The 112805-nt window shown below is 64.2% G+C and carries 113 protein-coding genes and 2 pseudogenes (2 of these 115 only partly in view); 65 read left to right on the top strand and 50 right to left on the bottom strand.

All coding sequences use genetic code 11. From position 1 onward, the window contains the following. From EWF95_RS07155 to EWF95_RS07135, 5 genes are all read left to right on the top strand, one after another. Positions 1-1766, top strand: the 3' portion of a protein-coding gene (locus tag EWF95_RS07155; RefSeq protein WP_142443390.1) for an ArnT family glycosyltransferase. Its footprint begins 199 nt before the window's first position; the window shows 1766 of its 1965 coding nt (coding positions 200-1965); the start codon falls outside the window, past its left edge; its stop codon occupies positions 1764-1766. Next, positions 1763-2746 (top strand): DUF1616 domain-containing protein, encoded by a 984-nt coding sequence (locus tag EWF95_RS07150; protein WP_142443389.1) that lies wholly within the window; start codon positions 1763-1765, stop codon positions 2744-2746. The genes EWF95_RS07155 and EWF95_RS07150 overlap by 4 nt, the downstream gene beginning before the upstream one ends. A 2-nt stretch (positions 2747-2748) precedes the next feature. Then, the gene (locus EWF95_RS07145) at positions 2749-3708 is read left to right on the top strand and encodes a polysaccharide deacetylase family protein (protein ID WP_221886626.1); all 960 of its coding nucleotides are present in this window, start codon (positions 2749-2751) and stop codon (positions 3706-3708) included. 168 nt (positions 3709-3876) lie between these two features. Beyond that, positions 3877-4659 (top strand): SDR family oxidoreductase, encoded by a 783-nt coding sequence (locus EWF95_RS07140; RefSeq protein WP_142443388.1) that lies wholly within the window; start codon positions 3877-3879, stop codon positions 4657-4659. Positions 4660-4901: 242 nt separating this feature from the next. Next, on the top strand, positions 4902-5303 hold the full coding sequence (locus EWF95_RS07135) for a hypothetical protein (RefSeq protein ID WP_142443387.1): 402 nt from the start codon (positions 4902-4904) through the stop codon (positions 5301-5303). Positions 5304-5471: 168 nt separating this feature from the next. Here the strand turns inward: EWF95_RS07135 and glmS are convergent, their stop codons facing one another. Together glmS and EWF95_RS07125 are read right to left on the bottom strand one after the other, a co-directional pair. Beyond that, on the bottom strand, positions 5472-7283 hold the full coding sequence (gene glmS, locus EWF95_RS07130; RefSeq protein ID WP_142443386.1) for a glutamine--fructose-6-phosphate transaminase (isomerizing): 1812 nt from the start codon (positions 7281-7283) through the stop codon (positions 5472-5474). 247 nt (positions 7284-7530) lie between these two features. Next, on the bottom strand, positions 7531-7713 hold the full coding sequence (locus EWF95_RS07125; protein ID WP_142443385.1) for a DUF7511 domain-containing protein: 183 nt from the start codon (positions 7711-7713) through the stop codon (positions 7531-7533). A 108-nt stretch (positions 7714-7821) separates the two neighbouring features. Between EWF95_RS07125 and EWF95_RS07120 the strand changes: the two genes are divergently transcribed. Beyond that, the gene (locus EWF95_RS07120; protein ID WP_142443384.1) at positions 7822-8736 is read left to right on the top strand and encodes an NAD-dependent epimerase/dehydratase family protein; all 915 of its coding nucleotides are present in this window, start codon (positions 7822-7824) and stop codon (positions 8734-8736) included. A 140-nt stretch (positions 8737-8876) separates the two neighbouring features. Here EWF95_RS07120 and EWF95_RS07115 read toward each other — a convergent pair whose 3' ends face one another. The 5 genes and pseudogenes from EWF95_RS07115 to EWF95_RS07095 all read right to left on the bottom strand — a co-directional run bounded on the left by EWF95_RS07115 (position 8877) and on the right by EWF95_RS07095 (position 13869). Continuing rightward, positions 8877-9194, bottom strand: a complete 318-nt coding sequence (locus EWF95_RS07115; RefSeq protein WP_142443383.1) for a hypothetical protein — start codon at positions 9192-9194, stop codon at positions 8877-8879. Next, positions 9187-10605, bottom strand: coding sequence for a nucleotide sugar dehydrogenase (locus tag EWF95_RS07110; RefSeq protein WP_142443382.1), 1419 nt, complete (start codon positions 10603-10605; stop codon positions 9187-9189). The genes EWF95_RS07115 and EWF95_RS07110 overlap by 8 nt, the downstream gene beginning before the upstream one ends. Then, positions 10602-11624, bottom strand: a pseudogene (locus EWF95_RS07105) (Gfo/Idh/MocA family oxidoreductase); the annotation flags it as partial. The pseudogene EWF95_RS07105 and the gene EWF95_RS07110, both read right to left, overlap by 4 nt. Positions 11625-11861: 237 nt before the next feature. Beyond that, a complete protein-coding gene (locus tag EWF95_RS07100; RefSeq protein ID WP_142443380.1) occupies positions 11862-12491 on the bottom strand; it encodes a hypothetical protein in 630 nt (209 codons plus the stop codon). A 91-nt stretch (positions 12492-12582) separates the two neighbouring features. Beyond that, entirely contained in the window at positions 12583-13869 is a 1287-nt protein-coding gene (locus EWF95_RS07095) for a DegT/DnrJ/EryC1/StrS family aminotransferase (protein ID WP_142443379.1), read from the bottom strand. A gap of 274 nt (positions 13870-14143) precedes the next feature. Between EWF95_RS07095 and EWF95_RS07090 the strand changes: the two genes are divergently transcribed. Both EWF95_RS07090 and EWF95_RS07085 read left to right on the top strand, forming a co-directional pair. Beyond that, complete coding sequence (locus tag EWF95_RS07090; RefSeq protein ID WP_142443378.1) at positions 14144-15451, top strand: nucleotide sugar dehydrogenase; 1308 nt, start codon at positions 14144-14146, stop codon at positions 15449-15451. Positions 15452-15522: 71 nt separating this feature from the next. Beyond that, on the top strand, positions 15523-16437 hold the full coding sequence (locus tag EWF95_RS07085; protein WP_142443377.1) for a glycosyltransferase: 915 nt from the start codon (positions 15523-15525) through the stop codon (positions 16435-16437). A 51-nt stretch (positions 16438-16488) separates the two neighbouring features. On the opposite strand, the gene EWF95_RS07080 is transcribed toward EWF95_RS07085, so the two are convergent. From EWF95_RS07080 to EWF95_RS07065, 4 genes are all read right to left on the bottom strand, one after another. Continuing rightward, positions 16489-16698, bottom strand: coding sequence for a DUF1328 family protein (locus EWF95_RS07080; RefSeq protein ID WP_142443376.1), 210 nt, complete (start codon positions 16696-16698; stop codon positions 16489-16491). 49 nt (positions 16699-16747) lie between these two features. After that, a complete protein-coding gene (locus EWF95_RS07075; RefSeq protein ID WP_142443375.1) occupies positions 16748-17809 on the bottom strand; it encodes a DUF354 domain-containing protein in 1062 nt (353 codons plus the stop codon). Positions 17810-17941: 132 nt separating this feature from the next. Next, positions 17942-18751, bottom strand: coding sequence for a polysaccharide deacetylase family protein (locus tag EWF95_RS07070; RefSeq protein ID WP_142443374.1), 810 nt, complete (start codon positions 18749-18751; stop codon positions 17942-17944). Positions 18752-18827: 76 nt separating this feature from the next. Next, positions 18828-19643: an AAC(3) family N-acetyltransferase gene (locus tag EWF95_RS07065; protein WP_142443373.1), complete on the bottom strand. Its 816-nt coding sequence runs from the start codon at positions 19641-19643 to the stop codon at positions 18828-18830. A gap of 343 nt (positions 19644-19986) precedes the next feature. On the opposite strand from EWF95_RS07065, the gene EWF95_RS07060 reads away from it, so the two are divergent. The 3 genes from EWF95_RS07060 to EWF95_RS07050 all read left to right on the top strand — a co-directional run bounded on the left by EWF95_RS07060 (position 19987) and on the right by EWF95_RS07050 (position 25127). Continuing rightward, positions 19987-22377, top strand: a complete 2391-nt coding sequence (locus EWF95_RS07060; protein ID WP_142443372.1) for a right-handed parallel beta-helix repeat-containing protein — start codon at positions 19987-19989, stop codon at positions 22375-22377. Between the two features lie 93 nt (positions 22378-22470). Then, entirely contained in the window at positions 22471-23868 is a 1398-nt protein-coding gene (locus tag EWF95_RS07055) for a hypothetical protein (RefSeq protein WP_142443371.1), read from the top strand. Continuing rightward, a complete protein-coding gene (locus tag EWF95_RS07050; protein ID WP_142443370.1) occupies positions 23865-25127 on the top strand; it encodes a glycosyltransferase in 1263 nt (420 codons plus the stop codon). The genes EWF95_RS07055 and EWF95_RS07050 overlap by 4 nt, the downstream gene beginning before the upstream one ends. A 31-nt stretch (positions 25128-25158) precedes the next feature. On the opposite strand, the gene EWF95_RS07045 is transcribed toward EWF95_RS07050, so the two are convergent. Beyond that, positions 25159-26037, bottom strand: a complete 879-nt coding sequence (locus EWF95_RS07045; RefSeq protein ID WP_185911731.1) for an NmrA/HSCARG family protein — start codon at positions 26035-26037, stop codon at positions 25159-25161. 271 nt (positions 26038-26308) lie between these two features. Between EWF95_RS07045 and EWF95_RS07040 the strand changes: the two genes are divergently transcribed. Beyond that, positions 26309-26728 (top strand): DUF6069 family protein, encoded by a 420-nt coding sequence (locus EWF95_RS07040; RefSeq protein WP_142443368.1) that lies wholly within the window; start codon positions 26309-26311, stop codon positions 26726-26728. A 21-nt stretch (positions 26729-26749) separates the two neighbouring features. Here the strand turns inward: EWF95_RS07040 and EWF95_RS07035 are convergent, their stop codons facing one another. The 3 genes from EWF95_RS07035 to EWF95_RS07025 all read right to left on the bottom strand — a co-directional run bounded on the left by EWF95_RS07035 (position 26750) and on the right by EWF95_RS07025 (position 30480). Then, the gene (locus EWF95_RS07035; RefSeq protein WP_142443367.1) at positions 26750-27517 is read right to left on the bottom strand and encodes an SDR family NAD(P)-dependent oxidoreductase; all 768 of its coding nucleotides are present in this window, start codon (positions 27515-27517) and stop codon (positions 26750-26752) included. A 33-nt stretch (positions 27518-27550) separates the two neighbouring features. Next, on the bottom strand, positions 27551-28747 hold the full coding sequence (locus tag EWF95_RS07030; protein ID WP_142443366.1) for a carboxylate--amine ligase: 1197 nt from the start codon (positions 28745-28747) through the stop codon (positions 27551-27553). Positions 28748-28833: 86 nt separating this feature from the next. Then, entirely contained in the window at positions 28834-30480 is a 1647-nt protein-coding gene (locus tag EWF95_RS07025; RefSeq protein ID WP_221886624.1) for an oligosaccharide flippase family protein, read from the bottom strand. Between the two features lie 152 nt (positions 30481-30632). Here EWF95_RS07025 and EWF95_RS13830 point away from each other — a divergent pair, with 152 nt between their 5' ends. Together EWF95_RS13830 and EWF95_RS07015 are read left to right on the top strand one after the other, a co-directional pair. Next, positions 30633-30944 carry a HalOD1 output domain-containing protein gene (locus tag EWF95_RS13830; protein WP_321167591.1) on the top strand — a complete coding sequence of 104 codons (312 nt, stop codon included), beginning with the start codon at positions 30633-30635 and terminating at the stop codon, positions 30942-30944. A 368-nt stretch (positions 30945-31312) separates the two neighbouring features. After that, entirely contained in the window at positions 31313-31531 is a 219-nt protein-coding gene (locus EWF95_RS07015; RefSeq protein WP_142443364.1) for a hypothetical protein, read from the top strand. 54 nt (positions 31532-31585) lie between these two features. Here EWF95_RS07015 and EWF95_RS07010 read toward each other — a convergent pair whose 3' ends face one another. Then, on the bottom strand, positions 31586-32149 hold the full coding sequence (locus EWF95_RS07010) for a DUF7344 domain-containing protein (protein WP_142443363.1): 564 nt from the start codon (positions 32147-32149) through the stop codon (positions 31586-31588). Positions 32150-32832: 683 nt separating this feature from the next. On the opposite strand from EWF95_RS07010, the gene EWF95_RS07005 reads away from it, so the two are divergent. From EWF95_RS07005 to EWF95_RS06965, 9 genes are all read left to right on the top strand, one after another. Beyond that, positions 32833-33603, top strand: coding sequence for a DUF7344 domain-containing protein (locus EWF95_RS07005; RefSeq protein WP_142443362.1), 771 nt, complete (start codon positions 32833-32835; stop codon positions 33601-33603). A gap of 322 nt (positions 33604-33925) precedes the next feature. Then, positions 33926-34510 (top strand): acyltransferase, encoded by a 585-nt coding sequence (locus EWF95_RS07000; RefSeq protein ID WP_142443361.1) that lies wholly within the window; start codon positions 33926-33928, stop codon positions 34508-34510. Next, the gene (locus tag EWF95_RS06995) at positions 34507-35601 is read left to right on the top strand and encodes a DegT/DnrJ/EryC1/StrS family aminotransferase (protein ID WP_142443360.1); all 1095 of its coding nucleotides are present in this window, start codon (positions 34507-34509) and stop codon (positions 35599-35601) included. The genes EWF95_RS07000 and EWF95_RS06995 overlap by 4 nt, the downstream gene beginning before the upstream one ends. Then, positions 35576-36214 carry a metal-dependent hydrolase gene (locus EWF95_RS06990; protein ID WP_221886623.1) on the top strand — a complete coding sequence of 213 codons (639 nt, stop codon included), beginning with the start codon at positions 35576-35578 and terminating at the stop codon, positions 36212-36214. The genes EWF95_RS06995 and EWF95_RS06990 overlap by 26 nt, the downstream gene beginning before the upstream one ends. Before the next feature lie 198 nt (positions 36215-36412). Further along, a complete protein-coding gene (locus tag EWF95_RS06985) occupies positions 36413-37159 on the top strand; it encodes a hypothetical protein (protein ID WP_142443359.1) in 747 nt (248 codons plus the stop codon). A 33-nt stretch (positions 37160-37192) separates the two neighbouring features. Continuing rightward, a complete protein-coding gene (locus tag EWF95_RS06980; RefSeq protein WP_142443358.1) occupies positions 37193-38428 on the top strand; it encodes a glycosyltransferase family 2 protein in 1236 nt (411 codons plus the stop codon). After that, positions 38428-39552: an ATP-grasp domain-containing protein gene (locus EWF95_RS06975; RefSeq protein WP_142443357.1), complete on the top strand. Its 1125-nt coding sequence runs from the start codon at positions 38428-38430 to the stop codon at positions 39550-39552. Before EWF95_RS06980 ends, EWF95_RS06975 begins: the two co-directional genes overlap by 1 nt. After that, entirely contained in the window at positions 39549-40250 is a 702-nt protein-coding gene (locus tag EWF95_RS06970; protein ID WP_142443356.1) for an HAD family hydrolase, read from the top strand. Before EWF95_RS06975 ends, EWF95_RS06970 begins: the two co-directional genes overlap by 4 nt. Continuing rightward, positions 40247-40522, top strand: a complete 276-nt coding sequence (locus EWF95_RS06965) for a winged helix-turn-helix domain-containing protein (protein WP_142443355.1) — start codon at positions 40247-40249, stop codon at positions 40520-40522. The genes EWF95_RS06970 and EWF95_RS06965 overlap by 4 nt, the downstream gene beginning before the upstream one ends. Positions 40523-40792: 270 nt before the next feature. Here the strand turns inward: EWF95_RS06965 and EWF95_RS13825 are convergent, their stop codons facing one another. After that, complete coding sequence (locus EWF95_RS13825; protein WP_281285196.1) at positions 40793-40915, bottom strand: hypothetical protein; 123 nt, start codon at positions 40913-40915, stop codon at positions 40793-40795. Between the two features lie 189 nt (positions 40916-41104). Next, positions 41105-41407: a hypothetical protein gene (locus EWF95_RS06960; RefSeq protein WP_185911730.1), complete on the bottom strand. Its 303-nt coding sequence runs from the start codon at positions 41405-41407 to the stop codon at positions 41105-41107. Positions 41408-41587: 180 nt separating this feature from the next. On the opposite strand from EWF95_RS06960, the gene glmM reads away from it, so the two are divergent. Continuing rightward, a complete protein-coding gene (glmM, locus tag EWF95_RS06955) occupies positions 41588-42925 on the top strand; it encodes a phosphoglucosamine mutase (RefSeq protein ID WP_142443353.1) in 1338 nt (445 codons plus the stop codon). A 388-nt stretch (positions 42926-43313) separates the two neighbouring features. On the opposite strand, the gene EWF95_RS06950 is transcribed toward glmM, so the two are convergent. Then, positions 43314-43913: a DUF5789 family protein gene (locus EWF95_RS06950; RefSeq protein ID WP_142443352.1), complete on the bottom strand. Its 600-nt coding sequence runs from the start codon at positions 43911-43913 to the stop codon at positions 43314-43316. Positions 43914-44129: 216 nt separating this feature from the next. Further along, positions 44130-45068 (bottom strand): ferritin-like domain-containing protein, encoded by a 939-nt coding sequence (locus EWF95_RS06945; RefSeq protein WP_246055649.1) that lies wholly within the window; start codon positions 45066-45068, stop codon positions 44130-44132. A gap of 368 nt (positions 45069-45436) precedes the next feature. Here EWF95_RS06945 and EWF95_RS06940 point away from each other — a divergent pair, with 368 nt between their 5' ends. After that, complete coding sequence (locus EWF95_RS06940) at positions 45437-46687, top strand: sugar phosphate nucleotidyltransferase (protein ID WP_142443350.1); 1251 nt, start codon at positions 45437-45439, stop codon at positions 46685-46687. Between the two features lie 49 nt (positions 46688-46736). On the opposite strand, the gene EWF95_RS06935 is transcribed toward EWF95_RS06940, so the two are convergent. Together EWF95_RS06935 and EWF95_RS06930 are read right to left on the bottom strand one after the other, a co-directional pair. Then, positions 46737-46952: a DUF7563 family protein gene (locus tag EWF95_RS06935; protein WP_142443349.1), complete on the bottom strand. Its 216-nt coding sequence runs from the start codon at positions 46950-46952 to the stop codon at positions 46737-46739. 87 nt (positions 46953-47039) lie between these two features. Continuing rightward, the gene (locus tag EWF95_RS06930) at positions 47040-48275 is read right to left on the bottom strand and encodes an alpha-D-ribose 1-methylphosphonate 5-triphosphate diphosphatase (protein ID WP_142443348.1); all 1236 of its coding nucleotides are present in this window, start codon (positions 48273-48275) and stop codon (positions 47040-47042) included. A gap of 268 nt (positions 48276-48543) precedes the next feature. On the opposite strand from EWF95_RS06930, the gene EWF95_RS06925 reads away from it, so the two are divergent. Further along, positions 48544-49923, top strand: a complete 1380-nt coding sequence (locus EWF95_RS06925) for a CARDB domain-containing protein (protein WP_142443347.1) — start codon at positions 48544-48546, stop codon at positions 49921-49923. Positions 49924-50063: 140 nt separating this feature from the next. Then, the gene (locus EWF95_RS06920) at positions 50064-50846 is read left to right on the top strand and encodes a ZIP family metal transporter (protein WP_142443346.1); all 783 of its coding nucleotides are present in this window, start codon (positions 50064-50066) and stop codon (positions 50844-50846) included. A gap of 20 nt (positions 50847-50866) precedes the next feature. Here EWF95_RS06920 and EWF95_RS06915 read toward each other — a convergent pair whose 3' ends face one another. After that, positions 50867-51670 carry a TrmB family transcriptional regulator gene (locus EWF95_RS06915; protein WP_142443345.1) on the bottom strand — a complete coding sequence of 268 codons (804 nt, stop codon included), beginning with the start codon at positions 51668-51670 and terminating at the stop codon, positions 50867-50869. Between the two features lie 401 nt (positions 51671-52071). On the opposite strand from EWF95_RS06915, the gene EWF95_RS06910 reads away from it, so the two are divergent. Together EWF95_RS06910 and EWF95_RS06905 are read left to right on the top strand one after the other, a co-directional pair. Beyond that, a complete protein-coding gene (locus EWF95_RS06910; RefSeq protein WP_142443344.1) occupies positions 52072-52869 on the top strand; it encodes a TrmB family transcriptional regulator in 798 nt (265 codons plus the stop codon). 73 nt (positions 52870-52942) lie between these two features. Further along, positions 52943-53266, top strand: coding sequence for a HalOD1 output domain-containing protein (locus EWF95_RS06905; protein WP_142443343.1), 324 nt, complete (start codon positions 52943-52945; stop codon positions 53264-53266). A gap of 97 nt (positions 53267-53363) precedes the next feature. Here EWF95_RS06905 and EWF95_RS06900 read toward each other — a convergent pair whose 3' ends face one another. Further along, complete coding sequence (locus tag EWF95_RS06900) at positions 53364-53723, bottom strand: DUF7344 domain-containing protein (RefSeq protein WP_185911729.1); 360 nt, start codon at positions 53721-53723, stop codon at positions 53364-53366. Positions 53724-53953: 230 nt separating this feature from the next. Between EWF95_RS06900 and carB the strand changes: the two genes are divergently transcribed. Continuing rightward, complete coding sequence (carB, locus tag EWF95_RS06895) at positions 53954-57169, top strand: carbamoyl-phosphate synthase large subunit (RefSeq protein WP_185911728.1); 3216 nt, start codon at positions 53954-53956, stop codon at positions 57167-57169. Between the two features lie 37 nt (positions 57170-57206). Here the strand turns inward: carB and EWF95_RS06890 are convergent, their stop codons facing one another. Together EWF95_RS06890 and EWF95_RS06885 are read right to left on the bottom strand one after the other, a co-directional pair. After that, entirely contained in the window at positions 57207-58064 is an 858-nt protein-coding gene (locus EWF95_RS06890) for an NAD(+)/NADH kinase (protein ID WP_142443340.1), read from the bottom strand. 72 nt (positions 58065-58136) lie between these two features. Next, the gene (locus EWF95_RS06885) at positions 58137-60005 is read right to left on the bottom strand and encodes an ATP-binding protein (protein ID WP_142443339.1); all 1869 of its coding nucleotides are present in this window, start codon (positions 60003-60005) and stop codon (positions 58137-58139) included. Positions 60006-60098: 93 nt separating this feature from the next. Here EWF95_RS06885 and EWF95_RS06880 point away from each other — a divergent pair, with 93 nt between their 5' ends. Beyond that, positions 60099-60671, top strand: a complete 573-nt coding sequence (locus EWF95_RS06880; RefSeq protein ID WP_142443338.1) for a cysteine hydrolase family protein — start codon at positions 60099-60101, stop codon at positions 60669-60671. A 13-nt stretch (positions 60672-60684) separates the two neighbouring features. On the opposite strand, the gene mntA is transcribed toward EWF95_RS06880, so the two are convergent. Then, positions 60685-61104: a type VII toxin-antitoxin system MntA family adenylyltransferase antitoxin gene (gene mntA, locus EWF95_RS06875; protein ID WP_142443337.1), complete on the bottom strand. Its 420-nt coding sequence runs from the start codon at positions 61102-61104 to the stop codon at positions 60685-60687. A gap of 91 nt (positions 61105-61195) precedes the next feature. On the opposite strand from mntA, the gene EWF95_RS06870 reads away from it, so the two are divergent. From EWF95_RS06870 to EWF95_RS06855, 4 genes are all read left to right on the top strand, one after another. Beyond that, on the top strand, positions 61196-62110 hold the full coding sequence (locus EWF95_RS06870; RefSeq protein WP_142443336.1) for an MBL fold metallo-hydrolase: 915 nt from the start codon (positions 61196-61198) through the stop codon (positions 62108-62110). Between the two features lie 164 nt (positions 62111-62274). Beyond that, positions 62275-62667: an ArsR/SmtB family transcription factor gene (locus tag EWF95_RS06865; protein ID WP_142443335.1), complete on the top strand. Its 393-nt coding sequence runs from the start codon at positions 62275-62277 to the stop codon at positions 62665-62667. Between the two features lie 75 nt (positions 62668-62742). After that, on the top strand, positions 62743-63333 hold the full coding sequence (locus EWF95_RS06860) for a hypothetical protein (RefSeq protein WP_142443916.1): 591 nt from the start codon (positions 62743-62745) through the stop codon (positions 63331-63333). Positions 63334-63354: 21 nt separating this feature from the next. Then, the gene (locus EWF95_RS06855; RefSeq protein ID WP_142443334.1) at positions 63355-63843 is read left to right on the top strand and encodes a DUF4870 domain-containing protein; all 489 of its coding nucleotides are present in this window, start codon (positions 63355-63357) and stop codon (positions 63841-63843) included. A gap of 5 nt (positions 63844-63848) precedes the next feature. Here EWF95_RS06855 and mobA read toward each other — a convergent pair whose 3' ends face one another. Continuing rightward, entirely contained in the window at positions 63849-64529 is a 681-nt protein-coding gene (gene mobA, locus EWF95_RS06850; protein ID WP_142443333.1) for a molybdenum cofactor guanylyltransferase, read from the bottom strand. Between the two features lie 457 nt (positions 64530-64986). On the opposite strand from mobA, the gene EWF95_RS06845 reads away from it, so the two are divergent. Both EWF95_RS06845 and EWF95_RS06840 read left to right on the top strand, forming a co-directional pair. Next, the gene (locus tag EWF95_RS06845; protein ID WP_142443332.1) at positions 64987-66432 is read left to right on the top strand and encodes an ATP-binding protein; all 1446 of its coding nucleotides are present in this window, start codon (positions 64987-64989) and stop codon (positions 66430-66432) included. Positions 66433-66447: 15 nt separating this feature from the next. Next, positions 66448-67269: pseudogene (locus EWF95_RS06840) on the top strand (MBL fold metallo-hydrolase); the annotation flags it as partial. A gap of 174 nt (positions 67270-67443) precedes the next feature. Here EWF95_RS06840 and EWF95_RS06835 read toward each other — a convergent pair. Then, complete coding sequence (locus EWF95_RS06835) at positions 67444-68184, bottom strand: SDR family oxidoreductase (protein ID WP_142443331.1); 741 nt, start codon at positions 68182-68184, stop codon at positions 67444-67446. Between the two features lie 115 nt (positions 68185-68299). On the opposite strand from EWF95_RS06835, the gene EWF95_RS13525 reads away from it, so the two are divergent. After that, the gene (locus EWF95_RS13525; RefSeq protein WP_185911727.1) at positions 68300-68470 is read left to right on the top strand and encodes a hypothetical protein; all 171 of its coding nucleotides are present in this window, start codon (positions 68300-68302) and stop codon (positions 68468-68470) included. Between the two features lie 26 nt (positions 68471-68496). On the opposite strand, the gene EWF95_RS06830 is transcribed toward EWF95_RS13525, so the two are convergent. Continuing rightward, on the bottom strand, positions 68497-69453 hold the full coding sequence (locus tag EWF95_RS06830) for a DUF5787 family protein (RefSeq protein ID WP_142443330.1): 957 nt from the start codon (positions 69451-69453) through the stop codon (positions 68497-68499). Positions 69454-69566: 113 nt separating this feature from the next. On the opposite strand from EWF95_RS06830, the gene EWF95_RS06825 reads away from it, so the two are divergent. Both EWF95_RS06825 and EWF95_RS06820 read left to right on the top strand, forming a co-directional pair. Next, the gene (locus EWF95_RS06825; protein ID WP_142443329.1) at positions 69567-69977 is read left to right on the top strand and encodes a hypothetical protein; all 411 of its coding nucleotides are present in this window, start codon (positions 69567-69569) and stop codon (positions 69975-69977) included. Beyond that, positions 69974-70540, top strand: a complete 567-nt coding sequence (locus tag EWF95_RS06820; RefSeq protein WP_142443328.1) for an NUDIX hydrolase — start codon at positions 69974-69976, stop codon at positions 70538-70540. Before EWF95_RS06825 ends, EWF95_RS06820 begins: the two co-directional genes overlap by 4 nt. A gap of 2 nt (positions 70541-70542) precedes the next feature. Here the strand turns inward: EWF95_RS06820 and EWF95_RS06815 are convergent, their stop codons facing one another. Together EWF95_RS06815 and EWF95_RS06810 are read right to left on the bottom strand one after the other, a co-directional pair. Continuing rightward, positions 70543-71055 carry a universal stress protein gene (locus EWF95_RS06815; protein ID WP_142443327.1) on the bottom strand — a complete coding sequence of 171 codons (513 nt, stop codon included), beginning with the start codon at positions 71053-71055 and terminating at the stop codon, positions 70543-70545. A gap of 74 nt (positions 71056-71129) precedes the next feature. Continuing rightward, a complete protein-coding gene (locus tag EWF95_RS06810; protein ID WP_142443326.1) occupies positions 71130-72548 on the bottom strand; it encodes an FAD-dependent oxidoreductase in 1419 nt (472 codons plus the stop codon). A gap of 448 nt (positions 72549-72996) precedes the next feature. On the opposite strand from EWF95_RS06810, the gene EWF95_RS06800 reads away from it, so the two are divergent. After that, a complete protein-coding gene (locus EWF95_RS06800) occupies positions 72997-73275 on the top strand; it encodes a hypothetical protein (RefSeq protein WP_142443324.1) in 279 nt (92 codons plus the stop codon). An 87-nt stretch (positions 73276-73362) separates the two neighbouring features. Beyond that, entirely contained in the window at positions 73363-73716 is a 354-nt protein-coding gene (locus EWF95_RS06795) for a rhodanese-like domain-containing protein (RefSeq protein ID WP_142443323.1), read from the top strand. Here EWF95_RS06795 and EWF95_RS06790 read toward each other — a convergent pair. From EWF95_RS06790 to yciH, 3 genes are all read right to left on the bottom strand, one after another. After that, positions 73713-75653 carry a peptidase gene (locus EWF95_RS06790; protein ID WP_142443322.1) on the bottom strand — a complete coding sequence of 647 codons (1941 nt, stop codon included), beginning with the start codon at positions 75651-75653 and terminating at the stop codon, positions 73713-73715. The two genes, EWF95_RS06795 and EWF95_RS06790, sit on opposite strands and share 4 nt — an antisense overlap. Positions 75654-75706: 53 nt before the next feature. Next, positions 75707-77518 (bottom strand): hypothetical protein, encoded by a 1812-nt coding sequence (locus tag EWF95_RS06785; protein WP_142443321.1) that lies wholly within the window; start codon positions 77516-77518, stop codon positions 75707-75709. Positions 77519-77621: 103 nt separating this feature from the next. Next, positions 77622-77915: a stress response translation initiation inhibitor YciH gene (yciH, locus tag EWF95_RS06780; protein WP_120084435.1), complete on the bottom strand. Its 294-nt coding sequence runs from the start codon at positions 77913-77915 to the stop codon at positions 77622-77624. A 169-nt stretch (positions 77916-78084) separates the two neighbouring features. Here yciH and mutS point away from each other — a divergent pair, with 169 nt between their 5' ends. From mutS to mutL, 3 genes are all read left to right on the top strand, one after another. Next, positions 78085-80775 carry a DNA mismatch repair protein MutS gene (gene mutS / locus EWF95_RS06775; RefSeq protein ID WP_142443320.1) on the top strand — a complete coding sequence of 897 codons (2691 nt, stop codon included), beginning with the start codon at positions 78085-78087 and terminating at the stop codon, positions 80773-80775. 70 nt (positions 80776-80845) lie between these two features. Beyond that, positions 80846-81289, top strand: a complete 444-nt coding sequence (locus EWF95_RS06770; RefSeq protein WP_142443319.1) for a DUF5518 domain-containing protein — start codon at positions 80846-80848, stop codon at positions 81287-81289. A gap of 107 nt (positions 81290-81396) precedes the next feature. Continuing rightward, positions 81397-83064: a DNA mismatch repair endonuclease MutL gene (gene mutL / locus EWF95_RS06765; protein ID WP_142443318.1), complete on the top strand. Its 1668-nt coding sequence runs from the start codon at positions 81397-81399 to the stop codon at positions 83062-83064. On the opposite strand, the gene EWF95_RS06760 is transcribed toward mutL, so the two are convergent. From EWF95_RS06760 to EWF95_RS06745, 4 genes are all read right to left on the bottom strand, one after another. Continuing rightward, complete coding sequence (locus EWF95_RS06760) at positions 83065-83313, bottom strand: DUF7573 domain-containing protein (RefSeq protein WP_142443317.1); 249 nt, start codon at positions 83311-83313, stop codon at positions 83065-83067. Positions 83314-83589: 276 nt separating this feature from the next. Beyond that, positions 83590-85266, bottom strand: coding sequence for a lysine--tRNA ligase (lysS, locus tag EWF95_RS06755; protein ID WP_142443316.1), 1677 nt, complete (start codon positions 85264-85266; stop codon positions 83590-83592). After that, on the bottom strand, positions 85263-85982 hold the full coding sequence (gene pyrH, locus EWF95_RS06750; RefSeq protein ID WP_142443315.1) for a UMP kinase: 720 nt from the start codon (positions 85980-85982) through the stop codon (positions 85263-85265). Before pyrH ends, lysS begins: the two co-directional genes overlap by 4 nt. Before the next feature lie 78 nt (positions 85983-86060). Beyond that, positions 86061-86555, bottom strand: a complete 495-nt coding sequence (locus EWF95_RS06745; RefSeq protein WP_142443314.1) for a hypothetical protein — start codon at positions 86553-86555, stop codon at positions 86061-86063. 252 nt (positions 86556-86807) lie between these two features. On the opposite strand from EWF95_RS06745, the gene EWF95_RS06740 reads away from it, so the two are divergent. The 6 genes from EWF95_RS06740 to EWF95_RS06720 all read left to right on the top strand — a co-directional run bounded on the left by EWF95_RS06740 (position 86808) and on the right by EWF95_RS06720 (position 94002). Beyond that, on the top strand, positions 86808-87230 hold the full coding sequence (locus EWF95_RS06740; RefSeq protein WP_142443313.1) for a hypothetical protein: 423 nt from the start codon (positions 86808-86810) through the stop codon (positions 87228-87230). Between the two features lie 33 nt (positions 87231-87263). Next, entirely contained in the window at positions 87264-88118 is an 855-nt protein-coding gene (locus EWF95_RS06735; RefSeq protein ID WP_142443312.1) for a molybdopterin synthase, read from the top strand. Between the two features lie 77 nt (positions 88119-88195). After that, positions 88196-89329, top strand: a complete 1134-nt coding sequence (locus EWF95_RS06730) for a site-2 protease family protein (protein ID WP_142443311.1) — start codon at positions 88196-88198, stop codon at positions 89327-89329. Positions 89330-89668: 339 nt separating this feature from the next. Next, a complete protein-coding gene (locus tag EWF95_RS06725) occupies positions 89669-91600 on the top strand; it encodes a PAS domain S-box protein (protein ID WP_142443310.1) in 1932 nt (643 codons plus the stop codon). Between the two features lie 123 nt (positions 91601-91723). Then, on the top strand, positions 91724-91849 hold the full coding sequence (locus EWF95_RS13820; RefSeq protein WP_281285195.1) for a hypothetical protein: 126 nt from the start codon (positions 91724-91726) through the stop codon (positions 91847-91849). 212 nt (positions 91850-92061) lie between these two features. Continuing rightward, positions 92062-94002, top strand: coding sequence for a PAS domain S-box protein (locus EWF95_RS06720; protein ID WP_142443309.1), 1941 nt, complete (start codon positions 92062-92064; stop codon positions 94000-94002). Positions 94003-94053: 51 nt separating this feature from the next. Here EWF95_RS06720 and thiL read toward each other — a convergent pair whose 3' ends face one another. Beyond that, positions 94054-94947: a thiamine-phosphate kinase gene (gene thiL, locus EWF95_RS06715; RefSeq protein WP_142443308.1), complete on the bottom strand. Its 894-nt coding sequence runs from the start codon at positions 94945-94947 to the stop codon at positions 94054-94056. A gap of 104 nt (positions 94948-95051) precedes the next feature. Between thiL and EWF95_RS06710 the strand changes: the two genes are divergently transcribed. The 10 genes from EWF95_RS06710 (at position 95052) to hisS (ending at position 102296) form a co-directional block, all read left to right on the top strand. Next, the gene (locus tag EWF95_RS06710) at positions 95052-96092 is read left to right on the top strand and encodes a lysylphosphatidylglycerol synthase transmembrane domain-containing protein (protein WP_142443307.1); all 1041 of its coding nucleotides are present in this window, start codon (positions 95052-95054) and stop codon (positions 96090-96092) included. A 47-nt stretch (positions 96093-96139) separates the two neighbouring features. Then, positions 96140-96577 carry a DUF6653 family protein gene (locus EWF95_RS06705; protein WP_142443306.1) on the top strand — a complete coding sequence of 146 codons (438 nt, stop codon included), beginning with the start codon at positions 96140-96142 and terminating at the stop codon, positions 96575-96577. A gap of 141 nt (positions 96578-96718) precedes the next feature. Beyond that, positions 96719-97174: a 30S ribosomal protein S19e gene (locus EWF95_RS06700; RefSeq protein WP_142443305.1), complete on the top strand. Its 456-nt coding sequence runs from the start codon at positions 96719-96721 to the stop codon at positions 97172-97174. A 73-nt stretch (positions 97175-97247) separates the two neighbouring features. Beyond that, on the top strand, positions 97248-97601 hold the full coding sequence (locus tag EWF95_RS06695; RefSeq protein WP_142443304.1) for a DNA-binding protein: 354 nt from the start codon (positions 97248-97250) through the stop codon (positions 97599-97601). Next, positions 97601-98191, top strand: a complete 591-nt coding sequence (locus EWF95_RS06690; protein ID WP_142443303.1) for a DUF7411 family protein — start codon at positions 97601-97603, stop codon at positions 98189-98191. The genes EWF95_RS06695 and EWF95_RS06690 overlap by 1 nt, the downstream gene beginning before the upstream one ends. Positions 98192-98280: 89 nt before the next feature. Further along, a complete protein-coding gene (locus EWF95_RS06685; RefSeq protein WP_142443302.1) occupies positions 98281-98910 on the top strand; it encodes a DUF7437 domain-containing protein in 630 nt (209 codons plus the stop codon). Continuing rightward, on the top strand, positions 98903-99445 hold the full coding sequence (locus EWF95_RS06680) for a hypothetical protein (protein WP_142443301.1): 543 nt from the start codon (positions 98903-98905) through the stop codon (positions 99443-99445). Before EWF95_RS06685 ends, EWF95_RS06680 begins: the two co-directional genes overlap by 8 nt. A 129-nt stretch (positions 99446-99574) precedes the next feature. Then, positions 99575-100456, top strand: a complete 882-nt coding sequence (locus tag EWF95_RS06675; protein ID WP_142443300.1) for a DMT family transporter — start codon at positions 99575-99577, stop codon at positions 100454-100456. A gap of 69 nt (positions 100457-100525) precedes the next feature. Then, on the top strand, positions 100526-100921 hold the full coding sequence (locus EWF95_RS06670; protein ID WP_142443299.1) for a universal stress protein: 396 nt from the start codon (positions 100526-100528) through the stop codon (positions 100919-100921). Positions 100922-100997: 76 nt separating this feature from the next. After that, complete coding sequence (gene hisS / locus EWF95_RS06665; protein WP_142443298.1) at positions 100998-102296, top strand: histidine--tRNA ligase; 1299 nt, start codon at positions 100998-101000, stop codon at positions 102294-102296. Between the two features lie 20 nt (positions 102297-102316). On the opposite strand, the gene EWF95_RS06660 is transcribed toward hisS, so the two are convergent. Continuing rightward, the gene (locus EWF95_RS06660) at positions 102317-103591 is read right to left on the bottom strand and encodes a HEAT repeat domain-containing protein (protein ID WP_142443297.1); all 1275 of its coding nucleotides are present in this window, start codon (positions 103589-103591) and stop codon (positions 102317-102319) included. A gap of 316 nt (positions 103592-103907) precedes the next feature. Here EWF95_RS06660 and EWF95_RS06655 point away from each other — a divergent pair, with 316 nt between their 5' ends. Further along, entirely contained in the window at positions 103908-104879 is a 972-nt protein-coding gene (locus EWF95_RS06655; RefSeq protein ID WP_142443296.1) for an NOG1 family protein, read from the top strand. A 14-nt stretch (positions 104880-104893) separates the two neighbouring features. Here EWF95_RS06655 and EWF95_RS06650 read toward each other — a convergent pair whose 3' ends face one another. Continuing rightward, entirely contained in the window at positions 104894-105604 is a 711-nt protein-coding gene (locus tag EWF95_RS06650) for a 5-formyltetrahydrofolate cyclo-ligase (RefSeq protein ID WP_142443295.1), read from the bottom strand. A gap of 319 nt (positions 105605-105923) precedes the next feature. Between EWF95_RS06650 and engB the strand changes: the two genes are divergently transcribed. Beyond that, positions 105924-106550, top strand: a complete 627-nt coding sequence (gene engB, locus EWF95_RS06645; RefSeq protein WP_142443294.1) for a GTP-binding protein EngB — start codon at positions 105924-105926, stop codon at positions 106548-106550. 5 nt (positions 106551-106555) lie between these two features. Here engB and EWF95_RS06640 read toward each other — a convergent pair whose 3' ends face one another. The 8 genes from EWF95_RS06640 to EWF95_RS06610 all read right to left on the bottom strand — a co-directional run bounded on the left by EWF95_RS06640 (position 106556) and on the right by EWF95_RS06610 (position 112371). Next, the gene (locus tag EWF95_RS06640) at positions 106556-107593 is read right to left on the bottom strand and encodes a two-component system sensor histidine kinase NtrB (protein ID WP_142443293.1); all 1038 of its coding nucleotides are present in this window, start codon (positions 107591-107593) and stop codon (positions 106556-106558) included. A 225-nt stretch (positions 107594-107818) separates the two neighbouring features. Then, entirely contained in the window at positions 107819-108649 is an 831-nt protein-coding gene (locus tag EWF95_RS06635) for a sulfite exporter TauE/SafE family protein (RefSeq protein WP_142443292.1), read from the bottom strand. 23 nt (positions 108650-108672) lie between these two features. Further along, positions 108673-108801 (bottom strand): hypothetical protein, encoded by a 129-nt coding sequence (locus EWF95_RS13815; protein ID WP_281285194.1) that lies wholly within the window; start codon positions 108799-108801, stop codon positions 108673-108675. A 101-nt stretch (positions 108802-108902) separates the two neighbouring features. Further along, positions 108903-109604: a DUF7546 family protein gene (locus EWF95_RS06630; RefSeq protein ID WP_142443291.1), complete on the bottom strand. Its 702-nt coding sequence runs from the start codon at positions 109602-109604 to the stop codon at positions 108903-108905. A 30-nt stretch (positions 109605-109634) separates the two neighbouring features. Next, complete coding sequence (locus tag EWF95_RS06625) at positions 109635-109853, bottom strand: hypothetical protein (protein ID WP_142443290.1); 219 nt, start codon at positions 109851-109853, stop codon at positions 109635-109637. Next, positions 109850-111637 (bottom strand): b(o/a)3-type cytochrome-c oxidase subunit 1, encoded by a 1788-nt coding sequence (locus EWF95_RS06620; RefSeq protein ID WP_142443289.1) that lies wholly within the window; start codon positions 111635-111637, stop codon positions 109850-109852. Before EWF95_RS06620 ends, EWF95_RS06625 begins: the two co-directional genes overlap by 4 nt. Continuing rightward, the gene (locus tag EWF95_RS06615; RefSeq protein ID WP_394348580.1) at positions 111637-112179 is read right to left on the bottom strand and encodes a cytochrome c oxidase subunit II; all 543 of its coding nucleotides are present in this window, start codon (positions 112177-112179) and stop codon (positions 111637-111639) included. Before EWF95_RS06615 ends, EWF95_RS06620 begins: the two co-directional genes overlap by 1 nt. 36 nt (positions 112180-112215) lie before the next feature. Then, entirely contained in the window at positions 112216-112371 is a 156-nt protein-coding gene (locus tag EWF95_RS06610; protein ID WP_142443287.1) for a cytochrome c oxidase subunit 2A, read from the bottom strand. Between the two features lie 104 nt (positions 112372-112475). Between EWF95_RS06610 and EWF95_RS06605 the strand changes: the two genes are divergently transcribed. Both EWF95_RS06605 and EWF95_RS06600 read left to right on the top strand, forming a co-directional pair. After that, on the top strand, positions 112476-112661 hold the full coding sequence (locus tag EWF95_RS06605) for a cytochrome-ba3 oxidase subunit (protein ID WP_142443286.1): 186 nt from the start codon (positions 112476-112478) through the stop codon (positions 112659-112661). 85 nt (positions 112662-112746) lie between these two features. Next, on the top strand, positions 112747-112805 hold the start of the coding sequence (locus tag EWF95_RS06600; RefSeq protein WP_142443285.1) for a heavy metal translocating P-type ATPase. Its footprint extends 2368 nt past the window's final position; the window shows 59 of its 2427 coding nt (coding positions 1-59); its start codon is at positions 112747-112749; its stop codon lies beyond the right edge, outside the window.

Genomic DNA, 112805 nt, shown 5'->3' with positions numbered 1-112805 from the left:
CCTTCGAACACCCAGTCCTCCCGGGGGTCGTCGTCGACTATCTCCCAGCGGCCGTCGTCGTCGGCATGGCGGCCCTTGTCGGGAGCGTGTGGGCGGCCGGCGGGCGAACCCCGGTGAGCTACCTCCTGATCGGCGCGATCGGGAGCGCCATCCTCGCCCAGTCGCTGCTGGTTGAGAAAACCGATCTGTCGCCGTCGCTTGTGGTGGCCCAGATCCTCGTCAGCGCGGTGATGATCCGGCTGAGCGCGCTGTTTGTCACGCCGGGGTTCGTCGGCGTCGATGTCTGGACGCATATCCCCGATTTCGTCGCGGGGATCGTCGAGACCGGCTCGCTGTCAGCCATCGCCGACAGCAAGTATATCATGGCGCCCTTCTATCACACGATCGGTGCCATCGGCACGCTTGTCTTCGGCTCGGCGCGGATGGGTGTCTATCTCTCGATCGGGCTGTTGGTGCCGCTGTCGGCACTGTTGGTGTACGTGACGACGACACAGCTGTTGGGTGCTCGGTGGGCGTTGGTGGCGACGACGCTGTTTGCGTTTTCCGGTCAGTTCATCCGCTGGGGGATCCACATCATCCCGACGAGCCTCGGGGTGGTGTTTTTCCTCGGCGCGGTGTACTGTGTGACCCGGCTCAGTGTCGCTGATGATCTCTGGCTGTTTACTCTCTTGGTGACGGTGAGCCTTGCGACGGTTTTCACACACCAGGTGTCGACGGCGGTGTTGCTGGTGTTTCTGGCGATCGCTAGTGTTGCGTTCGTCTCGACACGCCTGTTCGGGGCGACAGCCGGGCCAAGTCGTCGGAGCGTCGGCGGGCTGGTCGCTGTTTTCCTGGTGACGCTCGTTGTCACGGCCGTCTCCTGGACTGCGACGCCGTGGATCGGCGGCGAGTCGTTTCTCGTTCAGATGGCCGGCATCCTTCGCGGGACGCTCGTCGGCGAGGCCGGCTTCCTCAATCTCGCGGGCGGTGGTGGCGGGAGCGGTGGCGGTGGCGGCGGTGCTGAAAGCGTCAGCCTGCTGGCCGATATCCTGCCGTTTATCGAGTGGTTCGGCTTCGCGCTGCTGTTCGCCGCCTCGATCGTCGGTGGGTTAGCGATGCTCCGGGGCGATCACCCGCCGGCGCTCACCGCGACCTACATCCTGGGCGCGTCGACGATGTTTGTGATTATCTTTGGGTTTTCGCTGTTCGGCGTGCGGGCGATCCTGCCCGGACGCTGGATGGCGTTTATGTACGCGCTGCTGGCGATCATGGCGGCGGTCGGCCTCGCTCATCTCTCGGGGACGGCCTCAAAGCGGGTGTTGGTGGCGGTGTTCGTGCTGTTGGCCGTCAGCTATCCGATGTCGATGGCTGTCACACAGAAGGCGACCCTGGACAGCCCGGCGTTCGACGACACCAACCCACGCTACGCCTACACGGCCAGCGAGATCGCCGCCGTCGAGACGATCAGCAAGGTGTACACACCCGAGGAAGCGGCTGACATCGACACCGATCACCCCTACTACACCCTCTTTGGGCGGTTGGGCGGCTACACCGGGTGGACGGTTGCTGTGGATGACACCGGGCCCGCCACCGATCACCCTGTGATCCACAGAGAGTATCAGACCACGGGGCCGGCCACCGTCCATCTCGCCGGTGAGCCACCGCAGTCGGTTCGCTCCTCGACGGTCGACCCCGGCCGGATCTGTCCGGCCTCGCGCAACCACGTCTATGCGAACGGTGATGTGACGATGTGTACGATCTCGCCGATCACGGGAGGCTCAACATGACCGACCGAGGGTCACCGTCCGGTCTCGACGCTGATCTGTTGGCTGTTGCTGTCGCCGTCGTCGTCACCGCTGGCGTGTTGCTTGCCGGGATCAGTGGGCCGCTCGCCTGGCTGGTCGGCATCCCGTTGCTGCTGGTGTGGCCGGGGTATGCGGTTGTCGCCGCGTTGCTTCCGGAGGCTCCGACCGACGGCGACGCCATCGCCGCAACCCCCGGCGACAAACGTCACAGCTCACCGGGATGGGCCGTCCGGCTCGGGTTCTCGCTGGTGTTGAGCGCGGTTGTCGTCGCGGTCACCGGTGTCGCTGTCGACCAACTGGCGGCGATCCGGCTCCTCCCGGTTGTCGTCGCGCTCACGGTGGTCACGCTCGCGGCTCTTGTCGTTGCCGCGATGCGCCGCCGGCAGCTCCCGCTGGCCGCGCGGGCACAGCCGCTGTCCGGCTGGCGGTCACAGGGCGGTGCCGACACCGGTCTCCGATCGTCGCTGCTCGCACCGCTGTGGTCGACCCGCCAGGCTCGAACGCTTGCGGTCGCCGTCTTGCTGTTGGTCGGGACGGTCGCCTTCGTCGCCGCCGCGCCGCCACAGGAGGCGGCCTACACCGAGTCGTACCTCCTCACCGAGACCGACAGCGGCGAGTTCGTCGCTGACGGGTATCCGACGACGTTCGTTGCCGGCGAGGGCCAGCCGCTGGCACTCGGGCTCGAAAACAACGAGCACCGCCCGATCACCTACACGGTCGTTGCTGTCGCCGAGCGCGTCGGCCCGAACGGCTCGGTGGTGAGCCAACAGCAGGTCGACTCGTTTACCGTTGCGCTCGCCCACAACGAGAGCACGGTCGTCGAACGCCAGATCGCGCCGACACAGCCCGGCGAGAACGTCCGCCTGCAGTTCCGCGTCTACACGGGCGAGCCGTCGGCGTCAACTGAGCCCGATCAGACGACCCAGCTGTGGATCGAGGTCGTCGACAGCGCGGGAGCCTGAGCGTGGCCGGAACTGTCGTCATCTCGCTGGACGCGGAGCTGAGTTGGGGGTTTCACGATCAGCCGACGATGCCGGCCGATCGGGTGGCCAACCCGCGGGCGGCATGGGCGTTCCTGCTTCGACTGTTCGACGAGTACGAGATTCCGGCGACGTGGGCCGTCGTCGGCCACCTCTGTCTGGCGAGCTGTGATGGTGAGCACGCCGACCATCCGGCCGGCACCGACTGGTTTGCCCGCGATCCGGGCGGTCACGCCACGCCACGCTCCGCGTGGTTCGCCCCGGAGCTCGTCGAGACGATCGGCAACCGCGCGGTCGACCACGAGATCGGGTTACACGCCTTTTCGCACGTCGAGTTCGGCGCGGCCGAGACGAGCCGCGCGGTCGCCGATGCTGAGCTTCGACAGGGGCTGGCGGCGGCCACGGCCATCGACGCCAGCCCGTCATCGTTTGTTTTCCCGCGGAACAACGTCGGCCACCGTGATCGACTGGCGGCCCACGGCCTCACCTGCTACAGGGGTCGGCAGCCACGACGGTGGTACGATCTGCCGCCGCTTCCCGCGGTCGATACCGCAGGCAAGCTGGCGACGTTCGCACTCGGTCTCTCCGGCCCGCCGATCGTTGAGCCGCGGGTCGACGAGCACGGCCTCGTGAACATCCCGGCGTCGCTGTTTCTGTTCTCGTTTGGTGGTCGACCACGAGACATGCTCGCCACGCTCGGCGGCGATCCGGTGGTTCGGCAGGTCGAACGCGGGCTTGCGGCGTTGCGAACCCGGCCCGATGGCGTGTTGCATCTCTGGTTGCACCCGAACAACATCACGACCCAACAGGATCGCATCCGGATGAGTGAGATCGCATCGCTGATCGCCGACTACCGCGAGGAATACGGGATCGGCGTCGAGACGATGGGCGCGGTCGCCGATCGGGTGTCACAAGATGTGAATCTTACAGCATCTTCTTATTAGCTATTGATTAGTAGCCTATGCGTGGACGAGTCCAGACTGTATTCACTGTAACTGCCTCGCTTGACTGTTCTTTCGTGCAAAACTATGATGTTTATATATCGATAAACTGAGTTGTGTTATTGTGTCACATATGACCGAGATCAATCCACACGCAGCTGAGGGCGAACAATGAGTCAACTACTCACAGACGAGACGGCGATCGTGACGGGCGGCGCAAGCGGCATCGGCCGTATGATCGCGTTGACGTTTGCCGACCACGGTGCGGATGTCGTCGTTGCTGATGTCCGCGAAACGCCACGAGAGGGTGGCGAGCCGACACACGAACGGATCACAAGCGAGACCGACCAAACGGCGGTCTTCGTCGACTGTGATGTGACCGAGCGAGATGATCTGGAAGCCGCTGTCGACGCTGCCGAGGATCTCGGTGGCCTCGATATCATGGTTAACAATGCCGGCATCCACAGCGAGACCCCGTTTCTCGACATTACAGAGGAGGAGTTCGATCAGCTCATGGATATCAATGTCAAGGGCGTCTTCTTGGGGGCGCAGGTCGCCGGCGAGCGACTGATCGAAAACGATGAGGGAGGGACGATCATCAACATGGCAAGCCTCGCGGCGGATCGTGGGGCGGCCTACCAGACGATATACACTGCCTCGAAGGGGGCCGTGAAATCACTGACCTACGCGCTGGCTGACTTCTTCGGTGGGCATGGGGTTCGCGTCAACGCGATCAAACCAAGTTTCACCGAAACCCAGATGTTAGAACAGGGCGGAATGGGAGACGGCGAAGCCGGCACGCGACTCCAAGAGGCGATGTTGGGTGCGACACCCGCCGGTCGTTTCGGTCAACCCGAAGAGATCGCCAATGTCGCACTGTTTCTCGCCAGTGATCTGAGCTCCTACGTCAACGGTGAGTCGATCCTCGTCGATGGCGGGCTCGGAAATACCTAACAGAGATTCCTGCGTTTCGTATTTACCAACCGATTCCTGTCAACTGCCAAAAATTTTTGACGTGGGTTCCATACGCAACCATTATCTCGGTCACTACTCGAACGCTCCCATATCGGATCGGTCGACCATGGGGGTACACGATAGCAAGCGCGTATCCAGCACCCCTGACTGATGGGCAACATAACCTGAAAATATTATAAGAAAAAGACATATTGCTGTTCCTCCCTTGATATACTCTCGGGATGAGCAAGATAACTGGTTCCGGTGACAATGAGGGTGCCAGATACGAAATCGAAGCAGATACGAGAGCAAACATACTGTATCTGGAATTCAGCGGGACGCTCACCGCAGCGGAGATGGAAACGGCAGCCGAGGAGACAATTAACGCGGCCGAGGAACTTACCGATGGGTTTCGAATCATCAACGATATTTCAACATTCACGCCGCCGTCACCGGAGGCAGCCGAACCGATCCAAGACGCACAGACGAACCTGAAATCGATGGGGGTTGGTGATGTGGTTCGTGTCGTTGCCGAAGACACCAGTGTTGTCACCGAGAATGCCTTTCAGCGTCGGTCACGTGAAGCGGGGTACGAAGGCAAGACAGCGGCTTCGGTCGCAGAGGCCGAGGAGAAATTGGACTGATACGGTTTGCTGTAGGAAGTTACCGTTCGACCGCCGCCCGGTGGGCGGTCGAGGCGGTAACCGTCTACAGTAAACCGTATGACGGCGTCATCGGTACCAACTGCGGCCGTCCGGCAACAGCCGCCCCGAATCAAAACCGGCGACGGGACCGCTCCGAACGATCGCGGATTACTCGACAGTGACGCTCTTGGCGAGGTTCCGCGGTTTGTCGATCGATCGCTCCATCGCGTTGGCCGCGTGGTAGGCGATCAGCTGAAGCTGGACGTTGGCGAGGATCGCAACCAGATCGGGGTGTGTCGCCGGCACCGGGAGAAACTCCTCGGCCACATCGGCGAGATCGGACGCTGTTCGCGGCGCGATGGCGATCACCGGCGCGCCGCGCGTGCGGCTCTCGGTGACGTTGCTTTTCAGCCGCGCCTCATCGTGGCCGGTGCCGATGGCGATCACCGGCGTTTCCGGTGTGACCAACGCGAGCGGCCCGTGTTTGAGCTCGCCCGCCGCGAACCCCTCGGCGTGGCCGTAGGTGATCTCCTTGAACTTCAGCGCGCCCTCCAAGGCGACCGGGAACGCGTTCCCCCGGCCGATGAAGAAGTGGCCGTTGTCGCCGAGACACCGCTGGCTGATATCGGCCGCGCGGCTGTCGGTCGTGATCGACTCGACGTGCTCCGGCAGCGACGCCAACGCGTCGAGGCGATCGGCGTGATCGCTCGTCGGCGACCCTGTGATGTCGCGGACGAGCCGTTCGGCCAACAGGACGAGCGTGGCGACCTGCGAGGAGAACGTCTTGGTCGCGGCGACGCCGATCTCCGGGCCGGCGCGGATGAACAGCGCGTCATCGCAGGTGCGGGCGGCCGTCGAGCCGATCACGTTTGTCAACGCGAGCGTCCGCGCGCCGCGCTCTCGGGCGCTTTCGAGGGCTTCCAGCGTGTCGGCGGTCTCGCCGCTTTGGGTGACGCCGACGACGAGGGTGTCCTCATCGACCGGGGCCGGCGAGGCGGCGTACTCGCTGGCGATATACGTGGTCGCATCGACGCCGTCCTTCGAGAGCAGCCACTCGCCGTACAGCGCGGCGTGGTAGGAGGTGCCGCAGGCGACAAACTGAACGCGATCAACGTCGTCGAAGCTGCCCGGCGGGAACTCTTCGAGGGCCACGTCGTCGCCGTCGATCCGGCCGTGGAGCGTCTGTCTGAGCGCGACCGGCTGCTCGTGAATCTCCTTGAGCATGTAGTGGTCGTAACTCCCTTTTTCGGCGTCCTCGGGATCCCAGTCGACGGTGTCGACCGGCCGGGAGACGGGGTCGCCGTCGGCGTCGGTGATGCGGTGGTCGCCGTCGGTGAGCGCGACCACGTCGTCGTCTTCGAGGTAGACGACACGATCGGTGAATTCGAGGAACGCCGGCACGTCGCTAGCGAGATAGTTGGCGTCGTCGCCGACGCCGATCACCAGCGGCGAGCCGTTTCGCGTCGCGTACACCGTCGGCTCGCCGTCGACGATCATGGCGATGGCGTAGCTGCCCTCAAGCTGGTCGATGGCGTCGCGGAACGCAGCTTCGGGATCGAGCCCGTCGGCGAGGCGTTCCTCGACGAGATGCGGAATCACCTCGGTGTCGGTGTCGCTGGTGAACTCGTGGCCGCGCTCCTGGAGGGCCTCACGAAGCTCGGTGTAGTTTTCGATGATCCCGTTGTGGACAGCGGCAACGCGGCCCTGACAGCCCGTGTGTGGGTGGGCGTTGGCGTCCGTCGGCGGGCCGTGGGTCGACCAGCGTGTGTGGCCGATGCCGATTGGGCCGTCGTGGTCGCGGTCGGCGAGCTCGGATTCGAGTTTGGATACCTCGCCTTCGAACTTGCTGATCTCGATCCCTCGGCCGTTTTGCACCGCGATCCCCGCCGAATCGTAGCCACGGTATTCGAGGTTTTGGAGACTCGACAACAGCGGCTCCAGTGAGCCGTCGCCGCCAACCCGTGCGGTAATCCCACACATCAGGCCACCACCTCGCCCTCGGCGTTGTGACGGTGCTCTGTTGGCTGTTGTCGCGTGCTCCGCGTGGAGCCTCGCTCGTTGCTGCGATGCGAGTAACTGAGTCGCATACCGGCGAAAGGCCGGATATCTGCTTTGTTATGGACGCGTTTGCAGCACGTTCCTGCTGAGACGAGTGGTAAGCGGTGGCTATCCTACCGCACGCAAGCGGTTCCGACCCGGTGTATGTGCCGTCGGGTACATGCGCCCGCTACCGCCAGGCTGCCAGCGAGACGTACGCCTCGCCCTCGGCGGTGATCCACGCCGATAGCCGTTCGGCATCGGTCGGATCAGCCGGGTGGATCGTCACGAGATCGGCCTCACCGTCGTAGGGCGTTGCGATGAGCCTGCTGTCGGTATCTGTCGGTGGGGCTGGTGTGGGCACGTCGGTCATCGGCACCGTACCGAATACGGAACCACGGTATTGGTATCAGCCGCCTACGGGCGGCCGCGTTCGCCTATGAACTGACTACTAAACCGGCCACCGGGGCAACCCCGCTGTATGGATACCAAGCGCGTGCTCGTCACCGGCGGAGCCGGCTTCATCGGTGGCGCGCTCGTCGACTCACTGCGCGGGGAAGCGGACGTTCGAGTACTCGATATCAACCCCGACCCGAACCCACCGAGCGATATCGAGGTGATCGAGGGCGATGTCCGCGATCCCGAGACCGTCGCGGCGGCGATGAACGGCGTCGACACCGTCTTTCATGAGGCTGCCCTCGTCAGCGTCGCCGACTCCGTCGCCCACCCGATGGAGAGTCACACGATCAACGCGACCGGCACGCTCCAGGTGCTCGAAGCCGCCCGGAAACACGACGCCCGTGTCGTTGTCGCCTCCAGCGCGGCGGTGTACGGCGACCCCGGCGCCGTCCCGGTAGCTGAACCCGCAGACCTCAATCCGACATCGCCGTACGGCCTGGACAAGCTCGCAATCGACCACTACACGCGGCTGTATCACGAGCTCTATGGCCTCGACACCGTTGCCCTCCGGTATTTCAACGTCTACGGGCCGGGCCAGACGGGCGGCGACTACGCCGGCGTCATCGACGCCTTCACCGACCAGGCGCGGAGCGGCGAGCCGATCACGGTTCACGGCGACGGCGAACAGACCCGGGATTTCGTCCACATCGACGACGTGGTTCGGGCCAACCGGCTGGCCGCAACGACCGACAATGTCGGGGCTGCTTACAACATCGGCACCGGCCAGTCGGTAACGATCAGATCTCTCGCCGAGAAGATCCGAGCGAGCGTCGGGAGCGATAGCGAGATTGTCCACACCGAGGCCCGCGAGGGTGACATCCGCCACAGCCGGGCGGATATCACCCGGGCCCGCGATCGACTCGGCTACGAGCCAACGATCGATCTCGACCGCGGCCTTGACACGCTTGTCGATGCCGCCGCGACGCCGCCGAACTGAGTGGGCTGGCGGACGACCACGAATGCCGGCCAGCCCCGATCAGCACGGAGCCAGCCGCCACGGAACAGCTGGAAACCAATGCGCCAACGCGTCAACGCGAGAAAAAGCCACGCGAACTGAGTTGCCGAGTCGAACCGCACCTACAGATAGCCAAGCGATTCAAGCCGTTCTTCCATCGCTTCGGTGTTGCTGGCGGCGTCGCTGGCGGTCGCCTCATTTCTGTCGGCATCGACACCATCGTGGTCGAGACCGCCGTTATCGGTGGCGTCCTGTTCGTCAAGCTCCCGCAGCAGCGACTCCATCGCGTAGCCGACGTAGGCCTCCGCGGAGTCGAACTCGGTGTTCGGCAGCCGTTGGTCGATCCGCGAGCGGAGCGTCGCTGGAAGCGTCACCGTCCACTCGCGGTCGCTGTCGGCATCGAAGGCTGTGCTGTCGCTTGGATGGGTTCGGTTACTCATGGGCTGGATCGGGCCACGGGCCGCCGACCCGGTAGACCGGCGCGTCGGTGGTGGGTGGGATCGCTTGGCGACCGTCGAGGATTGGGGCCTCAAACGCCGCCCAGTCGACGGTCTCGAACTCGTCGTGGGGGGTGACGACGACGACGGCGTCGATGTTCTGTGTCGGTGCTGTGTCGAGTTCGACGCACTCGATATCCTCGAGCTCGTCCCAGTCCTCGTCGTCGAGCATCGGATCGACGCCGAGCACCGTCGCGCCAGCCGCTCGAAGCTGTCGGGCAATCGGCAGTGATGGCGCGTTCCGGAGTTCCGCGATGTTGGCTTTGTATGTCAGCCCGAGGAGGAGCACGCGCGGGGCGTCGGCTGTGTCGGCCTCGGTGTCGGCGTCGGTACCGCCCTCGGTGCCGTGGGCCGCGAGCATGGCCTCCAGCATCGAGACCGTGTAGTCGGCCATCCCGTCGTTGACCGCGCGGGCGGTCGGCAGCAGGTCGTCGTCGACATCGAACGCACCGGTCAGGAAATACGGGTAGACGGGGATGCAGTGACCACCGACACCCGGGCCCGGCGTGTGGATCTCACAGAAGGGCTGGGTGTTGGCAACGTCGATCGCCTCGGTTACGTCGGCATCCATCGCGTCGGCGTACGTCGCTAGTTGGTTCGCCAGGGCGATGTTGACATCGCGGTAGACGCCCTCGAAGACCTTGACGGCCTCCGCGATCGTCGCATCCGAGGTTTCGAGCACCTCGTTGTCAGTGATCTCATCGTAGATGAGCGCGGCCGCGCGGGTGCTTTCGGCGTCGACGCCGCCGACAACCTTCGGGTGTGTCCCCCGGATGTCGGCGAGTGCTTGGCCGCTGACGGTTCGCTCCGGGCAGGCAGCGACGCCGAAGGCGTCGGGATCGAGCCCGCTTTGTTCGGCCAGCCGCGGGACGACATGGTCGACGGTCGTCCGCGGCGGGACGGTCGACTCGACGATGACGAGATCGCCGGCCGAGAGCCCATCCGCGATGGTGTCGACAGCGGCGGTCAGCATCGAGAGATCCGGCGTCCCCTCGTCGGTCAACAGCGTCGGCACCATGATGACGTGGACGGCGGCGTCGGCGGCCGCTGCCGAGCCGTCGGTCGTCGCCCGCAGCGAGTCGTCGGCGACCGTCTCGCTCACGAGGTCGGCAAGGCCGGGCTCGCGTTTGACGTGGCTGTCGCCGCGGTTGATCGTCTCGATGACACGCTTGTCGATGTCGACACCGACGGTGTTGCCCGACACGTCGGCGTACACCGCCGCCAGCGGGAGGCCCATCTTGCCGAGCCCGTAGACGGCGACCGGCACGTCGCCGCCCGTAAACGCCTCGCGCTGAGCGGGTTCGGATCGCTCCGTGTTGTAGAGCCCCGCGCCGTGATCAAGTTGCTGGCTCATTGCTGGGCCACCATTCGTTCGGTCGGCTCGGTCAGCCTCTCGATCTCGTTGGCGACTTCGAGAACCCGAAGCCCGTCCTCGGCGGTGACGACCGGCTCGCTGCCCTCGCGGGCGGCGGTGACAAACGCCGCGAGTTCGGCTTTCAGCGGCTCGCCGTTGTCGACGATCGGGCGTTCGACAACGCTCTCGTGGCGGAACCGAATGTCGCCGTTGGACTCGATGTATTCGGGCATCGAGTGGCGGTGGATCTCGACGGTCTGGCTGATGAAATCCACGTTCACCCGACAGGATTCCGCCGTCACCGAGAGCTGGCGAACCTTCTGTTGGGTGAGCCGGCTGGCGGTCAGCGATGCAATCGCGTCGTTGTCGAACTGGAACTGGACATTCGCGTGGCCGGCCTCGCGGGCCGCGGCAGCCATCGACTCGATCTCACTGTCGACCAGCGACAGCAGGATGTCGATATCGTGAACCATCAGATCCATGACGACGCTGTCGTCGCCGCCGCGGTCGACCGGCGGGCCGAGCCGATCGATGTCGATAGCGACGATATCGAGCTCCGGGACGATCTCGGTCAACACCTTCGTTGCGGGGTTGAACCGCTCGATGTGGCCGACCTGGAGGGTGACCCCGGCCTCGCGGGCGCGCTCGGCGAGAGCCCGACCCTGGTCGAGTTCCTCGACGAACGGTTTCTCGATAAGGAGGTCGACGCCGCTGTCGATACAGGCGACGGCGGTGTCGTAATGGTACGGTGTCGGCACCGCGACCGAGACGATGTCGGCACGCTCAAGCAGTGTCTCCCGATCGAGTGCGTCGGTTCCGTACTCCGTGGCGACCGAGTCGGCCGCCTCACGGTCGACATCGGTGACGCCGACGAGCTCCGCGCCGGGGAGTTCACTGTAGACGCGGGCGTGGTGTTGGCCCATCGAGCCGACGCCGATGACGCCGGCGGCGAGCTGGTCGGCCGAAGTGTCACTCGTTGTCATGCGTTTGTCCCGCCCTCCTCGGCGTGTGGTGTTGGTTCAGCAACCCTGCGGTCGACTCGGTTTTGTCTCCGCCCGTGACCCCTGTAAGGTCGCGTTACTCGGCGGTAATCACCGAACTGACGGGCGGTAAGCCGTTTGTAGTCGGTCTCTCTGTGGCGCACACTCCCCCTTTGGCCAGTGTCCGGATTGTTATCGACCCGTTTCAGCCGATAAGGGGTTCGTACTCGAATGGCGGCAAACGGTTACTTGTGTCTCGCTGCGGGAAGTCAAACGCTACTGACCGCGACCGCGGCCACGGCCGGTGTCGGCACCTCGGGACTGCCGCTCGCTTCGTTGCTCCGGCGGCCCGGCTCCGCCGCTGCTCCGCCCCGGCCCGGACTGGATGTCGTCCGTGGAGAGATATGTATTGTCGGCACAGGGCGCGTCGGTCGGATCGGGCGTCCCCGGTGTGTTCGCACAGCGGTGAGGATTCGGTGTCAACGGCGAGTTGCGCTCGAAGCGATCCGTCGAGTCCGAGTAGTTGTAGATGATCACGCCGAGCACCTTCTCGCCCGACGGCGGCGCATACTTCAACACCGGCGCGTCGCCGTAGCGGCCGGGAATCGTCGTTGTCGTCTCCGGGGTGAACTCTTGCATCCGACACTCCAAGTCGCCGTCGGCGGTCGAAACGATGACATGGGCGACCGTCGGCGGATGGTAAATTTTGGGGTCGATATCCTTCGGCGCGACGATGATCCAGACCTCGCTGCAGCCCTTGAAGTCGATGTCGTTGCGTTCCCACGCGGCCGCCGTGCCGGAAAGTGTCCCGACACTGAGCAGGGCCGTCGTGCCGACGCCGAGCGTTCCCAGCACGGTGCGGCGGGTGGTGTCGCTGTCTGTGAACGGTGAGTCTTGTTCTCTCATCTACTATCCGGAGGCGTGATGACTGATTAGCTATGTGTTGGCTACCCGGGATACACCGAGCATACCTGTCGGACGATAGTGATCTCGCTGTTCAGTCGGCAGCCGCCATCGCTACGTCACGAACCGTCTCGACGATCAGCTGGCGATCAGCCGCGTCAACGTAGGGGTGTGTCGGTAGGGTAATGATCTCATCTTGGAGCTGTGCCGCACCGGGGAACTCGTCGGCCGACAGCGGCGGCCAGTCGTATAACGCGGCGGTTTCGACGCCGACTGCCGCCAGCGCGTCGCTGATCTCGGCTCGAAGCTCGGTGTCATCGACGGCGAGCGGGTATCTGACATACTGGTGGTTCTCCAGTCCCGCGACCGGCGTGAGATGCCGAACGTGCGGACAGTCGGCCAGTTCCTCGGCGTAGACCGCCGCTGTCGCCGCGCGCTGGCGGCGATGGGCGTCGAGGTTCTCAAGGACGCGTCGGCCGACCGCCCCATGAAAGTTCGACAGCGTCGCAAACGGCGGCTCGTAGGCCACGTCGAACTTGGATTCGGGATGAGTGCTGGGGCGGGCCGGCGACACGCCAAGGCGATCCAGCAGGCTGGTCGCCACCGAGTAGCCGTAGTACGGCCGTGGCTGGCCGAGGGCGGCGTAGCCGGCCATCGTGGCGACGTTGGGTTCGACCGCCGGCCGACCCTCGTCGCCGAACTCCAACTCCTGGTTCCGGGCGGCGACCATCCCGCCGCCGACGGGGATCGGTTTTCCCTGCTGGAAGTTCAACACCGCACAGTCGCCGAACGTGCCGAGGCGGTCGCCGTCGTAGGTGGCCCCGTAGGCGTAGCCGAGTGCCTCGATCAGGTAGATGTCGTTGGCGCGGCAGTAGGCTTCGATCTCGTCCATCCGCGAGCCGTACCCCAACACGTTGACGACGACGACCGCCAGCGCGTCGTCGGTCGGGAGCTCGGTGAGCGAATCCAGCCGGGCGGCCAGCGAGTCGGGGTCGATATCGTAGCGACGCGGCCGCAGCCCGACACCATCGATCGCGTCGGGGTAGTCGGGGCTACAGAACGCCGGAATCAACACGTCCGTCCGCGCGTCGTCGGCCGTCGCGGCCAGCTCGTGGAGACAGGCGGCGAGCGCGCGGCGAAACGAGGTGTACGTCGCTGTCGACGACGCGCCGAGCGTCGCGCCGATCTCGGTGCGGAACGCCTCCCGTCCGAGCCCGAGGCGGTGGTCGGCGATCCCGACCGCGAGATCCCGGGGTGAAACCGGGGTGATCGCCGGCGGCAGGCGTCGAAACGGTCGGCTGGTGTCGGCCGAGCGATCGGGATCGGTCGACGGTCGAATCCGGTGGCGAACGCGCTGGCTGAGCGATGATGTATCCGGCATTTTCCTCTATCGACCGTCGCCGTTTGGAAAGGTATGGACGGCTTACCACCGTCTCACTCGGTATTCCGCAGTGACAGCTCAGTGCTGTAGCGACGTTTCAGTCTCGTAGCAACTCTATACTAATCGGGGTTGCCGTGGTTGTCGCGGCTGTGAGTTCCCCGCTAGCCGATCCACCGGGCAGCGTACCGGCTGCCACCGCCGTGGCACCGACCGTCGAACCAGCTCCTACCGTCGAAGACGACCTGACCCGCCGTGTCGGCAACGGAGGTGGCCGGTGAGCCGAAGTGCCGCACAAAGTAGTCCTGCAACCACGACCAGCGAGCCGCGGGTCGGCGTCGTCGGTCTCGGCTACGTTGGCCTCCCGCTGTCGCTGGCGATGCACACAGCGGGGTATGAGGTCGTCGGTGTCGACATCGACGAGGCCAAGATCGCCGAGCTATCGGGCGGACGGTCGACGATCAGCGATGTCGATGACGACGCCGTCGCCGATGCTGTTGCCGAGGGCCTTGCGTTTGAAACTGAGTACAGCGCGCTCGCGGACGTGGATGCGGTGTCGATCTGCGTGCCGACGCCGCTGGGCAAGTCGGATACGCCGGATCTCTCCTTTGTCATCGACGCCGTCGAGCGGCTCGCTGGCGTCGTCCCCGAGGGCTGTACCGTGATTCTCGAAAGCACCGTGTATCCGGGCGCGACACGCGAGATCATCGGCGACATCCTCACCGACAACGGGCTGGAGCTCGGCGAGGACATCTACGTTGCCTTCTCGCCCGAACGGATCGACCCCGGCAACGAGGACTACGAGCCGACAGCCATTCCGAAAGTGCTGGGCGGCGTCACCGAGGCCTGCGGCGATCACGCAGCCGCGGTGTACGAACCGGTGTTCGACGAGGTTGTCCGCGTTGACGCCGCCACCGAGGCTGAACTCGTGAAGCTCCTGGAAAACACGTTTCGGGCGGTCAACATCGGATTGATCAACGAGCTCGCGCAGGTCGCCCACGAGCTCGACGTGAACATCTGGAACGTCATCGACGCGGCGGCGACGAAACCGTTCGGCTTCATGCCGTTCTACCCGGGACCGGGCCTCGGCGGCCACTGCATCCCGATCGACCCATTCTTCCTCTCGTGGAAAGCGGGCCAACAGGGCGTCGACACGCCGTTTATCGAGCTGGCGGACTCGGTCAACCGCGGGATGCCGGAGCACGTCGTCGGCCGCGTGGTCGAACAGCTCAACACCCGCGGCACCGCGCTGTCGAACGCCGAGATCCTCGTCCTCGGTGTCGCCTACAAACCAGATGTCTCCGATACCCGCGAGTCGGCCGCGATCGACATCATCGACCAGCTGACCGACTGGGAGGCGACGGTCGACTACCACGATCCGCACGTCCCCGAACTCGATGTGGTGGGGACGCGCTACGAGTCGGTGCCGCTGACGGCCGACCGGCTGGCCGCCGCCGACTGCGTTTTGCTCGTGACCGATCACTCGGCGTTCAATATCGGCGAGATCGTTGAGGCCGCCTCCTTCGTCTTCGACACCCGCAACGCGACCGGCGAGCACGACGCAGACAACGTCGTTCGACTGTAACGGCTCGCTTCCCTCGTGCCGAAGGGAGAGATTACTAATGACCGCGGCGGCGAGTCGGGTAGCTGAAACCAATGAACGTTCTCTCGCTGGTAACGTATCCGAAAGGGTTCTACACCGAGGAGATCGCCGCCCTCAGAGCAAAAAACGTCTCAGTGGATGTCGTCGATATCTCCGGATTGGAAACCAACGACAGCAGATCGATCCGGAACTACCTCGATTTTTACCGGGATGTCCTGGGGAAGACCTTGGGTGACTACGATCTCGTCCACGCGAACTACGGACTGACGGCCCCGTTCGCGTTGGCTCAGCGTCATCGACCGATCGTGCTCTCGCTGTGGGGATCGGATCTCATGGGTTCGCTCGACTGGGTGTCAAAGGAGAGTGCGCGATTCTGTGATGAGGTGATCGTCATGAGCGAGGAGATGGAGCGTGATCTCGGCTGTGATGCACACGTCATCCCACACGGGGTCGACTTCGAGACCTTTCGGCCGATGGAGCAGCGAGACGCGAGGGAATCGATCGGCTGGGATCCGGATGGCACCTACGTCCTGTTTCCGTACGATCCTGCCCGCGATGTCAAGAACTACCCACTTGCCGAGCGTGTCGTCGAGGCTGTCCAACAGGAGCTCGGCAGCGAGATCGAGCTCCGGGCGGTGTTCAATGTCGACCACGAGGACGTACCGCTGTATATGAACGCGGCCGACGCCCTCCTGCTCACCTCACGGAGGGAGGGGTTTCCCAACTCGGTCAAGGAGGCATTGGCGTGTAATCTCCCGGTCGTGGCAACCGATGTCGGTGGGATCCGAACCCGGCTCGACGCGGTCACAAACAGCTACAGCTGTGGGACGGAACGCGAACTCATCTCGCGGCTCAGCGACGTGCTTGCGAGCGGCGACCGATCCGATGGCCGACAGCAGGCAGCCGATCTCAGCGTGGATCGATCAACGGATCGTATCCTCGACGTCTACCGGCAAGCACTCCAGTGATCACTGCGACGCCGGGTCGCGTGTTGCTACGCCGGTGGGGCCAGCGATGGCTCAGAGCAAGAACGTGACGATGGCAAGCACGACGAAGATGATGACGAGCCACTTGGCGATATTCATACTCACACCGGCGACACCGCTGGCCCCGACGACCGCGGCAACAACCGCGAGGACGAGAAACAGGATGGCTAACTCGATCAATCCACCGCCGAACTGCAAGGGTGTGACCACGAGTTCGTTGGGAACTGTCTGTGTGAGACGCATACTCACACGTCCGCCGGCGGCTGTTTAGTTAACAGAATGCTATCGGTGACTAGGATACGCTGTCTGGTGTGGGTGCCTCTGCGGTCGGTGTTGTCCCCGCAAGCTGCTCCAGTATGACGGTCGTCGTATCGATTTTATCCGCTAACATCCGCTGTCGGCGTCGATCCCACAGGGATTGGTCGTACTCGTCGAGAATCGAAACCCCTGCTTCGATCGCTTCGGATTGGCGGTTCGAACCATCGAAATTCGCCAACAGGCCGTAGCGATCCGCCAACTCGGCCGTATACCCGAGCCGGATCGTCGACACGAAGAGCCCTGGCGTTCCGAGCACCGCACTCTCGGTTGCCATCGTCGCGCCCTCGCCGATAAATAGATCCGCGTAGTACATCAGATGGTGTATCTTGTGGGGAGCAACCGGGAGCTGACACCGTTCGACCGCATCCGGAACACCGCCCTCTGCGGTGATGTAGACGCTGACGCCGGTTGATTCGAGTGCTGTGACGACGCTTTCGATATCCGAGAACCCGCTGTCGCCGACATCGTGGGCCGCGTTCCAATCGACCAGCCGAAGGATCACAAATCGATCCGTGGGATCGATCCCGATATCGGAGAGCACGGTCGGATCCGGATCGAACCGGTCGGGGTGGAGGTAGGCGAGCTCGTGATAGCCCGGATACCGGAGCTGTTTGGGGCCGATGTCGCCCTCATAACAGTCCGGTGTACAGATCGTGTCCGCAAAGGGAAACGCAAGCGAGTTCGTCAGCGTGGCATGTTCTGTGTCGGTAAAGAGAACCGACCGGGCATCGACCAGTTGGGAGACGTGTGCGATTGCGAGCCCACCGATCGCGGTGATGACATCGGGATCGATCTCACGAACTCTCTTCAGTAGATTGCGCTCATACCTGAGCTGCCCAAGGGCCATCTTCAGCCGCGAATCGAATTTGTGGGTAAGCACCTCGTAGTCGATGCCGTAGCGATCCAACAGCGTCAGTGCCATCGGCCGGTCTCGTGCGAAGACGTGCACCTCGTGGCCGGTCGCCTGGAGGTGTTCGATCGCGTGTCGATAAAAGTGGACGTGGCCCGGATGCTGAATGGTGATGACGACCTTCATCACGTCACCCCGTCCCACTCGTCCCGATACCGCCCGGCAATGGTCGTTCGGTGTTGGTGTGCTCGTCTCGTACTCATCTCATCCCGAACCGAGTTCGCTGTGGCGGGTAAGTATGGACACCTTACTGGGATCCTACCCGAGCTTGGATTCGATGCCGAGGTGTGTCTGCACGCTCTGTCCAACGTTTGTACCGAGATCTGTCAGCTCCCACCGAACTCGCCAGGAGGGGTGTTCGCCTTTCACCCGCGGCACGAGCGCGGGGTTCCCGTCGGGATCGACGAACTCGCGGTTCCCACGGCGTGTCAAGCCGATCTCGTGGGAGTCCCGAACGATTCCCGCCGCGCGATCGGAGACATCGTTTGCCGGATAGCTAAACTGGGTCACGTCGATGCCGAACAGCCCTTCGAGCCGTTCCTTCGCGCCGATTATCTCGTCGTGGAGTTCGTCCTCGGAGCACTCGCTCAAAAACGGATGCGTCCGTGTATGGTTGCCGATCGTCACCAGATCGTCATCGACGAGCCGCTCGATATCCTGCTGGCTCAAATACTCGTTTTCGGTGCCCGACATGTGGGTAAAGGAGGGGTCGTCGAGGGTTTCGGCGACGACGAAGACGGTCGCCGGCGCGTCGTACTCATGGAGGATCGGGACGACGTTCCGGATAAAATCCTTGAATCCGTCGTCAAAGGTGAGCGCGACCTGTTTCGACGCCGATGTCGACACCGCTGTCGGGACATCGACGATCTCGAAGGTTTTGTCGACGTAGTCGATACAGTCTCGAAACCGCGTGGGCGAAATATTCCCCCAGGAGCCACCGCCAACCGAGTGAAAGCCAAGAATATTGTTCGCGCTGTTCGAGCCGAGTTTCCACACCCCCGAATAGTAGCCGAGGAACGCCGACAGCTCCCATGCGGCGTGTGCTCCTGTTTTGAGTGTCTCATTCATCGGTGCGTCGCCGTACACCGGTGACTCGGATAAGTAGGAACAGCCTACGAACACGCCGTGTCAGCCCAACCCGAAATCACAGCGTGACCAGATAGTAGGGATCGTCCCTGAGTTTTGCCCCGAGAATCCGCTCGACATCACCGAGTGTGAAAAAACACAGCAACAACCCGTTCAGATCGTATTTTGCGAGCGCGTCGTGTCGCAACAGCAGTCGCTGTAGCTTCGGCTTGTTCCAGGAGTAAAACATCGATTCGTACTCGCCACAGGTTTGCTCGATCGGTTCCGGCGAACCACCGGTGAGGTCGACACCCTCGTAGGTCACCTCTTGCACGTAGTCGACGTCGAAGGCGGATTCAAAATAGTGGAGATGCGAGCAGGTGATCCAGTGGGTTCCAACGTCGAACACGAGCACGTCGTCGTCGACGAGCTTGCTGAAACAGCCGTTTTCGTGGTAGGAGTCGTGATGAACACAGTCGTCGAATCGATACTCCCCTTTGACGAGGAAGGACTTCATCGCGTCGTCAGTCCGATAGTCGGCATCGTCGTGGAATAGCTCGACGAAGGTGCCGTTTTTCGGCCGGGAGTGCTCCTTGTGATACACCCCGGAGTGCTTGAAATAGTCGGTGAACCCCGTGGCGATGATGTTCTCAAAGTGGTCGTCCAGTCGATCCATCAAGAACTCGTAGGGGTTCGTCTCGAAGGCCGACGAAATATCACTGAGCCCGGCGTGGACGAACACCGTTGAGTGGCCTGCGGCCTCGGTTTCGAGGATCTCATCGAAGCGATCCACCGAGGCCCGTGACGCGCCCTGCCGAAGCTTGAGCTGCTTGAGCGTCTGGTGTTTGAGCAGGTTTGCCGCCCGCCGGGCGGTCGTTACGGTTCCGCGAGTCACTTCCCGAGAGAGGGAAGCGACCGGCAAAGGTAATCAGCCATTACTCGTCGGGTCGTCCGTCAGCCACCGCGAACGGTGTGTCTCCTCGATGCGTTGGCTGCGGGCGAGAATTCCGGGGTCGTGTGGGACGACCGTGAGACGGCCGATACCGGCCGGTAGGAACAGCTTACCAGCGGTATTCGGTGCCTACGGCCGAACTGACGTGTGATCGGCAGATATGAACAGATGGATAGCAAGCGGTTCGTATCTGTCGACTTCGTCGCCGCCAGCGGCAGCGTTCCCGCCAGTATCCGGCGACTATCCTGTAAAAATATCTATAAAAGTAACCGTGGCTTACCGGTTCATGGCGAAACGGAACGATCCGCCTACCGCCGACGACGGGGAGCACAACACCACACCAACCACCGGCGTCAGCCGCCGCCGACTGTTACAGCTAAGCGGCGTTGGCCTTGCTATCGGGACGGCCGGCGCGGCCGGGGTTAGCGCGAACACGAGCGAACTTCCACACAGCATCATCATCGACGGCAGCGGCTCGACGGAGACCGCAGCCTACGAGTTTCTGGTCTCAGGGTCAGTTGCAGCCCACCCAGACCGTGGCTCCAACGACTCGGCCAGCGGCAGTGGTGGTCACGTGACGAACAGCCTCACCACGGAAACCCATGCCTACCAGTTCAGCGGTGCCCTCTCGTATCTCGATGTCGACGGGACGGCTGAGGTCACGCTGCTGTACGGCGACGACGAGCCGGCCAGCACGGATCGACTCCAGCTTGTCGCCGGCAGCGATGCGACGATCGACTACGAGATCACGAGCGACGACACCGTCACCAAGGTCGTCGACGCCGGTGACCGCTCGGCCAACGAGGGCGACACGATCACCGAAACCGACGACAGCTGGCTCGTCGAGGGCTCGACGGAAAACGGAGCCGGCGACACCTACGATCTCGCCGGCTCGGTCAAGAGCATCGATCCGGTCGCCGGCGACTTCACCGTCTTTTTCAACGGCGAGGAAACCACCGTCACCGAGCTGACCGGCCAGGAGGCCGACACCGACGACACCGAGGTCAACCGCGACCACTGGTACTCCGTCGAGCCGACCGGCGACTCCTTCGTCGACTACTACATCGAGGTCGAAGAGGGCGGGGAGATGGTCGCCTCGACGGTCGACGACGCGATCATCGAACCCGACTTCCACTGGCTCAACGAGGACGGCACGAAAGCCGCCGGCCGTGTCCAGGCAGGCGACACCCACGCTGTCGCCTTCGATACCACCGTCCTCGATGTAACCATCGAGGGCGAGGCAGCGGCGACGGTCGACGGCAACCCCTCGGATCTCGACTACTACCCACGCGAGGGTGCGACCGGCGACCACTGGAAGGGATACTTCCCGTGGCAGATCGACGGCGAGGAGCGAACCCACTGGTACTCCGTCGCAGCGACCGGCGAGGAGTACGTCGACTACTACATCGAGGTCGATGACGGCGGCGCGATGATCCCCTCGACGGTCGACGACGCTGTCATCGACTACGAGTTCTTCTGGATCGGCGATGGTGGCACGAAGGCCGCCGGCCGCGTCCAGGCCGGCGACACCCACGCTTTCGCCTTCGACACCGGGCTGCTCGACGTGACAGTCGACGGCGACGCCGCCGCGACGGTCAACGGCAACGACTCCGATCTCGACTGGTATCCACGCGACGGGGCAACCGGCGACAGTTGGAAACGCGGCTTCCCGTGGCAGGACGACGGCGACGGCGTTTCGACGACCGAACCGAGCGGCGACGGCACGCTCGGCGGCGGCGCGGGCTACGCCAACACCGTTTCGCAGTCGGCGGCCGACTACGTGGTGCGAAGCCACGGCGAATTCGTCGACGGGCTGTCGGCGGCGGGTGCCGGCGATGTCGTCTACGTTGCCGGCGGCTCCAGTATCGAACTCGGTGATCGAACCTACGATGTCGACGACGGGGTGACGCTGGCCTCCGACCGCGGGATCGACGGCGCGGCCGGCGGGCTGCTCCACACCGACGAAGAGCCCTCGAAGCTGCTCGATCTGAAAGACGATGCCCGCCTAACTGGGATCCAACTCAGAGGCCCACACCCCGGTGACGACACGAGCGGCGATTACGCCCACGGTGTGCAGCTCCACGGCGCGAGCGAAGTCGACAACTGCGAGGTGTGGGGCTTCGCCTACGCCGGCATCGATGTCGACGAGGGCGACGGTGCCTACATCCACCACAACGTGATCCGGGAGAACAACAAAAGCGGTCTCGGCTACGGCGTCTCAGCCAGCTCCGGGACGCCGGTCATCGAGTACAACTACTTCAACTACAACCGTCACTCGGTGGCAAGTGGCGGCGACAACCCAGGGTACATCTGCCGATACAACCACTTCGGGCCGACCGAAGTGATGCACAACATCGACGCCCACGATCCCGCCGGCGACCGCTACGAGATCCACAACAACGTGGTCGAAACCGTCCGCAGGGAGTGGGACGACAACCTGAACCACGCGGTCGACATCCGTGGCGTGCCCGACGACCTCGCCACGATCTACGACAACTGGTTCTTCAACGACAACGCGCCCGATCCGAACGGCTCACCCGACTCCGGCGGCCAGACCATCGTTCAGGAGGGCGTCTCCGAGTGGACGAACGTCGAGTTCGGTGACAACGCCTACGGCGAGGATGCCAACGTCTCCTATTCGGATATCATTCCGGGCTACGACGGCTGGCGAAGCTAACTTCCGGGTTCGCTGGAACTCCCTCCCGGGGGTTCGCTCCGGTGAGCGTAACCACAGCATAACAATCCTCACAGGACGCTTTCGCCGGCACAAATGGAGCTAGACCGTCGGAAGCTGTTGATCGGATTGGGGATCGCTGGCGGTGTCGGGATCGGTGCTGGTATCGGGACAACGCTGTTAGATGATCGCCCGCCCACGGAGACGGACGTTCCTCACGCCGACGAGTTTGGCACCGTCGTCGACGCCGTCGAGGCCGGGGCCGACCCCACCGGCGAGGAGCCGGTCAACGATATCATCGAGGGGTATGCCGGCGACGACACGCTGCTGTCGTTTCCCGACGGCAGCTACCTGCTCGAACCGATCACACTCAGCGGGTACAGCGATTTCGGGATCGCCGGGCAGGGCCGCAGTCGACCAACGTTTCTCGCCGAGTCGGGCACCTGCGTTGAGGGCGGCAGCTCGTATCTCCACCTCGAAAACGTTGCTAACCTTCTGTTAGACGGTGTCACGTTCGATTTCACCGGCGATTCGACCGGTGGTATCATCCGGATCACCGCCACGGGCGATGTGATCGCCGCCAACATCCGCGCGCCGGGGGCGTGTCCCGAACAGGTCGCACTGTTCCGGCTCGATGTCGTTGACGAGGCGGCGACGGCCATCGTCGATGGCCTCCAGATCGCCAACGAACGCACCGACTCGTGGCTGACCGGCGTCTTCGTCGGCAAACAGCACGCGGGCGATCTCATCTTCCGGAACTGCTCTGTCGATGGGTTTACCGACAACGGGCTGTACGCCTCGGCTCCGGGACTCGCCGACGGCGCGGGCGGGATCGTCCACGTCGAGGGTGGCACCTACCGGAACAACAACGTCGCCAACGTCCGACTTGGTTCGGCGGGGTCGGTCGCCCGCGGCGTTACCTCCATCAGCGACGCGCCGCCGCCATCGGATGGCGATGTCACCGCCAACGCCCGCGGCTTTCGGCTGCGCAGCGGCCACGGCCAACTCATCGATGACTGTGAGGTTCGGATCACCGACGATTCCCGATTCACCCACGGCGGGATCGTCTTCCATGAGACCAACGGCGGGGCGACCGTCCAGAACACGCGCATCCGGATCGATCGCAATGAGACGGCCGCGATCCGGCTGTTCGCCCAAACCACCGACAACCCGGAAACGCCAACCTTCGAGGCCATCGACATCGGCGGTAGCGCGGCCGAGGGACAAGCAGTGCTCGTCGAGGGCCGCGACGAAACGGTGTTTCGGAACTGCACCATCGGGGGATCCGGTGAGAACCGCACCGGCATCGTCTTTCGAGACTCGGCTGACTGCCGGCTCGTCGACTCCACGATCGATGTGACCAACCATCCGCTCGTCCTACAGAACGCGACGCTGGAGATCGAGAACACCACGCTCGTCACGCCCGACGGCCGCGAGGAGATCGACGAGATGAGTGCAACCGATGGCGATTTCGCCCCGGAGAGTGCCCGATGACCGCAACCGACACGACAGCGGAGTCGACAGAAGCCAGCGAGTCGACAGCGGCTGAATCGATGGGGGCCAACGGGTCGACAGGGGCTGAATCGACAGCAGCCGAGTCGGCGGCCGCACCCACAGCCGACGATGACCGCACGGTCAGGGAGATCGATCCGACGACACCAGCCGAGAAGGGAGCGATCCCGCTGTCGGTTGTCATCATCACCGAAAACGAGGCGGATCAGGTCGAAGACTGCATCGAGAGCGTGTTCGCGGCCTGTCGTGGCGTCTCCGCCTTCGAGGTGATCCTCGTCGACTCCGCGTCGACCGACCGGACGATCGAACGCGCCCGCAGATACCCGGTGACGATCCTTCGCATCCCGGAGGAACACACCGTCTCCTGTGGGGCAGGTCGGTTCGTCGGTGACCAGGTCGCTCGCGGTGAGTTGGTGCTCCACGTCGACGGCGATATGACACTGACCGAGACGTGGCTGCCGCGAGCGATCGACTACCTCCGGAACAACGAGGATACTGTCGGCGTTGAGGGCTGTCTTGATGAGTCGATACAGACCGGCGTCAGGGAGGTCAACAAGATCGGCGGCGTCACCCTCTATGACGCCGCCGCCCTCGCCGCGATCGGCGGCTTCGATCCCTGGCTGCAGGGGTATGAGGACGTGGATGTCGGCTTCCAGTTGACGACCGCCGGCAAGCGATTAGTACGGTTGCCGGAAGTCTCGGCGACCCACGACGACGACCCCGAGATCCCGGAGCCGCTGCGGCGGTGGCGACAGGGCTACTACGTCGCGCCCGGCCAGACGATCCGCAAGTGGCTCGGCGAGCCCGCGATCCTGCGGCTGTTGCTCCGTCGCCAGCGATACAAACTCGGGTTAGTGGCGTGGTTCGCGGCCGGTGTGGTGTCGCTGGTGTTTACCCCGCTGTTGGTCGGCTGGCTGGTGTTCTCGGCGATCGGGTTCGCGGTGATCGCAAGTAAGCGTGGGCTGCAAGGGGCCGTCGACTTCCTCGCTACCAAGACGCTCGCTATCGTCGGCGTGGCAGAGGGGTTGACACGGTCGCCACGGCCGGCGTCGGCGTACCCGCTGTCGGCTGTCGAGGTCGTTGCGGCGGGGCGGGTGCTGCAGGGCTCGCCGTTGGATGCGGAAAAGCAGCCCGAGCCGACAGCCGACGAAACAGGGTCGACAGCCGACACGGCGGAATCGACAGCCGACGAAACAACATCGGTAGCCGACACAGCAGAATCGGCAACCGACCAGGACTGAGCTGCCGAGCAACCGGTTCCCGCCTGCTGTTTCAGACGCCCGGCTGGACGGATTGGAACGGTTCCCCTTTCGAGAGGAACGACGCGAAATCGTTCGGGTTGAGCCCGTAGGCTTCCGCGTCGGCTGTCGGGTTCGATCCGTAGCCGACCGTGTCGAACCAGTCGTACATCTCGGCCATTTCGTCGCCGGCCATCGCGCGGTAGTCGTCGAGATCAGGCCGAACGTGGGTGATCTCGTGGCCGAGTTCCGTCGAGAGGGCCGTGGCGATCTCCACGGGTGTCCGGTTGTCGCCGGCGAGTTCGATGGTCTTCCCGCCGAAGCGGTCGCCGTCTTGTAGTGCCATCCCGACGGCCTTGCCGATATCCATCGCATCGAGGAGTGCGAGCGGCGTGTCCGGTGCCATCGGCATCGACAAGGTTCCCTCGTCGAGTTCCTCGCCGTGGTAGGTGGCGAAGTTCTGCATGAAGAACACCGGTCGGAGGATCGTATGCTCGAAGCCGAGTTCCTTGACTCGTTTCTCGATCTGTGCTTTCGAGGCGAAATGCGCCAGCGGGGCCTCGTCGGCACGCCCGACCGAGGAGAACACGAACCGCTCGACGCCGGCATCGTCGGCGGCCTCGGCGAGCGTGATGCCCTGTTCGGTTTCGGCGTCGGTGCCCGCCTCGAAGAACGTCGTCACGCCGAAGACGGCGTCCATGTCCGTACAGCACTCACGCATCCGTTCGGCGTCGGTGAGATCACCTTCAAGCACGGTCACGCCACGCGATTCGAGCGTCCGAGCCGCGTGACCGGTGGCTGTCCGGGTCAGCCCGTACACATCGCAGGCACCGTATGTGCCGGAGAGCAGCTGACTCACAACGCTCCCGCCCTGCGTGCCGGTCGCGCCGGTCACGAGGACGTTCATCGTCATCGGCGACTCCCGTTTCCGTCGGTTGATCGAGTCCGATCCGGATACCCGTGCCATGTCGCTTGGTGTGTCATACCGATTCGTCGTCTGCGGCGCAACCGTATTGTTAGCCACCGATTGGTTATGTGCCGTCAGTTGGTTCGATGGGTAACACGATCTTTCCGTCTCAGCTCAGTATCCGAGATCGCACAGCCGAGATCGGCACGGAACCAACCGATATGTGCCATATACTAACATACGGGGGCCGCCGACAGGGGGCATGGAAACCTCTGCTATGAGTGGTCGGTACCCGATTCCCGAAACAGGCGGCGCGCTCGCCCGGCGGACGACACTGGGTGTGGTCGTCGCTATCGTCGCATTGCTGGTGACCCAGGCGATCGTCACCGCGCTCGGTATCGATGTCGGTGTGTCGGGCGCGATGTCGCCGTTTGCGGCCGGCCCACTGATCGTGACGACAGTCATCTCCGGGGTCGGTGCGGCACTTGTTTACGCCGCGCTTGCCACAGTCACCGACCGGCCGGCCCGGAACTTCCTCGCGGTTGCGGTGGGCGTTTTCGTGCTCATGCTCATCCCAGTCGCGGTAGTTTCCCCCTCGATGGGGATTACGACCGCGGGCCAAGCGATCCTCGTCGTCTATCACGTCCTGGTCGCGGTGCCGTTGGTCGCGTTCATTCTCGGTGTCGTCGACGTGTAGGAAGCGGAGTTCAGTACGCTGTCACCGCTCGCGGGACGTGAGAAACCGTTCCGTGCTTCGCGTGACGAGCGACGGGACTTGCCGGGCAACGAAGAGCCCGATCCGCGTCACCCAGTCGGCGTAGATGACGGTGCGGGTCGATTCGATCTTGCCGGCGAGTTTGCGGCCCACGTCGTCGGGATCGCTCAGCTGTGAGGCCGGGTAGCCGAGTGTGTTCGCCGAGCGTGTCGCTGCCAGTCGGGGATGCATGATCGTACACGTCACGGGCTCGTGCCGCAGTTCATGGCGCAACGAGCGCGTAAACGATTCGATCGCCCCTTTCGTCGCGGCGTAGCCGGTTAATCCGGGGTTGCCGACCCGCCCGGCCCCGGAGCTGACGTTGTGGATGATGCCGCCGTTCTGCGCTCGCATGTGGGGTAGCACTTCCCGGATCAGCTGGACAGCACCGAAGAAGTTCACCGCAAACACCCGATCCATCTCCTCTGAGGTCTGCTCGTCGAAAAACCCGAAGTTCAGCACCGCCGCGTTGTTGACCAGAATATCGATGCGATCCCAGTCGTCGATGACAGCCTCGACCGCGCGCTCGACATCGTCGTCGACGGTCACATCGCAGTCGTAGTAGCGGACGGTTTCGGGGTTTGATTCCTGCAACGACCCGATGGCGTCGCCACGAACATCGAGGCCGGCAACACGGTACCCGCTTTCGACGAGTGCGGTGAGCATCCCGTAGCCGATGCCCTCGTTTGCGCCCGTGAGGACGACGACACGGCCTGTCTCTGACGAATCCATGAGAAATCTACCACCTTCTGTGATGATCAGTCCTTAGAGCAGTGGCACCATCGACCGCCCTGCGTTCGTCAGATCGCGGACGAACGGCGCGGGGTCGTCGAGCCTGAGATAGTCGAACTGTGGCTGTTCGACGAGCGAGCGGGCGATGTCCCAGGTCGTTTCCGCTCCCGATGGCCGGGGGGTGAGGGGGTACTCCTCGCGGAGGACGCTGTGGAGGTGGACGGCCTCGCCGCGGAGCAGGTGGCTCGCTGTTCCCGGTTGATAGTCCTGTTCGGCGGTGACCGCGCCCTCGGTCGCCAGCTCCCAGAAATATTTGGGGTAATCGAGGCCGGCGTGAATGTCCATCGGCAGGCTGGAGGGGATTCGGGGGTTGATTTCCAGGAGGTTGAACTCGCCGTCGCTGTCGCGGATGAAGCCGACCGACGCCATCCCGGTGTAATCGAGTTCGTCCAACAGCGCGCGGCCCGCTTTCTCTAGGGCTGGCTCCTCGACAGCTTCGTGGTAGATACTCGGCCCGCGGCAGTACTTGTAGCCGCGAACCAGTTTCTTCTGGGAGGTGACGACCGCCTCGCCGTCGTCGTAGAGCCCGCGGAAACAGTACTCGGTGCCGTCGACGTAGGCCTGCGTGATCGGGACGTGATCCATCGCGTCGATGATCGCCTCGACGTCGGGCTCCTCGCCCGGTTCGAGGAAGATCGTCTTCGGCGGCGACCGGAACTCCCCCTCGGGCACCGATTCGGCGTTGTCGGCGGTGAGGATCGCGTGGCGGCCTTTGACGATCCGCTCGCGGTTCCAGTCCTCAACTTCGTCCAGCGGGATCGTTTCGGGAACCGACACGCCGGCGTCCTCGGCGGCCGCAAACAGCCGTTTTCGGTCGTGAATCCTGTTCAGACCGTCGGCCGTCGGCCAGAGGACGCCGACGTGCTCGGCGAACTCCTCGCGGCGTTCGGCAAGTACGTACACATCCGGCTCCCGAACCGGGACGATCGTGCCAACATCGTCGTTGGCAGCGAGCGTCAGGAGGGCGTCGGCGTAGCCGTCGAGGTCGGTTTGTGGCGATGGAACCCGGTATCGTTCGTCGCAGTGCCGCGAGCTAAACGACGGCGGTCGCTGTTTTTCCGAAACTGCCATCGTCGTATACCCCGCTTGCCCGAGGGAACGAATCACGCTGAGCGAGCCGCCGGTTCCGATTGCCGGCACGATCACTCTGTCGGCGTCCGTCTGTGACATGGTCGAAACGGGCACGAAGAGTGCTAAGTTATGGTTTGCTTACCACCCCGCGGTCGCCGCGATTTCCTCCGATTGCAGCCCCACCACTATCCCGGCAGCAACGCCGTAACCCGCGTTGGCAGCGGCAGCTTCGCCAGGATCTCGACGACCTCGTCGGTATCGACCGCACCGAGGGTGATCGCCAGCAGCGAAAAGGTACCGAGACCGACAACGGGGACAACCCCCAACGCGAGGAAGTCGGCGTCGATCAGTCGGCTGGTGCCGACGATGATGCCGCCGGCGAGAGCTGCCGTCAGGCCGATCCGGGCCGCCCGGAGATCCGCCACCGGGTCGTAGCCGAGGCGGCGGGAGGCCCACACGAGCAGGACGAACATCGAGCCGTAGGCGACGCTGGTCGCTGTCGCCGCGCCATTCATCCCGAACAGCGGGATGAGCGCGGCGTTCAAGCCGACGTTGAGCGCGGCCGCAACGCCGACGGCGGCGATGAGCACGCGGAGCTGCCCGGAGCCCTGACAGATCGCCTGCAGCGGGCGGGCGACCGCGAAGCCGACCGCCCCCGGCAGCAACAGCAACAGCGGTGTCGTTGCCACCGCGAAGGGCTCGCCGTAGTAGAGCGGAACGACCCGGTCGGCCAGCGTCCCGAGGCCGATCGCCATCAACACGACCAGCAGGGCTGTATAGCGGGTGATCCGACCGGCAAGTGCCGAGAGCTCGTCGTACCGGTTCTCGCTCCACAGCGTTGAACTTGAATGCAGCAGCAGGCCCTGAAGGACGATCGGCACAATCCAGATATACTCCGCCAGCGAGAGGGCGGCCTTGTAGTAGCCGGTCGCCTCGTCGCCGACGAGCGTGCGAACCATGATGACATCGACGTGAAACAGCGACATCACGAGCAACACGAGCACGATGTTGAGCCCATTAAACGAGAGAAATTCCCGATAGGGAAGTGAGTCGGGCAGGCTGAACAGCTCCCGCAGCGAGATCCGGCGGAGGATGACAGCCCCCGCGATGATCGCCGTCAGTGCGTTGGCGACGATGTGGCCGAGAAGCATCCCGACGACGCCCAACCCGCCCGCGACGAGCCCGATGCCGACGCCGACGGTGAGCCCCTTCTTCAGCACGCCAAGTGGGCCTTTGACCTGTTCGAAGCCGAAGCCGAGCAGCGAGTGCATCGACAACGCCCGGAACTGGCCGACGAAGACGAACCCCGCCAGCAGATAGAAGTAGCGCGTGAACCCCTCACCGACCCGTTCGGCGACGCCGAGATCCGTGACGACGAGGAGCACGCCGCTCCCGACGAGTGCCAACAGCAGGGCGACGCCGAGATAGAACTGCAGGACGCGCTCGATCCACGCCTCGGTGTCGCGCTCCTCGGCGAGAAACTTCTGGACGCCCTCGGTGATCGCCGCGCTGATCGGGATCATATACAGCGAGTACACCGAGAGCAACACGGCGTAATCGCCGTAGCTCGCCGGGCCTAACAGCCGTACGATCACGGGCGTCGAGACCACCGCCAGGATCGTCGTTATCAGCTTCGGGCCGAGCAGCGAGAGGAACCGCCGAAACAGCTGTGTCGTTCCCTTCATAACGAGTGCAACGAGTGGGTGGTCGTGGCTGTCGACGGTGGATACTCGGTCGTTGCCGACAGCGGACAGCCAGTCGTTGTCGACAGCGGGCCAGCTGTCGGGCGTAGCGATGGGCTCGCAGTGTGACTCGGCGGTGTGGTTGCACATTCGATCACGGTCTCACGGTCGAACCTGCCCCAAACCCACGGTTCGGGGCTCGGTACACACATTAGCTTCTCTAACCTCTCACCAGACTGTAGTTATAGCTTAACTACCACTATTACGCATGACACGAAACAGTTAATATTTACATCCTCTATATGAAATCAATGTCACGCGAATGTGTGTCGTCGACAGAGAGACAGACGGACGGCTCTGTCGTATACCAGTCTTCCTCTGATTCGACATCGGGCGACTCACTCAGTACGCGGGTTCTGATGGCACTTGATGAGATTCCGGGGTTCGACGCCGAACACGGCGATACGATCGTTTTCGATCATATCGACCTCGACGCGCTTGATGACCTGTTTGGCCCGATCAACGAGAGTCAGCGAACCGGTCAGGTGACCTTCCCTGTCGATGGTTACGAGGTAACCGCGACCGCTGACGGCGAGATCACGATCCGCGAATAACCCCGGCTTCGAGGGGAGATCTGTTCTCACAGCGTACGTTGTCGAGCGACCGCTTATGGTAAGGAAACGTTACTACTCCTGTAATCGATCGATGTAGCCACGTGAACAGCCCACAGGATCGATACCGCTCGGTCAGTATCGTGGGACAGTCGGTCACCATCGTGTCGTCACCCCGGCAGAACGGTTATTTCGGGTAGGAGAATCATACCGGGTATGGATGTCGTTCCACGCCCGAACCGACCGGTCAGAAACGGGCAACCGGCTACGACGGCCACGACTGCCACAGCACAGACCCACACCACACACGCCACGAACTGCTTGCTGACGCTGGTAGACACAAACTACCATGGCGGTCGGCACAGATGACCATGGACTCATCGCTCTCAGAGGCGTGGCAGGACGCGCCGCTTGACCCCGATCCCAACACCGATCTCGACTACGAGATCAAGCCGCTCACCGTGATCAAGACAGGCAACAGCGAGGGAAGCACCTACATGGTACTCCCCGGCGAGGAGGATCATCTCACCGACGAGGAGTTCATGGTTGTCGACCCCGGGAGTGTCTGTCTGCTCGACGAGTGTCGGTAACTGACCGCTCCTTGAGACGCGTCTGTGGCTGACTCCCCGACACGTCTGTGGTGCCTACTTGTCGCCGCCTTCGAGGAGCTCCGCCGGCAGGGACTGCTGTCGTTGTGTGTGCTGCCAGTACTGGATGGCCGCTGAGACGGCAAAGCTGAGCATGAGCATGATGCCCAACGGCAGTGTCGGGATCGCGGCGAAGACGGGCACGCCGAGTGAGGCCGGTACGAACAGGATACCGCCGATAGCCGCCAACACCAGATAGTGGAGCTGCCAGGGGTAAGTCGACTCGCTTGTCGGCGTGAGATAGGTGTCGATCTCCAGTGCGCGGTCGGTCAACGAGACCATCCCCTCGGCGTCGTCGTACTCGATGATGCCGGCCTCGTGGAGCTTCGGGAGGTGTGTCTGATACAGCGAGACGTAGACCCGTTTTTGCTGTTGGCGACTCAGCTCCTCGGGTGGGATCTCGTTTTCGAGGGCCGCGATCCGCTCGGCGATCTCCTGGACGGAGGCCGGCGCGCCGTACTCCCGGAGGTAGTACAACACCATCCGCCGGCGTGTGTTGCTGAGGATGTCGAAGACGAGATCCTGTGAGAGTTCCTCCGAGGCGGGTGGGTCAGTACTCATGAGGCGAATGTAGTCTCGTGTTCATGGCTCGGGGGGTCGATGGAAGTACGCTCATACCCCACAGAAACGGCCGTATTGGCTTTGTTACGCCGGAGCTACTGTGAGTACCGCTCTCATACTCTCGTCGCTGTGGCAGCTGAGACGATTCGCTGTCACGGGCGCGGCTGTGGGAAACGTATGCTGCTGCGGTGGCCAAAACCGGGGTGAGAACGCTCGTAGGGGAAGGATAACAAAGGCCCACCAGTGGCACAGCATAGACGACGCAGACGGACAGCCCACTCCCGAAGTCACGAATTACCACCTGTACGATCAACACATGCACCCGAACCATGCAGTACAATCAACACACTCTCCCAGAACCATGCAGCACGACCACACACCGCATCTGAACTATGCAGCACGACCAACACACTGTCTCAAAACCATGCATTACCAGCCTCGATCCGCTGTCGCCCCTCGCGGATCGACATTCCCTCGGGTGATTTCAAATGACAGAAGGATATCAATTATAATGGAAAATATCGAACTAACGCTATTGTACAAAAGACTTAACACACGTGTTACTAATAGAGGGGTAGGTGCAGCATCTGGGAACCTCATCCCCGCTACCAGAGAGATAACAGGGCGACCACCGATGTATCCCGCACACCACGTTCCCATGACCGGCCGACAGGAGACCAGCCATGCAGCAAAATAAGGCGATCGCTGAGGCGACACCGGCAGCCAGCAGCGACGCCAGTGCGTCGACCGATCCTGACCGGTCGGATGGCGGCGGGGTTACCGTTCCATGGACGAGCTTTGGTTCGACTTCATCTGACGATGAGACGAACTCGACGACCGATCCCGACGACAGCGCGGCAACGACCGGGCCCGACGATGAGACGAACTCAACGACCGGGCCCGACGACGAGCCAGCAGCCGACGACGCCGACGCCGCGGCCGAGACGGACGCGCCGCTGCCGCTGGATCAGGTGTTTGGCATCCTGAAAAACCAGCGTCGCCGTCGCGTGTTACGCATGCTCCAAGAGGCCGACGGGACGACCACGCTAAGCGATCTGGCCGAACAGATCGCCGCCTGGGAAAACGACAAGGAGGTCAAACAGATCACCTCCAGTGAGCGCAAGCGCGTCTACGTCGGGCTCTACCAGTGTCACCTCCCGAAGATGGACGACATGGGTGTTATCGACTTCAACAAACCCCGCGGGACGGTCGTCCTCGGCGACAACATGGAGGTCATGTACAACTACCTCGAAACCGCGACCGCCGACACGGAACCCGACTGGCACTACTACTCGATGTTCCTCTCGATGGGCGGCGCGGTCGCCCTCGGTACCGCGCTGCTCGCCACCCCGATGACAACGCTGCCGGTACTCGATGTTGCGGTCACCGGGCTGCTCGTCGCTTTTCTGGGATATGGGATCGTCTGTCTTCGGTGGGGCCAGACACACGACTGATTGTGCGCCCGGCTCCCACCGGCTGTCTGTTGGGTCGACCACCACACACGTTACTCAGGAGGATCGTTCAGCACGTTACTCAGGAGCGGCGGGTCGGGTGATCGCTGATCCCGTGTTGGCCCCCGGTGAAGGCGATCCATAACAAAGCCGCCGTCCGGCATCTGTCCTCTCAGTCGCGGGCGGTTCCGCGAACACGGAGGTACGAATGCATTACCCACTATCGATCGGAGTCAGACGGAGCGCGTGGATCGTTGAGGTGGCCGAATGAGCTGCGTTGTCGGTGAGGTGATCGGATGAGTCGTGCTGTCAGCGAGGTGGTCGGATGAGCCGCGTTGTCATCGGCGAAAACGCCACCATCGATGACGACACGACCATCGGCTACCAGTATGACACCGATGTCGGCCCAACTGTCGTCGGCACGGACGCCCGGATCAGGGCCGGCACACGAATCTATGCGGATGTGGCGATCGGCAACGAGTTCACCACCGGCCACGACGCGCTCGTCCGTGAGGACACCACCGTCGGCGATCGCGTCGTCCTCGGCACCCAGTCGGTGCTCGACGGCTCTGTGGCCGTCGGCAACGAGGTTAGCATCCAGACCGGCGTCTACGTCCCGCCGGAAACCGAGATCGGCGATCGCGTCTTTCTCGGCCCCAACGCCGTGTTAACGAACGACCCCTACCCGCTCCGACGTGAGGAGGATCTGGAGGGGCCGACACTGCACGCGGGCGTGTCGATCGGCGCGAACGCGACGATCCTCCCCGGCGTCACGGTCGGCGAAAACGCCTTCGTCGCCGCCGGCGCGGTCGTCACCGAGGACGTGCCGCCGTCGACGCTGGCGGTCGGCGTCCCGGCGACACACAAGCCGCTGCCGGCGGCACTCGACGGGGAGAACGTGATCGCATGATCCCGCTTGCCAACCCCGTCTTCGGTGCCGCCGAAGCCGACGCAGTCCAGGAGGTTCTCGACAGCGGGATGGTCGCCGACGGCCCCGAAGTCAGGGAATTCGAAGCCGAGTTCGCCGACTACTGCGGGGCCGCCCACGCGGTCGCCACCTCGAACGGGACGACCGCGCTGCACGCCGCGCTGGAGGCTCTCGGGATCGGCGACGGCGACCGCGTCGTAACGACGCCGCTGTCGTTTGTCGCCAGCGCGAACGCGATCCGGGTGGCCGGCGCGCGACCCATCTTTGCCGACATCGACCCCGCAACCTACAATCTCGATCCGGCAGCGACCGAGCGCGCCGTCCGCGAGATCGACGCCGACGCGATCCTGGCCGTCCATCTCTACGGGCTGCCCGCCGACATGGCCGCCCTCCGCGATATCGCCGACGACGCGGGAATCCCACTCATTGAGGATGCCGCTCAGGCCCACGGCGCGACCTACGTGGGCAAGCCGGTCGGAACCCTCGGCGACGCCGCGGCCTTCTCGTTTTACCCGACCAAGAACATGACCACCGGCGAGGGCGGGATGGTGGTGACCGATCGAGAGGCGGTCGCCGACCCCGCGGCGAGTTTCTGCAACCACGGCCGAACCGACGAGGGCGGGTACGCCCACGAACGCGTCGGCCACAACTTCCGGATGACGAGTCTCGCGGCCGCGATCGGCCGCGTCCAGCTCGACCGCCTCCCCGGGTGGATCGACGACCGCCGTGGCAACGCCCGGCGGCTGACCGACGGGCTGGCCGGCGTCGACGCGGTGACAACGCCACACGAGCCCGACGACCGGAGCCACGCCTACCACCAGTACACGGTTCGGACGCCCGACCGCGATCGCCTCCAGGAGGGGCTCGCCGAGGCCGGTGTCGACTCGGGGGTGTACTACCCGACGCCGATCCACCAGCTTGCGGCCTACGAGGACTTCGACGTGCGCGCACCGGTCGCCGAAACCGCCGCCGAGGAGGTGGTGTCGCTGCCGGTACATCCCGCCCTGAGCGACGACGACATCGATCGGATCGTCGAGGCAACACGGCGTGTCGCAGCCGGGCTCACCGTATGAGCGGCCGCCGACCGACGGCAGCGAGAGGCCGCTGATGTGGCCGTGGGAACACGCCGCCGTCGGCTATCTGTTGTACTCGCTGTGGACACGAGCCCGCACCCGCGATCCGCCGAGTGATCTCGCGGCCGTCGCCGTGTTGTTCGGGACACTGCTCCCTGATCTGATCGACAAGCCGCTGTCGTGGGGGCTCGGCGTGTTTCAAACCGGGTACGCCATCGGTCACTCGGTGTTTGTTGCGGCTCCGGTCGGGGTTGCTGTCGGCCTGCTTGCGGCTCGAACCGATCGCCGGCGTGTCGGGGTCGCCTTTGTCGTCGGCTACTGGGCCCATCTCGCTGGCGACGTGCTGAATCCGCTTCGGAACGGGAACCCACCGAGCGTCGATCCCGTGCTCTGGCCGGCCGTGATCGGGCCCCCCTACGAGGAGTCGCTTGGCCTCGGTCGCGGCCTCATGTACTTCGGCGACCTCTTCGAGTCGCTTCAGACGGTCGATTCGGTCACGCTCATCGTCGCCTACCTCCTTATCCCGCTGGCGGCGATCGCGGTCTGGATCGCCGACGGGCTGCCGGGGTTCGCGCTTCTTGGCCGGCTTAGACGATGGCTTCGAACCGAGTAACCCTGGAGACGGGATCGACAACGTCAGAGACAGGATCGATAACGCCGACGGCGGAACCGACAATGCCGACGGCGGGATCCACGAAGTCGACGGCGACATCGACAACGCCGACAGCAGGATTTTCCGACGGGTAGTGACACGGTGGCTATCGATAAGCTACCTATTACTACGCCCGTTTGCCGCCTCCGAACCGATGGAATGGCTGAACGAGCTACCAACAACAACACCGACCCTCCCGGCGAGATCGAGTTCACCTACCGGTGGTATCGGCGGTTTCTCCATGAGCTTCGGGCCAGCGGCTATCGGTTCCGATCGTTTTCGGAATCCCCTGGCCACGGCGATATCGTGTTGCGACACGATGTCGATCTCTCGGTTGACGCCGCCGTTACGATGGCCCACATCGAGGCCGATCTCGGGATCGAATCGACCTACTGCGTGCTGCTCACGTCGCCGCTGTACAATCCAAACGAGGCGACCCACCGGGCGGCACTCCGGGAGATCGAATCGCTGGGCCACGACGTAGCCCTGCATTTCAGCACCCACCAGTATTGGCCCGCCGCGGAGCCGCCGTCGACCGCCGAGATCGAACAGCGCGTGAGCGAGGAGCAGTCGACGCTCGAATCGATCGTTTCGCCGAGCGCGACGGTCTCGTTTCACCGGCCGCCGTCGTGGGTGCTCGGCCGCGAGTTCGAGGCGTTTCGCAGCACCTACGCGCCGGCGTTTTTCGAGGATATCGGCTACGTCGCCGACTCCAGCCAGCGGTGGCGCGAGGAGCCGCCGTCGATCGATTCCTTTCCCGAGCGGGCACAGCTGCTCACACACCCGGGGCTGTGGGGCCGCACTGACGCCTCCTTCGCCGACCGGATCGCGGCGGCGACCGACGCGGCCGCCAGCCACGCCGACCACACCGCCCGCGAGCAGTTCCTCGATGGAGGGATCGCCTGATGGCCCCACGAGCGCACACACGGAGGTCGATCTATGTATAGAGAGCTGACTGTCGGCGTCGTCATCCCCGCCTACAACGAGGAAGGGTTCGTCGGCAGCGTCATCGATGACCTCCCCGAGTTTATCGATCGCGCCTACGTCGTCGAGGACGGAAGCACCGACGACACATGGGCCGAAATCTGCGAGCACGCCGAGGCTCGCAACGCCGCCCACGACGGCCATTTCGAGGAACTGATCGTCCCGATCCAACACGAGGAAAACCGCGGGGTCGGCGGCGCGATCAAGACCGGCTACCAGCGCGCCCGCGAGGAGGAGATCGACGTAACAGCCGTCCTCGGCGGCGACGACCAGATGGATCCCGAGGTGCTCACGCGGTATCTCGACCCCATCGCCGACGGCGTCGCCGACTACACGAAGGGCAACCGGTTTGCCCGCCCCGAGGACTGGGCGGCGATGCCACGGTTCCGCCTACTGGGGAATGTGATCCTCTCGTATCTAACCAAGATCGCCAGCGGCTACTGGGGGTCGATGGACTCCCAGAACGGCTACACTGCGATCTCGCTGCATGCACTCGAAACGACCGACATCGACGGGATGTACGAGTATTACGGCTACTGTAACGATCTGCTCGTCCGGCTCAACGCCGCGGGCGTCCGGATCGCCGACGTGCCGCGATCCTCGGAGTATGCCTACACCGAGGGCTGGAAAAGCCACATCGACTACACCGAGTACATCCCGCGCGTCTCGGCGATGCTGCTGGGGAGCTTTGCGTGGCGACTCCGCCGGAAATACCTCATGACGAGCTACAACCCGGTCGCGCCGCTGTACGCTATCGGCACGGCCGTCACCGGGCTCGGGGGTGCCGGACTGCTAAAATCCCTTGTCGACCGCGACGACGACAGCGGATCGTGGCTGATTGCGACCGTGATCGGCGTGTTGACGCTGCTGTATGCGACGGTCGCCGATCAGGCCGCCAACACGGAGCTGGAAGCCCATCTCGATCCCAATGAAACCGATGAAAGCGACGTGACAGCCGACGAAGCGGCCGACGAACCCGACACCGGGGTCGACGATGCCGAAACCGACACCGCTGTTGACCACGCCAGCACCAACGCCGCAGTCGACGACGCCACCGCAATCGACGACACCAGCACCGACACACCGGTCGATGCCGACGATATCCCGCTCCTCGCCAACGAGAACGGCGAGGGGAGCGAGATCGAGACGGCGACCGACGACCCAAGCGGCGAAACGGCGGTGGAGGAGTAATGTCCCAACAGACAACCGGATCGGATGACACCGATCTCACGGTGCTCATGACGGGTGCGGGCGCGCCCGGTGCTGCCGGCATCATCCGCAGCCTGCGGGCGACCGACGAGCGGTCGATCCACATCGTCGGCGTCGACATGGACAGCGAGGCCTACGGCTTCGCGCTTGTCGACGAGTACGCCACGGTGCCGGCGGGCGATGCTGACGGCTATATCCCGCGGATGATCGCCCTCGCCAACCGCGTCGACGCCGACGTGATCCTCCCGCTGACGACCGCGGAGGTCGAGCCGCTGGCCGCGGCCCGCGACCGCTTCGATGCGACGGTGATGGTGTCTGACCGCGAGGCACTTTCGGTCGCCAACGACAAGGGCAGCCTCTATTCGTTCCTCGACCGCGAGGGGTTCGACGCCGCCCCCGACTACCGCCGTGTCGACACAGAGTCGGCGTTTCTCACGGCTGTCGACACGCTGGGGTATCCCGACCGCCCGGTCTGTTTCAAGCCGCCGGTCGCAAGCGGGATGCGCGGCTTTCGGGTTCTTGACGAGGACGGCGATCGGCTCACCCGGCTGCTTGAGTCGAAACCGGATTCGGCGGTGACAACGCTGGCGGAGGTGCGGCCGATCCTCACCTCGGCCGAGGAGTTCCCCGAGCTGGCGGTGATGGAGTACCTGCCCGGCGATGAGTACAGCGTCGACGTGGTGGCGATGGGTGACTCCGTCGGCCCGGTGATCCCGCGATCCCGCCAGCGAACACGCGCCGGCATCTCCTTTGCGGGGACGGTCGAACGCCGCGAGGAGCTGATCGAGACCGCGACGGAGATCTGCCAACAGCTTGGTCTCCGGTACAACGTCAACATCCAGTTCAAATACGATGGCGACGGCACCCCGAAGGTCATCGAGATCAATCCGCGTGTTGCGGGCACCATCATCATGGGTGTCGCCGCGGGCGCGAACATGCCGTATCTCGCCGTGAAACACGCCCTCGGGGAGCCCCTGCCGTCGGTTGACGTGCAGTGGGGCACCCGGATGGCGCGCTACTGGCAGGAGCTGTTCCGAACGCCCGACGGCGAGCCCTACCATTTCGGCTCGACAGCCGAGCGCAAACGGCAGGTGGAGGCCCGATGAGCGACCCACACACCGTTTGGTTCGATCTCGACGACACGCTGTATCCGTATGCCCGCTACGCGCGAGCCGGCCTCGCCGCGGCCGCCGACCATATCGAGGCCGAAACCGGGCAGGGGTACCACGATGAGCTGCTGGAGATCTACTTCCGGGACGGCATCACGCAGGGCACCTTCGACGAGCTCGTCGATCGCCACGACCTCCCGGGCGGGGTTGTCGACGACGCGATCGAGGCGTTCCACAGCAGCACGACGCCGCTGGAACCGTACGCCGACACCGAGGCCGTCCTCGACGCACTCCGCGAGGAGTACCGGCTCGGGGTGATCACGGACGGTCGCGGCGGCCACGCCAAGCTGGAGCGGCTCGGCCTCGCCGACCGCTTCGAGACGGTCGTTGTCACCGCCGAGCTCGACCGATCGAAAGCCGATCCGCGGGTGTTCGAACACGCCTTCGCCGAGCTGTCGGCCGCTCCGTGGTCGGCGGTCTACGTCGGCGACGACCCGCGAATCGATTTCCGGCTGCCGAACGCCTTCGGGATGTCGACGGTGCGGCTCCGCCGCGGCCGGTACAGCGACCTCGAACCGGCCGGCGAGCGGTTCGAACCGGACGCCGAGATCGCAACACTCGACGAGCTCCCGGCTGTTCTTCCCGAGATGGGCGCGTCGAAACGATCCGCGAAAACAATCGAGCGTGAACAATGAGCGACGATTGGGATGAGATCAGCTACGTGATCTCCTCGTCGTACCGCGTCGAAGTCCTCCAGCGGCTTGCGGACTCGCCGGCAACCCCCTCACAGATCGCAACCGATACAGACCGGCCGACGACACACATCTCCCGCGCGCTCCAGGGGTTGCGCGAACACGGGCTTGTCGAGCTGTTGGTCTCCGAGGAACGCCAGAAGGGCCGGGTCTATGGGATCACCGAGCGCGGGACGACGATCTGGGAGACGATCGAAGCGCAGAATCTTGCGTAGCCGGCGGCGTCTTTTTGTGGTCGGTTTGATCGGTTTGATCGGTTTGATCGGTTCGATTGATTCGACCGGTTCGATTCGATTGATTCGATCGGTTCGACCGGTTCGATTGGTTCGTCTGCTTGGTTCTACAAACCCTGGGCATCGATACAGCGAGATCGATCCGAGGTGAGTTTCGTGGTGGTGTTTCAGCCGCGTCGCGCCTGGGAACGCGACGCGTCGCTCCGCTGGTATTGATCTGACCCCTCAGAAAAAGCGGCGAAGCCGCCGTGTTCACTCGGTTTCGGCGGTTTCCTCGTCGTCAGGGATGAGTAGCTCGGGATCCCGTTCGTAGGAGGGGGTATCGAGGAACTCGGCGATGCGTTGTCGGTCGCTGTCGGATAGGAACTCCGTCATCGCTTCTTGCTACGCGCTTCGGGTGGTTAGTAATGAAATCCCTACAGCGATCGCAACGGCTGTGACGATCGGAAGCCATCTGTTGTCAGCGTATCGAACTATCCGGGCCAGTTGGCGACAGAGCTACGACAAATAGTATCTAAATCGATAGGTGGTTCGACGCCGAACCGACGATGGTTCGACACCGATTCACGGGCGGGTCGAATCGGGTTGTACACCGACAGCACGCCAGAGGTCGCCTCTTGCGGTGAGTTTGACCAGCTTGACGGAGATCTTCGTCGCCCGCTCGACCCGACTCAACACGGCTTGGATCTCCGGTGTTGCATGGTCGACGACCTGAAACGTTCGGCGGCCGTCCAGTGATTCCAGCGTCAGCGCGCCGGCACTGTTCATCGGCGACCGGACGGTAACGATCCCCCGCAGCACCTGCTGTTCCGGCATGGTTTCAGTCACACCATACCAGCCCGTATCGGTCGTTCGGTCATCCGTCACATCCCGCAGCTTGGTACTCGAAGTTGTCCCCATATACGAGGGCTCACAGATCAATAACTTTGTTATATACCTGCTACGCGCCATTCGGCGACAGTACGGAGCACCTACTAATCGGCCCAAACAGGCGTAGCGTGTGGCTAAAGCCAAACATATTCAGGCTCAGATACCCCCACAAAAACCATGTTTGGAACAAGCGGTATCCGCGGGCCGATCGGTGAGACTGTGACCGCCGATCTCGCGGTCGCCGTCGGGCGGGCGGTCGCAACTGATGGAGCCGAGACGGTCGTTATCGGGCGCGATGCCCGCGATTCCGGGCGGTTTCTGGTTGACGCCGCCGCCGCCGGCTGCTGTGAGTGCGGCGCGGACGTGATCGATCTCGGCCTCGCGGCGACGCCAACGGTTGCCCGCAGCATCGCGCGGCTGAACGCCGACGCCGGGATCGCCGTGACGGCCTCACACAACCCACCGGAAGACAACGGGCTGAAGCTCTGGACGCCCTCCGGGCAAGCCTTCGACACTGACCGGCGTGAGCAGATCACCGAGATTATCGAGACCGACAGCTTCGCGTTCGCGCCGTGGGATGGCTCCGGCGAGCGACGCCGCGATCGGGGTGCCGACGCGGCCCACAGTCGGGCGGTCATCGAGGCGATCGGTGAGGACGCAACCGCGGCGATGGACGGGCTGGAAGTCGTCGTCGATGTCGGCAACGGCGTTGGAAGTGTCACCGCCACCGCCCTCGGCGAGCTCGGGGTCGACGTGACAACGCTCAACGCCCAGCCCGACGGCTCGTTCCCCGGCCGGCCGAGCGAGCCGACCGCCGAGACGCTGACCGCACTCTGCGGGCAGGTCGCGGCGGGCGACGCCGCCCTCGGGATCGCCCACGACGGCGATGCCGACCGGATGGTCGCCGTCGACGAGACCGGCGCGTTCGTCCCGAAGGACGTGTTGCTCGCGCTGTTTGCCCGCCACGCGGTCGCCACCGCTGGCGGCGGTGTCGTCGCCGCGCCGGTCGACACCAGCCTCTGTGTCGATGATGCGATCGCCGATCTCGGCGGGCGTGTCACCCGGACACAGGTCGGCGACGTGTTTGTCGCCGAGGCCGCAACACGCGATGAGGTTGTCTTCGGCGGCGAACCCTCGGGGGCGTGGATCTGGCCCGACGAAACGCTGTGTCCCGACGGCTCGCTGGCGGCCGCAAAGCTCACCGCGTTGGTCGCCACAGCGGGCTCGCTTGCCGACCAGGTCGCTTCCGTTGCACAGTACCCGATCCGCCGGGAGAGCATCGAGGTCGACGACAAAGCCGGCGTGATGAACCGCGTCGCCGACGGGCTAGCCGCCGACTACGAGGATGTGACGACGACCGACGGCGTCCGGGTCGAGACCGACAGCGGCTGGCTGTTGGTTCGGCCAAGCGGCACCCAGCCGCTGATCCGGGTGACCGCCGAAGCCCGGAGCGACGACGCGGCCGACACGCTGCTCGCCGACGCGATCGACCGTGTGGACGCTGCGACCGCGTAGGCACCACGTTGCGTCGGCACCACGTCGCGCTCCGCGTGATTCGAGCACCCGTCGAGCTGCTTGAGCACTCGCGGCACTGCTGTTGACACGCGCTGTGTGACAGCATGATCGCTGGGACACTGCCTCACTATCACGGTGAAAAACGAGGGGGTAGGAGGCCGACCACCGGTGGTCGGCAGAGCCGAAGCGGGGAGGGGGAGGGGGTGGGTGGTGGGGGGAGAGGCGTTCCGACAACGCCCTGTAGCGACGAGTGAGCGGATATGATCGCTATCGATCGCTACAGCCGTACCAACCGCGAGAAACGATGTAGTTATTCGTTGCCTACACACCCACACGACCCGGTTGATACTGCATCTGAAGCGTGACAGCAGTCAGACGAAGGGGAATGTCAGATCCCGAGCCACTCGTCGCTCCGAACCTGATACCCGTTTGTCCGACAGAATTTCGCCGCCTGTCGGCGGACATCCCGGGAGCGTGGGAGCTGTTCGTTGGTGTGAATCCACTCAACGATCCAGTCGCTGATGGCTTCGACCCCTTCATCGTTGTCGTCGGCGTCAATGGCTTTGAGCGCCTGGAAGGTCTTCTCGTAGGCCTTGCGCTGTGTCCAGCTGAACTCCACATTCGACAGCGTCTTGCTGGCTTCCACGACCGGCTTCATCGCCGCGGCAACGGCCGGTCGCTGTACCTGCACCCGGACGGCGGTTGGGGAATCGAAGGTCTCCCCGGCTGTCTCGGGGAGGAGTGCGTCGACGCTGTAGCTCCCGTCGACGGACTGGAGCTCATGATCGCCGATCGCCGCGACGAGTTCTGCGCCAGTCGCCGGGAAGCGTACTGCTTCGAGCTCCGTCTCGAATTCGGCGAGCACGTCGGGGGGTACCGCCGGCTCGGTTTCGCCCCATCGTTCCAGCTCTGTGGCGGTGTCTCGATTTTGTTGCCGTCGCTCGGCATCGTGGCCTTGCTTGTCTCGATCGCGTTTTTTGTCTGCCATACGTTGTTTGGGTCTCCTGTCGACTCGTTCTGTGATCGATACGCCGTTCGTTCAACGGTACTATCAGCGATCAAAATCGGGTGTGTCGGCTATCCAAGTTCAGCCGACAGCGTGCGTTTTGCAACCTTGCGCCTCCGGCGTAGAACCCTGCGATCCCCAGGGAGAACGAAACGGGGTGACCGAGGCCGCGGGTTCGTCCGGCGAGTGAGCTGTTGGTTAGCTTCCGTTGTCGGTCAGATTGTCACCGTTGGTCAGATTGTCACCGTTGGTCAGGTTATCACCGTTCGTGTCGTTGACGGCTGGTTCTTCGGTCACGTTATCCGGCTCGTCGGTGACGTTGTCCGCCGGTTCCTCCGTGTCATTGACCGGCTCCTCGGTCTCATTCTCTGTCGGTTCATCGGTCTCGTTTTCGGCCGGCTCCTCGGCATCATCGTCTTCCTCTGGGTCTTCGGCCTCTTCACCCTCGACGATGTAGTCGCTGGCGATATCGAGTACCTCATCGCGCGACCGCGCTTCGTCGATCACGTTCGGGAAGCCGGTCTCGTTGGTGATCGTCCGCAGGAATGAGGCGTGTCGGGCCTCGACGCTGTGAATGCCGAGTGCGGGTGGGAGAAGCTCTTCGGCTTCGATATCCGGGGCCGCACCCGCGTACGCTGAGACACCAACGTCCTCAAGTTGGGCTGCCGTCCCGAGGAACGCCATCGGGTACTCCACGGCGATCCCGAAGTCGAAGGCGGGTTCCTCGATCGGCTCGCCGCCGAGTGCCTCGATCGCATCGATGAGCGTCTCGATGTGCTGTTCTTCGTGCTGTTGGATCGTTTGGATCTCGTCGAACAACCGCTCCTGCAGCGGGCTGTCTTCGGGCACCGCCGGACAGCTACAGAGGCGTTCCTCGCCGATCGTCTCAAGGCCCTCCGCGTAAAACCGGGCTTCGAGATACTCTAGGGTCAGCGCGTAGTTGAGGATCGCCACGTCGTCCTCGAAGTCGTTTTCGATCGGTTGATCGTCCTCTTCTTCGTCTTCTTCGGCTTGCCCGACCGCCGGTCCGATGAGCGCGCTTCCGGCGGCGACGCCGGCCGCGCCGACCATGAACTGCCGTCGGGTGTTGCCGAGCAATCCCGTGTCGGTCCGTTCGTCGTTGTCAGTTGGATTCACCACACTCTCCCCCACCATCGGGCGGGAGTTTGTTATAGAGCTGCTTGCATGCGGTTCGCTCGGCTTACAGTGAGCGACCAGCGACGCGCTGTCGACACCCGTCGCGTCCGGAGTCGGCTCCCGGCGTGTGGTAGGTTCGGCTGTCGGTGGCGTAACTGTATCGTAGCTGGTACGTAGTCGCCGGCTTCGGGGCGCGGCGGTGCTCCCACGTCGATCCAGCGGCACCGACCAGCCCCACAGCGACCGATCTCCGGAGCCAGCCGTCGACAGCGGGCTCCCACGATAGAGCTGTCAACGATCGCGTCTTTCTGGCGGCTCTCATCGGTAGTCGCTGTATAGCAAACCACCAGCCACGCGATCGATCGACCATGCAGGTAGTCATCCTCGCTGCCGGACGTGGCACGCGTATGGGCCCGCTCACCGAATCGATGCCGAAACCACTGCTGCCCGTGGCCGGACAACCGCTTGTGGGTGGTGTCGCCGACGCCGCCGTCACCGCGGGGGCCGACGAGCTCGTTGTCACCGTCGGCTTCGGCGGCGAGCAGATCCGCGAGGCGATCGGCGACGAGTATCGCGGTGTTCCGGTTCAGTACGCCGAACAGCAGGCCCAACGCGGTACCGCCGACGCGCTGGCCGCCGCTGCCGACGCCATCGACGACGACTTTGCCGTGTTGAACGGTGATTCGATCTACGAGCCGGCGGATCTGGCGGCTCTTTTCGGGTCGGTGCCGCAGGTCGGGGCGGTTCGCGTCGACAATCCCTCGGAGTACGGCGTTCTCGAAACCGACGACGGCGTCGTCACCGCGGTACGCGAAAAGCCCGACAATCCACAGTCGAACCTGGTCAACGCCGGTGCCTACAGCCTGCCGGCCGACGCCGTCGAGCTGCTTGACGTGCCGGAAAGCGAGCGCGGCGAGTACGAGCTCACCGATGTGTTGGAGCGGCTCATCGAGCGCGATCGCCTCCGGGCGACCGTCTTCGAGACGTGGCTGGATGTCGGCCGGCCCTGGGAGCTGCTGGCGGCGAACGAACGCCGGCTCCCCGGCCCGGCGGCCACGGCAGCCACGCCCGATGGCGGTGCGGTGGTTGGCGACGAACAGGGCCGTCACGCCCCCGAGCTGATCGCCGCCGACGCTGAGATCCATCCGGACGCGACGATCCGCGGCGACGTAGTCATCGAGTCGGGCGTCTCCGTCGGGCCGGGCGTCGTCATCGAGGGGCCGACACGGCTCCAGGCTGGCAGCTCGGTCGGGCCGAACGCCTACGTTCGCGGGGCGACGCTGGTCGGCGAGAACGCCCACGTCGGCCATGCCGTCGAGATCAAAAACAGTGTGCTGATGGCCGACACCTCGGTCGGTCACCTCTCGTACATCGGCGACAGCGTCCTCGCTCGCGGCGTCAACCTCGGTGCCGGCACCAACATCGCCAACCTCAGACACGACGATGAGCCCGTCGCGCTCACGGTCAAAGGCGATCGGGTCTCGACGGGTCGCCGGAAGTTCGGGGCGGTGTTGGGGCCGAACGTCGCCACCGGCATCCAGACCGGGATCAACCCCGGTGTCACGCTGTCGGCGGGGGCGCGAACCGACCCCGGCGAGATCGTTCGGCGGGATCGATAGCGATCGTCAGACGGGATCGATAGCGGTCAATCGCCCGATTTTGGATCCGTTAGTTATCGCTCGCTCGCCACGTGGTGAGCGTCTCACTGTCGTGGTGGTTCGACTCCCGTTGCGCCGCATCACCCTGTGAGAGCTCGCGGCGCGGGCGACAGTTCAGACAGCCGTGCACCGTTTTCCCGATGCCGAATACGCGGACGAACTGTTGGCTGACGGCGGTGCCACACCGGCTGCATTGGCGGCTGTGATCCGTGTCGTGGTCTGCCATACACGCGGTGGTCGAAGCCGACTGTGGTAAGTACAATCCGGCTACCCACCGGTAGCTACAGGCTACGCCGATCCCGCGGCGACCGAGTCACCGCTGTCGATGGAACGCCGAGGGGCTCGGATACGACGACAGCGACGGTGTTTGCTCCTGTTCGGCCTCGGTCGGCTCGGCCTGCGGTGAGCCGGTCGGCTGCAGTCGCGCGACCGACTCCCCACCGACGAACACCCGCTCGACGGTCGGCGTCGGATCGGGATCGACGACAAGTAGATCCGCGCGGGCCCCCGCCTCGATCCGGCCGCGGTCGGTGAGCCCGACGGCGTCAGCGGGGTTTCGGGTAACACGATTAACCCGTGTCGACAGCGACTCCCCGGTGTCGACAAAGGGTGCGGCCAGCAGCGACGGCGGGTGGTAGTCCGCACAGAGCACGTCGACACAGCCGGCGTCGATCGCGGTGTCGGCGGCCAGATTATCCCAGAGACTCCCGCCGCGCAGGAGGTTCGGCGCGCCCATCACGGTCGTCAGCCCGCGGGCGTCGGCCCGCCTGATCGCATCCAGCGTCAGCGGGTACTCGCTGATCGTGACGCCGTGGTCGGCCATCCGATCGACTGCGGCCGGCGATGCATCATCGTGGGAGGCGACCGGAACACCCGCCCGGGCGGCGAGGTCGACGATGCGTTCGACCCGGTCGTCGCGGCTGGTCGGATCGGCCGACGCCCGCTGTCGGGCGAGGCGGGCGACGCCGTCGGCCGACCAGTTGCGATCCTCGATGTAGTGTCGCTCGAAGCTGTCGTCGTCGTACTGTCCGTCGCCCGGGGCGTGGTGCATCACCGACAGCAGATCGACGCCGACCGAACCGACGGCCTCGGTGACCGCGGTGACGCTTTCGTCGCTCAGCTCACACCGAGCGTGGAGGCGGTTGTCGCCCAAGGTGTATGTTGCCTGGCTGATCTCGGTGGCGAGTGCCGAGGCGGTCGCCAGACTCCGGCCGTCATCGGGGGCTTCCTCGAAGGCGACGGCGTGGAACTTTGTCGTGACCCCGTTGAGGAGGTTGGTTCGGTCGGCGGTCGTCAGCGCGGTGCGGGGTTGTACCGCCGCACCGGCCCGCGGCGAGTGGTGGTGCTCGATATCATCGCCGTGGAGATCGATGAGTCCCGGCATAACGAGCCGGCCGTCAGCGTCGATCGTGCGGGCACGAGAGAGGGTGGTGTCCGGTGTCGCCCCGACCTGTGCGATCCGGTCGCCGGTCAGGATGACGCGGCCGTCGTCCAGACATCGGGTCGGTGTGACGACCCGTGCGTTGCGGATCTCGGTGATCTTGCTCATCGGTGGGCCACCCGTCGATCGCGGTCGGTTCGGGTCGGCGATAGCTGCCCGGGTGGTGACGCGGTACACATACCGTCGTCGTTGCGCCGATGATCGCTTTGTTAGGCGGTGTCGTCACCGGTTTTCATACGCTGGGAACGACCGTAGTAGCGGACTACTGGCCCGCAGTCGGCGGGTATCACGGGATCAATCCCCGAGTATCGGTCGACAGGTGAGCGGGGCCGGTACGGTGATCATACCTTCACGGCCGGCTGGCATCGATCCCGGTATGCTCTCACAACGCATCGCGTGTCTGGTGACGATCGGCGTGGTCGTTCTCTCGGTCGTCGGACTCCCCGGCGTGGCGGCCGACCCGACCGCAAGCGACGGGTTTGTGATCGAGCGGTTCGACGCCCCCGAGACGGTTACGGCCGGCGACACTGTCGTCGTCAACGCAACCGTGCGCAACACCGGCACCGAACCCGACAGCCAACAGATCCACCTCAAAAACCCCGACGACGAGATCGTCGACTCGGTCGCCGGGCCGCCGCTGACGCTGGCTCCCGGCGAAACCGAGACCGTCCGACTCGTCTGGCAGCCAACCGCGGCCGACATCGGGAACGGCTCCATCAGCGTCCAGAGCGACGACGACTACCCACACCGATCGTTGACGGTGGTGGCCCCACCCCCCACCGAGATGACAGTCGGATCTGTCAACTCGACGGTGACCGTCGGCGAGCCCCTCAGCGTCCCGATCAGCGTCGAGAACACGGGCGAGACGACCGCAACCCCTGATATCTGGATCGCTCTCAACGGCTCGACGGCGACCAACCGAACGGTGAGCGTCGCCCCTGGCGAGACGGTTCACACCGAGCTGACCTGGATGCCAACGGCCGACGAGATCGGTTCGTGGAGGCTGACCGCCGGCACCGACGCACCCACTACCAACCCCACCAACGCTACCCTCACCGACCGCATGGTCACCGTTGTCTCGTCGGCGTCGAACGAGAGTGATGACGCGGCGTCGACCAACGAGGGGTCGGCCAGCGATTCGAGCGGCGGGGTTCCGCCGAACGTGGCTGACCGGCTCCGCGCTCCGATCACGGACGGCACCGCGACCTTCCCCGGCGGAGATATCCGACAGGTCGCGTTCGCGGCTGACGACGTTGCCGGCGATGTCGTTGCCACACGCTTCAAGCATCGGCCGGCGGAGGTCGAGGGCCTTGCCGACGCCGTCGGCTACTACCGGGTCTCGGTTCCCGAGGCGGCGGCCGATCGCAACGCGACGATCCGATTGCAGCTTTCAACGCGGACGCTCGGCACCACAGAGGGTCAGGCCATCGGGGTGAGCCACTGGAACGGCACCGCGTGGGAACCGCTCCCGACAACGGCGTCAGCGACCGACGACGGCATGGCGATCTCGGTCGATACCGAGCGGTTTTCGGTGTTTGCGGTGACGGTTGCGGAGCCGGCCGCCACCACGAATACGCCGACAGATGACGACGAATCGGCCGAAAACGCGACCGAGGATCCGGGGTCGTCAAGCGAGCAGCCCACCAGGGCGGCGTCGGCGGCCGTCCCCTTCCTGCGTGTCGGCGGCGGGCTGGTGCTGCTGTTCGGTGTGGTGGGTCTGTTGATGGGGACGCGCCGGCGGTTCCGCGGCGCGTAAGCGGTCGCCCAGGGTTGTGCGTTGAATCGGTTGCGGCGTTGCATCGGCCGGGGCGTTGACTCGGCTGGGGGGCTTCTTTCGCGTTTCACCCACCCCGACGACTGCTGTATCTTTTTGCGTCCTGCGGGTGATCGCCACGTATGGACGCGTTTTCGACGATGCTGCTGGTGACGACGGGATCGGGGCTTGTCACCGGGCTCGGCGCGGTGCCGATCCTGTTCGGTGCCCGCGTCAGCCACCGCAGCTACGATGCCGCACTCGGGCTTGCCGGCGGGATCATGATCGCCGCGGCCGTCTTCGGACTCATCATCCCTGGAACGGAGCAGGGCGCGCTGTGGCAGGTGATGGTCGGCGTGCTCATCGGCGGCTTTGTGCTGTTGGTCGGCAACAGCGTGATCCCCCACGTCCACGCGGAGTACCAGCGGTGGCGCGGCCACGGCGGCGCGGCCGACGGCAACCCCTCGATAGACGACCGGCTCCGGCGGGCGGTGCTTATCGGCGGGGCGATCACGCTCCACAACGCCCCCGAGGGGTTGGCGATGGGGATCGCCTTCGCCTCCGGGCTCGAAGAGGTGGCGTTCGTCCTCGCCGTGGTGATCGGGCTACAGAACATCCCTGACGGCTTCGCGTTCGCGGTGCCGGTGAGCCAATCCGGTGTCTCGACGCTGAAGGTTATCATCTACACGACGCTGTCGGGAACCGTCCCGCAGGTGGTGGCGTCGCTGTTCGGGTTTGCTCTCGTCGCGGTCGCCCAGGGTGTGTTCCCTGTCGCCGCCGGGGTTGCCGCCGGTGCGATGTTCGCGGTGGTGTTCCGGGAGATGGTGCCGTCGAGTCACGGGCACGGCTACGCCGACGTGGCGACCGCGGCGTTTCTTGTGGGCTTCGTGCTGTTGGTCGTCGTCGACGCCGTAATCGGGGGGTGAGCTGCTGGTTTTCTACTCGTTCAGGTATTCGGGTCACGAATGGGGAGCAACCCCTGAGCCATGAGCCGGCGGGCGATCACCACGAACCCGTTTCCGAACCCCTCACCGAAGACAGCCTGTTCGTCTTTTGATTCCGGCCTGATCGAACTCACCAGGATCGACGCGCGATCGACCAACAGCAGCCGACCGATCGACGTATCATCCTCGGTGTCGGTTTCGCCGTGTAACCACTCCAACCCCGAGACAAACGTTGTGGCGGCCGGCACGGCTGCTTGAATCTCGGCTTGGAGCGACGGCGTCAACGCGCCGACGATCACCTCGATGTCGTCGTCGACCCCGGTGAGCGTCTCGACGAGATCCGCCGTCAACAGCGATTCGTCGCCGATGACGAGGACGATCTCGTCGCTTGCGGCCTCGATGAGCTGCTCCGTTCGGTTCTCGATCGCATCCTGGCCGGACAGCGTCCAGACCTCTTGGATCGACGACTCGTCATCGTCGTCGATCGTCTCGACCGTTGTGAGAGCGTCGTGGAGGCGATCAACGCGCTCCTCGTACTGATCGCGGAGCGTGGCGGTTGCCTCATCCAAGGAGACCGCGCGAAACTGCTGTGGGCTCGAATGCTGGATCTCAACCAACCCCTGGGCCTCAAGCACGCGTATCGCATCGTAGATCCGCGTGCGAGGCACCTCCGTGAGTTCGCTGAGCTTCTTCGCGGTGCCCGTGTTGAGACGGGTCAACCCAACAAAACATCGCGCCTCGTACTCCTTCAAGCCGAGCTGTTGGAGCACCTCGATCGCCTCCTCTTTGTTTGTGTCTGTATCCATGTGTCCCAACCTCCTAGGAAACCCTAGGCGTATCATTCGGATTAGTGCCGTGTCGCTTAGGTGTTGTGACTCCCCCAGTGACGACCAGCTGCATCGAATACATGAGCCACTGATTTGTGGGTGTTTCGGGCGATTTTGTCGTGTCCTGCTCCACTGCTGTGTTTTGATCACAGTTACACACGACAAAAATGGCAGGTTTTCTGACAGAAATTCGGCAGACCCTCTGCGGGCTCGGATGCAAGTATTGTCACCCGATTAATCACAAAAAACATATACCAACAGAGGATGAAGTATTCTACCGGCACACAGTCAAGTTCCGTGTCCCAACCACTGCACTGTCTGTGTGCCTTTCCGGTCACCTCGCGTGGCCGGTATTGTCCGACCGGCCTACCGATACCACAATGAGTACCGATCAGACCGATGATCCGCGGTTCGCCGCGGTCGAACAGCTTGAATGGTTCGGGTTGAGCGGCTACGCCGCACGGACGTTCGTCGCGCTGGCGAGTCTCGGCACCGGGACAGCGCGGGCGATAAGCGAAGTGTCAGAGGTACCACGCACCCGAGTGTACGATGCGATAGACGAGCTACACGATTGGGGGCTCGTCGATATCCAACAATCCTCTCCCAAGGAGTTCTGGGCGATCTCAGCCGAAACTGTGGGTCGGACGTTCGAACACGAGTTTCAACAGCATGCCAACCGCCTCCGAACCGCACTGGACGACCTCGAACCCGTCGACCACCGGGCCGAACAGCGCGGCGTCTGGACGGTCGATGGCGAGACGGCGATCACCACCCGTATTCTGGAGTTTTTCGAGGGCGCGGACGACGAGATCGTCTACATGACCGTCGAGGAGCTTCTCACCGAGGAGATCCTTGAGGGGTTGGCGGCGGCCGCAGACCGGGGCGTCTCGATCAAACTCGGCGGCGTCTCACAACCCGTCCAGGATCGCATTCAGGATGTCATCCCGGAGGCGACGCTGTTCGAGTCGCTGTGGGTGTGGTCGGAGACGGCCGCCGGCCGGCTCATGATGGTTGATGGGACACAAACGCTTGTGAGCGCGCGTGTCACCGATGCGGCAGCGACCCCGGCGTCCCCACGGTCGGAGACGGCGATCTGGGGGATGGGCAACTCGAACAGCCTTGTCGTGATCCTGCGGGCGATCTTCACCTGGCGACTTGAGGCGGTCACCTCCGAGTAGCGAGCCGACACGACAATAGATAGATGAACCAGAACCAACACAACTCGTCTCCCTCCACGAGGCGGTGGGAACGATGACGCCGGAGCGGAATGGCTCCGAAACACCATCAGCGACGGCCCAGACGATCCGGGCCGACTACGACTGGACAGCCATCCAGCCAAGTACCGCCGTTATCGAGACGGTCGCGGTCGCTTTGGATCAGGAACCAACGGCAACCCAACCGCTGTACGAGGCAGTCGATCCCGACGCGCTAAACACGCTCATCCGGTCGGCTGACCCAGATCCAGCGGGCGACGACGTGACTGTGACGTTCCGCTTTGCGGGACTGTCGGTGACTGTTCAGGCGAGCGGTGCGGTGGTCGCTCGACCCGAGGAGTCACGCTCGGCTGTCGACTGAATGGAATTTCCCGGAACGACGGACGGAGTCGGCTGGAATGATGAGCGAAGTTGATCAAAACGACGAGCGGAGTTGTTCAAAACGACGGGCGGCTCGGTCAGTGGTGTGTCTGCGGTAGCTCTATCGGGAGACCGTCTAACACGCGTTCTATCCGTTCATCGGGGTGATACGTGATCGTTCCCTGGTCGTGGTTGTGGTCGATGAGGCCGTGACCCGCTAACTTTGGGAGGTGGGTGTGGGTGAGTTGCATGGTGAGCTGCGTCCGAGTCAGCTGTCGGTCACCGCTTGGTTCGGCCTGATACAACTGCTCGACGAGGGTATCGATCCGCACCGTGTGGGTGTCGCTGTGCCGAACGTATGCAAGAATCTGCCGTCGGTGTCGGTTAGCGACGAGCTTGAGGATGGTATCCAGACTGTCGTTGCTCATCATACTCCTTATTTTGCCCTCAGCGTTCATTAACCCGTGATCTTTTCACAATCTGTGAGGTTTTGATAATTCGAGTAACAGTACGCTGGCGTGTCTCCGCCGTCGTACTCCCGAAACCTTGTTGGGGAGCGATCCCCGAGCCGCTGGTAGCTGCGGGGGTCGCTGCTGGGAACCGCCGAGGATTTCGAATTTCGAAACGTAGATACGGATCTCGCAACCTTTCGTCGCCCTTATTACGATGAGCGCATTCTTCGAGCATAATGAGCGACGAGACAGCGACAGGCGAGGAGGATCGCACGATCCTACTGATCGGCAGCGGGCCGATCCAGATCGGACAGGCCGCCGAATTCGACTACTCCGGGGCCCAAGCCTGCCGGGCACTGCAGGAGGAGGGCGCGCGCGTCGTCCTCGTCAACTCCAACCCGGCGACGATCATGACCGATCCGGAGATGGCCGACGAGGTCTACATCGAGCCGATCAACACCGAAGCCATCGCCGAGATCATCCGCAAGGAAAACCCCGACGGCGTCATCGCCGGGCTGGGCGGCCAGACCGGGCTTAACGTCACCGCCGAACTCGCCGAGGAGGGCGTTCTTGAGGAGTACGATGTCGAGATCATGGGCACCCCGCTCGACACCATCTACGCGACCGAAGACCGCGATCTGTTCCGCCAGCGGATGGAGGAGATCGGCGAACCGGTCGCCAAATCGACGACGATCTCACTCGACGAGGACGAGTCGGTCACCGACTTCGACGAGGAGGCCTTCCGCGGCCGCGTCGAGGACGCCCTCGATGAGGTCGGCGGTCTCCCTGTCATCGCCCGCACCACCTACACGCTCGGCGGCTCGGGCTCCGGCATCGTCGACGACTTCGAGAAGCTCGTCGAGCGCGTCCGCAAGGGGCTGCGCCTCTCGCGGAACAGCGAAGTCCTCGTGACGGAATCTATCGAGGGCTGGGTCGAACTCGAATACGAGGTCATGCGCGACGCTGACGACTCGACGGTCATCATCTGCAACATGGAGAACATCGACCCGATGGGCATCCACACCGGCGAGTCGACGGTCGTCACCCCCTCGCAGGTCATCCCCGACAAGGGCCATCAAGAGATGCGCGATTCCGCGCTGAAGGTCATCCGCGAACTCGGCATCGAGGGCGGCTGTAACATCCAGCACGCCTGGCGCGACGACGGCACGCCCGGCGGCGAGTACCGCGTTGTCGAGGTCAACCCCCGCGTCTCACGCTCCTCGGCACTCGCCTCGAAGGCGACGGGCTACCCGATCGCCCGCGTGACCGCAAAGGTCGCCCTCGGCAAACGCCTCCATGAGATCACCAACGAGATCACCGGCGAGACGACCGCCGCCTTCGAGCCCGCCATCGACTACGTTGTCACGAAGGTGCCGCGGTGGCCGATCGACAAGTTCGACGATGTGGACTTCGAGATCGACACCGCGATGAAGTCGACCGGTGAGGCGATGGCGATCGGTTCGACCTTCGAGGAGTCGCTGATGAAGGCCCTGCGCTCTTCGGAGTACGACCCCGCCGTCAGCTGGAACGAGGTCGACGGCAAAACGCTGGAAGCCGAGTATCTCGAACGCCCCTCGCCGGATCGCCCCTACGCCATGTTCGAGGCCTTCGATCGCGGCTACTCGGTTGAGGAGATCATTGATCTCACCGGGATCAAGGAGTGGTACGTCGAGCGGTTCAAGCGGATCAGCGACGCGTCCCAGGCCGCCCAGGATGGCGACTTCACGCCCGCGGCGACCGCGGGCTACACGAACACCGAGATCGCCGAGATCGCCGACGGCGGCGTCGATGTCGACACCGTCGAACAGGACGTGCCCGGCCGCAACTACAAACAGGTCGACACCTGTGCCGGCGAGTTCCGGGCCGAAACACCGTACTACTACTCCGCGCGCCTGCCGGAGTTCCACAGCGGCCCGCTGCTGGGCGAGGAGGCCGCCGGCGAGCTCCGCGTCGAGAAAGACACCGAAAGCGTCGTCGTTGTCGGCGGCGGCCCGATCCGGATCGGCCAGGGCGTCGAGTTCGACTACTGCTCGGTACACGCCGTCCAGGCCCTCCGCGATCTCGACATCGAGGCCCACGTCGTCAACAACAACCCCGAAACCGTCTCGACTGATTACGACACCTCCGACGGGCTGTTTTTCGATCCCATCTCCGCGGAGGAGGTCGCCGACGTGGTTGAGGCGACCGGCGCGGACGGCGTGATGGTGCAGTTCGGCGGCCAGACCTCTGTCAACATCGGCGAACCCCTCCAGACAGAGATCGATCGACGCGGGCTGGACTGTGATATCATGGGCACCACCGTCGAGGCGATGGATCTCGCCGAGGATCGTGACCGGTTCAACGAGCTGATGGACGATCTCGGCATCGCCCAGCCGGAAGGCGGGACGGCGACCTCCGAAAACGAGGCTCTCGAACTCGCCCACGAGATCGGGTATCCCGTTCTTGTCCGCCCGAGCTACGTGCTCGGTGGCCGTGCGATGCGCGTTGTCCACGACGACGCCGAGCTTGAACACTACATCGAGGAGGCCGTTCGCGTCTCCCCCGATAAACCGATCCTCATCGACGAGTTCCTCAGCGACGCGGTCGAACTCGATGTCGACGCCGTTGCTGACGGCGAGGACGTGCTGATCGGCGGCATCATGGAACACGTCGAGAGCGCGGGTGTCCACTCCGGCGACTCGGCGTGTATGATCCCGCCGCGTTCGCTGTCCGAGGAGACGCTGGCCCGCGTCCGCGAGGTGACCGAGGATATCGCGACCGCCCTCGATACGGTCGGTCTGCTCAACGTCCAGCTCGCCGTCCGCGGTGGCGAGGTCTTCGTGCTTGAAGCCAACCCACGCTCCTCCCGCACTGTCCCGTTCGTCTCGAAGGCCACGGGCGTTCCGATCGCCAAGCTTGCCGCGCAGGTGATGACCGGTCGCTCGCTGGCGGAGCTCGATGCTGCCGAGCAGATCCCCGAACAGACCAGCGTCAAGGAGGTTGTGCTGCCGTTCGACCGCCTCGATGGCTCCGATCCACGCCTCGGCCCGGAGATGAAATCCACCGGCGAGGTCATGGGCAGCGCCGACACCTTCGGCAAGGCCTACGACAAAGCCCAGGATGCAACGGGCAAGCCGATCCCGAAATCCGGGACGATCGCCCTCGATCTCTCGGATGAGGTCTTCCCCGATCCCGACACCGAGGCCGGCGAGGAGTTGGCCGAAGGCTTCGGTGAGTTCTTCGAGTTCAGCGAGGCCGTCGATCTGATCGATGCCGCCCGCGCCGGCGAACTCGATATCATCGTCTCCCGTGACCGCGATCTGTTGGAGGTCGCTGTCGAGGAGGAGATCACCTACTTCTCGACGCCGGCCAGCGCGAGGGCCGCGATCGAAGCCCTCCAGGCCAGCGACGAACCGATCGACGTACAGTCGATCGCCCGTCGGCCGAAACGCGTCGAGCAGTGGGGCAAGTAGGCTAACAACCGACCCGCGCCTGTTATCGATCAGCCAGTCACGACAGCTTATCCAGGGCCGCAAAGAAATCAGCCACCGGCCCGACGAGTCGCACCGGCGTTTCGGCGCGTGAGACGGTAATCTCTGCGGGTGTCTCGATCTCGTGGGGGCGTCGCCCATCGCTGACAACGATCGCATGGTCAGCGTCGTCGACAGCCACCGTCACCTCGCAGTCGCCGCCGACAATCAGCGGCGGCATCCCGTCGACGCCACACATCTCGTTGACGATCAGCGCGCCGATCGAGGGGTGGACGATCGGCCCGTCCTCGCTGAGGTTGTAGGCCGTACTCCCGGTCGGGGTGGCGATCATCACCCCGTCGGCGTGGCTCTGGGTGTACTCCGAGCCGTCGATCGTCACCCGGAATGTCGCGCCGCCGCCGGGGCCGCGCCGCGGTCCGGTGACGACGATCTCGTTGACCGCGGGAACGCTTTCGAACTCCCCACACCGGGCGGTAAGCCGTGGGGCTTCCCTGATCTCGTGGTCGCCCGCCTCGATCGCGTCGACGGCCTCCCGAACGGCGGCAACCGCGTTTTCGGGGCTGACGGCGTTCAAAAATCCGACCTCGCCGAGGTTGACGCCCAACATCGGCGTGCCGCCGGCGGCTCTCGCGGCAAACAGAAAGGTGCCGTCGCCGCCGATGCTGACGACCAGATCACAGGCCTCGAAGGAATCTACGTCGTTGTTGGCTGCCGCGTCGCCGACCGCATCGGTGGTCGCTGTCGGCTCGTCCAGCGCGGCGGCGGTGGCGGCATCGACCCGTGTCGACACCCCGTCGTCAGCGAGGGCGGTTTGGATCGATTCGGCGACGCCGACCGCCCGGCTGTTGTCCCGCTGTGCGACGAGGCCGACTTCCATACCGCGCGTTCTCGCCGTGATGGCAAAAGGGCTGTGTCGGCCCACTGTTTCCGCCCGCCCTGCCAGTGTCGCTCAGTCGTGGCGGGTCAGACAGGTCGGCAGCCCAATTAGTTCGACGGGCTCGGAGTTGTCGGGCGAGTAGACGACAAACTGGCCTTTCTCCATGTAGGGCACCTTCGACTGGAGATTTGCGGGGATGTTGACGCTGTTGATCGCATCCTCATCGCCGAGGTTGAGCACGAGCTTCGTATTCAACTGCTTGAACACCGGATCGGCGATATCCTGTGGGTCTTGGGTGATAAGAAAGAGGCCAAGCCGTTCCTTGCGGCCCTGTTTGGCGGCTTCAGTAAATTTCTGGACAACCTTCCGGGCCTGGACGGTGTCGGCATCCGCGAGGAAGTTGTGGGCCTCGTCCATCCCCAACACCATCGGCGTCTCCTTGATCCGGTCGCTGTCGGGCGCATTCGAGAGCTTGTTGTCGATCAGGTACGCCGAGACGGCAAGCACACACAGCTCCTTTGCGCGACTCGATGAGAGGTGGTAGGTCGGCACCACCGTCAGCCCGCCGGGGCGAACAAGCTGGTGGTCGAGCTCGGTGATCGGCTTTGCTGATTGGTCGAAGATGCCCGACGGCATCCCGAAGACGCGTCGCTTGATCGCGTCAAAGGTTGCCTCGTGGACACGACCGGATTCGTCGAGCTCCTCTTTCAGGGCTGGATCGTCAAGGAAGCTTTTGAACTGGCTGTAGGTACCCGACTCGCCGTACTGTCGGAAAAACCGATTAAGAAGCGTCTGAAGCCCTGAATACTGGTTGTCGTTGAGGCTGCTGCCGGCGACGAGCCACGGCCGCGCTTTGGTCATCGAAAACGGCACCGTGAACTGGATCTGCTCGGCGCGGTGGCCCTCACCAGGGTAGCTCGTCCCGTCCTCGGTTGGAACGAGCGCGATCGTGTCGTCGACGCCGCCGTAGGCGACGTTCTCTCGCTCCAGCTTGCGGGCAAAGCCGTCGTCCAACTCCGGGTTGTCGTCGTGCATCTGGGCGTACTCGTCTTGGGGATCGAACTGGACGACCGCCGGCGATACCGTCCGCCCATCGTCCATCGGGTACGCGCGCTCGTCGCTGAGATACTGCCGGAGGATGTTTTTCGAGGCGTGCGTCTTGCCGGAGCCGGTGCCGCCGGCGACGAGGGTATGCCGGAAGACGAGCGGGTCACCGGACTCGTAGTCGTCGGTCAGTCGGTAGTCGATGGTCGGCGGCTGGGCGGCGGTTTCGACTTTCTCGCCGCCGACTGAGAGATGGCCGAGGAAAACGCCGTCTTCGGGGATGTTGAGCCCGGTCTTGATCTGCTCGCTGTCGGTCGCCTGCTTGAGAATTGCGCCCGGTTTCGGGACGCGGTCGGTCATCCGCCGATTGAGTTCGACCTCGCCCTCGTCGTCGTACTCCTCGTAGAGGACGGCGACCGGTTCGAGGTCGGCCATGAACTTGTAGTCGCGTTCCTCGAACGTTGACTGCCGCATCATCCGGCGGGCGTGGATCTCGGTTGCGTCGTCGGCGTTGAACTCTTGGGCGTATTCGAGCCCGGTGATCCGACAGAACAGGGTTTCGTCGTCCGGATACGGGACGAGCAGGTATTTACCGATCCGCACGGCCTCGCGGTTGCCGGTCGTGATGAACGCCCGCAGCGTCGTTTCCTCGTCGTCTTCGGCGACACGCAGGCCTTGGGAGACCGACAGCGCGCCCATGCCGGTGTCGTCGCCCTCCACGTCGGCGGCGATGCGCTCGAAGCTGTTGCGGTTGTCGTCGGTGCCGCCCTCGCGGTCGTCGCCATCTCCGTCGGGCGCGCCTGTGGCCGTCCCGCCGTCAGCCGATGACACCGAGTCAGATTGTGCCTCGCTCCCGCCGGTGTCGTCGGTCACGTCGCTAAAATCCTCCAGCGTCATACAGTGGGGTGCCACCCTGGGGGTAAACTCCTTTCCCCTATCATCGGCTGCGGGGTCGCTGGCTTTTATTCGCCGGCGACAGTACCGATGGGTATGGATTACGACGCAGACAGCACCGCACTCGTCGTTGTCGACATGCAAAACGGCTTCTGTCACCCGGATGGCTCGCTGTACGCGCCCGGCAGCGAGGCCGCCATTGACCCGGTCGGTGACCTCGTTGACCGCGTTCACGACGCTGACATGCCGGTCGTCTACACCCGAGATGTCCACCCGCCCGAGCAGTTCGATGATGCCCACTACTACGACGAGTTCGATCGGTGGGGTGAGCACGTCGTTGAGGACTCGTGGGAGGCTGAGATCGTTGACGACCTCCCTGTCGGCGAGGATGACCACGTTGTCGTCAAACACACCTACGACGCCTTCTATCAGACCGAGTTGGAGGGCTGGCTGAACGCCCACGGGATCGACGATCTGTTGATCTGTGGCACCCTTGCCAACGTCTGTGTGTTCCATACGGCCGGCAGTGCCGGCGTGCGGGATTTCAAGCCGGTCGTTATCGAGGACGCGCTCGGCTATATCGAGGAAGACGACCGCGAGTATGCGGTCGATCACTGTGAGTTCCTGTTTGGCGAGGTTACGACCAGCGAGGAGCTGTCGGTTGGATAGCTCGGTAATCTCACTAAACGACGCGTTCGATGTCGGCGAGTATGTCGTCGAAGGCAGCCAGCTGTTCGTCGTGTGTCGTCTCAGGCTCCTCAGCCGTCGATACGGCATCGGCTGCTCCGTAGATAACGATCCCCTCCTCATGGATTGACCGACGGAGGGCTGCTCCCGTGTGAGCAAGGGGCACAACATCGATCGCGTCAGTTCCGAGTTCGGCACTGAGGCGTTCGATAAGCCGGAGTCTGGCCCGTGTTCGTGCGGCTGAATCCAGTTCGTCGTCGAATGCAACCGCGAGATCGATGTCACTGTCCCCGGTCGCTTCGCCGCGTGCGTGTGAGCCATACAGCACGGCGACCGTGATCGGGGCATCGGCGAGCACCGAGACGAGCCGATCATGGTCGATCGACAGGTTCGCTACGTCATCGATCTCTCGCATCACTCACAGATGCGGTCGCAGGCGACTTAATACTCACTCCGACCGGCACCGATTCCGAACCGTTAACGACCTGCCGGCCGCCCGTTCAGATATGGCTCCCGGCGATCTCGAAGCTGTTGCCGACCGATCGAATCTCTACTACGTTGACACCGGGATGTACGATGTCGCCGGCTACGGCGCGGTCTACATCCTCGACACCGCCGAACCGGCAGTCATCGACACCGGGATCGGCACCAACCGCGAATACATCTTCGATGCCCTCGACGAACTCGGCATCGACGCGCTCAGCTACATTCTGCCGACCCACGTCCACCTCGATCATGCCGGCGGCGCGGGCTTTCTCGCCGAGGCGTTCCCCGACGCCGAGGTACTGGTACACGACCGCGGGGTCGACCACCTCATCGATCCGAGTCGCTTGATCGAGGGAACGAAGGCCGCTGTCGGCGACATGTGGCCCTACTACACCGAGCCACAGCCCATCCCCGAGGATCGAATCAGCGCCCTCATCGACGGCGACGAGATCGATCTCGGCGATCGAACGCTGACGGCGCATGCGGCTCCGGGGCATGCCCCCCACCAGCTTGTTTTCGAGACCGACGAGCTCGTCTTCACCGGCGACGCCGCCGGCATCTACGTCGACGCCCGCGACGAGATCCGCGTCACCTCGCCGCCGCCGCAGTTCGATGTCCAGCAGTGTATCGACGATGTCTCGATGATCCAATCGCTCGACCCCGAGACCCTCTGTTTCGCTCACTTCGGGCCGCGGAGCTACGACGAAAGGCTGCTCGATGGCTACAAGCGCGGCCTCATCGAGTGGGTCGAGGCGATCCGCCAACAGCGTGATCGCCAGGCCGACGACGAGGCGGTTATCGATCATTTCGTCACAAACACCGATCTCACCGAGATCTGGGGCACCGAGAAAGGGTGGGCCGAAACGCGGCTCAACGTTCGCGGCGTGTTGGCCGCGCTCGACCAGGGCCGTGTCGATATCGACGACCCGTCGTAGGCACCAAACGGCGAATGACCCAGCAGAGACAGCTACGGCCGAATTAGGTCGCTGTCGGGTGATTTCACGCGCGCAAAACGCCGATCTACGGCGGTGAAATCGCGGTTTGTCGACGCCGAATTCTCGGCCGTATTTATGACCCTCTCAGTCGTGGGGTGGGATGTATGCCGCCCTCCCAATCATGCCCGCCGGAATCGAGCGACGATGTCGCTGTCGAGGAGATCCTGTCGTTGCTCGCCGACGACTACGTTCGATCGATTCTGGACGCGCTGACCGATGGCCCGAAGCCAGCGACCGAGATCGCTGATCGCTGTGACGCCTCAACCGTCACGATCTACCGGCGGTTGGATCGCCTCGAAACCGCCGGGCTCGTCGCCGTCGAGACACAGTTGGCCCCCGATGGCAACCACCGCGCGCAGTACCGCGCCCGCTCGGCATCGGTCGCCGTCTCGATCTCCGAGGCGGGACTGACCGGCGAGCTCACCGTCGAACCGACAGCCGAGCCGGCGGCCGGCGACTACGGCCACCGCCCGGCGTCGACCGTGGGCGATGATTGATCGGTTCCAGTTGGTCGTTTCAGCCCCGGAGATCACGCTGGGAGGTTTATAATGGATGCCGGCAAATCCTCGTCTGTGTCGTCGCTGCCCGAGTGGATCGACGAGCGGATCGACCGCAACCTCGACAACACCCTGACGCAAGCCCACGTCGTCGAGACGATGCTGGATGCCGATCGACCCTTCTTTTCGATCCGCCAGCTCCAGGCTCGGATCAAACCCGATGTATCGACGGCGACCGTCCGAAACCGGCTCAACGAGCTCCAGGCGATCGATGTCGTCGCCACCGAGACTTACCCCGAGTCGATCACGCTCTACTACATCAACCACCCTGAGGCCGACTGGCCGCTATCGCCGACCGGCAAACGACAGCTGGCCAGCGAGTCGCCGCTGGATCGGCTCTCGGCGTGGGGGTTTCTCACGATGCGTGATACCGCCGGGATTCGGACGCTCGCGCTTGCCGGCCTCCAGCTGACGCTGCTGTTGCTAACTCTCGGCGCGCTCCTCACGATCGTTGGCCTCGATATCGGTGTGACAAGCAGCGACGTTGTCTTCTGGGACACCGCCTTCGATCTGTTGTTTGTGAGCCTCGGGATCCTCCTCACCGAGCGGGTCGTCCGCTGGCTGCGCCGTCGGTTCGGATCCAGTGATTTGATACCGGTGCTGTGAGTATCCCTGCCAACGCCATCGATGTCCTCGCCTGACGCCGCCACCGGTCCGGAACTGCTCGCCGAACGCTCCGTGATGGGGATCTTTATCCATCCGATCACCCTGTTTACCGGGTTTTTCGGGATCGGCATTCTGATCGCCGTCTTTGTCTATCTGCTGTCCAACCACCAGTTTACGCGGGCGAACGCTCGCAACGCGTTGAACTGGCATCTCTCGGTGGCTCTGCTGGCTATTATCGGGCTGATTCTGTTTGTCCTCGGTGCTGACGAGTGGACGACTGAGACCGGCCAGACGGTGTCGGTGTCGCTGCTGCCGGAGCCGCTGGCGACGATCTCGCTGATCATCGGTGGCGTCCTGCTGTTTCTCGGCGGTGTTGCGGGCCTGCTGACGATCGTGTTCAGTATTGCGGCGACGTTCAAAGCCATCTTCGGCAGCGCGTGGCCCTATCCATTCGCGCCGGATCTGCTCGCCTGGCTCGGGGAGCTGGAACTTCCCGACCGGCTCAGCTGAGGTCGCTACCCCTCGAATCGACGACCCTCCCCGCGGACGGCGGCGAGATCCTCGTGGGTATCGATGTTGGCGAACGCCGCTGATCCGACGTGTGCGGTCACCGCCCGCTCGGGGACAACGACCGGGTCGAGTGCCGAGACAAACGCCGCAAGCCCCTCGTCGTGCCGTCGGGCATCCTCGCAGGCTGCGGCGGCGGCCCGAACGTGCACGACCGCCGGCAGCGACCGCTGTCGCCCATCGACACGCGGGATCGCCCCCGTGTTGTGTCGGGCTTGGCCGAAGAGATACTCGATGAATCCAGCGGGGACAAATGGCATATCACAGGGCACCACCGCCGCGTACGTCGCCTCGGTCGCCGCCAGCGCGGTGCGCAGGCCGGACAGTGGGCCGCGATCGCCGACCGGATCGATCGCAAACCGGGGGTCGTCGCCGACCGCCTCGGCAAACGCCGCCTGCTGGTCGCGCCGGCAGTTGATAACCCGTTCGTCGACCACAGGAGCCAGCGCGTCGGCGACGTGTCCGAGCAGTGGCCTGCCGTCAAGCGGTGCCAACGCCTTGTCGATGGTGGGAAACCGCTCGGAGCGACCGCCGGCGAGGATCAGCCCTGCTCGCCCGGTGTCGGCATGAGCCGCGGTCTCCTCGGCGGGGAGTGTCTCTGCGGCGCTCTCGTTGTCGGTCAGCGACATGGGATCCCCGCTTGTTGGCGATCGATTCCGTCGTCATCGTCGGTCGTGCGAGATGACGTCGCTACCTGCTGGTATCGGTAACCCTCTGCTATCGGGGGTTTGTACGGGTGTCGGCGGTCGGCTGGTGGGGGGCTGTGCGGGTGTCGGCGGTCGGCTGGTGGGGTGGCCCTCATTTCGACTGGTGGTATCGAAACTCTCGGTTCGACGCGGTAAAACACTGATCGTTGACGTTTATCGGGTTGTGTGTTTGTTAGTCGGTATCTGTCCCATCTATGGCTCTGTATAAGATATTTATACTGTCTCTGAATAGGATACCGATGTTTTTCTGCCTATTTGTTTTTAAACATACGGTGTTTCGAAACTGCGTTGTCTCAGGGAGCCATTCGTCGCGGGGGTCGCCGAACTGTGGGTGTGTGCTTCGACGGTCTTAAGCGAACTTAGCCAGAAGCTATGTGGGATGAGTGACCCGGCGTTGACCGTTGTCGAGTTCCTCCTGACGACCCGCGTCTACAACGAGACACGCTCGTTAGACGAGAACGATCTTCCCCCGCGGTTTCGGCAGGTGTTTTGGTCCGATACCGACGCGGCCGACGATGCCGACGAGACCGACGCATCGTCAGCTGACGAGCCGGCACCGCCGGGTGAGATCAACCGCCCGCTGAAGGTGACCGACTCTGTCGCCCGCACGGCCACCGGCGTCGAGCACCCCTGGGAGGCGGTTTCCGACCTCCTGTTCACCCAGCGTGAGGAGTTCTCCGGCGAGATCTCGCTGACCCAACCCGAGATGGCCCTGGAGTGGTATCTCGAACGCGTTGACGACGAGCAGTTGGCGACGAACCCGACGCTGGCGTACACCGCCGAAGACGAGGAGGGCGTCACCGTCTCCTACGATGACGCCCGCGAAAACAACCGCCCGATCCAGGCCGACCGGGTGTGGATCGACGCGCTGCTCTCGCAGTATTTCGACGAGGACGACGACGCCGAGATGCTGGATCTCGTCTCCGTGCGCGCCCCCGAGGAGATCGAGATGACACTCGATGATCTCGTCCTCACAACCGACCAAGAGGAGGAGATCCAAAAGATCGTCAAGGCGATCGAACACCGCGATTATCTCGCCTCGATCGGGCTGCGCGAGATCGGGAAACTACTGTTTGTCGGCCCGCCAGGCACCGGCAAAACGACGATCTCCCGTGCGCTGGCCCACGAGCTCGGGCTGCCATTTGTCGAGGTGAAGCTCTCGATGATCACCAGCCAGTATCTCGGTGAGACGGCGAAAAATGTGGAAAAGACCTTCGAGGTCGCAAAGCGGCTCTCGCCGTGTATCCTCTTTATCGACGAGTTCGATTCGGTCGCCAAAACCCGCCGCAGCGACGAACACGCCGCGCTGAAGCGGGCGGTCAACACCCTCCTCAAATCGATCGACGACATCTCGCTGATCCGCGACGACGTACTCCTGATCGGTGCGACCAACCACCCCGACCAGCTGGACGCCGCCGCATGGCGACGCTTCGATGAGATCGTCAACTTCCCGAAACCCGATCGTGGCATGCGGTCGGACATTCTTGAGGTCATCACCCAACCGATGGAGATCGACGGCTTCGACCCGCAGGTGATCGCCGAACACACCGAGGGGCTGACCGGCAGCGACCTCCGGATGGTGCTCCGTGAGGCCGTTCTGGAAGCACTCACCGAGGAGCGAACCGAGCTTACCCAAGAAGACTTGATCGCCGCCGTCGAGGACTTCGAGGAGCGAGACAATCTCAAGAACATGGATATGATCGACGGCGACGGCGCGGCCCTCACCGGCAGCGCGGACGATCACGACCACGACGATCATGACCACGATCACAGCGCGGACGACGGGTCGGCCGACACCGACGACGCCGAAACCCCGCCACAGTAGGACGCTCCGATGAGCATGCGCGTCACCCTCCTTGGCACCGGCGACACGACGGGAACCCCGACGGTCGGCTGTGACTGTGCGACCTGCGACCGCGCCCGCGAGCGCGGCGTCGAACGCAGCCGGTTTTCAGTGCATATCGAAAACGAACGGGCCGAGGAGTCGATCCTGATCGATCTCAGCCCGGATTTCCGGCACCAGTTTCTCACACAGGACGTGCCACTCCCCGACGCCGCGGTCGTCACCCACATCCATTTCGACCATCTCGACGGCCTCGGCAACGCCTACCGGATCTTCGACTCGCTGCCCGTCTACGCCGCCAACGAGGTCGACCCCGAAACCGGCGAATCAGTCGCCGAGACGGTTCGCCGCAAGTACGACTACCTTGATCGGGTATCAGTCCATGACGTGACGCCGCTGGAGCCGATCGAGGTCTGTGGGCTTGAACTCACGCTCGTCCGGGTCGACCACCCGCCGCTGATCTGCTATGGGCTCGTCGTTGTCGACCCCGAGACGGGCGCGAAACTCTCGTTGTCGGGCGATACCAGCTACGACGTGCCCGAGTCCTCCCGTGAACGACTCCGCGATCCGGATCTGTTTCTCGCCGACGCCATCGTGCCAGCCGCGCTCTGTGATCGCCATCCGCTCGGCGGGAGCCACCACGACGCCGACGGTGTCCCCCGCAGCTTCGGGACGAAACATATGACCCGTGAGGGGGCGTTGGCACTGGCCGACGATCTCAACGCCGACGTGACGCGGCTGGTGCATACAGCCCACTACTATCCGGCCGACGAAGCGTTCGAGGAGCCGCTGGCGGTCGACGGCGAGGGGTATCGGCTCGATGAAACCGGCGTGATCCGCCTCGATACCACCCCGGCGGAATCAGCGTCGACGACGGACTGATCGCAGGTCATCGCTGCGGGTGGTTGCGTCTCCGGTGCCGATCAACACAGCTTGTCGTTCTCTTTGGCATTGTCGGCCGGTGTGCCCGTACGACCAGGTACCTTGCGTAGCTCAAAAATCGTCGGCGAACTTACCCCGGTTGTTGATATCGATCTCGCTGACGCTTGAGCCCTCCCGGGTCGCGGCGAAGGCGATTGCGTCGGCGACCTCGTCGGGTTCGCTGGCCTCACCCTCCTCGAAGACTTCCTCGAACGTGCGGCCGTCGGTGGCTTCGAAATCGGTGCGAACCGCGCCGGGGTTGACGACCGTCACACCGACGCCGTCGTCGCCGACCTGGGCGGCGACGCTCTTGGCGAAGCCGCGCGTCCACCACTTCGAGGCCGCATACACCGCGTTGTACGAGCGGGGATACTGGCCGGCGAAGCTCCCAAGGAAGATGAGATGCCCCTCCCGTTCGCGGACATGGGGGATCGCCGCCCGCGTCGCGTAAAGCATCCCGTCGATGTTGGTCTCCTGCATCGTCTCATATTCGTCGGTCGACATCGTCTCGACATCGCTGCCGCGGGCCAGACCCGCGTTGTTGACAAGAATATCGAACCCGCCGAATTCGGCGATCGTCGCCTCGATCAGGTCGTCGACGGCCGATTCCTCCCGGATATCGGTCGGCACGACCAGTGTGTCGACCGCGTGGTCGGCCTCGATCTCGTCGGCTAGTTTGCGCAGCCGATCCTCGCTGCGGGCGGCGAGGACGACGGCCGCGCCCTCGGCGGCGAGCGCGCGGCAGGTCGCCGCGCCGATCCCGCTGCTTGCACCGGTGATGATCGCTGTCTGTCCGTCAAGTGAAGTTGGCATACGCGTTCCAGTACGTCCACGCTGGAAGCTGTTCTGGAAGCGACGCTAGGCCGCTTCTCATGATCGACTTCTCAGGCGCGGAACACCTATACTGCTCGCAGTCAACAGATAAGTTATGGCTCTCTGCAAGGATTTCCTCAACGGGATCGTCTCGCTCGTCATCAGCGTCGTCATCACCGTCGCCCTCGCCGGCGACGACGATAGCTACACGCTCACCGACGTGACGCTCTCGGTGGCGATCTCGGCGTTCCTCTCGGGGTTTTTCACGAGCTACTTCGCCGAGTGAGCTGGCAACTGACGAGCAGCAACAGCTTATTGGAACCGACCTAGCCCGCTCTGTGATCTGGTGATCCCGTCGGGATCGGCGACCCACGGGCTTCGCTCCGCGCGGAGCTGTTCGAGATCGATCTCGGGTGGCTCGCTTGGCTCGTAGCCCGAACATGACTCACCGCAGTCGGTCGCGGGGTCGACAACGCGGTCGTAAAACCCACAGTACGGCCGGCCATCGTCGGTCACCTCGGCGTGCTCGCAGGCCGGCAGGTCGTAGCTGCGCCACCCTTTCCCGTAGGCGCGTTCGGCGATCCGGCGTCGCTTGCGCGCCTTCGCCTCGGCGTCGACGACGGCGATATCCGTCCGGAGCGGTTCGGCGTTTGTCGGCTCGATCCCGGGTTCGTCGGTCGACAGCGGCGTCGGCTCGCGGACGATCTTCATCTCGTCGCTGTCGGGATCGAACCGCCAGACACCGACCGGCTCGGGCAGGCGATTGAGATGTGCTCGCGTCACGTAGCTCTCGGTGGCGAGGATCACCTCATCAAAGAGGCCCAGCGCGATATCGACGCGGAGCTGGCGGTCGAGATCCCCCGGCCGGTCGAGATCTGGCTTGTTTTCGATCCCGACAAGCGAGCCGATCCAGTCGGGATACCGCGTCGTCTGGCGAACGTACCGCCGGCCGTTGCGTCGCTCGACCTCGAAAAACCCGCAGTCGACGGCGCGGTCGACGACGCTTCTGGCGTGCTCGGTGCTGCAGTCGACGGCGGTTCGCCAGTCGGTGGCCGCGCCAGCCCCAACGTCGCTTTCGATCGCCAGCGGCGGGATCGTGTGGCTGGTGATCGCCGTTCGCTCCTCGAACTCCGCTCCCGGCCGGACACAACAGAGATCCATGATCCGGCTCCCAGGGTTGGCGACCGCGCCGCCGAGCTGGCGGGCGATCAGCCAGTCGGTCGTCGCTTCGAGATGGGCGGCCAGTGCCAACTCGAAGCGAAACTCCATGGGTGGCGTTGGCTCTCGGCGGACAAAAACCGGTCGCCGTCAGCCGGCGTGGTTCGATCCCGAGCAGCGCGTCGTCCCGAAATCCGTATCCCCGATGGTCGCCTACAGTGGGTATGCGCCGGATCATGCGGAACGCGCTGTTGCTGACGGGGTTTGTCGTTGTCGCGCTGCTGGCGGTCGGAGCCGTCCCGAGCTATCTCGGCAGCGGCGAGGCCTACTATCTCGAAGCGACGCCGACCGACGAGGCTGGGGCCGCGGTCAACGCCACCGAGATCAGCGAGCGGCGGTTCCCGTATCTCACGACCGCGTTGACCGCCGACGACGGCCGCTCCGAGGGCTACCAGCGCGCCCTCGGCGGCTACAAGACGTGGTTTGCCCACTCGCCGTTCGACGAGTTCGATGCCCTCCAGCGGCTCAACGGCGACGCCGTCCGCGACGGTGGCGATCGTGTTCTCGTCAGCTACGATGGTGATCGCTACAGCGTTGCTGTCGGCAGCGACGATGCCGGTGGTGAGCAAGGGTGAGTGACGACGGCCGCCACGATCTCGCAGCTCTGAGCGATCCCGAGTGGCCGGTCATCGAATCGGTCGCCGAGTACGACACCGACTGGTTTACCGGCGGCTACGATCTGGTCGAACAGCCGGATGGCTCCGAAAAGCGATACTACTGGGCCGAGTTGCCGCCGGCGGCGGTGATCGTTGCGGTCACCGACGGCGAGCTACTGTTCGTCGAGCAGTACCGGCCGACGATCCGGGAAACCCAGTATGAGCTCCCGGCCGGGATCGTCGAGCCCGACGAATCGTTTACCGAGGCGGCAGCCCGCGAACTGCAAGAGGAGGTCGGATTCGACCCCAGTGAGACCGAACTCCTTCAGGAGTTTTGGTGTTCGACCGGCCTGCTGCGGCACCGCCGGGGGATCGTGCTTGCGACCGAGCTGACACCGGCCGAGCGGACACTCGACTCCAACGAGTTTCTGGTGCCGAAATCGGTGCCGGTCGAGGACGCATTGTCGGTTGCGCGGGCACAGCCAACGAACGATGCGACGCTCGAAGGTGTGTTGCTGGCAAAAGAAAACGGAGTCCTGTAGGCCTACTCGTTTTGCCGGATCGTCAACACCGGTATCGTTGACTTTCGGACGACCTTTTCGGTGACGCTGCCGAGGAAGGCGTGTTCGACACCGCTGCGGCCATGGGTACCCATGGCGATGATGTCGATGTCGTTCTCGTCGGCATAGGTGATGATCTCCTCGTCTGGTTTCCCTTCTCGGGTGACACAGACAGTGTTGCAGCCGTCGTCCTCTAGCTCGTTGGCGATCGCCTGGGTGTAGCCTTCACCCTCCGCCCGGAGCACCTCGTTGACATCGACGCTCCCTTTGGCCATCCCGCTGGTGCTGACGGGGTCGCCCTTGCGCTTGAACATGCCTGTCCGCCAGTTGCCCTGCTCGTCTTTGTCGAGCGTGAGTGAGGCGTCGCCGCTGTCGGGCGTGACCACATACAGGATGTGGATCGTCGCACCGTAGGTGTTCGACAGCGTCCGAACGTGATCCATCACTGATTCCGCGGCCTCGCTACCGTCTGTTGGATACAGGATGTTCTCGTACATGGGGACTTCCTCCACTTTAATAAATGAACGATAATTATATAAGTGTAGTGCTCATTCCTGCTCGTTGGCAGTTGCTACATCGCGCCGCGGAGCACCTTCGCGGCGACCAACACCGGATCCCACACCGGGCTAAACGGCGGCGCGTAGGCGAGATCCAGGCGTTCAACTTCGGCGACGGTGAGCCCTGATTCCAGTGCCGTCGCCAGCGTGTTGATCCGGACGGCCGCCCGGTCGGCCCCGACGATCGAGCCGCCGAGCAGCCGCCCGCTCTCGCGGTCGGCAACGAGGGTCACGTCGGTTTCGGCCCCGCCGGGGTAGTAGCCCGAGCGGGAGCCGGCGGTGATCGTTTTCCGTACCGGCTCAAAGCCGGCCTCCCGGGCGGCGTCGGCATCGACAAGGCCCACCCGAGCGCATTCGAGATCGAAGGCTTTGACGACCGCTGTCCCGGCGATCTCGCCGACTGGCTCGGGGTCGCCGGCGACGGTCGACCCGATCGCCCGCCCGCCGCGGTTGGCAGTTAGCCCGAGCGGCATCCACGTTGGCTCGCCCGTGACAGTGTGGCGTGCGGTCGCACAGTCGCCGGCCGCATACACGTTCGGCAGATTTGTCCGGCCGTGGTCGTCGGTGGCGATCGCGCCGCCGACCCCGAACTCGATGTCGGTGTCGGCTACCAGCTCGGTGTTTGGATCGATGCCAACGCCGACGATAGCGAGATTGACCGGCTGGCGGCCGCCCTCGTAACTGATCGCCTCGATTCGGTCGTCGCCGACGAGTTCCGTGACTGGGGTGTCGGTGTGGACGTGGACGCCCTCGGATTCCAGTTCGGTTTCGACGCGGTCGGCGACAGCTTGGCCGAACGGCGGGAGAACGTGGCCCGATCGCTGGAAGAGATGGACATCGAGCCCGCGACCGCGCAGGGCCTCGGCCATCTCGACGCCGACGTAGCCGCCGCCGACGATCGCCGCGGTCTCGGGAGCCGGCTGTTCCGCGTTGTGGGTGACCCGCTCGCGGTCGGCCGGTGTGTCGGCGATCCGGTCGTCATCGTACTGCTCGGGGGTGGCGATGTAGGCATCGATCGCCGCGGCGGCATCCATGTTGTGTAGTGTGAACGCGCCGTTGAGATCGCGGACATCGAAGGGGCCGGTCGTCGCCCGGCCGCCGGTGGCAACGAGGAGATCGCTGTAGGGCTGTTCGATCGTTCCGTCGTCGGTTTCGACGGTGACCGTGCTGGCCTCGGGGTCGACAGCGGTGACCTCATGCCCGCGCCGAAGGTCGATCCCGCGCTCGTCGGCCTCAGCCGGCGACAACGAGAGGAGATCGCTCAGTTGCTCGATGCGGCCCTCGATGAAGTAGGGCATCCCGCAGTAGGCATACGAGATCCACCGGCCCTTCTCGAAGACGATGACCTCCCGATCGGGGTCGACGCGGCGACATTTACTGGCGGCACTCAGGCCCGCGGCGTCAGCACCGACGACGACAAACGGATCCTCCATGGCTGATCGTTGGCTGCTGGTAGCAAAAGCCTCGCCCCGCTGTGAGTGGTGGCTGCACTCTCGCTGATACTATTCAGATTAGCGCGATTGAATTGAGAACACCTCGAAAGCCCCCGGCGTCTCGACTCCCGAGACTCGCTGCGCTCCTCGCTCACTCCGTTCGCTGTGGTGCTTGCGTCGTCCGGGTTCGGCGAGACGCCGGCCCCTTTCAATCCCACCCGTGTCGGCCGGTCAGGCAGCTGCAGTCGGGCGGGACTGAAAGGGGCGACGCGCTGGCGGAAGGCGGGCGACGCAAGCACTGCAGGGCCGGAGGCCCGAAGCGCGCAGCGAGCCCCCCGACGCCAGCGCGTCGGGGCTTTCAACATGGTTCCAGTTTCTCCGGCTTATCTGAATACGATCCTCTCGCTCAGCCAGTGAGTATTTAGCATCTCGGGTCGTTGCTACCGGTATGGTGCAGGAGCGCGTCATCCGGTTTCTCGCCACGGGTCGCACCAGACGCGTGTTGATCGCTCTCCGCGATGTGAGCATCTCGCCGTCGATAGCGCTGGTACTCATCTCGACAACGCTGATCTTTCCGCTGACGCTGTACGCGCTGTTGGTGTGGAACACCGGCCCGCTGATGGGCGTGCTGATGGGTGTGATATTCGCGCTGGTGTACTTCCTGATGACGATCGTCTTCGGGATCGTCTTCTACTACAAGGACAACCGCGAGCTACCGCTGCCCTAATTGTCGGCGGCGGTGTATCGCTGATCGTTGTATTGGTATCTGTCGCCTGCCGAGAGACTTATCCCCGCGGCTCGGCACCCACGCGGTATGGACGGCGAGATCACCCCGTCGACGGTGGCCGAACTCCACGAGAGCGATGAGTCGCCTCGCATCGTCGACATCCGCAACCCAGCTGCCTTTGAGCGCGAACATATCCCCGACAGCGAGAACATCCCCTTCGAGGAGCTCCCGGATCGCGTCGCCGAGCTGACCGACGCCGACCGGATCGTCACTGTCTGTCCCCACGGCCAGGCAAGCGTTCAGGCCGCCCGGCTGATCGGCTCCTACGAGGGCACCGCCGACTGCCAGGTTGAGAGTATGGAAGGCGGGCTCACCGCCTGGGATGGGCCGCTGGCGTCGACAACGCAGCCCGCCGATGAGGGCCCCGAGGCACCGTTCTAATCCCGCGGGCGGCTGAACGCCACGAGCGACAGCGCGAGCGCGGCCACGGCCACCCCAACGCCGAACCCCGGCGCGTTGTCGTCGGTTGTAGCACCATCCGCTGTCCCAGTCTCGCTTCCGGTGTCCTCACCGGTGGCGTTGTCTTCATCGTCGCCCTCGGTGCTTGTCCCGTTGCCGGCGGTACCTTCGATGCCGTCATCGTCAAACACCGGTGGCGGCGTGCTGTTGATCGCTCCGCCGCCCGCGCTGTCGGCCGTGGTAACTCTGACGGTAAAGGCGTCGACGCCGGCGGTGAGCTGATACGTTCCCGGTTCGGTGAACGTCTGCTCGAAAGTGTGGGTCGCCCGCTCGCCGGGCCCCAATCGCCCGCGTGCCACCGTTTCGGTCTCGTTGACGCGGAACGGAAGCTCGTAGTCGCCGGCCGTCCCGCCGACGTTTTCGACTGTCAGTCGAACCCGGAGTGTCTCACCGGTCGTTACCGCGAGCCCCCGACCGCTGAGCGCGGTATTTCGCGTCGGCCCTTCGACGGTCACGGGATCATCGTCGGCCAGCCGGTAGCGAAACTGTGCCGGCGATCCACTGAAGGCGGCGTCGTGAGCGGTGCTGTTCCACATCGTTGGCCCGGCGGTCGTTGTCGCATAGCGGTCTGCGACGGCGGCCACATCGTGGTCGGCTGCGTTGCTGACCGCCCGGCGGACGGCGCGGTTGTCGATCGGCTCGGCGGCGGTGTTCAGTTCCCGGAGTACCTGATCGAAGGTCGCCTCGCGGTCGGTCGCCACACGAATCCGCCGGTCGAGGTCACCGGCGACGAGTGAGCCTTTGCGGTAGTTGGCGAAATCGTCCCACCGATCCGGATCGCTGAGCACCACCCGCCGCTGGGTTGCGGACGCGCCCGTTGCCAGCTGCCGGCGGAACGCCTCGAAGTCGATCCGGCCGGTTTCCAGCGGCAACAACGCGGCGTAGTAGCTGGCACTCCCCTCGGTGATCCACTCCGCGCTCGGCGCGGCGGTGTAGTCCTGTCGGGTGTGGACGTACTCGTGTACCCAGACGTTCGAGGCGGTGTCGAGCCCCTCGCTGTCGCGCACCCAGAAATCCGCCGCGCCGATCTGCAACCCCCGAACCGTCCACCTGACCTCGCCGGTCGGCGCGGCGATCATCAACACCTCGTCGTCGCGGTCGCCGACCTGTAGCCGGCCGGCTGCGTTGGCAACGGAATCGAGAATCTCTCCCGGCTCGCTTTCGAGATCGGCCGCCTCGGGGATCACGAGCCGAAACGTCTGGCCGTGGGCGCGGCGGGTGCGCACGTCAGTCGGGCCCAGAAACGCCATCCGGTCGCCGGCGACGCCCGGCCCGTTGATGGTGGTCTCCCGATCGAGCCCAAGCGTGCTGCCGCCGGTGTATCGGCCGGTGATCCCGGTTTGGGGGATCCGGACGAGCGCCCAGTCGTCGGTGTCGGCAAACAGATACTGACCGTCGACCGACAGCGGCCCCTCACGGTCGGAGAGCCGGTTGGGATCGACTCGGTAGGTGATGGTGGGCGTGGCGGTCGTGCCGTCCCAGGTGTAGCTGTCCCCGCTGGCGTGGCTGAAGCCAGCTGTCTCGGCATCGCGGGCCCGATCCGGCACCTCGGCGGTGAGTTGGGTGACTCGCTCGGGGATCGACACCGCGACCGTGACACCGATCTCGCCGCTTGTCTCGGGGGTTCGATCCAGCGTCGTCGTCACCGTGATCTCATCGCTTTCGGCGGACTGCAACGCCGAGTTGGTGGCCATGGTCGTCGACGCGATGGGCTGGCTCGCCGACGCGATGGGCTGGCTCGCCGACGCGACAGACTGGGTCGTCGGTGTCGCTGGCTCCTCGCCGACTCCGACTGCGGGGGCGGCCGCAAGACAACAGCCGACAACCAGGAGTCCGACCACGAGCCGAGCGACGGTCATGTCGGTCGAACGGCCGGGCTGCTGAATAATCCTCCGGCCGGTGTCGCCGCCGGCTACGATCGACGGCTATACCGCAGGCCGACTAGCATGACCGCGATCACCGCACCACCGATCCCGAAGCCGGGCACCTCGATCTCGGTGGGGATGTCGATCGGTGCGTCTGTTGTGGTGTTCTCCGTGACCGTGATCGAGAGCTCCTCGCCGCCGACAGCGATCCGGTAGCTGCCGGGCTCGGTGAACCGCTGGGCGAAGCGGTGGGTTGTCGTCTCACCCGGTGCCAGCCGGCCGGTTCGCGTCGTTGTGTCGTCGCCAATCCGGAACGGCAGCTCGTAGTCGCCGACGGTACCGCCGACGTTCTCGACGGTGACAGCCACCGAGACCGTCTCGTTGACGCCGACGGTGAGGTTCTCACCCGATTCCGGGAGCGGGCGGCTCGTCCCATCGACACTGATCGGTGTGTCGTCGGCAAACCGGAACGCAAAGCGCGCGGGTTCGGCCCCGAAGGCGGCCGTGTGGCTGTCGCGGCTCCACATCGGATCGACGGCTGTCGCGGTCGTGGCCGCCGTGGTCTCCTCGGCAACCGCCTCGTCGGCGATGGCCTCGATGTAGCCCGCGATATCGGCTGCGGTGAGCTCACCCTCGTGGCTGTTTATCGCCCGCATGAGGGTGTCGAGGCTTGCTTCGCCGTCGGTTGCCAGGCGGATCCGGCGATCGAGATCGCCGGCGACGAGCGCGCCCTTCCGGTAGTTAGCGAAGTTCTCCCAGCTGTCGGGATCGGTCATCACCGCCGACGCCTGGGGGTCGTCTTCGCCCTGTGCGAGAAACCGCTGGAAGCGATCGAATTCGATGCGGTCGCCCTCCAGGGTCAGCAGCGCGGCGTAGTAGGTCGCTGTCGCCTCGGTGACCCAGCGAGCGTCCTCGGCTGTGGTGTACTCTTGGCGGGTGTGGACGTACTCGTGTACCCAGTTGTTTGCCGGTGTGTCGACGGATTCGTCTGCTCGCACCCAGAAGTCGCTGTCGCCGGTCTGGATCCCACGAACGGCCCACTCGATCTCGCCGGTCGGCGCGGCGATCATCAGTACCTCGTCGTCGCGGTCGCCGATCCGAAGTCGATCGGATGCGGCGGTCACCGACCCGAAGATCTCGCTTGGCTCAGCTTCGAGGTTGGCTGCCTCTGGAACCACGAGGTGGAACGTCTGGCCGTGGGCCGTTTGCGTCCGCCGGTCGTAGGGGCCGAGGTAGGCGATTTGGTCGCCGGCGACACCCGGGCCATCGATCTCGGTTTCCCGGATGATCTCAGGGTCGTCGCCGACGATCCGGCCGCTGATGTCGCCGACCGATGGGATCCGGACGAGCGACCAGTTGGCGGTGTCGACAAACCGGTAGGTGCCCTCCGCGCCGGGCTGGTCGGCCGCGCTGCGGACGGCCGCGTCGATGCGGTAGGTGAGCGTTGCGGGGTTGCTGTTGCTGTCCCACTCGACGTTGCCGTCGGCGGTTTGTGTGAAGCCGCTGGTCGAAACGAGCCGCGCTTCTGCCGGCAGTTGGAGGGTGAGCTCTCTGAACTGTGAGGGGATCTCTGCGGTGACGGTGGCGGTGATCTCACCGACCCGTTCGGGTGTTCGATTCAGCGTTGTCGTCAGCCGCAACTCGTTGTGTGTCGACAGCGGTGTCGGTGTCGGCGTATCGTCGACACCTGCTGTGGTTGATATTGCGGTGTCGTCGACACCTGCTGTGGTCGCCGGTGGTGTTGCGGCTCCGACCGGCGTCGCTGGCGTGGCCGGGGCTGCTGACCCGGCTGCGATCGGGACGGTGAGAAGACTCACAACCATGATCATCGCCACAGCCGCGGCCCGCCACGACGACATAGCTGTCACAACGCCCCGGAGTCCAATAACGATTCCCAACGCCGGCCCGGCCGCTGTGAGGGAACAAACAGGCGTCGGAACGGGAGGCGGTTAGATCGCTAGCTCACGCAACAGTAAACCCTTTATCGCGGAGGAAATCCTCCACGCGACCCTGGTGGTTGCCCTGAAGTTCGATGGCGTCGTCCTCGATGGTGCCACCGCAGGCGAACTTGGATTTGAGATCCGACGAGAGGCTGCTCATATCCACGTCACCGGGGTCGAATCCTTCGATGACCGTTACCTCCTTCCCGTAGCGGCGCTCGTCGATGCGGATGTTGATCTGTTGAGACTCTTTGGCAACGTCCTCGCAGACGCAGAGTTCATCAGGCAATCCGCACGTCGAGCAGACTTCCGACATTACACTGCCGACTACAGGATGGTCATATTAAACAGTGTCGGGATTTACAACCGGTCTCAGGGCGCGTGTTGGGAGCCACAGCTGTCCGAAACGGCCAGAACGGCTGAGACTACCCCACAACTGCGTCGACATCCGAGCGATTATACCGCTTGCGGCCGGTCTCTCGGCTATGACCCCGGTGACGGGACTGCCGCCCGCGATGGCCGACTGCAAGGACGACGTGACGCCGATGCTTTCCCAGTACGTCGAGCTCTGTGAGCAACACCCTGACGCGCTCGTCTTATTTCAGGTCGGGGACTTCTACGAAGCCTTCTGTGAGGCCGCCGAGGAAGTCGCCCGCGTCTGTGAAGTGACGCTGACCCAACGCGAGGATTCGACCGGCGAGTACCCGATGGCGGGCATCCCCATCGACAACGCAGCCTCCTATCTCGAACGCCTCGTCGACGCGGACTACCGCGTTGCTCTCGCCGATCAGGTCGAGGACGCCGAACAGGCGAGTGGGCTGGTCGACCGCGCTGTGACACGCGTCATCACGCCTGGCACGGTCGTCGAAGACGAGCTGCTGGCGGCGGGCTCGACGACCTACGTCGCCAGCGTCGTCGAACGCGAGACTGACGACGGCGAGCGGGACGGCTACGGTATCGCCGCGGTCGACGCCTCGACCGGCGAGTGTTTTGTTACGACCGTCCCGACCCGCGGCAACGTACGCGAGGAACTCGACCGAATTCAGCCGAACGAACTGCTCGTCGCTGGCGACGCGCCGACGGTCGACCCCGACGGCAACTGGATGGAAACCGAAATCGACGCCGAGCTGTTCGAGCGAGAGGTCGCCCGCGACCGCCTGAGCGAGTACGTCGCCGATCCGGATCGTCGGATCGACAACGACGCCGAAGCGCGGGCCTGCGGCGCGGTACTTGCGTACGCCGAGTACACCCAAGGCGACGACGGCCCGCTCGAATACGTATCCCGCATCCGGCGGCACGACCACCGCGACCAACTCCGGCTCGACGCCGCCGCGATCCGCAGCCTCGAACTGTTCGACAACCGCGGGGCTGGCTCGCGCGCGACCGTTTTCGGCGTACTCGACGAGACCGCGAGCGCGCTCGGCCGGCGGTGTCTCGACCGCTGGCTTCGCCGGCCGCTGGTCGACCGCGCGGAAATCGAAGCCCGACTCGACGCCGTCGACGCGCTCGTCGGCGACGGCATCGCCCGCAGCGACCTCCACGACCGACTCGGCGAGGCCTACGATCTCGAACGTCTGGCCGGCCGTATCTCGCAGGAACGTGCCAACGCCCGCGACCTCCGCGCGTTGTACGCGACGCTGTCGATCGTGCCCGAGCTGAAGGAACTCATCGCCGACATTCCTGCGCTCAGCGATCACCACGCACGCCTCGACGAGTTGCGGGACGTGGCGACGCTGATCGACGAGGCGATCACGACCGATCCACCGATGGAACTCACCGAGGGCGGCGTCATCAAACAGTCCTTCGACAACGAACTCGACACGTTGCGAACGACCGAACAGGACGGCCGCGAGTGGGTCGCCGACCTCGAAGCCGCTGAACGCGAGCGAACGGGCATCGACTCGCTGTCGGTCGGGCACAACCAAGTTCACGGTTACTACATCGAGGTGACGAACCCGAACCTCGATCAGGTGCCCGACGATTACACCCGCCGCCAGACGCTCAAAAACGCCGAGCGGTTCTATACGCCCGAACTCAAGGAGCGCGAAGACGAGATCTTCGGCGCGGCCGACCGCGCCGACAGCCTCGAATACGAGTTGTTCTGTGACGTACGGGCGACTGTCGCCGCCGAAACCGACCGGATTCAGACGTTGGCAAGCGTAATCGCCGAACTCGACGCACTATGCTCGCTGGCGATTGCCGCCACCAAGAACGACTACGTCCGGCCGGATCTCCAGGCCGCCGCCGCCGAACCCAGTATCGAGATCCACGGCGGCCGCCACCCGGTCGTCGAGACGACCCAACAGGAGTTCGTCCCCAACGACACCGACCTCGACGCTGGCGGCGTTGCCATCATCACCGGCCCGAACATGAGCGGGAAATCCACCTACATGCGACAGGTCGCGCTGTGCTGCCTGCTCGCCCAGACGGGGAGTTTTGTTCCTGCTGAGGCCGCTACCCTCCCGGTGCTCGACCGGATCTTCACACGCGTCGGCGCGAGCGACGACATCGCCGGCGGGCAGTCGACGTTCATGCGCGAGATGAGCGAACTCACCGAAATTCTCCACGACGCGACCGACCGTTCGCTCGTCTTGCTCGACGAGGTCGGTCGCGGGACGAGCACGGCCGACGGCCTCGCTATCGCGCAAGCGACCACCGAGTTCATCCACGACGAACTCGACGCCCTGACGCTGTTTGCGACCCACTACCACGGCCTAACCGACCTCGCCGACGAGCGCGCGGGCGTCCACAACCTCCACTTCGCGGCGACACGGGAAGGCGACGACGTGACTTTTCTCCATCGTGTCGCGCCCGGCGCGTCCTCGGCGTCCTACGGGATTGAGGTCGCTCGGATGGCCGGGGTACCGACACCCGTTGTCGACCGCGCCCGAGAGGTCGTCGCATCGACGACTGGCGATGCCAGCGACAGCGACGCTGCTGCTGACACTGCTGACGACGCTGCCGGCCAGCCCGCCGCCGACAACGACACCACGACCGATCCGACTGCGAGCGCGGCGGCTGACGACGCTCTCGCTGACGCGCTGGCAGACCAGACACTCGACGCGGAGACAGTTGCTGCGGTCGCTGCCGAACTCCAAGAAATCGATATTGCGACGATGACGCCGCTTGAAGCACTCAATACGCTGGATGAGCTTCGGACAACGCTTGAGCGGTGATACTGCAGCTACTGACGAGATCGTTCGCAGCCAAGATCTATACTGAATCAGAAACAACGCCCGGATGAGAATGGTTCCCTCGATGGTCTCCGACACGTTCCTCCCTCCAGTATGGCGGATCGCCTTTCTGGGCACACTCGTTTCGCTTCCAGTCACGGCGATGCTCCGCTGGGCACCCGCTGCCGACGCTGATCTCGGTGCCGGGATCATGATCCTTGGTGCGTTCGCTGCTGGAGCCATTGCCGTACGACGGTCGGTCTCCCCGGCTGCAACCGGAATCCGAACTGGCGTTCTTGGCGGCATCGTCGCAGTCGTATCACTCGCGGTGACCGGTCTCAGACCCGCCATCACGGCTGGGACAGGAAGCGTCGGTTCGTTCAGGATCGGGTTTCTGCTTGTGGGTAGTGTCGTGATTCTCTGTCTCGCACCCGTGTTCGGCTGGGTGTCCGGTCGCATTGGCGGCTGGGTGGCGACAACGGTTTCGGCTCGATTTCCGGCCGCCGCTTCCGGATGAGGATTCGGTGGCACACGTTCCGACGGCTGAGATGGTCGTTTCGTTTCCGGCTACACAGCGGTCGAAGCGGCTAAACCGGTCGCGCTGCACACCTTCGCCAAACCAGTATGCCGCCCCAACTCACCCGGCTGGACGACGCGACCGTCGCCGAGATCGCGGCCGGCGAGGTCATCAGCCGACCGGCCCGCGTCGTGAGCGAACTCATCGACAACGCCCTCGACGCCGGTGCGAGCCGGATCGATATCGCCGTCGACGGCGACGGAACCGACCGGATTCGCGTCGAGGACGACGGCCACGGGCTCGCCCGCGAGGACGCCGAACTCGCCGTCCAGCGACACACGACGAGCAAGCTCGCCGCCGACGCGAGCGACGCGCTGACGGCGGTCTCGACGCTCGGCTTTCGCGGCGAGGCCCTGGCCGCGATCTGTGACTGCGCGACGGTCGAACTCGTGACCAACGACGGCGACGCCGTCGGCACAGAACTCCGCGTTGACGACGGCGAGGTGACGGTCAGCGACGCCGCCCGCGGGCAAGGCACCACTGTCACCGTCAGCGACCTCTTCGCCGACCGCCCGGCCCGCCGCGAGTCGCTCGCTGGCCCGGCCGCCGAGTTCGGCCGGATCAGCGACCGCGTCGCGGCCTACGCGCTCGCCAGGCCCGAGGTGCGGTTCTCGCTGCGCCACGACGGGACGACGACGTTCACGACGACCGGCAACGGCCCACGGGACGCACTGCTCGGCGTGTACGACGCGGATCTCGCCCGGCAGGCGACCGTGGTCGAACACGCGACAGATATCGACACCGGGGCCGGAACTGGCTCGCTCGAACTCCGCGGGGTTCTCGCCTACCCCTCGGTCACGCGGGCGAGCCGCGAGCACGTCCGCGTCGCCGTCGATGGGCGGCCGGTCGAGGACAGCGGCCTCCGACGAGCCGTGATCGATGGCTACGACTCGCTGCTCGCAGGCGACGACTACCCCGTCGCGGCCGTGGACATCCAGCCGCCGAGCGGTGCCGTCGATCCGAACGTCCACCCGGCGAAACAGGAGGTCGGCCTGCGGTATCGGGAAACAATCGAAGCCGCCGTCGAAGCGGCCGTCGGCGACGCGCTCTCGACTGCCGACGCACGCCGAACCGAGGCCGCGGCGACCGATCTCACGACCGAACTCGACAGCGTCGACCGCACTGATCCGTTTGCCGACCTGCGCGTCATCGGGGGTTTTCGGGAGCTCTATCTGCTCTGTGAGGACGGCGACCAGTTGCTCGTGGTCGATCAGCACGCCGCCCACGAGCGAGTCAACTACGAGCGGTTGCAGGCTGCTGTCGGCGACGACGCGGTGCCGACCGCGACGCTTGAGCCGCCGGCGTCGGTCTCGGTGTCGCCAGCGGCGGCGTCACTCGCGGCGGCCCACGCTGACCTGCTCGATTCGCTCGGGTTTGCGGTCGAGACGTTCGGCGGCGGCACGCTGCGGCTCTCGGCGGTGCCGGCTCCGTTCGGTCGCACGGCAGATCCTGCTGCGTTGCGGGCGACACTCGATTCGATAGCCGCCGAGGAGACGCCGGCCGATCCGCGGGACGCGCTGCTGGCCGAGTTGGCCTGTCAGCCGTCGCTGAAAGCCGGCGACGCGCTGTCGACTGACGACGCCGAGGAGCTGCTGGCGCGGCTCGGCGAGTGCGAGCAGCCGTTTGCCTGCCCGCACGGTCGGCCGACGGTCTGTCGGATCGACGAGGCGACGCTTGCGGCCGGCTTCGACCGTGAATCGACGCGGTTCGATTAGCTACCACGATTTGCAGTCCGGGCAGACGAACGCGCCGTCATCGAGCCACTGCCGCTCGGTCGTCGCGCCGCAGTCTCCACAGGCCGCACCGTCAGGTTGCCAGCGGTAGGTGGCGGTTGCCGGCTCGGGGTCGTGATCGACAACGGAAGCGTCAGCAGTGGCTGTCTCGTCGCTGGCGTCGGCTTCTTGCTCGTCGGCAACGTCCGCTGACGCGTCGGCGAAATCGGTCAGCGGGCGATCCTCGCTCATCGGTCGCTGTTGGGGTGGCGGCGTACTAAAACGGCCGGTCGGCCGAGATAGTCGTGTTCAGGACAGCTGGAAGAACTGGGAACACCTCGAAAGCCCCGAGTCGCTCCGGTCGAAGGCCTCGCTGCGCTCCTCGCTCACTGCGTTCGCTGCGGTGCTTGCGTCGGCTGTCTTCCCGGAGCGACTCGCCCCTTTCAGTCCCACCGACTGCTGCTTTCGGGCTGTGCACGACCCAATCGCGCTACTCTGAACAGCACCCCCCGGCCTCCCAAGCGAGGACTATCGCTCGCGGCGGAGCCGCCCGACGACGAACTCCTGTTCGAGATCGCCGAGGAACTCGCCGAGGCGTGGCCCCTGCGTCTCGTCGAAAAACAGCCGGTAGCCGGCTTCGAAGAGGTCGCCCGGCTCGATGTCGTGCTCGCGGGCGGTGTCGTAGATTTCGGACTGGATCGTCTCGCCGTCGTGGCCGCCGGCGACGACATCGGCCAGCGAATCGAGGGCGTCGGTCGTCGCGGCGTCGAACTCGGTGTCGGGGAGGTCGGCCTGCAAGCGGTAGTTGTAGGCGTTGTCCATGCGCTCGGCCCAGGTGCGGGCCTGCTCGACGCGTGCGAGGGCGGCCTCGACGGTCGCCTCGTCGGCATCGTCGGGGATGTGGCCCTCGTCGCGGGCCAGCTTCTCGCGGAGGGCGGGATCGTCGACCATGCCGAGGACAGCCGCAAAGGTGTAAGGGAGTCGGATCGGTCGCTCGTCGGCAACGTCGTCGACGACGTAGGGGTAGGCGGCCTCGGCGAAGGCCGTCAGCGACTCGTCGTCGACACCCTCGTAGTAGGCTTCCTCGAAGCGGTCGAAGTCGTCGACGAGTTGGTCGAGCCGCGAGAGATCAAGATCGCGGGCCTTCTTCGGGTGCAGCGCGAAGAAATACCGGATGATTTCGGGTTCCAGCAGGTCGAGCAGTTCGGGGACGGTGACGATGTTGCCCGCCGAGGAGGAGAGGGCTTCACCGTTGAGCGTGAACCACTCGTAGACCATCGGCACCGGGGGCTCGATCCCGAGGACGTTTTCGGCGATGTCGACGCCCGAGGGCCACGAGCCCTCGGCGTGATCCTTGCCGAAGGGCTCGAAGTCGACATCGAGCACTTGCCACTGGCCGGGCCACTCGAACCGCCAGGGGAGTTTGCCCTCCCGGAAGGTGGCGGTGCCCTCATGGCCGCAGCCCTCGATCGTCTCGTCGCCGACCTCCATGTCCGTACAGACGTAGTCGACCGTTTTGGCGTCGAGATCGATGTCGGTCACTGTCTCAGTCAGCTTGCCGCACTCCTCGCAGATCGGGTTGAACGGGACGTAGTCGTCGTCGGCTTTCGCTTGGTACTCGCTGAGCACCTCGCGGGCGGTGTCGACGCGATCGAGGACGCGCTCGACGACCGGATCGAAGGTGCCGTCCGCGTACAGCGCGGTGTTTGAGTACATCTCGATGTCGACCCCGAGTCGCTCGGCGTCGGCTTCCAGCAGCGCGGCGAAGTGGGCGGCGTAGGAGTCGCGTTCGCCGAAGGGATCAGGGATGTCAGTATAGGGCTTGCCGAGGTTGCGCCCGAGCGCGCCGGCGTCGACCTCGCCGAGCCCGACGATCTGTCCGTCGGGATCGGCCAGTTTGCGTGGGAGTTTGCGGAGCGGGTCGCGGTCGTCGCTGGTGAAGACCTGCCGGACTTCGTGGCCGCGATCGCGGAGGGCTTCGGCGACGAAATACCCGCGCATGATCTCGTTGACGTTGCCGAGGTGGGCGACGCCAGAGGGTGAGACGCCGCCCTTGATAACGATCGGGTCATCGGGGTTTCGCTGTTCAATCTCGTCGGCGACACCCTCAGCCCAGAAATCGTGGTGATCGTCGGTGGCAGTGTCGTGGGCGCTCGCAGGCGTCGGGTCGTCGGCGTTCCCATTGCCCGGCTCGTCCGCGCTCATTCTGTCGTGATCCACTCCTCGGGCTCGTCGCTTCCCTTGGGGATGATGTCGGTGCCGGTGTGGCTCCCGTTGAGGATCGCGTCGGTGATATTGCTCGGATCGGTGCCATCGAAGACGATCGCCCGCATCCCGGCGCGTTCGATCAGCTTTGCGGCCAGCAGATCGACCGGTGCTGACGATCCCGCATCGCGGCTCATCGGGACGACCAACTCGACGAGTTCCGCCGGCGACATCGTCGTGTATCGGATCGCCTCGGGATCCTCGTTGGGGTCGGCGTCGTAAACGCCATCGGTGCTGGTCGCATACGCTAACAGGTCGGCGTCGACGTACTCGGCGAGGGCGGCGGCGACGGCGTCGGTGGTCTGGCCGGCCATCACCCCACCCATGATCGCCACGTCGCCGCGGTTGAGTGCCTCGCCGGCGTCGGCGTAATCCTCCGCCGGCGTCGGGTTTGTTTTGATATCGAGCGCGGCGATCAACAGCCGGGCGTTGAGCCGTGTGGCAGCGATCCCGAGCTCGTCGAGTTCGACCTCGTTGCCGCCGAGCTCGCGGGCGGTGGCGATGTAGTCGCGGGCGACCTCGCCGCCGCCGACAACGATCCCGACCTCGAAGCCGGCATCGACGATCGATTCGATCGCCGCGGCGTGGGCCGCCACCTGATCGGGGTCGAGATCCGGTGCGAGGACGCTGCCGCCGAGCGAAAGGATGACCTTCATTGCCATCCGGTACCCCCGAGTCGGCCTTAAGCGTTCTCACACGGGAAGCCGCGACCGACGCACGGCGGCTGCCAGACGCTATGCATCGTCGCCGAACCGATCGGCGAGATCACTGAACTCATTGATCACGAGGATCTCGATCGGGCTCGGCGCGCCGTCGGCCCCGAGGCCGACGATGATGTGTTGTTCCTCGGGGGTGTCGACGGTCACCGTCGCCTCCCGGCTGCTCGTCTCGTTGATCGCGCTGTCGAGTTCGACCGTGACGGTGTACTCCCCGGCGTCGGTGAACACGTCGGCGTAGGCTGGTGTCGAGCTCGGCTCATCCGTGTCTTCCTCGTCGCTGTCGCTCGGTGCCACCGTGAACGACTCCTCAAGCTGTGTGTCGCCGTTCGGATCAACGACGGTGACGGTACCGCTTCGCTCCTGATCGGTGCCGTTGAGCACGTTGACATCCTTGAGGATCGCCCCGGCGATGGTGTTGATGATATCGGTACAGCCGGCCAACCCGGCGACGGCCGTCGCGCCGCCGGCAGCCAGCAGTCGGCGTCGGGTTGTGTGGGTGATCGAATCCATGACCGAACTGTCGTCGTGTCCCCGCAAAAGGTAGGGGGCGGTGTTTCTGGGGCTGAAACAGCAGGGCTTTGGACGCCACTTCGTGGGGCCGCACGACCGCACGTCGCCGCCGTACCCCTCAGTCTAAACCACGGACGGATAGAGACAGACAATTGTCTTATTTTGATAGAGTATCGAAACATGCTCACTTGTTTTAGTTGAATAATACAAATATACAACAGATTTTTGTAGGAGAGTGTCTGTTTGTCTTTCATGCCCAATGAACATACCAGGGATGAGATCTGGCGGACGATCCTCGAACTCATCGCCGGAACCGATCGGACAACCGTTGAGGAGCCGCTGTTGTCGGCACAGACCGAGCTCTGGAATATCGACGGCTACGTGCGCCGGTCGGATATCGAAGCGCGGGTCGATGCCAGCGAGGCGGCGATCGAGGAGGTGCTGACGGTACTGGAGAACCATGGGTTTGTTGACGTGTCGACCGAACAGCTTCCGACGATCACCGACGAAGGGGTTCGAAAGGAGTCATGTACCCTCTATCGACCCGCCGGCCCGTTTGCCGACAACTCCACGGCGACAGAGGCGACCAACCAACCAGCGACAGAGACGACCAACAAACCGGCGACAGCCGGATCGGAGCTGGGTGTGACAGAGCTCTTCAGCACCCAGAGCTGAACACTCAAGGGCGTCTAGCTCCCCTGATGGGGTATGCAGACGCTCTGTGTCGTCGGCGACGTGGCCGGCGCGGTTGCCGACGAACTCGTCGCTCACATTACCGAGAGCCGCGACGGCCGAGTTGCCGCCATCGACTACGGCGAGGCTGTCGACGACGCGACCGCCGGTGTCGACACCGAACCGACGACCGCCAGCGTCGACGCCGAACCAACCACCGCCGACGCTGACGGCCGGTTCAGCCTCACAAGCGATGGGCGGTGGGTCGGCCGCGGCGACGATCGCTCGCTTGTCGACCTCCTTGATTCGCTCGCCCCTGACTACGCGTACGCCATCGTTGCCGGCACGAGCCACCACCGACTGCCGACGGTCGTCGTTGGCGACACCGACCCTGAGCCAGCGAACGTCGTTGCTGACGCGCCAACCGCTGACGGTATCGATATCGCCGACCTCGCCGCCCGGATCGACGACTTCGAGCCACATATCTCCCTCCAGACGCTGATCGATCGGGCGGAGGCCTCGCCGCTGGTCGAGCGGGCCGGTGCGATTGCGACGTTCACCGGCCAAGTCCGAATCAAGGACAGCCCTGACGACGACCGCACCGAACAGCTTGCCTTCGAGAAGTATGAGGGCGTCGCCGCCGAGCGAATGGCCGCCATCAGCGACGAGCTCACCGACCGCGAGGGCGTCTTCGAGGTGCTGATGCACCACCGCGTCGGCGTCATGGGGCCGGGCGAGGACATCGTCTTCGTCGTCGTGTTAGCGGGTCACCGCGAGGAGGCGTTTCGCACGGTCGAAGACGGCATCAACCGCCTGAAAGAGGAGGTGCCGATCTTCAAAAAGGAAACCACCGAAAGCGAGGAGTTCTGGCTCCACGAACGGGGGTGTTGAGGAACCGGTGGTGCGGCAGGAACAGCGACGACAAGCGTTTATGCGGTTCAGTCACGTACGGCCGCCAATGGGTGACGATGGCTGAGTCGAACTCGGTTCCCCGTCCCGACGAGCTTGAGACATGGTACCAGCTTGAGGACGTGCGGATCGACGGCGACCGGATCGTCTACTACGGCGAGCCGCTGATCCCCGAAAAACGACTTCATAAGGAGCTGTGGCCGGCGTTTCAGGACGCTGGCTACGAGCTCAAGCTGGCCCGGCGGGGCGAGGGCGGTACCGCCCTCGTTGCGATCCCAGCGGAGACGGTCGGCAACGAGGGGGTTCCGTGGCGGAATATCGCGCTGTTCGCCGCGACCATCGTCTCGACGCTGTTTGCCGGAGCCTCGTGGTGGTACTTCGTTCCGCTCTCGGAGATCGCCGCCAACCCGCTTTCGATGCTGGAAGCCTGGCCGTTTACCGCGGCCGTCCTCGGCGTGCTCATGACCCACGAACTGGGCCACTACGCGATGGGACGATACCACGACGTGACGGTGTCGCTGCCCTACGTCATCCCCTTTGTTCCCCCATTTGGCACGCTCGGCGCGGTCATCAAGATGCGAAGCCGGATGCCGAGCCGGAAGGTGTTGTTCGATATCGGGGTCGCCGGCCCGATCGCCGGCCTCGTTGCCACCATCGTCGTCACCGCCATCGGCCTCTCGTTGGATCCGATCCAGATCCCCGACCGGCTCGTCGATGCGGCGGGATCAGGGGAGACGATCCGCTTCAACAACCCGCCGCTGATGGATCTCATCGCGTGGGTGCTCGGCGAGCAGGTCGCCTACAGCGATCTCTCGGTGAACCCCCATCCGGTCATCTTCGGCGGCTGGGTTGGGATGTTTTTCACGTTCCTGAATCTGCTCCCGGTCGGCCAACTCGATGGCGGCCACATGGTGCGGGCGATGATCGGACAGCGACAGGAGACGATCGCCGCGCTGGTGCCGGCTGTGCTGTTGACGATCGCCGGCTACCTCTACTACGTCCGTGATCTCGATTTCAACGACTCGGTGCTTCTCTGGGGGTTTTGGGGGCTGTTCGCGCTGGTGATCGCCTACAAGGGGGCGGCCGATCCGGCCGATGAGACCTCGCTCGGCTGGCCGCGGATCGCTGTCGGCCTGTTGACCTTCGCTGCTGGCGCGCTCTGCTTCATGCTTGTGCCGATCCAGGTCGGCTGAACAGGGTGGTGACCCGTATCAGCCGATCAACGGGGTGGCGATCCAGACCGTGAGGGCTGCCCACGTGGTCAAGAGTGGCTGCCCGCTGTGGGCAAGATAGCAGAAGCAACTGTCTACTGCCGCTAGGTGTATATTTTTGTTTGTTGACTAGTAATTGTGGAGTGCTAGCATGAATTTGCGTCCCCGACGGTATCGTATACAGGTCAATCGACGCCTCATACGGGTCGACCGACGCCCCACACAGGTCAATCGACGCCCCACACAGGTCGATCGACACCTAACACAGGTCGACAGCATCGACAGGGAAGCTGACGCGACGCGGCGGTTTGGAGGGGTTGTATGACCGCGCCCGACGACATGCTGGCCGCACAGCAACAGCTCACCGAGATTCTTCGCCGGGACTGCCCGTTCGATCAGAAAGCCCGCGATGCCCTCCAGCTCGGTGTGTCGTATCTCGGTGTCGACAACGGTCATCTCACCCGGATCGACACCGCGACCAACGACTGGCAGGCGATGGTCAGCACCGACGACGCCGACGGCCACACCCCACCGGAGCTCGAACTTGATCTTCGGGAGACCTACTGTCGGCGGACGATCGAGGCGGCCGAACAGCTCGCTGTTCCCGATATCTCGGCCAGCGAGTGGGCCGACGACCCGGCCCACCAGACCCGCGAACTCGACTGTTATCTCGGCACGCCGATCGTTCTGGACGGCGACCCCTGCGGTACCGTCTGTTTTGTCGCCGCCACGGGTCGTGAGCCGTTCACCGACGCCGACCGCCAGTTTGCTGATCTGCTGGCCTGTCTGTTGGAACGCGAGCTCGAACGGGAGACCGTCGCCACCGCACTCACCAACCAGACGACGCTGGCGACGGTGCTCAACCGCGTGCTGCGGCACAACCTCCGCAACGAGATGTCGGTCATCCGTGGGTTCACGCAGCTCATGGCCGCCGAGCTGGATGCTGACCGCACCGACACCGACCACGCCGAGACCGTTTTCGAACATATCGATGATCTGCTGGGCCTTTCGGAGAAAGCCCGGGAGCTCGAACGGATCGTTACCACCGATGCCGACCGCACCGCCACCGACATCGTTGCGCTCGTTGAGCGACTCGTCGACGATGTCGCCGCCGACTACTCCGATGCGTCGATCTCGGTTGTCGCTGACGGCTCGGTCACGACGGCAGTCCTCCCGAGCTTCGAGCGCGCGCTGCGGGAGCTGCTCGACAACGCCGCCAAACACGCCGGCAGCGCGCCGACGATCGCCGTCACCGTTGAGACGGTTCCCGACGCCGTCGAGATCGAGATCGTCGACGACGGCCCCGGTCTCAGCGAGCAAGAGATCGACGTGTTGGACACCGGCACCGAGACACCGTTCACCCACGGCAGCGGGCTCGGCCTCTGGCTGGCTCACTGGATCGTCAGCAGCCATGAGGGGATGATCGATGCGGTGGCGACCGACTCGGGGACGGTGATGACCGTCTCGGTGCCACGGAAGCCGGCGGTGGGTATTAGCCCCGAGCTCCCGGAGCTCACCCGCGCTCACGACACCTACCGCGCCGCCGTCGAAGGGGCCCGCGATGCGATCATTGTCGTCACGGATGCCGGCCGGATCGTCGAAGCCAACCCCGCCGCCGGGGAGCTCTTCGGCGTCGACCCCACCGATCTCCGTGGTCGGGGCATCACCGAGCTGTTTTCCGAGTCGATTACCGTCGCGGAGATCTGGGCCGACGCCGATCCCAGCGAGCGGGCGACCGTTACCGCCGTCGACGAGGCGGGCACCGAACGCGTGATCGAGTACAGTGCTACGCCGGAGATCGTCGCCGACCACCACCTGTTTGTCGGCCGCGATGTGACAGAGCGCGTCGCCCGTGAGGCCGAGCTCAGCCGGAAGACACAGGCGATGGATGCCGCGCCGATCGGGATCATCCTCGCCGACCACACCGCCGAGGACAACCCGATCGTCTACGCCAACACCGCCTTCTGTGAGCTGACCGGCTACGAGGAACGCGAGGTGCTCGGTCGGAACTGCCGGTTCCTCCAGACCGACGAGACCGACCCCGATCACATCAGGCGACTCCGCGAGGGGATCGATGCCGCCGAAACGGTGTCGGTCACGATACGGAACCGCCGGAAGGACGGCACCCTGTTTTGGAACCACGTCACTGTCGCGCCGGTCGAGGCCGGCGGTGAGCAGCTGCTGGTCGGCTTTCAGGAGGATGTCACCGGTCGGATCGACCGGCCGCTGTCACCGGATGGGGCAGCGAACTGATCGGCGTATCGAGGTACCCCACAGACGACCGGTCGCCAAACCGCGGGGTAGGCGATGCCTAACGGGAATGTTGTTGGGGTTAACCAGTGAATACTCTTGGTATCACCGCTCGTGTCAACCACCATGAACGCCGCCACCGACCCCACGAGCATCGAGGCGCATCTCCGCGCCGCACTCAGCACCGCCGAAAACGACGAGGTGAAATACCATCTTCGGGAATCGATCCAGAAACTCCAGGTCGACGACTGAGGCGCGTCGGCTGGATCAACGTGCTTGATCGTCTCCCGGATCAACGCGCTCGGTCGCCTCCCAGATCGACGCGCTCCCCGTGGCGTCGCGTCCACGTCAGCGATCGTGAGATCGCGCGGTGTCTTCGTGGATTGTGGTCTCTCTGTGCGGTGGGTGTCTCGTGGCCTGCGATTTACCACGCAGCTTAATTACGCTCACTGACAAGTATAGCCATGCCCTCTGCCGCTTACCGCGAACGGTTGTACGATGCCTTCGCGGATCCGGGTGCCGATCTTGGGATGCAGATCGATGACGCACTTGCTGTCGGCTCCGAGTATCTTGACCTGCCGGTCGGCTTTTTTACCCGGATCGAGGATGGTCAACAGTCGATCGTCCGTGCCACGGGCGACCACGATCTCATCCAGCCGGGCGAAACCTGTCCGCTCGATGAGGCCTACTGCCGCCGAACCATCGACATCGACGGCGCGCTCGCAATCCAGGACGTTGCGGTGTCAACGATCAACGAGGCGGCCATCGAGACGTTCGGACTCGGCACCTACATCGGCGCGAAGGTCGTTGTCGACGACGAGATCCACGGGACAGTCTGTTTCGCCGATCACGACCAGCGTGACGAACCGTTTGCGGAGGCCGAGGAGCTGTTCGTGGAGCTGCTGGCGCGGCTTGTCGGCAGCGCGCTCGAACAGCGACACTACGAGCGCGATCTCCGGGCACAAAACAACCGACTCAGACGCGAAAAGGAGCGGTTTGAGGGGATCGCCGAAACGAGCTTTGACATCCTGTTTCGTGTCGACGACGCGGCACAGTTCACCTACGTCTCGGCGGCCGCCGAGCGCGTCCTCGGCTACGAGCCCGCGGAACTGGTCGGCGAGCCGTTTACCGACTTCATCACCACCGAGTCGGCCCGCGATGCGGCCGTGGTATACGATCAGCTGCTGGACGGCGACCCGATCGAAAACCTCGAACTCGATTTTCTCAGTACTGACGACGACATCGTCGTCATCGAGGTCAACGCGACGCCGATCACCGAGGCCGGCAAGATCATCGGCGTCCAGGGTGTCGGCCGCGACATCACCGCCCGGAAGGAACGCGAGCGCGAACTTCGAATCAAGACGCGGGCGATCGAGAACGCCGACATGGGGATCACGATCGCCGATCCGACCCAGCCCGACGAGCCGCTCGTCTACGTCAACGCCGGCTTCGAGCGGATCACCGGCTACGACGCCGCCGACACCGTCGGCCGCAACTGCCGGTTCCTCCAGGGCGAGGCGACCGACCCCGACGGAGCCGAGCGGTTCCGCGCGGCGATCGAAACCGAGTCGTCGGTCACCGTCGAGCTCATCAACTACCGTAAGGACAGCACGCCGTTTTGGAACCGCACCCAGCTCACGCCGATCTTCGACGACGACGAGCTCACCCACTATCTCGGCTTTCAGACGGACGTGACCGAACGCCGCCGCACCGAGCAGCTGATCGCGCTGCTCAACCGCGTGCTGCGGCACAATCTCCGCAACGACATGTCGAAGCTGATGGGGTTTGCGAATCTTATCAACACGGGTGCGACCGAATCGCCGCGCGCGATGGCCGGTCGGATCGAAGGCGTTGCCCAGGATCTCGTCTCGCTGAGCGAGCACGCACGGACGCTTGAGGAAAACGCTCGGATCGACCGCGAGCCCCGACGGCTCGATCCGACCGCGGTGTTCGCCCGCCTCGTCGCCAGCCACCGCGAGTCCCACCCCAACGCCGAGATCGACGTAACGGTCGCCACCGACCGCGCGATCTGTGCCGGCGCGGAGCTCGAAGACGCGCTTTCGGAAGCCATGACGAACGCGATCACGCACAACCCGGTCGCCGAACCGGGCGTCACGGTGACCGTCGGCGATGACGACGAGTGGATCGAAATCGAGATCGCCGACGACGGCCCCGGGATCGATCCGATGGAGGCGGCGGTCGTCGCCGCCGGCAGCGAGACCGCACTCGAACACAGCTCGGGGCTCGGGCTCTGGCTGATCAACTGGATCGTCACCCGCTACGGCGGAGCCTTCGAGATCGATGGCGATGCGAGCGGGACAACGGCGACGATCCGGCTGCCGGCGATCACCGACGCTGACGCGGTCGACGAGGTGGCGCGCCGACCGACGGTGCTGTTCAGCTAACGCGTGTCGCTATCAGCTAACGCGTTGTGTCGCTACACACCCCTCACCTGCTCAGCCGTGCGTGTAGCCACGATCAGCCAGCGGCTCGCCGTCAACTCGCACCCCTTCCTCGCTTTCGACAACGCGGCCGATCTCGGTCAGCGGCGTCGGCGACCCGGCCCGCACGTCGTCAAGACGCGAGGCCGGAACCGTCGCCACGAGTTCGAAATCCTCACCGAAATGTGCCGCCGCCTCCCAGCGATCTGCGTCGTCGTTGGCGACCTCGTCGAGCGCATCAGTAACGGGGACGGCCGCCCGCTCGATGGCGAACCCGCAGTCGCTGGCCTCGGCGAGCTGGTGCAGCGAGCGGGCCAGCCCGTCGCTTGAGTCCATCATCGCTGTTGCCGACGGCGCGAGCGCGCGGCCGGCGTCGATTCGGGGGGCGAACTGAAAGAGGCCGTTGGCGCGGTCGATAGCGTCGTCGTCGCTCGCTCCGCGCTTGAACAGGCGGAGGGCAGCCGCGCTGCGGCCGAACGCGCCGGTGACGACGACGCGATCGCCGGGGGTCGCGCCCGCGCGGTCAACCCGCGTGTCGGCGTCGCCGATGGCGGTCGTTGCCACGGTGAACTCGGTGTGGTTGTCGAGGTCGCCGCCGACGTAGTCAGCACCGACGGTCTCACAGACCGCTTGCGCACCGTCGACGAACTGGGCGAGCGCGTCGGCCTCGAAGGCGGTGTCGGCGTAGGCGGCGACCACCGCCGTCGGCTGTGCGCCAACCGCCGCGAGATCCGACAGCGAGGCGGCGACCGACCGCCAGCCCGCGGTGTAGCGGGTCGTCCCTGCCGGGAAATCCGTCGTCTCGTGGAGCATGTCGGTCGTGATCGCCGTGTCGTCGACAACGGCGGCATCGTCGCCGGCGTGGGGGAGGGTCGCCGCGAGCTGTCGGAGGGCCGCGCGTTCGTCCATCGGGTTACCGATCGTTTTGCCCTTGGCGACAAAAGCGTATGCTCTTTCGTTGACGCCCGCTGCCCTACCGATGCGTTGATTGTCGCCGTCGCCGACGCCCCGATATGGCACGCGACCGGCTTCGCACGACGCTGGCAGGCTTTCTGCTGGCAGCCGCCGTGATCGCTGTCCTCGCGTGGCTCGTCGGTGTCGATGATGTCATCCGGACGCTCCGGGCGGCCGACCGCGTTGGCGTCGCCGCGGTCGGCGCGCTGATCTTCGGCTGGGTTGCCTGCTGGGGGCTTGGGATGCGCGCCGCCCTCCGGAGCTACGGCGCGGCTGTCTCGCCGTGGACGGGCCTGCTGCTGTCGGCTGGGGCGGGGTTCGCCAACAACGTCACCCCCTTCGGCAACGCCGGCGGCGAGCCGCTGACGACGCTGCTGGTCGCCGAGCGCACGAGCGTCCGCTACGAGCGCGGGCTGGCGGCGATGGCCGCCGTTGACGCGATCAACATCGTCTCCTCGGTGAGCTTCGCCGTCGTCGGCCTCGCGTGGCTTGCGGCCGCCGGCTCGCTGGACGGGCGGTTGGCACCGACCGCCGCTGTCGTCGCCGGCGCGGTCGTCGTTGGCGGCGGCGGGGCGGTCGGGCTCTGGCGTCGCCGACGACGCGTGACCGCGCGGCTGACCGACGGGCTGACGCGGCTATTCGGCTGGCTGTCCCGCGTCGTCCCGCGGCTTTCGTCGCCGGATCGGGCAGCTCTCGCCCGCCGGGTCGAGGGCTTTGTCGATGATCTCGAACAGATCGCGGCTGATCGCCGAACGCTGATCGCCGTCGGCGGCTACTCGCTGGCCGGCTGGCTGTGTCAGTTGGTGGCCTGCTGGGCGGCGTTCGAGGCCATCGGCGCGCCGATCCCGCTGACCGCCGTCTTCGTCGCGGTACCGGTCGCATCGGTCGCGTTGGCTCTGCCGCTGCCGGGCGGGGCGGGCGGCATCGAGAGCGCGCTGGTCGGCGTGTTGGTCGGAACGCCGCTGGCGACGGTGGCCCCGGAGACCGCCGTCGCCGGTGTCGTGCTGTTTCGCGGATTCGCCTACTGGCTGCCGACGACGCTGGGCGGGCTGGTGTTCGCTGAATCGGCTGTCGCCTGGTACCGGCAATCGCGTCGGTAGCGCGACCCCGACCGCAGCTATTTGCAGCCGTCAGCCGTAGTCGACGTATGGTCTCCCGTGACGACCTCGAAGCGACGTTCTGGGAGCGACACGCGAATCCGAAAAGCGGGTGGAGTCGCCTGCTGATCACCCCTGCCCTACTGGCTGCGATCTACCACCGCAACCCGCGGCTGGCGGCCGCGGCGATCGGTTATGCGGTCGTCAACCCGGTGTTGTTCTCGCCGCCAGAGGACACAGATGCGTGGATGAGCCGGGTCGTTCTCGCCGAGCGATGGTGGACACAGGAGCATAGTGTGATCAGCCTTGGCTATCCGAATGTCCTGAACGTGTGCAATCTCGGCGTGACCGCTTACGCCGTCGCGGCGGCCGCGTGGAAACAGCCGGTGCGGACGGCGGTTGCCGGGGTGGCGTCGATGCTGTTGAAGCTCTGGTATGTGGCCGCGCTGGTTCGGCGGTACGACGCGGCGCGAGCTGATGGGTCGTGAGCCTCATGGGTTGCTTACGGCCGTAATCGGCGGCGTTATCGCTACCGTCGCGTGTGAGCAGTTCCCACGAAAACGGCCGACAGACGGCGGCTGCGGCGGCGATACGATGCCTTTAAACGCGCCAAACCGGAACACGGCCCTATGGTAACTCTCTACGACGTGCCGACCGAGGAGCTCATCGAGGAGCTCACCGACCGGCTCGCCGACCGGCTCGAAACGCCGGAGTGGGTCGAGTACACGAAAACTAGCCACGACCGCGAACTCCCGCCACAGCAGGAGGACTTCTGGGAGCGACGCGGCGCGAGCCTGCTCCGGAAGGTCGCCATCGAGGGCCCGATCGGCGTCGAACGGCTCTCGACGGGGTACGGCGGCACGAAAAGCGGCTCCAACCGCTACGCGGTCGCGCCAGCCAAACAGGTCGACGGCTCGACGAAGATCATCCGCGAGCTCCTCACCCAACTCGAAGACGAGGGGCTCATCCAGACCGCCCAAGGCGAGGGTCGCCGGACGACCGCCGACGGCGACGCCTTCCTCGATGAGGTCGCCAAAGACGTTTTCGACGATCTCGACAACCCCGAGCTCGAACGCTACGCCTGAGCAGGGGGCCGTCGTAGACGGCTGAAACGAGCCGGCCGAAACCGTTTTTGCGCCCGCACGACGACACATATCTATGAGCAACAGCCCCGACGACGACCGACTCGAAGAACTCCGCGAGCAGAAACGCAAGGAGCTCAAACAGCGACAGGGCGGCGAGGGCGACGCAGCCGAACGGCAGCAGGCCGCCCAAGAGCAGGCCGAAGCCCAACGCGAGGCCGTCCTGAAACAACACCTGACTGACGGTGCGCGCCAACGGCTCAACGCCGTCGAGATGTCGAAACCGCAGGTCGCCAAACAGGTCAAACAGCAGATCGTCGCCCTCGCCCAGAGCGGCCGCGTGCAGGATCAGATCGATGAACAACAGATGAAGGAACTGCTGAAGGAACTCCAGCCGGATTCGCAGTCGTTCGACATCCAACACCGCTAATGGAGTTGGCGTTGCTGTACAGCGGCGGGAAAGACTCCTCGCTTGCAGCCCTCCTTCTCGATGAGTTCTACGACATACGGCTCGTGACCGCCCACTTCGGCGTCACCGACGACTGGCAGCACGCCCGTGATGCCGCCGACGCACTTGGCTTTCCCTTCGAGACGGTCGGCCTCGATGACTCGGTCGCCGACGAGGCTGTCGAACAGATGGTCGACGATGGCTTTCCGCGCAACGGCATCCAGCAGGTTCACGACCACGCCTTAGAGCAGGTCGCCGACCTCGCGGTCGACGCCATCGCCGACGGCAGCCGGCGTGACGACCGCGTGCCGACCGTCTCGCGGGCGGCGGCCCAGAGTCTCGAAGACCGCCACTCAGTCGACTACATCGCGCCGCTGTCGGGCTTTGGTCGCCATGCCGTCGACGACCTCGTTGCCGCGAACTTCGAGGTCGAAACCGGCCCCAGCGAGTCGGTTCCGAAAGCGGATTACGAGGGCGAGTTGCGCGCGGTGTTGGCCGACCGCCACGGCGAAGACGCCGTCGACGACGTGTTCCCGGAGCATGATCAGACGTACGTCCACGGCCGGCGGTAGGGCGACTGTACAACGGCTTCCACGTTGGCTGTGAGAGACAACTGGTGTGCATGCAAATATTTTAGTCTATACTCCGCGAACTATGTACTATGCCGAACGCACCGCCCACCACACAGCCGCCGGATGCTGGACAGACGGCCCACCAGTTCTTTGTGATACAAGAGCTGCTGGGCACGCCGGAACTCGCGCGGTTTTACACCGAGCTGTTGATCACCTCGCCAACAACGGTTGGTGCCGTTCGTGATCGTCAGGGGCTCTCGAAGAGCACGGCCTACAAGTATGCCAATACGCTGGCGGAACTTGGGATCGCAACGGAACTGGAGACGTACGAAAACGGATCGTCGCTCTGGCGTGCCGAGCCCGTGAGCGGGAACTGGACGGATCAAACAACCATCGAACTCGGCCCCGTCATCATTGCCGTTTACGGGGCGACGAGTGTCGACGACGATCTCGAACTTTTCGTCGACCGACACGGGAAAGCGGCGCTCGCTCCAGTTGTCACGGCGACGCTTGCGTATCTGAAAGGCGAGACAACCCGTCGCGGTATCGGAGAGACGCTTGATATCCCTGCCGTCGAGGCGATTGCGGTCTCCCAAGCGATCGAACGTATCATCGGGGTCGTCAAACCGCACGACCCGACACTCAGCGAGGTCACGTTCGATGTCGCCGTTCACGACCGTGCAGTTGAGGAGGGGCCATACCAACGCGCCGATGGGTGAGTCCGACCCATCGCCGTTTCCGACCGCGCTCGTTTGTGATACGAGCTTTCTCCGCACGATTGGTGGAACGGAAAGCGACACCTACCAGACGTTTGTCGAGTATGTTCGGACGGAGGATCGTGAGCTGTATCTGAGTCGTGGCGTCGTCGACGAGCTGACCGAGCAACGCGGATACATGGGTATCGACTGGGTTGACCGAGCAACAACGACGGAGTGGATCACGACGGTCGAAGCTGTACAGCCGGGGGTGCGGGTGCACGACGGGCCTCGGGCTGGCGAACTCATGGATCGGGTACACGACCGACTGGCAACGTTCGAACAAACGGATCCGGATCTGTTGCGAAAGACCGATGCGGAACTACCAGCAGTCGCTGTGATGTTGCTTGGCTCGACAGCACACGAGTCAGTCGGGATCTTGATCGACGACCGGAACGCCGAAGCGGCGATCTCCGGCGTGATCGAGAACACGTACTACGAGGGCCGAGTTCGGATACTCGATATCTGGACAGCGATAGAATACATGAAGTCGAACTGACGGTCTAACACATGCTAGACAGGCTGAACGCGATAGTACTCACGCCGATATCGACGGAACGCCGATGACGGATCGAACGACAACCGCAGACCGAACCGTTGAACCGCCGGCCGGCCATCGACCCAGCAAATGGACGGAGGCATCGGCATCGCAGTCGGGGCGGCCCTCGTGTGGGGTGGCTACCTCTTCTATCTCAAACGCGCCTTCAACGACTACCCGGCCTCGCTGCTCACCGTCTCGATCAACAGTTTCGCGTTGGTGTGGTATCTGCCGGTCTTTCTCGTCGGCATCGGGCCACGCGGCGCGAGCGACGCGCTGGCGGCGTTCGGACTCAGGCAGGTCGCGGTCGTCGCCCTGACGGCGACGATGGTCGCCGGCGCAATGATCGCCTTCCTCCGCGCGCTGGCGGTCGGGGAAGTCTCGTATGTCGCGCCGATCAGCAAGATCGTTCCCGTCTTCGTCCTCCCTATCGAGATCATCGCCCTCGGGCAGGTGTTGACGTCGCTGGAGGTCGCGGGCGTCGTCGTCGCCACCGCCGCGGTCTACGTCGCCAACTTCCGTGGCGGCGCGCTGCTCGATCCACTCCGGCGGGCGGCCACGTCGACAGCCGCGCGGCTGGCCCTCCTGAGCGCGATGGCCTTCGCCGTCAGCGACGTTGCCAGACGGGTCGGCCTCCAGGAGTTGGCGATCCCGGTCGGACTGTGGGTGCCGCTGTTGATCGGCGGCGTCGCTGTCGTGTTGTTACCGGCGGCAATACGCGCGGAGACGCCGGCGACGCTTCGGGCCGATCTCCCGAAACTCGCAGTCGGCGGGCTGTTCGTCGCTGCCGGCGAAGGGTTGACCAACACCGCGTTCTCGCTCGTGCCGGCGAGTATCGCCTCGCCGATTATCAACACCCAAGCGGTCGTCGCCGTCGTTCTCGGCGGGCTGTTGCTGAACGAACAGCAGTTCGGGATTCGGCTCGTCGCCGCTGCTCTCGCGGTGATCGGTGTGACGATGATCGCGGTTTGAGGCGAGCACAACGCGATCATCGAAGCCGCGAAAGGAAGACAAATATACTCCGTTCGCCAACTACCCCCCATGTCGACGACGCTCGTCACGGTTCGGTATCCGCTGACGGCTGACAGTCACCGAACGATCGAGCGCGGGCTTGAGGGCCACGAGGATAGCGACTCGTTGATCGTTCTCCACGTCTCACTGCTCCAGAACGGCGACCGGATCAGTCGGGGAAAGCTCCAGGCTGCGGTCGAAGCCGAGTTCGGCGAGATCCCCGCCCACTACGTTGTCCGCCGCGGCTACGTTCTCGAAGAGGCGATCGTTGATGAAGCCGCCAGACAGAACGCCGATCACGTGTTGGTCGGCAAGAGCAAACGCGGCCGGCTTCGACGGTGGATCGGCCGGCTGCTCGGTCTCTACCCGGATATCGAAGCTGAGCTTGCGAAGAACCTCAACACCAAACTCGAAATCGTCGACTGAGCGGCCGACAAGCGGGGGTTGACGGCGGGGCCGCCAAAGGACAGCATTCAAGCGCGGGCCTCCCAAACCGCTCGCCATGTACGACCGACTCAAAGGCTTCCGGGATTTCTACCCCGACGAGATGACCGCCCGCCGGGAGGTCATCGATACCGTCGAGGGCACGGCCGCCCGCTATGGGTTCCGCGAGATCGGGACGCCGACGCTGGAGGCGACCGAGCTCTATACCGACAAATCCGGCGACGAGATCGTCGACCAGCTCTACAACTTCACCGACAAGGGAGGCCGCGACGTGACGCTGACGCCCGAGTTGACGCCGACGGTCGCCCGCATGGTCGTCGCCAAACAGCAGGCCCTCGCCAAGCCGATCAAGTGGTACTCGACGCGACCCTTCTGGCGGTACGAACAGGTTCAACAGGGACGATTCCGGGAGTTCTATCAGACTAACGTCGATATCTTCGGGTCGAGTGAGCCGACCGCCGACGCCGAGATCCTTGCCTTCGCTGCCGACGCCTTGACCGATCTCGGTTTGACGGGCGAGGACTTCGAGTTCCGCGTCTCTCACCGCGATCTGCTGGGCGGGCTCCTGAACGCCTTCGACGCCGAGGTCGACACCGAAAGCGCGATCCGCGCGGTCGACAAGTCCGAAAAGATCGAGACCGACGAATACTACGACCTGCTGCACGATGCCGGGCTTCGCTACGATCAGGCCGAGACGTTCGACGACCTCCTTGGGACTGACGACCTCGCTGACCTCGTTGAGTTCGCCGAAACCGATCGCGTCGCCGACGCCGTCGCCAACCTCGAAGCAGTGCTCGACGCCGCAGACGATTTCGGCGTCCGCGAGTTCTGTGACGTATCGCTGGAAACGGCGCGCGGGCTGGACTACTACACCGGCGTCGTCTTCGAGTGTTTCGACTCGACAGGTGAGGTCTCCCGATCTGTCTTCGGCGGCGGCCGCTACGACGACCTCATCGAGAGCTTCGGTGGGCAGCCGACGCCCGCCGTTGGCGTCGCCCCCGGCCACGCAACCCTGCAGTTGCTCTGTGAGCGCGCCGGTGTCTGGCCCGAGGAAGCCCCCTCGACCGATTACTACGTCCTGAGCGTCGGCGACACCCGTGCGGTCGCCAGCGAGGTCGCCCGCCAGCTTCGCAATCGCGGTCACGTCGTCGAAAGCGACGTATCCGACCGGAGCTTTGGCGCACAGATGAACTACGCCGACTCGATCAACGCCGAGACGGTCGTCATCGTCGGCGAGCGCGACCTCGAAAACGGCGAGGTGACGGTGAAGGATATGCAGACGGGCGATCAGACGACCGCGCCGATCGACGACTTCCCTGGTGATCTGGAGCGGCCAACTTACGAGGATTGGGAGTAGGGCAACGAAGCGGAGCTATCTCACTCGCCGGACGTGTAGTCGCTGGGATCGGCGACGTGAGTATACTCGACCATCTCTTTTTTCGCCTCCTCGCCGCTGCTGTGGAGCGTTTTCTGGACAAACGAGGCGAGCGTATGCGCGTCGGTGTCCTCATCAACGGTGTCCAGAAACGAGTCGATCTTCTCCTCAACGTCGGACTGATCAAGCTTCGTGAGGCTTGCTGAGGCGATCTTCCGCAGGTTGTCGTCCTCGTCGTTGAGTGCCGAAACCAGCGTATCGATCGCCTCGGGGTTCGACGTTTCGAGTTGGCCCAACAGCCAGGCGGCGTTTCGCTGCTCGGATTTGTGCGGTGAGTCTTCGACGATCGAGGCAAACTCCGCGGAGACATCTGTCGAGATCTCCTCGGCCATCTTTTCGATCGCCTGCTGTCGAACCGCACCCCCTTCGTCAAAATCGGTTTCGGTAAACGTCGTGATGACGCCTGCGGCTGCTTCCTCGCGTACGTTCTCGTTGTCGTCGTCATCCAACTTGTCGACAACCAGATCAACCGTTTCTTGAGCCCCAAACCGGCCGATCTCGCTGATGACATGGGCTTTGAGATCCTCATCGGTGCTTCTGGAGGCAGAGACAAGTGCCTCGTAGGCGGCATCGGTACCGATCTCGACAAGGGCTTCGACCGCAGCCTCTCTGACGCTTTCCAGCTGTTCGGTGCTTACAGACTGGTGAAACTCCGACCCATCGGCCCGGAGATACTCCTGGATCGGTGAGACAAACGTCTCGTCGCCAACTGTGCCGGTCGCCTCGATCGCCCGCTTGACCACCCGATAATCAGTTTCCCGTTTGAGCACCGTGCGCAGCCTGGAGATGCTACTTTGACTTCTGGCACGGCTGAATCCGACGATCGCAAGAAATCGCAACGACCAGCTATCAGATGATTGCCACTTGGTTAAGATCAGCGGATACGGGGTCTCGGTTGGTGTTTCATCCGGGTTTGACTCAAGCCGCGTGATGATGGTATCGAATGTGGATTCATCAACCGTGAATAAGATCGTAAGCACGTTGGCACGGATCGTATCACTCGGCTCATTGAGCACGCAGTCGATGAGGGCTTGCTGTGTTTCTGGGGTGACCGCCTCGGCAAACTCCCCGGCGGATTCAGCCAGGATCCCGGAGGCACCGTAGCGGACGTTCTGATCGCTGTGGTCTCGGATATGGCGGATCAGCTCCGCGTACTCGCCGCGATCCGCAAGCGAGTACAGATAGTCAGCCGTTCCCCGGGCTGGCGACTTTGCCATTTTATGCTGTTATGCCTGTTCTAAGTAAAAAGATAGTGATTATATTCCAACTCATTTCATTATGAAAGCTTTTGTGCCGCACTACCGCCACGCTGGGTGAGCCTCTGCGATCCGCTGCAGTTCGCTGTTCGTCGTGGCTTTGAGGGCTGTCCCACCGCGGCCTCCACGCCAGCAGCGTTCAGCACAGACGAGATCTGCACGGTGAGCGGTGACCCGGTCTGTGGAGATCCAAGTTTGGCTGCCACGCGACCCCACGAACACGCCGTAGAAAGCCAAACGGACGCGCTTTTCCCTTGCCGCCGCGTGTGTCCGGCAAATGATTTTCGAGAATCTCCCCACAGCTCCCCGGTCGGAGGAGCTCCTTGACAAGGCCTTCTCGCGGGCTGCCCGCGCCGGCAACGCCAAAGGCGGCCTTGAGGCCCAGCAGTCGATGCTGACCGTCGCGGTCAACATCACCTCCGACAACCTCGAAAACGTCGTCACCGCGTGGCCGGATTTCGACTACGTTGACCCGTTCTACTACGAACTCGCCGACGCCATCGTCGATGTCGACGAACTCCGGCAGTCGCTGTCGGAGGTCACCTGGGCCAGCCGCCAGATCGAGGAACTGGGTCGGGAGTACAACACAAAGCTCCGTAAGACCGACCCCGACACCGCACGCAAACACCGCAAGCAGGCCTTCGCCCGTATCGCCGACATCATGGACGAGATCAAAGACGATCTCCGGGCGGTCGGCGACGCCCGCGACGCGCTCAAAGGGATCCCGGACATCCGCCCGGACGAGCCGGCGATCGTCATCGCGGGCTACCCCAATGTCGGCAAATCCTCCTTTGTCAACCACGTCAGCCGCGCCTCAAACGAGATCGCGGAGTATCCCTTCACCACCCGTGGCGTCCAGATCGGCCACGTCGAACGCGACCATATCCGCTATCAGCTGATCGACACGCCGGGGCTGCTCGACCGCCCCGAGGACGACCGCAACGATATCGAGCGGCAGGCCGCCGGTGCGATCGAGCATCTCGCGGATACGATCCTCTTCTTTGTCGATGCCTCCGGCGACTGCGGCTACCCGCTGGACGTGCAGTTGGCCTTGCGTGACGACCTCGTCGACCGGTTCGCTGACCGCGATATTCCAATCCTCACGATCTGCAACAAAAGCGACCGCTCGACCGATGTCGAGGCCGACGCCTACATGAGCATCACCGAGGAGGAGGGGATCGAGGAGGTGCTCAGTATGGCGGTCGACGCCGTTGGCTACGAGCCCGACCTCCCCTCGCGGGACGCCTGAAATCGGAGTCGGTACTATTCGGGCTGTAGTCGTTGCAGTACGGGAATTTCCTCGATTTTCTCGGCAGCGATGTCGTCCCAGTAGAGTCCATCAGGCCGATCTGCGACAGCGTTGGTCTCGACTGTTCGCGTCGGCGTCACGACGAGATCCAACGGTACGTCGTGGCGATCGGGCTCGATCTCGCTGTCGTCGACGACTTGGCTATCGTGGACAGTGGTAGCGACAGTGGTATTCGTGTCGACGCGATCGAAGCCCCGCAGGACGGCGAACTCCAGATCGCTGAACCCCTCACCTTTCCCGACACGGTTGCCCGCGGCGTCGACGGCAACGCTGCCGGCGACGATGAGATCGATCTGTGGCATCGCCTCAGGGTCGACAGGGACGCCGTGTTTTGCGGAGCCGGAGACCGTCGTCGCGTCGTCGATGTCGTCGACCTCGTCGGGTGCAAGCCGGAGAAACGGCTTCGGCTCGCTCAAGCGTGGGACAGCCATGTAGAGCGTTTTCCCCTCGCGGAGGGCCTGCCGGCGTACCGGTAACTGCGGGGCGTCGGGGTTACATTTGAGCGTGTCGGCGGCTCGCCACGCATCAGTCTCGGCCAGTCGGTCGGCTGCGTCGCTGGCGTTGGCGAAGTTTGGGATGCGGCCGTGTGGCGGAAACGGGAACCGGGCGATCCCCTCAGTTTCGAGGCGATCCCAGATGCGTTCGCGGAGATTGTCTTTTGTCATGGCTGGGCGTTCGCTGCGAGTGGTGAAAATTTTCGGTATCGGCTCGCAAGATTCAATTAATAAGTTGAGTATTCGACAGAGGTATAGAAAGCCCTCGACGCTATCGACTCCCGCGGCTCGCTGCGCGCTTCGTCACTCGCTTCGCTCGTTCCTGCAGTGCTTGCGTCGCCGGGGTTCGTCGATAGCGTCTCGCCCTTTCAGTCCGCCAGGAGTGCGGTTGATCGTCTGGCCGACTCACCTTCTGCGTACTCTTATATACCCAATCTCGGCCCGCCCTGCTGAACGCAAACCGTTTCCCTGCCGGTCGCCGAAAGCCGGTATGTTCGAAGGTCGCCCCGACCGTGACGACGAGATCGTGTTGGTCGGCCGGTCAAACGTCGGGAAATCGACGATCATGCGGGAGCTGACAGGCCACAGTGTGCCGACCGGTCAGAAACCGGGGGTGACACGCGAGCCGAACCACTTCGATTGGTCGGGCCAGAGCTTCATGTTCACCGACCTGCCGGGGTTCGGGTTCATGTCCGGTGTTGAGGGCGAGCACCGCGAGGCGATCCAGACCGACATCGTCCGCTACATCGAGGACAACGCCGACTCGATTCTGGCGGCCGTCCTCGTCGTCGACGGCAAGAGCGTTATCGACATCATCGACCGCCACAGCGACCGCGGCGAGATCCCCCACGACGTGGAGATGTACCACTTCTTGGAGGAACTCGGGGTGCCGACCGTCGTCGCCGTCAACAAGATGGACAAGGTCGACGACAAAGACGAGCGACTCAACGATCTCTGTGATCGCCTCGGACTGTTTCCGCCGTGGCAGCAGTGGGACGACGAGGTCATCGCGCCGATCACCGCCAAGGCCGGCCGGATCGACAGCCTTCGAACCGCCCTCCAACACCACATCCGCGCTGCCAAACGCGATGAGTTGCTCCAGTTCGTAACAGCGTAGTCGCCTCACTCGTCGCTGTCGGCGACCGGCAGCTCGACGATGAAGACGGCTCCCTCGGGCTCGTTGTCCTCAACCCACACCGACCCGCCGTAGCTGTCGACAAGCGTGTAGACGAGATAGAGCCCGATCCCTGACCCCTCGCTTTCCAACCCTTTTTCGCCTTTGCCGAAGATCTCCTCGCGTTGGTTCTCGGGGATCCCCGGGCCGTTGTCGGCGACAGAGACTCGGATGGTGTCGTCGCCGCGGTCGACGCTGACGGAGATTTCTGGCACTTCTTTGTCGTTGTGCTGGATCGCATTCTGGAGGAGATTCCGAAAGACCGCATCGAGTAGCTCGTTGCCGTAGACAGTCACCGGCGGGATCGAGCCAGCAACGTTGATGACGGCGGTTGCGTGGGCCGACCGGATCGATTCGATCTGCTGTTCGAGCGGTCGGTCGAGCGCGATCGTTTTTCGCTCGTGCTGTTGGAGCATGACGTTGGCGAGATCCCGCGCGGTCGCGGTGAGATCGACCGCGTTGCGCGCACTCTCACGGATCGATCGAAGATACCCCTCGGCATCCTCGTCGACCTTCCCGTCCAACATCTCGCTGTAGGCGACGACGATCTGGAGATCGTTGCGGATATCGTGACGCACCACCTGGTTCAGCAGTTCGAGGTTGTCGCGTTGTTCCTCCAGTCGCTGCTGGTACTGCTGGCGGTCGGTGATATCCCGGCAGATCGAAGCCGCCGCGGGTTCGCCCTCGTAGTCGACGCGGCTGACCGAGAGCTCGACGGCCACCAGCTCGTCGTCGGCCGTCTGTAACTCGATCTCATACTGCGAGGGAGCAGTATCACCGCTCATTCGGGCGAAATGGTACCCCTCAACGAGCTCACGATCGTCGGGGGCAACGATCTGCCATTTCGAGGCACCGATGAGATCGGCCTTTTCATAGCCTGTTAGCTCACACAGTCGTTGATTGGCGTAGACGATCTCGCCGTCTTGGGCGAGAAAGATCCCATCGTTGCTGTGTTCGACGATCGATTCGTACACCGACTCGCTCATACCGGTTGTTGCTCGGATATGGTAATAATCATCAGGGTTTGCTCACCCGCGGCACAAAGCCGGCAGCATTGACATGATCCGGCGAGGCTTAAACCCTCCAGCAACAGGAATCTGATGGTCGCCCCGCTAGCCCGAGGGGAGCGACCTCTCTCGTAAGTTTCGTCGTGCTTCCCCGGCTGGAGCCGCGGTTCCCCTCCCTCCGGGGGTTTCGAGACACTACCCTGCTCACAGCGGCTGGTAGAACGGTACCGGCAGGTGTGGCAGCTCGATCCCGATGAGCATCAGCGCGTGCTGAAACGGGATATACCCCAACACGAGGAATCCCACGCCGAGTATCCGATGGAGTTTCACCCGGGTCGACACCGATACCGACTGGAACAGCGTCCCGTAGAGAAACAGCGACGGAACCGTTCCGAGCCCGAGGGCGGCCAGCGACAGCGCGCCCCGAACCGGCGCGGCCTGGGCGAACGCGTACAGAAACGCCGGATACAGCAGCGGACACGGCAACAACCCATGGATCCCCCCGAGCAGCGCGACCTGCGGCCCGCCGACGTAGTCGTCGACCCGCGCCATGAGCCGCGATTGCACCGCCGTCGTCACCGGCGTCACCAGCGACTCGCCAGGCAGCGAGATGACCTGCCCGCGAACCAGATAGCTCACCCCGGCGGCCATGATGAGTACCCCGATCGTGAAGCCGACGACGATGTTGAGCTCGCGGATCGCTGTCGTCACCTGACTTGCCGAGACGACGACCAGCGAGCCGGCCAGCCCGAACAGGCCGCCGATCAGCGCGTAGCTGACCGCCCGCCCGAGGTTGAACAGCCCGTGTTGTTTGACCATCCCGACAGAGAGCCGGCTGTCGGGTCGGCGATCACTTTCAGCTGACTGCTCGCGCATCCGATCGGCGTAGGTCGTCACCAGCGGGCCACACATCCCCAGACAGTGGGCCCCACCGAAGAGGCCGATCAGCAGAAACACGCCGAGGCTCACGGGCTGGCCGGCAAGGCTGCTGGCCGACCCCGGCACGCCCACGGTGTGTTGGAGCAGGAGGCTCATGGGTTGGAGAAGGGGACTCACGGTCAGGTAGCTGTCTGATTGGTGTCTCGAACTGTGAGACTGTCGTCGGCGAGTCGATCGACATCGTCGTCGCCGTTGACATCGCCGATCTTCCCGGAGACCCACCCGAGTTCGTCCGAACGTCGCACCATTATCGACGGTACCATCGCAACGCGAAAGTAGCCTCTGGTGTGGGTCTCGAAGTACGCTGTCGCCTGCGATCTGATTGTTGACCGTGATCTAATCGACCGCATCAGCGTGTCGACCGGTCGGTAGCTTCCCTGTCGGTTCGGTCGGTCGGCTGCTGTCGTGCCACGACCGCGACGAGCAGTCCGAACGTCGCTACCAGTGCCACGGTTGCGATGTCGTAGCCCGCGGTTGCCACCGCGGTCGTCGCCTGCGTCCCGCCGATGGCACCGACGACAGCGACCAGCAAGGGCCCGGTACAGCTCACACAGGAGACAACACCGAGTACAGCCGCCCGGATCGAGCCACGGTGGGCGGCCACAAGGGTGTAGATGACGTACCCCAAGGCGAGATACGCGATCAGCTTGAACGGGACGATCGACAGCCGGATGAGCCCGCTGTCGTAGAGAACGATCGGCCCCCACCCCGGCGGCGCGGCGTGGATCCGGGGCGGAAAGCCGCCGGTTGTCGATCCGATCAGCCCGGAGAGCCAGGCGATTCCCAGCGTGTAGCCGCCGCCAACAGCGATCCCCCGCCACCGGCGCGGCCGACCCTGAACCGTCCGGCCGATCCAGACCGCCGCCGCGAGGCTGACGACGATCCACACAACAGGATACGCGAGCGATCGAAGTTCGGTGACCACGGCGTTGGTGCCGTTGAGATACGCCGCGATCGCGGCTCCAAGCATCACCGCCGCGACGACCGCGGTGCTCACCGCGGTACCGACCGGCGATCGCAACGGCGACCAGATGGATGTTGTGTGCGACATGAGAATCGGGTGGAGTGGCCGACGGCCCGGTTAGGATCGACGCTCCTCGAAGACCATCGCCGACACCTGAAACAGCCCGACGCTGAGCCCGAAGGCGACGAAGCCGACGAGGATGATCGTGCCGACGAAGTACGCCGCGCCGTTGGTGTCGACACCGACCAGCAGGCCGAGCGCGCTGCGGATCTCCCAGAGGATCACGAACAGCACGGCACTCCCAAGCAGGATCCCGCCGGGGGAGGCGTCTCTCATGGCACCACCCCCACGACCGCGGCGACGAGGCGGCCGGCCGCATCGCTCACGGCACCGATCGGGCCAAGCCCGGTGGCCGCATCAATGAGCATCGGAACCGCCTCGACGCCGGGGTCGACGATCCCGCTGTCGGTGATGATGCTGGCCAGCGGCAGGATGTAGGCCAACACGACCAACACCATGGCGATCCCGAACCAGAGCGTGAGATTATCGAGCACCTTCGGGGAGTCCGCGGCCGGCGACAGCGGCTCCGACAACTGCTTGCCGAGGCCGCTCATCCGCGGGGTACCGGTCGACAGCGCGATGTTGCTGACGAACAGCACCGTCGAGATGAACAGCAGCGTCCCCCCGAGGGCCAGCTGCATCCGGAGCTCGGTGATCGACCCGAAGGAGGCGACGAAATCAAAGCCCTGATACTGTGGCTCGGCGGTACGCCGCGGGACGCCGAACAGCCCCATCACGTGCATCGCATTCGACATCAGTGCCATCCCGACAAACCACAGCACGACCTGCGCGAGCGCGATCGGCCGGCTGAAGATCGGCTTGTTCGTGATCTGGGGCCACAGCCAGTAGGTCGCCGCCATGAACGTCAGCGCGACGGCGGTGCCGACGGTGAGATGGAAGTGTCCCGGCACCCAGATCGTGTTGTGGATGAGGTAGTTGATGTTCATCCCGGCGTTGACCATCCCGCTGAAGCCGCCGGCGGCGAACATCAGCCCCGCCAGTGCCATCCCGGTAAACGCCGGGTTGCGCCACGGCAGCGCGCGCAGCCAGCCGAACAGCCCGGTGCCACCGCGCTGGCGGGCCCCGTGTTCCATGCTGGCGACGACGGTGAAGGCCGTCAGCAGACTTGGCAGCAGGAGGAACATCGTGTTGGTCATGGCGATCATCTTAAAACCCTCCGCGATGCCGGGATCGACGTACTGGTGGTGGATCCCGACCGGCGTCGACAGCAGCAGGAACAACACGAAGACGACGCGGGCCAGCGGGTCGCTGAACAGCCGCCCACCCGAGATGCTCGGCAACACCGTGTACCACAGCAGGTACGCCGGCATCAGCCAGAAGTAGACGACCGGGTGGCCCCAGAACCAAAACAGCGTTCGCGTCAACAGTGGGTTGACGCTATCGAGGAGGCCGAGCGACCACGGCAGGAGGAAGACGACGACGGCGATAGCGACGCCGATGGTGGCGATATACCACATCAGCATCGTCGTCAACACCATAAACGCCTGCAGCGGGATGCGCTCGTCGGGGTTGTCCTGCTTCCAGGCGTACCACGCCCGGAAGTAGTCAGCCCCCGCCAGCCACGTGCCGATAATGAAGATCGCCAGCCCGCCGTAAAACAGCGGGTGGGCCTGCATCGGCGCGTAGAAGGTAAATAGCACGTCAGCGCTGATATCGGTCGACGGGAAGAACCCGCCGAGGATCGCCACAACTGCCATCAGCGTGCCGATGACCATCAGCCCATACCACGCCCACGTGTAGCGGATATCCACAAGCGGGCGATCGAGGCTCCGGACGGTCGCCCACGTGAACAGCCCCACGAGGAAGAAGATGGTAAACGAGACCACCAACAGAACGCCGTGGGCGGTCAACACGGTGTAGTAGTACTGTGAGTCGAGGAATCGGAAGACATCGGTTCGGTGGAGTGCCTGGATGAGCCCGAAGACCGCGCCCAAAAACAGCGAGATAAACGAGCTGATCAGCGACGCTCTCACGACCGACGCTTCCTGCGGGAAGCGATCCATGAAGCTCGGTGTTCCGGTTTCGAGTGCCTCAGACATCAGGCATCACCACTCTGGTTGGCAGCATCACTCTGGGTAGCTTCACCACTCTGGTTTGCATCGTCACTCTGGGTAGCCTCATCACTCTGGTTGAACTCATCCTGTGGTTGGACGACGACCGAGCCCTCCATCGTGTGGTGGCCGGCCCCGCAGTATTCGTGACAGAGCAGCCCGTACTCACCGGGCTCGTTGAAGTCGACGGTCAACTCGGTCACCTGTCCGGGTACCACCATCACGTTGGCGTTCGTGCCGACGATCTCGAAGCCATGGATCACGTCCGGCGAGGTGACGAAAAACGTCACCGTGCTGTTGGCCGGTACCGTGATCGGATCCGGCCTGAAGATGAACTGCTGGGCGATGACGTAGGCCTCATACTCGTTGTCGCCGACCTGCTCGACCCGGGGCTCGCTGAACCGCGGATCCTCATCGAGCGCGCTTGCGTTGACTGTCCCACCCTCGTCGGAGACCATGTCGATCCCGACGGCCGTTGCGCCGTATGTGACCGTACTGATGAAGCCGACGATCAGCAGGAGCGCGGCCATCAGCCAGATCTTTTCGTAGCTATGAATGTTCATTTGTCACACAACCGTTAGTTCGTTGCCGAGGAACTCAACGAAGTACATGAAGACCCACATGACGAGCAGGATCACGAAGTAGACGGCGATAAGCGCGAGTGTGCCCTTCGGATCATACTCGTCGTGACCGATCTCTCTGACCACTTGTTCCTCTCCCATATTTCGGCGTTTGCGCCATACAATAGATAAAAGTAGCAGGGGTAGCTCAGTCAGTAGGAATCGGCACAAACAGTTATCAACGATAAGTCGCAACGCTCCTCGCAATGGTCTCACCACGGATTGCGACACTGCTCACGCTCGCCGCGCTGCCGGCGATCGGCTACTACACGCTCGTCGACGAACAGATCGTCGCCGTCTCGCTGGTCAACATCCTCATCATCGCGGCCGCGCTGTTTATCGCGTTTGGGCCGCTCTCCGACGACGCCGATCACAGTCACGACCACGCCTGAGCACGATCCCCAGCACTGCCCGCCGCGCTGGTGACAGCCGGCCGATCCGCGGCTGTCTCGACAGCACCCACGCGAGTTCCCCTGTATGTGCCCCTGTACTCTCTGTGAGCTGCCGACGCCCGACCCACCGATCACCGACGAGGC

The sequence above is a fragment of the Halonotius roseus genome, from assembly GCF_006861655.1.
GTDB lineage: Archaea > Halobacteriota > Halobacteria > Halobacteriales > Haloferacaceae > Halonotius > Halonotius roseus.
Note: the sequence above shows the minus strand (reverse complement) of the source record. Positions and strands in the feature narration are given on the sequence as shown.

Coding starts and splice junctions, on each gene's coding strand:
- EWF95_RS07150 (WP_142443389.1), top strand. CDS start 1,763: ATGACCGACCGAGGGTCACCGTCCGGTCTCGACGCTGATCTGTTGGCT.
- EWF95_RS07140 (WP_142443388.1), top strand. CDS start 3,877: ATGAGTCAACTACTCACAGACGAGACGGCGATCGTGACGGGCGGCGCA.
- EWF95_RS07135 (WP_142443387.1), top strand. CDS start 4,902: ATGAGCAAGATAACTGGTTCCGGTGACAATGAGGGTGCCAGATACGAA.
- glmS (WP_142443386.1), bottom strand. CDS start 7,283: ATGTGTGGGATTACCGCACGGGTTGGCGGCGACGGCTCACTGGAGCCG.
- EWF95_RS07125 (WP_142443385.1), bottom strand. CDS start 7,713: ATGACCGACGTGCCCACACCAGCCCCACCGACAGATACCGACAGCAGG.
- EWF95_RS07120 (WP_142443384.1), top strand. CDS start 7,822: ATGGATACCAAGCGCGTGCTCGTCACCGGCGGAGCCGGCTTCATCGGT.
- EWF95_RS07115 (WP_142443383.1), bottom strand. CDS start 9,194: ATGAGTAACCGAACCCATCCAAGCGACAGCACAGCCTTCGATGCCGAC.
- EWF95_RS07110 (WP_142443382.1), bottom strand. CDS start 10,605: ATGAGCCAGCAACTTGATCACGGCGCGGGGCTCTACAACACGGAGCGA.
- EWF95_RS07100 (WP_142443380.1), bottom strand. CDS start 12,491: ATGAGAGAACAAGACTCACCGTTCACAGACAGCGACACCACCCGCCGC.
- EWF95_RS07095 (WP_142443379.1), bottom strand. CDS start 13,869: ATGCCGGATACATCATCGCTCAGCCAGCGCGTTCGCCACCGGATTCGA.
- EWF95_RS07085 (WP_142443377.1), top strand. CDS start 15,523: ATGAACGTTCTCTCGCTGGTAACGTATCCGAAAGGGTTCTACACCGAG.
- EWF95_RS07080 (WP_142443376.1), bottom strand. CDS start 16,698: ATGCGTCTCACACAGACAGTTCCCAACGAACTCGTGGTCACACCCTTG.
- EWF95_RS07075 (WP_142443375.1), bottom strand. CDS start 17,809: ATGAAGGTCGTCATCACCATTCAGCATCCGGGCCACGTCCACTTTTAT.
- EWF95_RS07070 (WP_142443374.1), bottom strand. CDS start 18,751: ATGAATGAGACACTCAAAACAGGAGCACACGCCGCATGGGAGCTGTCG.
- EWF95_RS07060 (WP_142443372.1), top strand. CDS start 19,987: ATGGCGAAACGGAACGATCCGCCTACCGCCGACGACGGGGAGCACAAC.
- EWF95_RS07055 (WP_142443371.1), top strand. CDS start 22,471: ATGGAGCTAGACCGTCGGAAGCTGTTGATCGGATTGGGGATCGCTGGC.
- EWF95_RS07050 (WP_142443370.1), top strand. CDS start 23,865: ATGACCGCAACCGACACGACAGCGGAGTCGACAGAAGCCAGCGAGTCG.
- EWF95_RS07045 (WP_185911731.1), bottom strand. CDS start 26,037: ATGACGATGAACGTCCTCGTGACCGGCGCGACCGGCACGCAGGGCGGG.
- EWF95_RS07040 (WP_142443368.1), top strand. CDS start 26,309: ATGAGTGGTCGGTACCCGATTCCCGAAACAGGCGGCGCGCTCGCCCGG.
- EWF95_RS07035 (WP_142443367.1), bottom strand. CDS start 27,517: ATGGATTCGTCAGAGACAGGCCGTGTCGTCGTCCTCACGGGCGCAAAC.
- EWF95_RS07030 (WP_142443366.1), bottom strand. CDS start 28,747: ATGTCACAGACGGACGCCGACAGAGTGATCGTGCCGGCAATCGGAACC.
- EWF95_RS07025 (WP_221886624.1), bottom strand. CDS start 30,480: ATGTGCAACCACACCGCCGAGTCACACTGCGAGCCCATCGCTACGCCC.
- EWF95_RS13830 (WP_321167591.1), top strand. CDS start 30,633: ATGAAATCAATGTCACGCGAATGTGTGTCGTCGACAGAGAGACAGACG.
- EWF95_RS07015 (WP_142443364.1), top strand. CDS start 31,313: ATGGACTCATCGCTCTCAGAGGCGTGGCAGGACGCGCCGCTTGACCCC.
- EWF95_RS07010 (WP_142443363.1), bottom strand. CDS start 32,149: ATGAGTACTGACCCACCCGCCTCGGAGGAACTCTCACAGGATCTCGTC.
- EWF95_RS07005 (WP_142443362.1), top strand. CDS start 32,833: ATGCAGCAAAATAAGGCGATCGCTGAGGCGACACCGGCAGCCAGCAGC.
- EWF95_RS07000 (WP_142443361.1), top strand. CDS start 33,926: ATGAGCCGCGTTGTCATCGGCGAAAACGCCACCATCGATGACGACACG.
- EWF95_RS06995 (WP_142443360.1), top strand. CDS start 34,507: ATGATCCCGCTTGCCAACCCCGTCTTCGGTGCCGCCGAAGCCGACGCA.
- EWF95_RS06985 (WP_142443359.1), top strand. CDS start 36,413: ATGGCTGAACGAGCTACCAACAACAACACCGACCCTCCCGGCGAGATC.
- EWF95_RS06980 (WP_142443358.1), top strand. CDS start 37,193: ATGTATAGAGAGCTGACTGTCGGCGTCGTCATCCCCGCCTACAACGAG.
- EWF95_RS06975 (WP_142443357.1), top strand. CDS start 38,428: ATGTCCCAACAGACAACCGGATCGGATGACACCGATCTCACGGTGCTC.
- EWF95_RS06970 (WP_142443356.1), top strand. CDS start 39,549: ATGAGCGACCCACACACCGTTTGGTTCGATCTCGACGACACGCTGTAT.
- EWF95_RS06965 (WP_142443355.1), top strand. CDS start 40,247: ATGAGCGACGATTGGGATGAGATCAGCTACGTGATCTCCTCGTCGTAC.
- EWF95_RS13825 (WP_281285196.1), bottom strand. CDS start 40,915: ATGACGGAGTTCCTATCCGACAGCGACCGACAACGCATCGCCGAGTTC.
- glmM (WP_142443353.1), top strand. CDS start 41,588: ATGTTTGGAACAAGCGGTATCCGCGGGCCGATCGGTGAGACTGTGACC.
- EWF95_RS06950 (WP_142443352.1), bottom strand. CDS start 43,913: ATGGCAGACAAAAAACGCGATCGAGACAAGCAAGGCCACGATGCCGAG.
- EWF95_RS06940 (WP_142443350.1), top strand. CDS start 45,437: ATGCAGGTAGTCATCCTCGCTGCCGGACGTGGCACGCGTATGGGCCCG.
- EWF95_RS06935 (WP_142443349.1), bottom strand. CDS start 46,952: ATGGCAGACCACGACACGGATCACAGCCGCCAATGCAGCCGGTGTGGC.
- EWF95_RS06930 (WP_142443348.1), bottom strand. CDS start 48,275: ATGAGCAAGATCACCGAGATCCGCAACGCACGGGTCGTCACACCGACC.
- EWF95_RS06925 (WP_142443347.1), top strand. CDS start 48,544: ATGCTCTCACAACGCATCGCGTGTCTGGTGACGATCGGCGTGGTCGTT.
- EWF95_RS06920 (WP_142443346.1), top strand. CDS start 50,064: ATGGACGCGTTTTCGACGATGCTGCTGGTGACGACGGGATCGGGGCTT.
- EWF95_RS06915 (WP_142443345.1), bottom strand. CDS start 51,670: ATGGATACAGACACAAACAAAGAGGAGGCGATCGAGGTGCTCCAACAG.
- EWF95_RS06910 (WP_142443344.1), top strand. CDS start 52,072: ATGAGTACCGATCAGACCGATGATCCGCGGTTCGCCGCGGTCGAACAG.
- EWF95_RS06905 (WP_142443343.1), top strand. CDS start 52,943: ATGACGCCGGAGCGGAATGGCTCCGAAACACCATCAGCGACGGCCCAG.
- EWF95_RS06900 (WP_185911729.1), bottom strand. CDS start 53,723: ATGAACGCTGAGGGCAAAATAAGGAGTATGATGAGCAACGACAGTCTG.
- carB (WP_185911728.1), top strand. CDS start 53,954: ATGAGCGACGAGACAGCGACAGGCGAGGAGGATCGCACGATCCTACTG.
- EWF95_RS06890 (WP_142443340.1), bottom strand. CDS start 58,064: ATGGAAGTCGGCCTCGTCGCACAGCGGGACAACAGCCGGGCGGTCGGC.
- EWF95_RS06885 (WP_142443339.1), bottom strand. CDS start 60,005: ATGACGCTGGAGGATTTTAGCGACGTGACCGACGACACCGGCGGGAGC.
- EWF95_RS06880 (WP_142443338.1), top strand. CDS start 60,099: ATGGATTACGACGCAGACAGCACCGCACTCGTCGTTGTCGACATGCAA.
- mntA (WP_142443337.1), bottom strand. CDS start 61,104: ATGCGAGAGATCGATGACGTAGCGAACCTGTCGATCGACCATGATCGG.
- EWF95_RS06870 (WP_142443336.1), top strand. CDS start 61,196: ATGGCTCCCGGCGATCTCGAAGCTGTTGCCGACCGATCGAATCTCTAC.
- EWF95_RS06865 (WP_142443335.1), top strand. CDS start 62,275: ATGCCGCCCTCCCAATCATGCCCGCCGGAATCGAGCGACGATGTCGCT.
- EWF95_RS06855 (WP_142443334.1), top strand. CDS start 63,355: ATGTCCTCGCCTGACGCCGCCACCGGTCCGGAACTGCTCGCCGAACGC.
- mobA (WP_142443333.1), bottom strand. CDS start 64,529: ATGTCGCTGACCGACAACGAGAGCGCCGCAGAGACACTCCCCGCCGAG.
- EWF95_RS06845 (WP_142443332.1), top strand. CDS start 64,987: ATGAGTGACCCGGCGTTGACCGTTGTCGAGTTCCTCCTGACGACCCGC.
- EWF95_RS06835 (WP_142443331.1), bottom strand. CDS start 68,184: ATGCCAACTTCACTTGACGGACAGACAGCGATCATCACCGGTGCAAGC.
- EWF95_RS13525 (WP_185911727.1), top strand. CDS start 68,300: ATGGCTCTCTGCAAGGATTTCCTCAACGGGATCGTCTCGCTCGTCATC.
- EWF95_RS06830 (WP_142443330.1), bottom strand. CDS start 69,453: ATGGAGTTTCGCTTCGAGTTGGCACTGGCCGCCCATCTCGAAGCGACG.
- EWF95_RS06825 (WP_142443329.1), top strand. CDS start 69,567: ATGCGCCGGATCATGCGGAACGCGCTGTTGCTGACGGGGTTTGTCGTT.
- EWF95_RS06815 (WP_142443327.1), bottom strand. CDS start 71,055: ATGTACGAGAACATCCTGTATCCAACAGACGGTAGCGAGGCCGCGGAA.
- EWF95_RS06810 (WP_142443326.1), bottom strand. CDS start 72,548: ATGGAGGATCCGTTTGTCGTCGTCGGTGCTGACGCCGCGGGCCTGAGT.
- EWF95_RS06800 (WP_142443324.1), top strand. CDS start 72,997: ATGGTGCAGGAGCGCGTCATCCGGTTTCTCGCCACGGGTCGCACCAGA.
- EWF95_RS06795 (WP_142443323.1), top strand. CDS start 73,363: ATGGACGGCGAGATCACCCCGTCGACGGTGGCCGAACTCCACGAGAGC.
- EWF95_RS06790 (WP_142443322.1), bottom strand. CDS start 75,653: ATGACCGTCGCTCGGCTCGTGGTCGGACTCCTGGTTGTCGGCTGTTGT.
- EWF95_RS06785 (WP_142443321.1), bottom strand. CDS start 77,518: ATGTCGTCGTGGCGGGCCGCGGCTGTGGCGATGATCATGGTTGTGAGT.
- yciH (WP_120084435.1), bottom strand. CDS start 77,915: ATGTCGGAAGTCTGCTCGACGTGCGGATTGCCTGATGAACTCTGCGTC.
- mutS (WP_142443320.1), top strand. CDS start 78,085: ATGACCCCGGTGACGGGACTGCCGCCCGCGATGGCCGACTGCAAGGAC.
- EWF95_RS06770 (WP_142443319.1), top strand. CDS start 80,846: ATGGTTCCCTCGATGGTCTCCGACACGTTCCTCCCTCCAGTATGGCGG.
- mutL (WP_142443318.1), top strand. CDS start 81,397: ATGCCGCCCCAACTCACCCGGCTGGACGACGCGACCGTCGCCGAGATC.
- EWF95_RS06760 (WP_142443317.1), bottom strand. CDS start 83,313: ATGAGCGAGGATCGCCCGCTGACCGATTTCGCCGACGCGTCAGCGGAC.
- lysS (WP_142443316.1), bottom strand. CDS start 85,266: ATGAGCGCGGACGAGCCGGGCAATGGGAACGCCGACGACCCGACGCCT.
- pyrH (WP_142443315.1), bottom strand. CDS start 85,982: ATGAAGGTCATCCTTTCGCTCGGCGGCAGCGTCCTCGCACCGGATCTC.
- EWF95_RS06745 (WP_142443314.1), bottom strand. CDS start 86,555: ATGGATTCGATCACCCACACAACCCGACGCCGACTGCTGGCTGCCGGC.
- EWF95_RS06740 (WP_142443313.1), top strand. CDS start 86,808: ATGCCCAATGAACATACCAGGGATGAGATCTGGCGGACGATCCTCGAA.
- EWF95_RS06735 (WP_142443312.1), top strand. CDS start 87,264: ATGCAGACGCTCTGTGTCGTCGGCGACGTGGCCGGCGCGGTTGCCGAC.
- EWF95_RS06730 (WP_142443311.1), top strand. CDS start 88,196: ATGGCTGAGTCGAACTCGGTTCCCCGTCCCGACGAGCTTGAGACATGG.
- EWF95_RS06725 (WP_142443310.1), top strand. CDS start 89,669: ATGACCGCGCCCGACGACATGCTGGCCGCACAGCAACAGCTCACCGAG.
- EWF95_RS13820 (WP_281285195.1), top strand. CDS start 91,724: ATGAACGCCGCCACCGACCCCACGAGCATCGAGGCGCATCTCCGCGCC.
- EWF95_RS06720 (WP_142443309.1), top strand. CDS start 92,062: ATGCCCTCTGCCGCTTACCGCGAACGGTTGTACGATGCCTTCGCGGAT.
- thiL (WP_142443308.1), bottom strand. CDS start 94,947: ATGGACGAACGCGCGGCCCTCCGACAGCTCGCGGCGACCCTCCCCCAC.
- EWF95_RS06710 (WP_142443307.1), top strand. CDS start 95,052: ATGGCACGCGACCGGCTTCGCACGACGCTGGCAGGCTTTCTGCTGGCA.
- EWF95_RS06705 (WP_142443306.1), top strand. CDS start 96,140: ATGGTCTCCCGTGACGACCTCGAAGCGACGTTCTGGGAGCGACACGCG.
- EWF95_RS06700 (WP_142443305.1), top strand. CDS start 96,719: ATGGTAACTCTCTACGACGTGCCGACCGAGGAGCTCATCGAGGAGCTC.
- EWF95_RS06695 (WP_142443304.1), top strand. CDS start 97,248: ATGAGCAACAGCCCCGACGACGACCGACTCGAAGAACTCCGCGAGCAG.
- EWF95_RS06690 (WP_142443303.1), top strand. CDS start 97,601: ATGGAGTTGGCGTTGCTGTACAGCGGCGGGAAAGACTCCTCGCTTGCA.
- EWF95_RS06685 (WP_142443302.1), top strand. CDS start 98,281: ATGCCGAACGCACCGCCCACCACACAGCCGCCGGATGCTGGACAGACG.
- EWF95_RS06680 (WP_142443301.1), top strand. CDS start 98,903: ATGGGTGAGTCCGACCCATCGCCGTTTCCGACCGCGCTCGTTTGTGAT.
- EWF95_RS06675 (WP_142443300.1), top strand. CDS start 99,575: ATGGACGGAGGCATCGGCATCGCAGTCGGGGCGGCCCTCGTGTGGGGT.
- EWF95_RS06670 (WP_142443299.1), top strand. CDS start 100,526: ATGTCGACGACGCTCGTCACGGTTCGGTATCCGCTGACGGCTGACAGT.
- hisS (WP_142443298.1), top strand. CDS start 100,998: ATGTACGACCGACTCAAAGGCTTCCGGGATTTCTACCCCGACGAGATG.
- EWF95_RS06660 (WP_142443297.1), bottom strand. CDS start 103,591: ATGGCAAAGTCGCCAGCCCGGGGAACGGCTGACTATCTGTACTCGCTT.
- EWF95_RS06655 (WP_142443296.1), top strand. CDS start 103,908: ATGATTTTCGAGAATCTCCCCACAGCTCCCCGGTCGGAGGAGCTCCTT.
- EWF95_RS06650 (WP_142443295.1), bottom strand. CDS start 105,604: ATGACAAAAGACAATCTCCGCGAACGCATCTGGGATCGCCTCGAAACT.
- engB (WP_142443294.1), top strand. CDS start 105,924: ATGTTCGAAGGTCGCCCCGACCGTGACGACGAGATCGTGTTGGTCGGC.
- EWF95_RS06640 (WP_142443293.1), bottom strand. CDS start 107,593: ATGAGCGAGTCGGTGTACGAATCGATCGTCGAACACAGCAACGATGGG.
- EWF95_RS06635 (WP_142443292.1), bottom strand. CDS start 108,649: ATGAGCCTCCTGCTCCAACACACCGTGGGCGTGCCGGGGTCGGCCAGC.
- EWF95_RS13815 (WP_281285194.1), bottom strand. CDS start 108,801: ATGGTGCGACGTTCGGACGAACTCGGGTGGGTCTCCGGGAAGATCGGC.
- EWF95_RS06630 (WP_142443291.1), bottom strand. CDS start 109,604: ATGTCGCACACAACATCCATCTGGTCGCCGTTGCGATCGCCGGTCGGT.
- EWF95_RS06625 (WP_142443290.1), bottom strand. CDS start 109,853: ATGAGAGACGCCTCCCCCGGCGGGATCCTGCTTGGGAGTGCCGTGCTG.
- EWF95_RS06620 (WP_142443289.1), bottom strand. CDS start 111,637: ATGTCTGAGGCACTCGAAACCGGAACACCGAGCTTCATGGATCGCTTC.
- EWF95_RS06615 (WP_394348580.1), bottom strand. CDS start 112,179: ATGGCCGCGCTCCTGCTGATCGTCGGCTTCATCAGTACGGTCACATAC.
- EWF95_RS06610 (WP_142443287.1), bottom strand. CDS start 112,371: ATGGGAGAGGAACAAGTGGTCAGAGAGATCGGTCACGACGAGTATGAT.
- EWF95_RS06605 (WP_142443286.1), top strand. CDS start 112,476: ATGGTCTCACCACGGATTGCGACACTGCTCACGCTCGCCGCGCTGCCG.